This is a genomic window from Providencia sp., assembly GCF_052096715.1.
In the GTDB taxonomy this organism is placed as follows: domain Bacteria; phylum Pseudomonadota; class Gammaproteobacteria; order Enterobacterales; family Enterobacteriaceae; genus Providencia.
On record NZ_JBQDNB010000002.1, the window covers coordinates 115343 to 215534 of the forward strand.

A 100192-nucleotide genomic window follows, 5' to 3' on the forward strand; every position below is an offset into this window, starting at 1 on the left:
CAGAAAATTATATTTCTGTATTAAATCAGTTAAAGGATCATTATCAGCAGATCATCTTATTAGGAGGTAGTGAGGGAGCTGTTGTCACTAATATTATAGTTTCCAAAGTCGATTATATAAAAGCATCCATTGCTTTAAATTTAGGTGGTCGATATTTTATAGATGATGTCATTTATAGTATTAAAAATAATACTCCGGCTGAATATGTATCTGAATCAGTAGATGGATTTAAACAATTTGCACAAGCTGCAAAAGACAAACAATTAGATGAAAATCAATTTGCAAGTAGTCATGGGCCTACTTGGTGGTATGAAAGCTTAACGATTGATAATCAAAGCTTGATTCAATCAATAAAAACTCCGCATTTAGTCATACAAACAATGGTAGATATAAATGTAGACGCGCACAATGCCCAACGAATGATGAAGAATAACACTAACACCAAGGTATCATTTAAAAGTTATGAAGGTTTGGATCACTTTTTTAAAGATGATAAAGGCAAATCACAAACTTCAATGATTGTGACGGATATTCAAAGCTGGTATCAATCTATTAATCACTAGCAATTTAAGTATATCATTGCTGTATTGTCTTTATGGGGGCAATACAGCTGATGTTATTTATGAATATTAGATTTTTGCATCTTCAATCGCGTTATGAATTATATTTTCAAATAATACATGTTGGTTTGCCGGTAATAGCTGGCGATGCATTTGGCGGCGTTTATCTGTATTAAATAACTTTTCCGCTATCCAACCAGTTAAGTATAAAGCCGATAAGCAACCACCCGCTGTTGCAATATTTCCACGAACAACTAATGGTTTATCTTCGAGATCTGCCCCCATATTTATAAAGGCATTCATTGCATCAGGATGCGTGGTTGCTGGTGTTCCATTCAATAAACCCAATTTCTGCAACACAAAAGAGCCAGCACAAATAGAACCAAGAATTTGTCGTGTATTATCGAGTTTAAATGCATTAATAAAACTTTCATCAGCAAGTACGGCTGGAATACCTTGTTGCCCGCTACTAAATAAAACAACATCAGCATCATTCGCGAGTGTAATATGACCGTCTGTTTCTACTTTTTGACCGAGTGTTGAGGTGTGAAAGGGCTTTGTGCCTAATACTTGGACATTCCAGTCTTCACGGCAGCGGCCAAAAATGTCACGCATTAAAAAATAATCTATATCTGTAAATTCATCAAAAATAACGATAGCAACTTTATACATATTTATTCCTCGAATTCTCTTATTTATTTTACGCTGAAACAAAGCTGTGATAATTAAAAATAGGTTTAAACCCTAACTTTTGATAAATACCTAGGCCGTCACTGGAGGCTTCTAATACACATTGCTCAATGCCTTGTTGATGGCAGACTTGTAAAGCATGTTTGATTAATAGCGTAGCTAAACCGCGACGCTGATATTGAGCATCAGTTCCAATATCATCAAGACGGGCTATCTTGTTATTCAATGTTAGTGTTAGGGTAGATGTGGGTTGCTGATTATGGAATAAGACAAAATGCAACATATTGATTTTCTTATCCAATGCCCGTTGATGATAACGAATATATTCATTAATAACCGTATCATCACCTGCTTCATCATCTTCTGGCGAAATAGGAAATGCCGTAATCAAGGGTTCTGCCCAAGATGTTAAATCTTGATTGCAAACTGTAATATGATAACCATTAGGTAGTGAGATACCTTTTGCGTGATCACTTAGATTAGAATGGTCTAGGATCATTGCTGTGGACTCACCATCATCAATAAGTTCTCTTTGCGTAACAACGAATTTAAATTTTTCTAATTCGCTATCTTGAATAACTAAAATATAAGGCTTGTTTTGTTGTTTAAATAAGTCTTCGGCTAATTCAAAACTAGCAATAGATGCATTTTGGTGTAAATAGATAAAGTTAAATGCAGGAATAGGCAATTCTGAGAAATAGGTAATTGTAGATTCATCGATATCAATTGTACTATGGCAAATAGCTTGCCAAAAATATTTTTCTTGTTGGTAAAAAAGTGTTTGGTTATTTTTCATTTTTTGCTCTGAATTTACAATTTAATAGGAATATTTTATAGGCATTAAATCCAGAGTTCTAGCTGTAGAGGAACATAACGCATTTATACAACCATTGTATTGCACTTTTTGCTAATTACTGGAAAATAGCTTGTTGACAATAACGAGAAATATCCATATTAAGGTAAATAAAGTGAACAAAGCGCCAGAGACTATTACTTTTTTCGAACGGCTACTACCTTTAGTTGTTTCGGGTGAAAAAGTTATCACTATTCGTGATGAAAGTGAAAGTCATTATGTTCCCGGAACCGTTGTTAAAGTTTATGCGCTAGAAACTGCAGAATATTACACTGATATAGAAATACTCTCAGTCGATGCAATTTCCTATGATGATATTAATGAGTATCACGCTAAACAAGAAGCAATGTCCCTTGAGACATTAAAAAAACTGATCCGAGAAATTTACCCAACAGAGCAATTTTTGTATGTTATTCATTATAAGTTAATAAATTCAATTAATTAATTTAGCTATGCATTGCTTTGGCTATTTTGATAAATGCTTTAGTAGCTGGGGATGCTTCACTTTCATTATTGATGGCAAAAGCAATCGTTCTTTTTATTGCGGGTGTTAGCGGCTTTATAACTAAATCTTGAGCACCCTCTGGAATGGCTAATTGAGCCACAATTGACACCGCTTCCCCTCGAGCAACTAAGGAGAATGTGCTTAATAATTGTCTCGTTTTAAACTGAATTTTTGGCACTAGTTTTTGTGCATGAAATAAATCCATCACCGTTTTTCCTGATCCCGCTTGTGTTAAATTAAACGGGAATTCACATAGTTGTTTTAAAGAAACCTTATCATATTCAGCAAGTGGATGGCCTAATGGTAGTATTGCGACCATTTGGTCTTCTTTTACTTTAAAAGTATCAAATCTTTCATCCGGTAATATAACAAAACCTATATCGATACGTTTATCTTGTAGCCAGTGAATCACACTTTCATCATCACCTTCATCAACGATAATATTGATCAGCGGATATTGTCGGCGATACTGTGCCAGAATAGGTGGCAAGATGCGTGATGATGAACCAGGACCAAATGAACCAATTCGTAATACGCCTTTTTTTAATCCATTAGCTGCTTGCGCTTCTTGGATCATTGATTCTTGAATGCTTAGCATATTATGCGCCCGCATGAGCAAGATATTACCAATCTCAGATAAGGTAGTATGATTTTGTTCACGAACAAAAAGGCTAACGTTAAGATCTTTTTCTAGCGATTTTACGGCGTGTGATACTGCTGATTGAGAAATATTTAATTTCATTGCAGCCAGTGTGAAGCTTTTAAATTCAGCTACGGTAGTAAAAATTTCAAGTTGAGTTAATGTCATGAGTATTTGCTCATTTGCTTATGAACCAGAATAAGTAATAACTTATCACTATACCGTTATCTAGCAAGTCTAATATTATTTAATGCGTGTTATAGAGGTATAGATGATAAGTGTAAAAGCAATAATTTTCCGATTTTCAATAAACGTTATTTTCATTCAAATGATCTTTGTTTCCATCATATGGGGAGGGACATTTATTGCAGGTAGAGTTTTACAACCTGAAATATCGCCTATTTTGTCAGCATCTATTCGTTTTATATTTGCGGGTGTTTTTTTAATAGTATTACTAAGTTTCACTAAAATAGGTTGGCAAAAAATAACATTCAAACAGCTTATGCAAATTTCTATACTCGGATTAAGTGGGATATTTATTTATCAAATTCTATTTTTTTATGGTCTGCAAAACATACCCGCTTCCAGAGCTGCTTTATTAGTCGCAATTAATCCAGCAATGATTGCATTGATTTCATTTATCTTATGGCGGGAGAAAATTTCTTTAATTAAAGGTATTGGGATTATTTTTTGTGTTATTGGTGCATTTATTTTGTTGTCCGATAACACTGAAGATGTTGGCGGAATTTTTACCAACAAAGGGGATTTAGCTATTCTTGGTTGTGTGATTAGTTGGGGGATCTACACAGTCGCTGGTAAAAATGTCATTCGTGAGATTGGAGCTTTGCACACAGTAACTTATGCCATATTATTAGGTACATTATTACTCGTCATCATCTCTTGTGTGACAGGGGAATTAACTTTGAATAACCTTGAACGTTTATCGTTTTTAGACTTATCTAGCCTTCTATATTTAGGCGTTTTAGGTTCAGCGATAGCGTATGTTTGGTATTATCAGGGAGTAGACCAGTTAGGAGCAGCAAGTGCAGGATCATTCATTGCATTAAATCCACTAACTGCAGTTTTTATCGGTGCATTATTTCTTAATGAAAAAATAAGTATGATTGTTATTGTTGGTGGTGTGATGATTATTTTAGGTATTTTAATCGCAAATAAAAAAATTAAGGCCTAAAAATAAATTAGGGAAAAATAGCCACACAACAGGGTGTGGCTACAAAATTTACTTAAATCTATTTTGATGCTTTAAAATAAATTCTTTTAATGTTGTAGGTGCTTTACCTGTTATTTTTTGGAAATTATCAAATACCATGCCTGTTCTATCTAACTCACCCGTACTGAAAGCAATAAAGTGATCATAAATACTCTTCATATAGGCTAATTCTAAATTATTATTTAATGCATGCTGCCAAAATTCATTGGGATCTTTTGCTTTATATTGAAAGGGAATACCAAGCTCATTGGTAAGTAATTGGGCTATCTGATGATGATTTTTAGTTTCATAACCTAAACGGTAGATTTGTCCATAATGTTGCTTGGGTGAGGTCAGACAATGCGCAGCAAGTTCGGCGACATCAATGCAATCAACCCAACTTAGCACGGCATTACCAAAATAGGAACGTAAAATACCTTTTTGTAAATTATCATCTCCTTGATAACCTAGCAAATTTTGCATGTAAGATTCAGGGCGTAAATGAGTGAACTGTATACCAGACCATTCAATATAACGCTCAATCAGTTGGTGCCAAGCCCAATGGGCAACTTGTGCATTATCATCACCGCAAGCACCTAAATGCACGATATAATTTACATTTGATGATTTTGCGATATCAATAAAAATTTTGCTTTGAGCAAGCATATCAATAGTATAGCCTGTCATCATAAACACAGAATCAATACCGATTAAGGCACTTTTGATTGTTTCCGGTTTGTCATAATCCATTAAGATGGTCGTAAAAGGTGCTGAACTTAACTTGTTCGGGTCTCTTACTGCTAAAATAACATCTTGATAGCCCATATTGTGTAGTGCTTGAACTAAATATTGGCCAACTTGCCCTGTTGCGCCTGTCACTAAAATTGTATTTTTCATGGATTAAAATTCACTTTAATTACTGATAAATTAGAGTTTTTTACTCATCAAATATTCAAGAGTTTGTTGTGTTTGGCTGGTAAACATGATTTCTTTGATTTTTTGCATCCCATTGGATTGATAAAATCTAATGGCTTGATGATTATCGGCTAAAACATCAAGCCATAACCATTGATCTCCTTGTTTCATCGCAAGTTGTTCAATTATTTGAAATACTGCTTTTCCAAAGCCTTGACCTGTTGAGTGAGGTGAAAAATAAACTTTATTCAATAATGTACCGATTGCTGAAGATTCAGGGATTGGTAGATGATAACTGAGTTTAACTAACCCAATTGCAATTGATAGTGGGCTTTGAATTAAAAACCAATCTGTATTAGCCAGATTTATATCTGAAATTATTTTGCTTGGTGTATATTCTTTAAAGAGGTAATCATCTAATTCTGTTTTATTATTCCATAAATGTCCGAAATGATGACAATAGCTTTTTATACCTATTTCATGAAGAATTTGGACGTCTTGCACCGTAGCTAATTTCAGTGTTATAGACATTTTAGTTAACCTTTTTAGTTAGATATTGGTATAAGTATTTTTCATCATATTTATCAATGGTATTTCTTTAAGAGCGTAGTTTATAGTAATTTTAACGCTGTAAGCTAGGTTCATTGAAGGAGAGAGCATTTTTGATATAAATCGTCGATTTAATGGGTATCTATTTAGGCTAGGTGCGAGAGAAAAACAAAATAGCAAATTGCAGATGATACTTTTAGTAGAATAAATGGGATGAGAATCACCCCATAGATATTGATAGATAAAGTAATTAAATTGTTTGGCTAATTTCTGAGTAAGCAAATAATGCTTGCGCACCACCAGTATGAATAAATAAAACAGGTGTTTTTTCTGTTGAATTTTCTAAGTAATCTATTAGTCCTGCCATCGCTTTGCCGGTATAGACAGGGTCTAATAAAATACCTTCTTTTTGTGCCAGTAACTTAATCGCATCAAGACCTGCACTATTTGGCATTCCATACATAGGTGCAAAAAAACTGTCCCATAGCTGGATGTTAGGTGTGTTTTTAATTTCTAATAACTGCGCTAATTCCAACTGCAATTTTTCTACTTTTGGTGCTTGGTCTTGCTGCGTACGTGAAACAGTGACACCAATTAATTGGGTAGCAGGTAGTAACTCTTGTAAGCCAATAGCAAGCCCTGCATGAGTTCCGGCACTGCCTGATGCCACGATGATTTTATCAAATACAATATGTTCAGGTGTTTGCTGTTCAATTTCAATCGCACATTGTACATAGCCTAAAGCACCTAAGGCATTAGAGCCACCAACTGGGACAATATAAGCCTCTTGCAGATCCAGTTTTTTAATTAATTCAACCATTTGAGCTTGTGGATCGGTTAATTCATCACACATTACGCAGCGCGTACCAAACAAATCGGTTAAAAGCTTATTACCATTGTGTAGAAAATTTGCGTCGTCACTTTGTATTGGATTTTCTAATAATGCGACACACTCAAGTCCAAACATTGCGGCAACAGCAGCAGTCTGTCTGACATGGTTTGATTGAATCGCACCCGCAGTGACAATAATCTTTGCATTTTTAGCTAAGGCATCAGCGATTAAAAATTCGAGTTTACGTAGTTTATTACCGCCCATCGCTAGTGGCGTCATATCATCACGTTTAATATAGATTTCACGCTCATATAGACGAGATAAGTTATTCAGTCGATTCAACGGGGTTGATGTATTAAGTAAATCAACTTTGTTGAATTGGGAAATTTTTTGTTGAAGTGACATCGTAAACTCCGTGATATTAATAGGTAAATCCTAAATAAAGGTAAATAGTGAGAACAATACTCGCAGTGACTAATGCATAAGGCATTTGGGTTCGAATATGTTCAATATGATCGCAATCTGTTGCCATTGAAGCGACAATTGCGTCCGCTGAAATAGGTGAGGTCATATCGCCAAATATCGAGCCGGAAATAGCTGCGCCAATCATATATTCAACTGGCATACCGACGGATAGGCCTAGTTGAACACCAATTGGGATCATAATTGCAAAAGTACCCCATGATGTACCGGTTGCCAGTGACATAATTGCACTAATAATAAAAATAAAGCCAATTGAAAAACCGGGTGCCATAACGCCTTGAGTAACTTCAGCAATGTATGCGCCGGTATTTAATTCAGCGGAAACATTTCCCATCAAAAACGCAAGGATCATGATTGAACTAATTTTTAGCATATTGGCATAGCCAATAAATAGTTCCTTGAAGAAGTTATCGATATTTAATAAGCGGCGACCAATAAACCAGCAGAAAGAAACAGCTGTACCAAACATAACTCCCCAATAAACAGAAGTTGAGCCACTACCTTTGGTAAAATCACCATCGCCTGTAATATATAACGCAATAGGGACCATTAAAACGGTGGATAGAATAGGAATGAAGAAATTTAAAACCGAGTAGGCGTGAGGGTGTTCAATAATATCGTCTTCATCAGCATTGTGTTGGTTAGACAGTGTAATATTACCCGCTACGAAACTCTCTTGGTATTTTACTTCGGCCTTTTTCATTGGGCCCCAACTTATATTGGTTAACACATAAAAAAGAATGGTAGCTAAAGATAGCCAAGCCATTAAATTATAACCAATCGATTTAATTAATATATCAAAAGGCTCGCCAGTAATAAGTCCTTGAGATATTTGCACGCCTATTAAACCCATGATCACCGCTCCCCAACCATTAATAACAGCAGAGGAACAAACTGAAACACATGCAGTTTGAATAATATATGACATTTTTTCTGGGGCGACGCCATATTGTCTTGCTAAATTTTTGGTTGAAGCGCCAGCAACGAGTTGGTTGATTGAGCTTTCAATAAAAATTAATGAGGTAATTAAAATGGCTAACAATTGAGTTGTAACACGGTTTTTGATGAGATTAGTTTTATTGGTTAATAACTGAACCAGTGCGCGAACACCACCAGTGACAACCACTAATCGCATTAAACCTCCTATCATTACCATAAATACAATTGTTCTGGTATTACCGGCAGAAGAAAAAGTATCGATAATGCCATCTACTGTACCTTTAACACCTAACAAAATATTGTGGTCGTTAATCACTGTAAAACCGACAAAGATCCCTAACATTAAGGAAAGCATCACTTGGCGAGTTAATATTGCCAAAAGGATGGTGACAATGGGGGTTATAATTGTCCAAATTCCATAGTCGTGCATGTGTTTACCTGTTGATTATTTTAAGAGATATTTTGATATTACTATTTATAATTATTGAAAAATCATAGCATTAATGCGAGGTCTATAAAAAGACTTTATACAAAATGTAGCGTATTGTGGCAAAAATTATGAGGGTAAACAATTTAAGTTATGTAAGGGAAGTGATATAGGAAGGAAAAAAGCCACCGTAAAATGGCTTTGAGCTTAAAAATAAATCAATAGTAATAATTATTTTGAATTGAGCCACTCACTGTAAGTTATACGGCTAATATTTTGGGTTTTAGTTTCATCAATCAATTCGATAAACTGTGGTTCAAGTGTGATGTAATATTTGAAACCACATTTTTCTTGAGCAATTTTTGATTGTTGGTTTTCCTGAAAATAACCGCACCATAAGTTATCTAATTTTAAATTTTTAAAGCCATGACGTATTATTTCGCATATCGCTTCAGGTATTAAGCCTTTTCCCCAATACGGAACACCAATCCAATAGCTGACTTCTGCATCATTAGCACCGATAGGAAAATTACTATCTTGACTCATAGAGAGGCCAATTAACCCTATAGCCAAATTATCCTCTTTTAAGGTAACTGCATAAACTTCATCTCGCATAAAAATAGTTCGAATTATTTCGGCGCTTTGTTTTACGCTTTGATGTGGCGGCCAACCAGCAATGGGACCAATTTGAGGATCTTTAGCATACAAATATAAATTTTCAGCATCAGTTTCTTGCCATGGGCGCAGTACTAACCTATCGGTGTAGAGAATCATATAATGGTTTCCTTATTAATTAGGTATTATTTAATTGTTCATCTCTATTTTAGGTATTTTATTGCAGTATATAAGTGTAAAACCTTGCTGGTTTGGGTACTTTTAACAACTAATGATATGATTTATTGATGAGGATGCATTAGAAAGAGGAAAATGTATGTTAAGGTGTTACAAGCATCAGTTTCATGTGCCAAAAGTGGTTAGTATTGGTCAATCGTCATTGGATGAGTTGCAAGGAATACCGCTTTCGTTAGCGTATGTTACCATTATTATCTGTAAACAAGGTTATGCAATTTTTAATATCAATTTTAAAAACTACATTGTTCGTAAAAATGATATCGTGATTTTATATGATGATACCTTCGCTATACTGCAACAAAAATCACAGCATTTTCTTGTAGACTATTTATTGTTGGATAAGAACTTCTCCACAGATATTGCATTTCAATTACCTAATTTTTTATTTGCTTTCTTTAATAAGCAACCTGTTATTAAGATTCTAAATAATAAAATAGAAATGTTGTCTCAATGGCAGAATTTAATGATGTATATTGTTAAAGAAAAAAAAGAATATTGGTTATTACAGTTACGTAACCATATGCAAAATTTATTTTTAGAAATTGCGAATAACACTAAGCAACTAGATGTAAAACAACATGAAGGTTATAGCAGAAAAACACAGCTATGCTGGCGTTTCTGGGATTTAATTACGCAACATAGTAAGGTACATCGAGATGTTCAGTTTTATGCTGAAAAATTATCAATTACACCATTTTACTTGTCTCAAATAACCCAAAATTTCTTTAAAGACTCACCTAAGGTTTTAATCGATAGGCAGGTGATATTAGAAATAAAAGCACTACTTGAGATTGAGACATTATCAATAAAAGAAATTGCTGTACGACTAAATTTTGAAGATACTTCATATTTATGTCGTTATTTCAAACGGCATACAGGTATTACTCTATCGGGTTTTAAAAAACAGATAAGGTGATGATAGCTCAGATAATTTATCATTTTTTAGCTTTGCTCAATTTTTTTTGAATACTTTTTCACAAAATCAATAAAACAGCGGAGTCGTGGTGAAACAGCTTGATTTCGATAATAAACAGCATTAATAGCTTGTTTCATCACGATAGTTTCATTTCCCAGCACTTGAACAAGTTGACCTTGAGCAAAAGCATCCATAGTAACAAAATCAGCTGAACATAAAATTCCACTTCCTTGAACAGCAAGGTGAAAAAGTATTTCACCACTTGCAGCGGCAATATCGGGTGTAATTTTTAATAATTCGTTAGCACTGTTTTTTATTGGCCAAGTATTTAAAGAATCGGGATGTGTAAAGCCTAATAAACAATGTTGTTTGAGTTGTTCAACGTTCTGTGGAATACCATGTTTTTCAAGATAAGAAGGGCTAGCAACTAATCGTTGTTGGCTATAACCTAATAAGGTTGCATTTAATGATGAATCTTTTAACGTACCGATTCTAAACGCAACATCTATTTTTTTTTCTAATAAATTAGTGACGCCTTCATAGTTGTTTATTTCTAACTCAACCTGCGGATAACGTTCATGAAATATAGGTATTAAAGGGGCTATGACATGCGTGACAAAAGGTGTTGAAGCATCAATGCGCAATTTACCTGAAGGAATTGATTGACGAGCAGAGAGCATTTCTTCAGCTTCTTGTGCTAGGTTAATTATCTCTCTCGCTTTTTGCAAAAATGCAGCACCTTCTTCACTGAGTTTAATCTTCCGTGTAGTTCGGTAAATTAAAGTTGTTTCCATTTTTTCTTCTAAGCGTAACAGAGCGCGACTTACGGTTGATATCGTCATTCCTTGTTGTTCTGCTGCTGCGGTTATTGAACCGCTATCTATCACACTAATAAATGCTTGTAGTTCTTCAAATGTAATTTTCATTATTGCATTTCCGGCAAAAGTTATTTCCACCATAACGGCTTTTTCATTGCCATACAATATGAAAAAATCAGCCACATCAATTTAGTTGAATGGTTTATTTAAAATAGGGTTGTTAGATGAAGATTAATACTGCACTTTTAGCGTTATCAATAGGTGCTTTCGCTATTGGAGCGACTGAATTCTCTCCAATGGGTATGCTGCCATATATTGCAGAAAATATACATGTTGATATTCCATCAGCAGGTTCAATTGTTGTGATTTATGCATTAGGCGTCATGATTGGTGCGCCTATTATGACATTATTGTTAGTCAAAAGACGGCCTAAAGTTGCTTTGATTTTTTTAATGTCTATTTTTACAGTTGGTAATCTACTTTCAGCAGCATCTCCTGATTTGGTGACGCTGTCACTTTCAAGATTTGTAACCAGTTTAAATCATGGCGCATTTTTTGGTATAGGGGCTATCGTTGCGGCAAGTGTCGTTCCACCAGGTAAACAAGCGAGCGCCATTGCTGCGATGTTTATGGGGCTAACAATTGCTAATGTCGGCGGTGTACCATTAATGACAAAATTAACCCAAGCTGTGGGCTGGCGAGAAGCGTTCTATTTAATCTCAGCACTCGGATTAGTTACTATAGTTGGCTTAGTGCTTGCTTTACCCAATAATTTGCAAGGTCGTGAGGTCAATGTGCGAAATGAGTTACGTATTTTGCGCAAACCAGAAGTTTTGTTAGGTATGCTTGCAACTGTATTAGGCGCAAGTGCAATGTTTACCTTATATACATACATTACACCTATGTTAATGCAATTTATTCATGCATCTGATCAGATGATTACGGTTATGTTAGTCATTATTGGTATTGGTTTTACTATAGGTAATTATATTGGTGGCTTATTTGCTGATAAATCACTGTATGGTACTTTGTTGGCACTTTTCATTCTACTTGCCGTAAGTATGGCTGTTTTCCCATTTATTGCGGTTAATGCAGTAGGCGCAGGTATAGGTCTGGCATTTTGGAGTATATTTAGTTTTGGCTTAGTACCACCAATTCAGATATTAGTAATGAATGCAGCTCCTGGAGCGCAAGCTTTAGCATCATCAGTAAACATTGGGGCATTTAACTTAGGTAATGCCATTGGTGCTGCGATTGGTGCTGCTGTATTGTCTTATGGCTCTAGCTATACCATGATTAGTTTTATGGGGACGATTGTTGCAAGCCTTGGTGTTGCTATTATTTTACTTATTATTCGCAGAAATTCTAAAACAAAAGGTGTAACAAACGCAGTTTGTGCTTGTAACTAACGATAATAAACAGACCTGAAATTAATGGACCTTTTTATCTTGATAACCTTAGCTTATCATCAAATAAAAAGGTCTTTTTTATTTGTTTTATGTCTATTCACTATAGTATTTATTATCTAATAATTTTTGGTTTTAAGCTGGCGCATTACACTGGGTAATCGAATTAAAAAGCAAGAGATGGAGTTTGTTGTTTTACATTGAGTTGGATAATGAAAATAACAAAACTAGCAAGGAGTTTTATTATGACAATTCAAAATATGTGGTTAACCGATGAACAACGTTGGCAAGCGATTGTTGAGCGTAATAAAGCCGCTGATGGCTATTTTATTTATGGTGTAAAAACATCGCTTATTTATAATCATCCATCAGTTGCAGGACGATTGCCTAATCGAAATAATGTAAAGTTTTTTGATAATGAACAACAAGCATTGGATGAAGGCTATCGTTCAGGGAAGCGTAGCCGTTATGAAACATCTCAATTGACGCAGTTCTATCAAGAGAAAATAGAACAAGCTTGCCGCTATATAGAACAAAACGAAATGTCTTTAAAATTATCTGAACTTGCGGATCATGTTGGTATCAGCCGTTTTCATTTTCATCGATTATTTAAATCACAAACAGGCTTAACACCAAAGGCTTATGTAGATGCTTTTCGCCATAAGAAAATGCGTCAACAATTACAACAAAAAAATAGTATCACTGATGCTATTTATGATGTGGGATACAGTTCAACTAGTCGGTTCTATGAAACATCGACTCAACGATTGGGTATGACCCCCAAAAATTGGAAGGCGGGTGGAGATGGTACTAAAATTTACTTCGCGCTTGCAGTTTGCTCTCTCGGAAATGTACTTATTGCTCAAAGTCCGATTGGTGTGTGTGCAATTTTTTTAGGTGATGACCCTGAACAGTTGTTACGAGATTTGCAGGATAAATTTCCACAGGCTGAACTCATGGGGGGAGATGCTGAATTTGAACAACTCATTGCGCATGTTATCGGTTTTATTGAAGCACCAGAAATTGGTTTCAATATGCCACTGGATATTCGTGGTACCGCCTTTCAACAGCGAGTTTGGCAAGTGTTGAGAGGTATTCCTGTAGGACAAACTGTTAGTTATAGGGATGTTGCTGAAAAAATGGGACAACCTAAAGCCGTACGCGCGGTTGCGAGTGCTTGTGCTGCCAATATGTTAGCTGTCGCCATTCCATGTCATCGTGTCGTGAGAAATGATGGGGCACTGTCAGGATATCGTTGGGGAATTGATCGGAAACGAGCACTTTTACTCAAAGAATCCATGGATAAATAATCAGAAACAATATTTACTTGTAATAACTATATCTTGTTAACACTATTTCAACCTGAAATGGGCAATTGACCTGTTGTGACTAAGATTCCTTTTGTATGTTCAATGTCATTAATTTGATTAGAACTTATTTTAAGGAATTCATGATGGTGACTAGTATCTATAAAGACCTCGCATTAGCCCCCGCTGGAGAGCAAAAGATCGCATGGGTAAAATCTCATATGCCTTTATTGCGTGCATTAGAAACACGTTTTATTAAAGAAAAACCTTTTGCGGGAAAGCGTATTGCACTTTCTATTCACTTAGAAGCAAAAACAGCCTATTTAGCTCAAGTATTAGTTTCTGGCGGAGCAAAAGTGTCTGTCACTGGCAGTAATCCCATGTCGACTAAAGACGATGTTGTTGCTGCTCTGGTCAAATGTGGCATCAATACTTTTGCAATTCATGGTGCAAGTGCTGAAGAATATCAACAATTTGTAAAAGAAACATTAGCCTGTGAGCCTCATATCGTCATTGATGATGGAGGTGATTTAGTGCACGAATTGCATAGCGTATACCCTGAATATGCGCACCATGTGATTGGCGCCTGTGAAGAAACAACCACTGGTGTATTAAGAGCAATTGCACGTGAGAAAAATAATGAACTGAATTTTCCGGTGATTTCTATTAATGGTGCGCAATCCAAACATCTTTTCGATAACCGATATGGTACGGGGCAGTCTACATTCGATGGCATCATGCGAACAACTAATCTTGTGATTGCAGGGAAAAAAGTTGTCGTTGCAGGTTATGGCTGGTGCGGGAAAGGCTGTGCTATGCGAGCCAAAGGCTTAGGTGCGGAAGTCATTATTACTGAAATTGATCCAATTAAAGGTCTAGAAGCAAAAATGGACGGCTTTGGTGTCATGACAATGGAAGACGCTGCTCTTGTGGGGGATATTTTTGTAACTGCGACAGGCTGTTGTGATGTGTTGACTGCTGTACATTTTAATTTAATGAAAGAAGGGGCGATCATTTGTAATACAGGTCATTTTGAAGATGAAATAAACTTAAAAGACTTACAAACTATTAATGTCGGAACATTTGAAGCCCGTGAAAATATTGACGCTTATCGTTTAGAAAATGGACGTACTCTTTATTTACTTGGACGCGGCGCATTGGTCAATATTGCTTGTGCTGATGGTCATCCTGCCGAAATTATGGATATGAGTTTTGCATTGCAAGCACTAGGAGCTGAATATTTAATTAAGCATACTCTAGATAGAAAGCTGTACGCGGTTTCGGATGAGATAGACCGTGAGGTTGCCCGCCTTAAATTACAGGATATGGGTATTTCTTTAGAAACACTTAGTGACAAACAATACCAGTATTTGAACGCCTTTGAACTGAAATAACCAGCCGGAGGACGTTAATGTCAACACTTAATAGTTTGTTAGGAATGGTGGTAATACTTCTTATCGCCTTCCTTTGCTCTAATAACCGCCGCAAGATAAACTTGCGACTCGTTTCCATCGCATTAATATTACAAATCACATTTGCATTTTGTATGTTGTATTTACCTACGGGTAAGCAAGTCATGATATGGATGGCAGATAAAGTCACCGCATTATTAGATTATACGCAAGTAGGTACTCAATTTTTACTGGGTGGGTTAGCAACAGATAAGATGTTTGAACTGTTGGGTAATGATGGTTTTATTTTCGTTTTCAAGGTATTACCTGTTCTCGTTTTTTTATCTGCGCTATCCGCTTTATTGTTTCATATTGGGATCATGCAAAAACTTATTTTATTAATCGGTGGAGGGTTACATCGTTTATTAGGCTCATCTCGTGCTGAATCAATGTCATCTGCTGCAAACATTTTTCTTGGCGTAACTGAAGCACCATTAGTTATTCGCCCATACTTAAAGCATTTATCGTCATCAGAGTTTTTTACAATTTTAGTCGGTGGAATAGCATCTATTGCAGGAACGGTATTACTAGGTTATGCACAATATGGTGTGAAAATTGAATATTTATTAGCAGCTTCTTTTATGTCTGCACCGGCAGGATTACTGTTTGCAAAATTGTTTTATCCAGAAATAGGGGTAACGAGTGATAAATTTACAACTGGCGACTCCATGCGTGGGCAGAAATCAGAATACCGTAACGGCATTGATGCGGTAACCCAAGGTGCGAGTACTGGTGTGACAATGGCACTTAACATTGCGGGTATGTTATTGGCATTGTTAGCAATTATCGCTATGTTCGATGGTCTCATGATGTGGGCAACGAGTTTCACTGGTTATGAAGTTTCTCTCACACAATTAATTGGTTGGTTATTTTCACCTGTAGCTTGGTTATTAGGGGTTGATTGGGCTGAGGCTCAATTTGCAGGGCAATTATTAGGTCAAAAGGTCTTATTCAATGAATTTATTGCTTATGCTAATCTACAACCCTATTTAGATGGTGGAATTTTACCCGCGACAGGTGAAGCATTAAGCGTGAAAACGCAAGTCATCTTATCTTTTGCATTATGTGGTTTTACCAACATTGGTACAATTGGTATCGCAATTGGCGGAATAGGCGCAATGTGCCCAGAGCGTCGTGGCGAATTAACCAGTATTGCATTTAAAGCCTTTGGCGCTGCAATATTGGCTAACTTGATGAATGGTGCGATTGCTGGATTAATTTTAGGATAATAACTGAGGTGGCAAAATGATAGATGAAACGCCTTTTCGCGAGTTGTGGTTAAAATTCAGTGAACAAGAGCTATTGCCCAATGTTGATTGGTTATTTCGTCATGCGCCGCCGTCAGTTAAAAATACTTTTTGCACCATCCATCTGCAAGAAGGATATAAATTGATTCATCAGGGTACGGAGAATCAGTTTGTTTATATTATTATTGAAGGTGAGTTTGTGGTGAATAAACTTGCGGGTAATGGTAAAGAATTAGCATTAACACTGTGTTATCGCGGTGAATTTTTAGGCGAAATGGAAGCTCTCTGCCAACAAAAACATTATTATTATGATGTAATTGCGCTAACCGATGCTCGTGTTATACGCATTCCATCAAATAGTTTTCTATCATGGGTTTCTCAAGACCATCGCTTGTCTATTTTGTTAAATCGTCAATTATCCAAGCGTTCATTAATCAATGGAGAACAACGATTAATGACAGCGGTAGATTCCATTGAGAAAAACTTACTTTATATTCTAGAACAATTACCTAGTCATCAAATTCGGTTACCTAGAGATACATTGGCCGCAATTTTAGGTACTTCTCGTCGTCATTTAGATAAAGTTTTATTTAGACTAAAAGAACAAGATGTAATTCAACAAGAAGGCCAAGTCATCATATTAAATTCAGATAGTTAATGGCTTAATTAACATGTCGATGGCGCCTTGAGCTACAGCGAATAAATTTGCCTCGGTTTCTCCTGCACGAGCTCTTAATGAAATTGAATGTAGTATTGCAGTGATAAGCTGTGCGGTTAAATCAATATCACAATTTTCTTTTAGTTCTCCATCAATTAAAGCTTGCGTAATAGCAAGGGCAACTTGGTTTATCTGTGCCTTAATGACATTGGCTAAGTGCTGTTGTACTTCTGGAATATCAACTTCAGCTGAGGCAGTAGAAAGGATCATACAACCTAATTGCCCATGTTTCCCAGTATATAATTCAATCCCAACTAAAAAATAGCGCAGTAGTCGTTGCGAAATATCGTCATTGTCATTTTGTTTATTTAGGGCTTCACTATAGCGAGTTCCGGCTATTTTACTGAAATGTTCAATTGCTTTTTCATACATCGCAAATTTGTTTCCAAATGCGCTGTATAAGCTAGGTTTATTCATTTCGGTGGTTAGAACCAAATCATCCATAGAGGTTGCAGTATATCCTTTACGCCAAAATAGTTCTGTAATGTGATTAATCGCAATATCGCTATCGTAGCGACGAGGGCGTCCTTTTCTTTTCATTTTGTACCACTCAGTAAGATAATTATTTACTTATTATTAGATAGCTGCCATTATTTTACCATTCGGTATAAAAATAGGGAAGCATAATGAATATTGTGAATGGTATTTATGGTAAAACGACAAAATCTATTATTGAACTTGTTGACGGGGGAAGACGTAACCAATCTACTCCATTGAAAGTAGGCATATTTGTTAGTCCCGGTTTTATGCCAATGGATATCAATGGTGCACAATCTGTTTTTACCATTGCGGCTGCTGAAATTCATTTTATTTGGAAAGAAAAAGAGTTAGTTGAAGGCTATATTGGTTGGCCTACAATGCCAACAATGACGTTTAACGATTGTCCTGATGATCTAGATGTATTAGTTGTAGGGATGGTTCCACCTGAAATCGTTGAAGATATCGAAGTCTTAAACTTTTTTAAGCGCATAGTGCCTAAAACAAAATATGTTATTGCAACATGCTATGGCACATTAGTGCTTGGTGCCGCAGGGTTACTTGTTGGTCGTCGGGCGACGAGTAATTCTAATGTTGTGCCTATGTTAAGTGATCTTGATGCGATTCCAGTTGCTGGAAGCGATGTGATCATCGACGGTAATATTTACACATCGGGTCCTGCTACGGGTTCTTTTGATGCATCGTTATTAGTTTTAGAGCAATTAAAAGATACATCATTTGCACAATTGGTCGAGTTAGCAATTGAATATGACCCAAGACCGCCATTTAAAACGGGTTCTCCATTGCTTGCGGGCACTGAATTAACCGCTATTTCGCAATCATTAACTTCGTCTATTAATCAGCAATATCATCAGTCAGCAATTAAAGGTTTTAATCTGATGAGAAAATAAAATAGTTAATATTAAGTGCCTATTATAGGTATTTTTTCATAATAGGCACTTAGATAAAAAATATTTAAATTTCGTATCAAAGTTAGTGGTTCTTCATTTGTTTTATTTATTATAATGTGCAGTTCCTGCTGAGTAACCTTTAAACATCAATTTAATGAAAGTTATTTTTATCCATTTAAATAATGTTTCATATTTTTTGGCCTTTATATTTTTCATGGCATTTTTTCCTTATATATTTTTTAAGTTTATTTAATAACCAAAACAAAGGTTGGGTTAAAATAAATTTAGTATGAGGCTTGCCACTTGTGTTCTTTTCATATTCCATAAAATATCCTGTTGGTCGGCTAATCTTTAATTAGAATTACATGGTGTAAATATATAAAAAAGTGACAGATGAGTTTTTTTACAAAATACAGATCAAATCAGTCTGTTTTGTATTACAGTACAGATACGGCAAAAAAGTTAAGGGTTTAAGCGTGTTACTGTATAAAAAAATAGCGCAGATGCTACAGGATAAAATTAATCGTGGAGAGTATCTCGGCGGTGAAAAATTGCCATCAGTTAGGGATATTGGTCGAGCTCATGATGTGAGTATCACTACAGCACAGCTGGCTTATCGCGAGTTAGAAAGAGTGCAGTTGATCTACGCGGTACCGAAATCAGGTTATTTTGTCATTCCAGAAAAAACACATGCGCCATTACCTAAAGTTGCTAATTATATACAAAAACCTGTTCAAATAGCGCAATGGAACCCAACAATGGGGTTTTTACGCGTTTCAGAAACGCGGGGTGTGACATCTTTATCTTGTGCAGTACCGAATATTGAAGATAAAAGTCTAGAACCGTTGTGGCAAGAAATGGGCATGATAGCTCGACGTAAGAATTCCTTGACACTTGAGTATGATAGCTTACAAGGCTTAGAAGCATTACGTGAACAAATCCATATTATTTCGGATGATCGTCAACTATTTACACCTGATGATGTTGTGACAACCACAAGTGGCCATCAATCTTTAGCTATTGCTTTGCAAGCTTGTACACAGGGTAATGACGTTGTCGCTGTTGAATCGCCAGCATTTCCCGGTTTATTACAAACATTATATGGATTAGGGCGTAAAATAATTGAGATTCCGACAGATCCTGAAACTGGAATTAATCTTGATAGACTTGAGGAAGCATTTGAATGTTGGAAAGTAAAAGCCGTTGTGGTGACGCCAACATGTAATAACCCAATGGGTTGTATCATGCCTGAATCTCATAAAAAACGATTGTTAGAGATTGCCATAAAATTCAATGGAACAGTAATAGAAAATGATTGTTTGGCTGGCTTAGCGTATGAGTATCCAAGGCCATCAACAATACAGTCACTTGATAGCGACGGTCATGTGATTTTATGCAGTTCATTTTCGAAAACTGTAGCCCCCGGTACACGTACTGGTTGGATTATCCCTGGAAAATATAAAGAAAAAGTTATGCATTTAAAATACCTTTCCCATTGTTCGGGGGAAGTATTTATGCAGCAGGTAATGGCCAATTTTTTAAAAGAAGGGCACTATTTTTTGCATTTACGCCGAATGCGTCAACATTATAGTGAGTTACAGTGCCAATATAAGGAGCTGGTTGAGAGTCATTTTCCTGCACATACGCGTATATCAAGACCACAAGGTGGATTTTCACTTTGGGTTGAACATTTACCGGTCGATAATCGAAAGCTATTAGATATATTACACCGTAATAAAGTCACGGTCTTGACGGGAGAACATTTTTCTACGGGTGAATGCTTTGCTAATCACTTGCGTATTAATTATGCGTTACCATTAATTGCAAGAAGACGAAATGCGATTAAAATACTAGGTGAAACATTAAAATTAACAAGTTTATAGAACATTTTTTTTCACTAAAGCAAATGATATTATTTTTCTAATTATTACAATCCCGCTGAGTTTTAATTAATGAGTCCATAGGACATGGATTCATTAATTAGCGGTGAGTATTAAGATGTTGCTACAATTGATTGTAATTTTCTAACTCTCATTCCATTTAGCATACTTAACCAAGCGAGCACAGCAACAAATATAAGGATAATAAAAATAGAATAAGGGGGTAATTCAGTTAGTACAATCCCAGTTAGCATTGGATTAAATGCCCCACCTAATAATCCGAGTGATTGAGCAGAAAAATAACTCGATTTCATTCCTTCTGGTGCAATACTATCTATTAGCATATATTCACCCGGCGCGTAAATGAGTTCTCCTAAGGTGAAAATAAAGGAAGCTAACGCCCATAAATATAAGTTTTCACCTGCATTCATAAACACCACTAAGCTAACAACAAAAAATAAACTACCTAACGTCATCAACTTTCTAAGATTATCAGGATTAATACGTTTACCGACAGTATATTGTAAGGTAACAACAACAATCGCATTAACAGGCAATACGACTCCGATAACGGCTTGTGCAAATTCGCTATTTGCTACTGTGATGACATATTGAGAAATCCAAGTAATAAAGGAGCCAAAGACTAAAGAACCAAGAAAAGTCGATAAAATAAACCATGCTAAAACGCGATCATGCAGCATTGCTGCGGGATTCCATACTCTTACTTTACCATCTTCATGTTGTGCAGGTTTGATGCTTTGCACAAAGCGTTGAATAAAAAAGATCGGTATGGTCGCTGAAATTGCAGCAAGCCAGAAAGGTAAGTTGATGCTATACATCAATAACCAGGTTCCAAGTGGCGGACCAATTGTCCACCCGATATTAATAAAAGTATAATTGAGAGAGAAGATTTTGGCCTTAAGCGCGACGGAAAGTGTATCTGCAAAGTAGCCTTTTAAGACAGTTGAGAAAACAGAATAAGAACAATTAACCAAGGAAAAAAATACGACCACTAGCATTGCATTACTCATCAGAGGGATAGCAATAAAACCACTAATAAAAGCCATTATCGCTAATAACATGCAGCGTTTCTTATCAACGCGATCGGCTAAAATACCGAACCCCATACTAAATAAAATACCAATAGTTAAGGCAATACTCATAGCTATGCCAACAATATCAATTGCCATATGATATTCACGGGTAAGATAAATGGCCATAAAAGGCAAAGTAGCACCACGTCCTATCGTTAAAAGAAGAGAGGACACTAGCAATGCACTATTAGATATATTGGACTTTGACCACATAACTCACGACCTAAAATTATAATAGTTGTTATAGAATTAATAAATGCTACTCAAGGAATTTACTGCGGGTAGATATGATAAAATACATAAAAATAATGTCGCAAGAAATGGCTTATTGCCCTTAAAAATAAAAACAATATTTTGATTATGCCAATGTCCCATTAGCCACCAAATATCTGGTTATTGGAGGTCGTCTAAATTTAATTAGCGTAATCTGCTGTCACTATCTGTTTGATTTTTAGTTAAATAAGATGAAAGTTAAAAACTAAGCCAATTATTCTATTGTTTCATGTCCTTTCACTGGTATATAAACTATTAAGCGATTACCTTTTTCAATATCAAAGGTGAGCGAACTGTAATCATAGATTTGCTGTTGATTTTGATAGTTGATTTCACGTATGCCAGTACAGGGCTGGTAAATTTCATGTCGATGCCATAAATCGTTAAAAAGAGTTGATTCAGAATTTAGGGTATTAATAAGTTTTTTAATATTAGGGTTATTTTTTGTTCGTGCATAATCTCTACGAAAACTCGCAAGTAATTGCTGAGCAACTAATGGCCATTGGTTAAATCGTTCACGGTAACGTTCATCAATAAACAATAAATAGAGAAAATTACATCGGTGAGATTTTGCTTGTGAAAAATGGAAATAATGATCTGCTTGTGTGTTAAATGCTAATACGTCCCAATGTAAATTTAAGACATAGCAAAGATAATCGTTAGGAAAATCTTTAATCATTCGTGATATTGCAGGGGGAACATTGCTTTCCGTATTTTCAGTCGCAATAGGTTCACGATTTTGCGTTAATAGATATAAGTGTTGGCGCTCAGCACTATTTAAATGTAACGCAGTTGCTAAGCTATCAAGAAATTGGGTTGATACACCAATATCTCGTCCTTGTTCTAACCATGTATACCAAGTTAACCCGACGCCAGCGAGAGTTGCAACTTCTTCACGACGTAACCCTGGAGTTCTTCTACGAGTTATTCGAGGTAATCCCATAAGTTCAGGGGATAAACTTTCACGCTTATTTTTCAAGAAATCAGCAAGTTCAGGACGAGTTCTTTGTCTATCTTTCATATAGCCTATTGTATTTAGTAATAGTATAAGTAGTTAAATTGTAGCAGGATAATTAATTTATTATAGTCTTCATTTATTGGGCTGTCTAAATGAGAATTATATGAATAAACATCAAGGAATTACCTTGTTTGTATTGCTGCTTGCAGGTTTCGTGACAATTTTTGATTTATTTGTCGTTAATGTTGCCATTGTGAGCATAGAAAAATCTTTAAATGCTAGTCTTACTGAATTGACATTAATTATTGTAGGATATGAATTAGCTTTTGGCTTATTACTAATCACAGGGGGAAGATTAGGCGATATTTTTGGTAAAAAAACATTGTATCAGGCCGGTATGCTATTTTTTATTCTCTCATCGGTACTTTGTGCTTTAGCACCTACGGCAATGCTATTAGTGATAGCACGATTTATTCAAGGGTTATCATCTGCTATTTTATTTCCACAGGTTTATTCAAGTATCCGCATTAATTTTGATCAGCAGCAAGCCAAAAAGGCTTTTGGTTATTTAGGTATGATGTTAGGGCTTGCCGCGATTGCAGGACAAGCTTTCGGTGGATGGTTAATAACCTTAAATTTGTTTGGATTAAGTTGGAGAACTATTTTTTTAATTAATATTCCAATTGGTATTTTAGCTATCGCTTTATCTCATTACTTATCTGAAGGAGATAAAATTAAGGTCAATTTAGATTGGGTAGGTGTTATTTTATCTAGCAGTGGGATTGGTGTAACACTATTACCTTTTTTAATGCTACCTATTTGGGGATGGGCTTTAAGTAGTTCTTCCATATTAATTATGGGATTATTGTTGATAGCATTATTTGTTTATTATGAAATTAAATTAGAACAAAAAAGAAAAGTGCCTTTATTGAGCATAAGAATATTGAATAATCGTCCATTTGTGATTGGTCTGTTCATCGTTATGTGCGTTTATGCTACCTCGTCAGCGTTCCCATTGTTGCTATCAATACTATTACAAAATGGGTTAGGGCTGACGCCATTACAGTCAGGTTTAATGTTTGTTCCTGCCAGTATTGGTTTTGTTATTTCCTCTTTCATAACCCCAAGTTGGGTAAACCGATATGGCGATAAAGTTTTATTATGGGGGGCTGTATTATATGGTATTAGTTATATCGTTTTGATGATGAATATAAACGTTACGTCATCTTTAATTCATTTCAATAAATTGATATTGAGTTTATTTTTTATCGGATTCACGCAAGGGATGATTATGACTCCAATGCTAAATTTAGTGCTATCAACCGTTCAGATGGAGTCTGTAGGCATGGCTTCTGGTTTTACGGCAACGTTACAACAAATTGGTGCGGCTATTGGTGCAACGGCAGCTTTAGTTATTTTACAATATAAACTACAACATACAGTAAGCAAAATGGCATTTGAGCAACTTAGTAATGCTGTAAGTTTTAGTCTTTTATTTAATGTCATTATGGCATTGTGTGCTGCGGGACTTCTTTGGTTATTGATAAGGTTAAAATAAAAAATTTAATTAGCTTTAGATATACCTATATTAGCTACTCATAGAGCTAATAATTCGTACAATTTATATTATTAATGATTTTATTTACTTACAATGATAATAATTCTCAATCTTTATTGTTTTATTTTAATTTAAATAGTTATATGTTATTTTTATTCTAAATGTGAACCATTAGTTATTTAAAATAAAAAGGACTTTTATATGCATAAGGTGAATTTAAAACAAAGTAAAATTAATTTTCAACAGCGAGATATTATCACATATATTCAAAGAAATATGTTTAATAAAGAAATAAAAGAAATATTAGCTAAGGAAGGAGAAAGGAGAGGGATTTCAAATGAAGGTTATTGCTATGGTTTTGTTAAATCATTCCTTCGATATTCTGCCAGTGGTCAAGGGGGAGAATATTTAAATAAGCTAAATACATATATGGATATAATAAATTCTAAAAATAATTCTTCAAATAAAATGACTGAAATCGAGATAGATGCTCAAAAGTATCATGCGAGAAAATCGTTACATAAGTTGATAAAAAATATTGTAAGTGACCAGCAGAGTATTGATAAGTTAGTTAGTATATCTATATTTTATTCGGAAAACGAATATCCAAAAATAACACCCGGAGGAAAATTTAATGAATACATTATAGAAACAATTAATTATAATAAAAAAAATAGTGAATATAGGTTTGATCGTCTTTATGATGATATTAGCAAAAAGCAAATTGATTTAGTAGAGCGTTATTATAGTGCTCTCTTTGAGAGTAAGGATTTTTTTAATACGCCAGAAGGAAAAATGATAGAGTTAGAACCCCAATTCATTACATTAAAAGAATATTTTTCGGATAGGTTGCCAGCATTAAATTACCAATTTTCAGATGATGATGCTGCTATTTTTATAGAAGCTATAATGCTAAAAATAATGGATGATATATCATTGCGTGAAAATGATATGGATAAAAACCATGGTATTATTTACAATGAAGGCTATAGTTCAGATGTAAAGAATAAAAGCTATTCTATTTCACTAGAAAAATTCATGTCCGAAATGAAACTATCAAAAAAAAATAAAAAAACTGTTTTTTATCAATTTAATAGTGAAGCTCATGCGATGGCTATCACAGTAAAATACGAGCCAGTATCGAATAGTTGGGTATATTCATTTTTTGATCCAAATACTGGACTGATGAAATTTCATGATCAAGATGATTTTTTCAATTATCTCAAAGAAAAGGTTAAAACTAACAGTAAAAACTATGAATTTTCTGTTTTAGATAATGGTGACTATGAAGTTAACATAACAGAATTTACAATTGATAAAAATGCTGTAAAGGGTGGTTATTTAACTGATTCATCTACGGAAGATATAGCAAGAACTAAAAATAGATTACTAAGTGAAAGAGCGGTATCCATTTTTTTGGATGTAAATAAAAAATATAAGCTCAGTTATGAAAGCTATGATCCTCAAAATCAGATAATGAGTTTAAAGTTGAATTTTGATGGTAAATTTATAAAGATACACACAAATTGTATTGATGGGGCTGACCTTTATGTGAAATTAAAAAATAATCTTTCATTGCTAAGTAAATTAGAAAATGACATTTTTATAAGTGAAGATAACTACCAATTATTTAATATAGATAATAATGTCGATCTAAGTAAACTTTCTACTGAAACTCGAATAATAGATAAATTATTAGGCAAGCCATTTGATAGGCTAGATGTTGGTTTTAATGATGTCTACCAGAGTTATATTAAAGAGCCACACCCCAAACCTGCAGTTGGGGAGCAAACACCTTTAACGAATTATATTGATAACTGGACAAATCCTTTTGATTCACAAAAAGAATTAAGTGCATTCCCAAAAGAGAATACTAAACTGGTTAATGCCTCAGAATTTGATCATAATGTTGTTATTCAAATTGGCTATGATGATACTATTGGTAGAACAACCGCTAATGCAATGTCGAAACACCCAAATAAAACTACAGTTATACAATTTGATGTTGCAAGCCAACAATGGAAAGTTTTACAGGGTGACTTGGATGCTAAAATATCAGGGAAAATTCGTTGGATTGTAACGGGTCATGGTCAGTATACATATACACAGAAAGAAACTTTGTATGAAGGTAGTACCTCAAAACAATTCTCTGAAGGAATGATTTATTTAAAAAATAGTGTATTAACACAATATCAACCAGATAAAGTCGTATTAATTGGTTGTAATTTAGCACGTGGGGGCGTTAATCAAAATTTCGCATTAAAAACGAGTATTGAATTATCGAAAAATGATTTTAACGTGCCTTTAGTTGCCTATAACCGATTAGTTGGAAATACCATTTCTGGAAAAAAAGTTTTCTGGCCTATTGGACGAGAGGGACATTATTTAGAAACGAAAGACCATCGCCTACTTTTTGTTGTTGATAAATTAACTCAACAAGTATTCATTAATGATAAACCTGCTGTTGTCTATTTTATTGAACAATTACACAAAGGAGAATTATTTCTTTGGCAGTTACTGAATGAAAGTGAGTCTGATTTCATGCAGATCTTCAAAAATCCAAACAATAATAAAATAGATATTGAATTAATAAGGAAAGTTGCATTTAATCATGATGCTTATAAGTTATTTATTGATGAAGTTAAATTTAGCGATAAACTAGGTGATGGCACTTTTTACCAACGCTTTACAAAAATCTTAGATAGTTATGATATAAAAGAAGCTCCATTATGGTTAATGGTTGATAGCTCAAAAATTGAGAATAAAGTAGCTCATAGTAGCATTGACAGTGATATTGATAGCGATAATCTCATGGTAATTATCCGGTCTGGTTATGGCGATTTTGGTAAGTTACAAGCAGAGAAGTTAGCATCAACTAACCCAAATAACACACTAATTATTCAATTAAATCCTAATTCTCAAAGAATGATGGTAGAGTATGGAGATGTAGAAAAGCTATCTAAATATTCTAATCAAAACTGGGTTTTAATTGATAATATTACTGAGGACTTGAATTTTAAACAAAACTTAGCAAGTGGGCTAATAAAATTAAAACAACGCTATAAACTTAATGATCCAGGAAAAATTGAATTACATTTAACAGATAAAAAAGAAAAACTAACATTACTAATGAAAACCGAATTTCATTCTGAGTTGTCTAGATTTTTAAAATTAAATGGTTTAGATTCAGATGTTAGATTAAATAAAGGTATAGGTAATGAAGTAATAGTGAGTGATAAACCATTATTACCACCTAAAAGAATAAGGCTTGATGTTACATCAATTGAATCTAGGGAGACAATAGAAACCAAAAATAATATTAGCGTTTTTCTAGAGGAAGTAGCAATAGGGAAATTAGTGCTTTCAGATTTAACTCTATCTGAGCATCCTTATTTAACTCAATATTTTTGTAAGGAAAATGGTGAGTTAGATATTAATAAAATAAACATTGCAGTTTATGACCCTATTGTAAATAGAAAGGTACAAGATTTTCTTAATATGGCAAGTCCATCTAATTCTTTTGATAAGTGGAATGATTTATTTCTTGATAATCAAGATATCACATTAAAACAACAGGCAATAGAAACTAAATATGTTTTGGATTTTTTAAGCTTACAACCTGAGAAAATAATACATTTAAGCCAGATTTCAGAAAAGCGATTGTATTCATTATTTCCTGCTGAGTATGGTTTTCATCGAGGAGATGTCCTCTCTCTAGTTAACGATCCACAAAGTCTAAATTTATATAATGAGCAAATTGATCGCTTTTTGGTGAGTTATAATGAAAGTAAAGTTATATTTAAAGGGCATTCACTAAAGCAAGCGTTACAGAAAATTGCCGATATCAGTAATAACCAACAGAACAATTTAATTCAATTATCAAGAGTTACCGAAAATATCGTATCGCACACAGATATAAGTGCGACCACTATTTTTTCAGTTGATCATAAATCAATTCATCACATTTATAGTCTACTTCATCAATCAGATAATCTCGATGGTAATGAACTGAGTTTTCAACAATTTATAATGACAATAAATGATTTAAAAAATAAGTATGTATATAATCGATTATCACCTGAAGAGCATGCGTTATTAGTAAGTTATAATGATTTTTATCAGCGAAAACTATCTGTCCTAGATACAATGGGAATAACTTATAAAGATCAATCTATAGCTAATGTTTTACAAAATTTACAGAATAATCAAATTACGTATTTAAAGAATGAATCAGCTATTTATACCATAACAAGCTATTCGAGTGATGGGAAATATTACTTAAGTTTACTCGATAGTACAGGAATGGAATTTAAAGTTTCGAGTCATCACTTTAATGATGTACGATCACAGTTTTCGTCTATTTTTCAAAAGCATATAATGCAGACGATTAAACAACCAGATGGTTCTAAAATTTCAATTGCTCAAAAAGTGGGTTTTCAGCATGATAGTGTAAGCGATTGTAGGGCGACCGTTCAACAAATAGATACTGATAGTCCTATTTATCGTGAATTTAAACAAATAAGACAAAATGAATTACAGCATATTAATCATATAAATGAACGATTATTACTGTCTTCAAGTATGAAGATTAGCTTTAGAAATACAATAATTACGGTTGAGCAATTAAATAAATTAGGAGCAACCATCGATGGGGTACCATTAAATGGTGAACATATAAAGCAAGTTGACTGGAAAAATAACATTCAGTTCGACGCAAACCAATTAGCTAGTAGACTTACTATTTTGGGAGGCAATCAAGAGGATATTAATCTTATTTTAGTGCTGAAAAATATTATTTCAGATAATGAAATTCAAACTTTAATTGCCAAAGGAGCAACATTTCAAGAACGTGCTGTATTGAAGAAGCAACTCAAATTAATTCAACATAGTAATATTATTAAAGATAATGCAGTGCCAGAGATAGTTAAATCGTTAAATAAAGCCGGGACTAAATTACCGGTTTATTCTCGTATCGCTAATCGTTTTGGACAAGGAATGGGGGCTGCTGGTATATTAATGACGATAAATAGTATTTATCAATTAATAGATATGCTCCATGACCCTAATTTAAGTGAATATGAGCGGTTAGAGGCTCAAAAAAATCTATATATGGCATGTTCTAATGCTTTCTTTAATTACGGTGATATGGTTTTACAACCAATCTTACTTAAAATAGCCTATGGTAAAGCTGGTTCTTTTCATGCGGCAAATCAATTAGCTGCCCGATTAACTATTATTTTTAACCTTATTGGGATGGGGTTAGATGTTTATCAAGCTTATGAAACTTTTAAACAGTTAGATAAAATAACTGATCCTAAAATACGGCAAGATTTAATTGTGGCAGGCTCATTATCAATTGCAAATATCGTAGTTGCTGGATTGACAATAGTTGGAATTATTCTTAGTTCATCTGTTATTCCTGTTATAGGCTTAGTCATTGGTGCAACATTACTAGTTGGTGGGTTAATCTACAATGGTGTGCGAAATGTTGAAAGAATTGAAGAAGAGTTGGGTGAGGAATTAGTTTTGTATGATAGGTTAGAGGAAGGTCTAAGAGGTGCCTTCGGAATATCTCCATCTAATAATATTTTAAATCGTTTTAGTTATAAACAGCATATTACTTACTTTAAAAACAGAAATTGGCAACAAGACTTAGATGCATTTAAAGCATCTCAATTATTTTCTGGTTTTCAAGAACATTTACAGTTTGTTGAAAATCCAATTCTAGAGGTTGAGCATAAATATTATATTTATTCAAAGGATAGTGGGCGGATTATTACTGATACCAAATTTACCAAAAAAATAAAATCAAATATTTTTTCTCATATTGATATGGATGATAAAGGCCCAGTTTATACTCAAAAACAAATTGATTTTATTAGCACAAACTTAAATTATGATGAAAAAGCAAATCGATGGCGTACAGTTACAGGAAATTATGATTTTTTATTTCATTTTCATTTTAAGCTTAAATTTAAGTTAATTAAAAAAGTCGCACCTCTATCTTTTAAACAAGTTGGAAGTGAGAGTATGAATGAAGTTTTAATTTTAAATCCTAGTTATGAGAACCAAACACTCTCTGTTTTTTCTCGAGAGTTCTTACTTGATGATATGTATCGTTCACAAAAAAATAAAAATTTAGTTTCACAACTTACTGACTTACCAACAAGTGAAGTACGTTTTTTTAGACTAAGAAATAGTCATTCAAATATATATCACCCTGACATTACTGGGGAAGTTGATATCAATGATATGGGCGACGAATACATAAATGAAAGTGAAGAAATTAGTAAGAGAATATTAAGTGAAAAGCCAGAAATTATTTATGAAGGTATGATAAATATTGGCTATAAGTATGAGGAAAAACCGAGGTCTAAAGATATAAGTTTTAACGCTGGTGGCGGCAATGACATCATCATAGGAAAGAATAATTCGAGCAACCATTTTAGCTACGTTTCTGGTAATAAGTTTTTTGTAGGTGGCGCTAAAAATGATATTTTCAATATTTCATTAATCGATAATCAATCAAAATTCGGAGTAGCGAAGTTATATTTTGATGGTAATGGTGGAAACGATACCCTAAATATAACAAATATCCCAATAAACAGTCTTATAGAGATTGATTTAAATAAAGAAAAATCAAAGTTAGTATTGAACTATGGTGCTTCTAAAGAGCTCTATTTAAGTGATATTCATAATGTCATGCTAAGTAACTCGCGCTCAACTAAATTTTTTATTACAGGAAATAATTCAGATAATGTGATTGATGCCGGTTCGAGTAACGCCTTTATCAATGGTGGGCGAGGTAATGACCAGTTGATATTTGAGTCTGGTATTATTAATGGTGGTGATGGAAATGACAATTACTACATGCGCCGATTTGATTGGAGTACTTATCTTAATGAGACTAAAGGTCCAACAGATTTTATTTATTTAACTGCGAATATTTCAGAAAATGATATCGGTTTTAGTGAGGTTAATTTAGGCTATTCTCTTGACGAAATTAAAGATATTCAATTTTCTGGCAATAACTTAGTTGTCACTATTTATTCTCAATATACTGCGAAAAATAGCGAAGTTGTAAAGTATAATTTACAAGCTAATTTAACATTGGGAAATGTTTATCGTGAGGCGAATGGAACATTAAAAGTTAATCATCAATATAGACTACGTACACTAGATGGGTTTATCTTAAATAGCCAATTAAAAGATATAGAAAAAGGTAAGTTTATAGATAACAAACAAATTTATGAAGTCACATATCACCAAGACAGTGATTCCTTACATAAGAAGACAGGTAAATCGACACGAATTAATATGCCTGAAAATATAATCGCTATTGGGGATGAGCGATTATACAGTGCTCCCCATTGGGGGAAATTCAACTTTATTGGTTTGATCAATAAGTTAGATTATGAAGGCAGTAACACGAATGACCAATTATTAATGGTAGACAGAAATAGTCAAATCATGGTGAGTAAAGGCAGTGATCTTTATCAAATTAGCCCCGAGCAGTTTGTGCAAGGAAATCTTACATTCGACTTTTCTAATGTACAGGGTAATTATACCGAAAATGATCGTGTTATTATTGCATTACCCTTTGAGAATGGCTATGAACTGCAATCTGACCGGCAATCTTTATATCTAAAGAACCGTTTCGGTGATAAAAAGTTGACGCTTAATTTTATTAATTATGATGAATCAATGTCAAAAAGTGTTGTTATTCAAGATAGTAACAGTAATCTATTTCAACTAGAACTAAATAAAGGTGGTCACAGCATTGTATCTGTATTAAATGTTTCTTCAGCTACTGATAATGACGACTACCTTCGTATTCCTACTGGCTTTAAAATACCAAATTCTATTATTGCTGGGCTTAATGGCCATGATGTTATTGAAGTAAATAATAGTGATGGCGTTATTGTCGATGGTGGTGAAGGGAATGATATTATTAAGGTAACTCAAGGTTACAATGTACTTTATGGTGGTGGAGGTAATAATTTCGTTTATGGTGGGATTCAAAGTGATCTCATGTTATCAGATATTGGTAATGATGTATTGGTAGGTGGGGAAGGTGATGACAATTACCTTATCGATGGTAGCCGTGGTGATGGGATGACGACAATTGTCGATGAAATCGGCAATAATCATGTACATTTATGTCATTTTTCAACTCAATATCAAGAAATTATTGAGGATGGGGTAAGTTTCCGTGTATATAGTGCGATATCATCACCGCGTAAAGTTAGAATAAAGTATTCTAAACAAACTGATAGCATTCAAATGAGTATTAATCACTATCAATCATTACCTAGCCATATTCCCATCTCAGCGCAGTCTAATATGGATAAGTTAGTAAAACATTTAAGTATACAAAAACAGAAAATAGAACAATTAGATCCATTGATTATTTGGCGGCCAATGGATGAATTTAAAAATACGCTTGTTGGTAGTGATTTTACACCTATAGATCAAAGCTCGGAAAAAGTTTATGTTAATGAGCATTCACCGTTCAGACAATTAGTATTAAAAAATACAGGGAAAACCCAAAGGTTGTGGGATAAAAGTGGTCATGGGCGTGTATTGATGGCACAAGCTCAAGAAGGAAGTGTTTCAGTAAAAGATGGCAATAATGTTCTTTACAGTGACCGGGGGGAAAACAATCTATACGGCGGGAAAGGGAACGACATATTGATTTCCAATGGCACTGATGGAATGCTAAATGATGAGGGAGGGAAAAATATTTTTATTATTAATGGTGATAAAAAAGGTGGTGCATATATTAGTAATTTTGGTGGGCAAAATACGATTCACCTTATTAATTTTAAACCATCCTGTTATCGAGAGGCTCCTAATAATATCGAAAATAGTACGACGTATACCTATGAGTCAGAAAATGGCAATAGAGTGAAAATTTATCAATATCCAAACATGCAAGCGCCGACAGTCGTTCACCATAAAATATTAACTGATATCAATGACAATTCTGTAGAACAACAATTAGATTATTTAGTTAATTCTTTAGCATCAATACGTATGCAGGATGAATATAGTAGCGTTGAGGTGGGGGAAACGAAAATATCTTGGGACCCTATAAATTATGTTGAAAATTTTATGCAAAAAGTCAGTTAGTGTTAGGTGGGGATAGTTAAATTTTAATTTAAAATAAAGGGCCAAATTAATTACAGTCTGATATTGGCCCTTATTTACGTTTAACTATAATGCAGCCATATAAACTCGGCGGCTAACTTCTGGTGTAATATCCTGATGTTCACCTAAGGTGACCATGTTGTGTATTTCTAAGCTTTTTACCAATGGTTCAATAACATCTTGCGTTAAATTATAGTCAATAAAGCGGGTTCCAACCTGCATTTTTTCGAAGAACTCACGCGTTAACTCAATAGCTTTGAGAGCTTTTTCTTTTTCAGTGCCTTGTGATATTCCCCAAACTTGTTCAGCATATTGAGCAAGTTTAGCTTGTTTTTGTGGCAATTTTTCAATCAACATCGAAGGCAATACAATCGCTAATGTTTGAGCATGGTCTAAACCATAAAGTACGGTAATTTCATGGCCTAGCATATGTGTTGACCAATCTTGAGGTACACCAGCACCAATTAAACCATTGAGCGCTAATGTTGCTGTCCACATCAAATTTGCTCGAATATCATAATCTTTTGGCGTTTCTAATGCTTTGGGACCAATTTCAATTAATGTCTTGAGTAAGCCTTCAGCAAAAACATCTTGCACATTAGCATTTACTGGATAGGTTAAATACTGTTCTACGATGTGAACAAAAGCATCGACTACACCATTGCTTATTTGGCTTGGTGGTAATGTATAAGTTTTGACTGGGTCTAAAATTGAAAATTGAGGGAAAACTTTATCACTCATAAATGCTAATTTTGACTGTAATTCTGTACGAGTGATCACTGAACCTTTATTCATTTCAGAACCGGTAGCGGGTAGAGTTAATACCGTACCAAAAGGAAGTGCTGTTTTAATTGTTGTGCCGCCACTGGTAACAACTTCCCATTTATCACCTGGGTAATTAACTGCTGCCGCAACAAATTTAGTGCCATCAATAACCGAACCTCCACCTACAGCCAGTAAAAAATCAAATCCTTCCTGTTCTATTTTATCGACAGCCTTTATCAGGGTTTCATAGCGGGGGTTAGCTTCAATACCGCCAAATAGCCCAAATTCTCTATCACCAAGGGCATGCTCAACCTCATCTAATGTACCTGTTTTTCTTGCACTTTCACCACCAAATAAAATAAGAACTTTGGCATTTTTAGGCACCAATCGATTCAATTCTGCGACTTTACCTTCACCAAAAACGATACGTGTTGGGTTGTAAAACTCAAAATTATTCATATACAGACCTTCGTTTAATGTGGAAATTGAAGAATTCAGTTACACCGTTTAATAACAGGCATTGAAGTGATAATAGATTATTGAATAATTATAAGGGAAATAATTGATTCTATATACTATAGAGTTTTATATTGAATTTTTTGAGGGATTAAAAGCAAAGTATCTTACTGATTAATATAAATTACTTCTTGATTTTTGTTATTTTAAAAAATAATCGGGGCAAATTTATGAAGTAAAATTCTATGAATATATTTGACATTCTTTTTTTTGTGCCTATATTTAATTCATTCGAATGAATTAAATTAAATAAACACGTAGAGGTAACCATGAAAAATATATCGATTCCTGCGGCATTTACATTAAGTGAACGTGATAGACGATGGGCGTTAGCAAGGCAAATCATGCGAGAAAATAATCTCGAAACTTTGATGATTTATGGAGATAGAGAATCAGCAGCACCTGCTCCATTTTGTATTGACCACTATTTTACTAACGACAGATTAGGTTCTGTCGTGTTATTTCATCAAGAAAAGGACCCCATTGTTGTTACATTTGCGCCTATGATGGTCGCTGATCATATGCAAGCTTCAATAAGAGGGGATATGCAGTGGATATCTCCAGAGCAAATAATGGTTGGTAAAACAGGGCGAAATATTGGTCAAATTCTAATTGATTTAGGTGTATCTGCTCATGCAAATATTGGTGTTATTGGGTTAGAGCCTTACCCACCATTTTATTTCGATGGAGCTATGCCGTTCAATACACTTTCAGGCATTAAAGAAAAACTCCCTAATGTAAATTTCATTCCAGTTTATAAATCTTTTTTCCAACTCGCATCGATTAAAAGTGAAGAAGAAATCTTACATATTAAGCATGCCGCTATGATTGGTGAAGCAATGAGCGAGGCCATGAGGATCACTGCAATACCTGGAAATACAGAAGCTGATATAGCAGCAGCAGTGACCGCAACGTGCCTGTCAATGGGGGGATTTACTGCTGAAATATTAATGGGGTCAGGACCTGAATATATTGGTTGGGGGCAGCCCGCTTGGCAATATCGATCACAAAAACCTCGTGAAATACAATTGGGCGATATTGTTCTGACTGAAATATTTGCATTGTATGGCATGTATGAGACACAGCATCAAGCCGCAGTTGCTGTAGGGAAAATACATCCAGAAATTGAGCGAGCAGCAAAAGTATCGAGGGAGTGCTATGAAATTGGCGTGGAAAATTTAAAAGAAGGGATCACATTCGGCGAATTGGTTGATAAAATGGAGAAACCGCTTTTACAGGCAAAAGGGTGGCATGTACATCCACTTATCCATAGTATTAATCCATATGGTCCTATTGGTTTTGGGACAGCTCCCGGAATTGAAGTGCTGCCATTAGCACAAAAATATGGTCATGTGAGTCGTCTTCCTAATCCTGGGCGCGAATTAGTATTAAAAGCTGGGATGACATTTGCATTTGAACCTAATTGTGCTTTTGATTACCATTTGTGTAATCTAGGCGGTACTGTGATAGTCGGAAAAGACAAAGGTATTGAACTTAATAATAATTCAACTCATCTAATGCGTGCAGATGTGTAATTAAATAGGATAACGGCTGTATATGACTGAAATAAATAAAAATATACTTTCATCTGAGTTGACTAAAGAAAAACTGATAAATGAAGGGATCAAATTATTTGCTCTTCATGGTATTAATGGCGTAAGAACACGCCAACTTGCTGAAAATGCGGGTGTAAACCAATCGGCAATTCCTTATCATATGGGTGGAAAATTGGGCGTCTATACAGCTGTTATCCGTAAAATTGCGACTGAACTGGCTAGGGAGAGTAACGTTGAAATTTTTGATTCACAATTTACACAGATACGTACACAATCACAATGTGACGCTCAAAAGGCAGAAATGTTAATTAAGTTATTAATGAATGGGCTAAGCCGTGCATTACTTGCACCTGAGCGTGAATATTACTCAGTATTGATTCTTAGAGAGCAACTTGAGCCTACTGAAAATGCAGAAATTATTTTTAATGAATTTATTGCCCCGTTCCATGTAAGATTGTCAGATCTTGTTCAGTTTATTACTCATCACGATAAACAAACTGCAATTATTATTGCTCATGCCTTGATAGGACAGATATTAGGTTTTGTCATTGCTCGAAAATCTGTACTAAAAAGATTAGAAAAAAGAGAATTAGACCCTTCGTTGATTGAACAAATTTCGGAACAAATAAATATACTCGCGTGTAGAGCCATCATAACTCAATAGAAAATATTATTTTTTTTGTATCATGTGGTGATTAATCGCATTGTTTTTAGCTTAAATCATCTTTGTTATAGGCTTTTTACGTTAATATATTTAGGTAACTTGTATAGGTTTTCGATAAAGATTCTAACTATACGACTTATGGCAAATATATTTTTATTAAAAATGGAGCGGAAGAATTATGCAGCGTTTTATGAATCTAGATCTTCCCCCCGAACCTGTTATTAATAGTAACTGTGTTAGAAAGCGCTTAAAAAATAGTGTTTGTGATAATTGTGCATCCAGTTGCCCAGTTGGGGCAATTTCATTTACACAGATGAATGCCAAAATTGATAATGAGCTGTGTTTTCAATGTGGTAACTGTTTATTTTCTTGTCCAGTTGATGCGATTGAAAACATTACTCCTCACGAGCGCACATATCAAAATAATTATCTAATGATTAATCACGATGAACCATTAGCAACAACGGAAGAATTAATTGTTTGGCATCGTCAGTATCAAATTCGTGGTATACAAATTTCCTCGCCATTGGTTGATAAGTGGCTTCCAACCCTTGCAGCTTTGAATATTAAATTAAAAACCTTACAAGAACCTATTTGGCAATTAATAATTGTTCAACCGCCAGAAGTTGACAGTGGGCGTCGTATGATGCTATTTCGTCAAAAGTTAGATCAAAAACCTTTAGATAAAGGTGTAGTTAAAACAGGATTAAATGCAAGAAAACAATTTTATCCAGAAGATAGTTGGTTTCATATTGAATTAGATGTAGCAAGTTGTATTTTATGTGGTGCATGTGCCAAAGTTTGTGATGAAAATGCGATTGAGATTGGCGATAACCAATTTTATTTGGATGATAAACGTTGTACAGGTTGTATGAGCTGTCAAGTTGTCTGTTTTCCAAAATCAATTCATGTACATGAACATGTCGCTAAAAATAGTGAACCCCTGATTTTTCAATACTATGACGCTAAATGTCATACTTGTCAGTTGCCATTCTTTTCATGGACAGCTGATAATAAAACTTGCCCAATTTGTACTCAACATAAGAAACAAGGTTGGCTATAGAGTGAGTAATTTAGCTTTTCTATATTGATTTTAAAGGCCCTGAATGGGCCTTTTTAATATTTATGAATGTGACGCATTTTGTAGATGAGTAATAATTAAATTAGCAATATTAGAATTTAAAGCAGGCGGGGTTTCATGTCCCATTCCATCAATAATTTCTAGTGTTGCATTCGCAATATTATGTGCAATATCTTGACCCGCAGCTAAAGGAAATAGCGGATCAATAGAACCATGAATCACTAATGTAGGTGCCGTAATATTCACTAAATATGGGCGAATATCACCAGTGACTATGACTGCAACTATTTGGCGTGTAGTTCCTTGTGGCGAGTAATTTCGAGCCAATGCTTGTAAAATATAATCACGATAATATTCTTCATCAAATGGACAACTTGATGAACTAATTCGGCGATAAAATACTAATTGGCCATTTAAATAGCCATCAATGTCTTCTTTTGGATTAATACTTGGCCTGATTAGCATATCCAGAACATCTGGTTCACTTTGCGGTAAGCTTGGATTGCCCGTTGAGGACATAATTGGACATAAACTAATAATACGCTCTGGCGCTTTTGCAGCGACTAATTGCGCGATTATTCCTCCCATTGAGCGACCAATTACATGGGCTTTGTTAATTGATAAAGAGTTTAAAAGGTGAATAACATCATCAGCCATATCAAATAGAGTATACGGAACCTCAACTTTTTCCCCATTTTGTAATTTTTGTACCAATTCGTTTAAATCAATAGGAGGGGAATCGTTGAAATGTGGCGATAACCCTGCATCACGGTTATCAATGCGAATAATATAAAACCCAGCCTTGGCTATTTGTTGGCAAAAATCTTCGGTCCAGCTAATGTTATGCCCACCTAAACCTGGGATCAAAACAACAGCAGGGTTTGTCTCGATACCAAAGGCATCATAGAAAAGCGAGATTTGTTGGTTAGTAGTCATTTTTCATCCATGTTCTAAACAGTTATGTTATTTATCCAATAAGTTAGCCTAAAAGTTAATCATAATAAACAAGAATAGTGACTATTTTTTAGTATAAGTTTGAGCTATTTTAATTATTATAACAAATAACATTATATTAAGTTAAATAATGAAATATTATTATCAATAAAAGAGCATGAATATCATAATGGATTGATAGATTACCTATAATTAATATTTTTAAACCCCTGCTGTTAGTTCTCATATAGATGTTATTTTGTACATAAGAATGCGATAGAAAGTAATACTATAGCAATGATTAATACTGTATTTATTCCAGAAAGTGCAATTAGTAAGCTTCCTAATACTGAGCCAGCAGCAATTCCAATATTGAAAATGGAGATATAAAGAGAACTCGTAATTTCAATGTTTTTTGAACTGTTAGCGATCATCCAAGTCATTAATGCTACAGAAACACCTCCATATGAAATACCCCACAAGATCATATTAATGCTAGTATTAATAATATTTAGGGGGGCTATAATAAATATTATTAGTGCTAAAATAATACCTGTAATAATTAGTCTTATAGATAAGTGCAACCGTGAGTTTGAACTAATTCCAAAAATAAAGTTACCCAATATACCTGAAACTCCATACAGTAATAAAATAATACCGAGTTTTTCGCCAGAGATATCACTGCTTAATAGTAAAGGTCTAATATAAGTAAATACTAAAAAATGACCAGAAACTAATAAGAAAGTTATTAATAATGCGATATAAATAATTGGTCTCTTAATTTGATATATAAAAGCCTTTATTGTAGGTATTGATTGCACAGGAAGAGGGGGCAAATAATACATTAATAATAATGTCAAAGTAAAAGATAAGCTACCCATTAAGAGGAATGCTTTACGCCAACCTAACCATTCGCCAATGAAAACGCTTAGAGGAACACCAATAACAGATGCGGCTGCGACACCGCCAAATATCAATGAGGTTGCAAGACTTACTTTTTTTGGCGGAACAAGGCGTGGCGCTATTCCACCCGCAATTGACCAAATAATTCCAATACATATACCTACAAAGGCTCGGCTAATAAGCAATAGACTAAAATGAGGTGTAAATGCAGCAATTAAATTGCATGCCATTAGCAAAAATGCGCCAAATACTAAGATTATCTTTCTGTCTAAAGTTCGAGTAAATAAGATAATAATTGGAGCACTGATTGCTGCAATTATTGCGGGTAGTGTCATTAATAGGCCAGCAGTGCTGGTTGATACTAAATATTGTGCTGCAATTGGATTTAATAAACCAATTGGGAGCATTTCTGTGGTCACGACTGTAAAGGTGGCAAGTGTAGCAGCAAGTACTGCTTTCCAAGAATGTTGATAATTATTTGATGAAGACCCTATGGATGAATTTAAAGACATCTTGATTCCAAATGTAATTTGACTTGTCAGCTGATCATATATGGGAGAGTATTGTTTATAAATATGCTATTCATTGCTTCATTGGGGACAAATCGTGTCAAATAAATCATCATTAATTATGGATAATCTATTCGATTTAAAAGTATTTGTAGATGTGGTTGAAACCAGTAGTTTTACAAAGTCATCTGAAAAGTTAGAAATCTCTCGTTCCGCAGTGGGAAAATGTATTGCACGATTAGAAACACGGTTACAAGTACGTTTATTAAATCGTACAACCCGGAGTATAAGTCTAAGTGATGAAGGGCATACAGTTTATGAGTCTGCATTAAAAATATTATATGAGGTTGAAAATGTTGAAAATATATTAAGCCAAGGTCAGTTGGAGCCTAGAGGGCTATTACGTATAACGGCACCTATTGTTTTGGGGCGACAATACATATTGCCTTTAATACAAATTTACCTTCAACGTTGGCCTGAAGTTCAAATTGACATGGATCTTTCTGACAATTATTGCGATCTTATTGGCGAAGGTTTTGATATTGCGATCCGAATTGGTGGTAATGATGATAATAGGTTAGTCCGAAAAATATTGGCACCTCATCGTTTTATTACCTGTGCATCCCCTGAATATATAAAAAATTACGGAATTCCAACGAATATTAATGAGTTGAAAAACCATAAAACTCTTTCATTTCGTCATCGGGGTAACTCAGTACCTTGGCAATTCAATACAGAACAAGGCTACCAACGTTACTTAACAAAAGGGCGATTATTGCTTAATGACACTGAAGCTATACTGGATGTCGCTTTAAAAGGGCATGGAATATGCCAGCTAGGTGCATTTTTAGTGGGTAAATATATTTCTAGAGGTGATCTCATACCTGTGTTAAGCGAGTATTCCAAGCCAGAATATCCTATTTGTGCACTTTATCCTACGAAGCGTTATTTACCCCCTAAAGTTCGTCAATTTTTGAATTTGTTTGACGAATATTGGGGAGGTAAGGCAATTTGGGACTGATAGTTTTATTCTTAACTTTCTTTTTTTGCATACAAATAAACAGATGCACGAGAAACCCCTAAATGTTGGGCGACCGTTTCCATTGATTTTTTAACATCTAGTAAACCTTCATTACGCAGTACTTCTATCAATACTTTTCTATCTTCGGCTTTCAAGGTTCTAGGCGTTGCCGCTAAAGCGGCAGCAAATTGGTCAATGCGTAATCGAATAGCTTCGGTTCCATTAGGTTCAATATGCTCTTTGATAGGGCTTGTGCCGACTTGAGTAAATTGAGACAACATACTTTGCATTCCTCTAAATAACGTCATATCTAAATTTAAGCAAAGTGCTGCGATGTAATCGCCATTATCATCTTTTATCCCAATAGATGTACTTTTAACGGGACGTCCATCAGAAAATTGATTGGTATAATTAGCGATGATGTTAGGAAAATCAGAAGACTGAATTCTAGCTAATCCAAGCTCGGTGGTAGGTTCACCTACAAGTCGACCAGATAAATTGTTATGAATAGATAAAATTGAGTGCTCAGGATTTTTTAAATCATGAACAACAACTTCACAAAACGGGGCTAATGTCTCACTGAGTCCTTTAGCAATGGTATCTATTTGTGCAAGTAACGTATTTTCTTTATCATTTGGCATTAATAACCCCTTCATCTAACAGTCTTTGTTTAATTTTAACCTATTTTTATATTTGCTAATAGATGAAGGAGAAACCGTTCGTTATTAACGACTATTATTTGCATATTATAAGCCAGCAATAATTCGCTGCTATTGTGAGATTAGTTGTGCAAAATGTTTGATGTCAACATTACCACCGCTAACAATAATACCCACACGCTTACCCTGCAATTGTTCCTTTTGGGCGATCGCCGCAGCAAAAGAAAGGCAGCCGGTTGGCTCTACTACCATTTTCATACGTTCTGCATAAAATTTCATACATTCAATTAATTGCCCATCTGTTGCGGTTAAAATGTCATCCACATTTTTTTGAATAAGGGCAAATGTATATTGGCCGATATGTTGTGTTTGCGCACCATCTGCAATGGTATTGGGTGTATTGATATGAATGATTTTTCCTGCGCGGAAGGATTGCTGAGCATCATTCCCAGCTTCCGGTTCTACGCCATAAATTTTGCAGTTAGGAGAGAGTTTCTTCGCAGCTAATGCACAACCCGATAATAATCCACCGCCACCTAAACAAACAAATAATGCATCCAACTCACCGACTTCCTCAATTAACTCTTTTGCTGCGGTTCCTTGTCCTGCAATAATATGAGGGTGATCAAATGGTGGAATCAGGGTATAGCCGTGTTTTTTAGCTAAGGTTTGGCATAATTGTTCCCTATCTTCTGTATAACGATCAAATCGAATGACTGTCGCACCATACCCCTCAGTTGCTGCAACTTTAACGTCAGGTGCATCAATTGGCATTAATATAGTGGCAGGAATATTAAGAAGTTGCGCTGCAAGTGCAACGCCTTGTGCATGATTGCCAGAAGAGAATGCGATAACGCCCGCTTTTTTTTGTTCTGGGGTAAATTGTGATAACGCATTAAATGCACCGCGAAATTTAAATGCACCCATACGCTGAAAATTTTCACATTTGAAAAATAATTCAGCCCCAAATTGTTGGTTAGCCGTTCTTGATGTCATGACGGGTGTTTTAGTTGCATATGGTTTAATGCGTTGTGCAGCGGCTTCTACATCTTGATAAGTTGGTAAAATTAAGTCTGTCATGTTTATACCTCATAAAGTATTGAATATCTAAGCTATTATTGCAGTTGCCTCTATCTCAATAGCAGATCCAAAATGTAATTCTGAAACACCTGCGACGGCCCGCGCTGGTCGGAAATTACCAATCCACTGCGCATAAATTTCATTGAATACAGGCCAATTATTCATGTCCGCAATATAAACACGGACTTGTACTAAGTGCTGTGTTGTTATTTCAGCGGCAGTTAGACAAGCCGTTAAATTTGATAATACGAGCTTTGCCTGTTCTGCAAATGAACAGTGAGCTTTTACTACACCTAGTGAGTCGACAGGTAATTGCCCAGAAATAAAAACAAAACCATTTGCGCTAACACAATGAGAATAATGGCCTCGTGGTGAAATAAGGTCAGGAGCATTCGTATATAAAATAGATTGACTCACAGATTACCTCGTCTTATTAAGTTGATTAGATTTATAGTCTATTATTAGACTATGTGTTTAGTCAAGTGTCTTTCTGTCATAAATTAAACAGTAGAAAAATAGTGCTTTGAGCAGAAATATTCTATTTTAGGTATATCAATTATCACTAAAAGCAGTGCAAATTGTGATATTAACTCTTTGAACATAAATGTTATTTTACGTGTTAGCTTGAAGTTAATAATCGATATCAGCTGATTTTTAGGATTAAATTAAAATTAATTTCAAAATTGTTAGAATAAAAAGCCACGAGTTATGGTATGGAAACTTCTGATTAAAAAACGATTAAGAATAATCAAATTGTGACGATAAATAATAAATGGTAAGAAGTTGTTATATAAATACTTTCAGGGATCTAACGTGGCTAAAATTACCTTTAACTTATTGTCTATTTTTGGCAAAAAAGAGTCTAAAATCGCCGAGCAGGCTATACAAGAAACACTTTTACCTTTTTGTGTATTTGATGAAAAGTTACCTAAGGAAATATTGGAATATATTATTGAAGGCAAATCGCCTGAAATACTGGTTAAATTAAGCCAATTAGATAATGAAAAAGCAATTCAATTGCTGGATAAGCCAGGGACAGTTGATTGGTGGTGGGGAAGTAATAACTTTGATACTAATCCGTATTCAAAGGTCATACGTCAAGGAATGAATGCTCGTCACAAAATGTATGCAAAAGTTGGTGCTGAAATAACAGCATCTCAGGTTGCTAGATTTGCCAAAGTACTCGCCGCTGCCTGCCAAGACTTGAATATTAAGTTATTTACTCAAGAGCTTCCATCATGGGTTATCTATCTTTTAGGTGATGCTTTTGCGAAAACATTTGATAATTCACGAGAGAGTAAATTAGAACATCGCAAATACTGGAGTTTTAATTTATTGGCAGAAATTATTGAAAAAGAAACGGATAAGCCCGCGAATAATATTCTATATGCCATTTTTGATAGACAGAACCTATCTGATTATCATTATGATAACCTTAATCGTTTATTTGTTATTCCAGGATTTAAAGAATATCTTTTAGCTGAGCAAGATTTTATCAAGCAAACGTTAATTAAAAATTTATCCGCAGCAGGACAAATTCAACTTATTAATACGTTAAAAAAGGATAAAGACCTTTATTCCGCCTTTGCGGATATATTAGTTATTTTTGCTACGAGTGCATTAAAAACAGTGCGTTCGGCCGCTGAACCTATTATGGCTATCTTACCTGAAAATTCAGTTAAAATTCATTTAACTCATGTCTTACTAGAGGGAACGCCAAAGCAGCGAACTCAGGCAGCGGATCTATTTGCGCGTATTGGTAAGTACAGAGAAACACTGGAACAGTCGCTTAAGGTCGAAACAAATAAAACGGTTATTAAAAGCATTGAAAGTGCCATTTCTCGCTTTGATGTGATGGATACTGCGAGTGAAGTTAACGAAATTGAATTACCGCCAATTATTGAATTGGCAGATACGCCACTTCCCGAAAGCGCTAGAGAATTATTAGTTAATAATTTCAATGAGATGTTATTAAAAGCAAAAGAAAATGCTGAGCGTGAGATTGAAGAGAATAAAAACCAAAAACATAATTATAATTGGTCTCAAAAACATTACAAAGAATTCCAAAAAAATAGCATAAAAGAAGTCAGTAAAATTCTTGATAAGCTAAATTTAGGTAAAGAGCCTATAACGAATGATGAACACAATATCGTTAAATATAAAGAGCGCATTACCAATCTTCCAGAATTTACGTTGTTTCATGCATTACGTCTGATTAATAATAATCGTTCTCAAGTTGAGTTTTTATCTCAATATCAAGTGAGCCAAGGGATACCTCCACGTATTATTGGCCAATTGGAACTACGCCAATTTGAATTAGTGCTCGAATGTTGTCGTTTTAAAGATGCAAAACGTTTGATTGCAGATTTATGTTTACGTTCTTATGCAGATGGTTTATCACTATTTTCTCGTTCAGAGCAAGTTTGGCCATTCTTTACCCAATACTCTGATTTTTTAGCGGAAGCATTAGGTTTAATTCCTCAGCAACAGGTTCAGCGTTCATATCAAGAATATGATGCAACTAATGCGATTAAAGTTTTAGCTATGTTACCTAAAATTTCTGCGCGATTTATACCTCGAATCATGGAGCTTGCTCTTGGTGAAAATAAAACGCATCGCTTAAATGCGCAAACTTTACTTGAAACTTTACCTAATATTCATCTCAATGCAGCTGAAGGATTAGATTCAGGTAAACAAGAAATTCGTGTCACTGCTATTGAGTGGCTAGCGCGTCTGAAACACCCTGATTCTTTAAAGCCACTGTATGATTTATTGAAAAAAGAGAAAAGGGAAGTTGTTCGTGCGGCACTGTTAACCGCGTTAGAACAATTTGATGAAGATATTTCAAGTTATTTGTCGCCAAAAGTCCTATTAGCTGAAGCGCAAAAAGGATTAAAGGCCAAGGCGCCAGCTAGCATGGCATGGTTTAATTTAGACAGTATTCCTACGCTGACATGGCAAAATAATAAGCCCGTGGATGGTGATATTATTCGGTGGTGGATCATTCTAGCGGTGAAATTAAAAATGCCTGCTGGGAATGGATTATTACAACGTTATATCAGTTTATTATCAGTCGAAAGCCAACGTCATTTAGGTAACTTTATTTTAAATAGTTTTATCTACCAGGATACGGCAGGTCCATCATTGGAAGAGGCAATGGCGGAAGCTGAACAAAATGCACCACAAAGACTAGCTAATTACCAAAGTAGCCTTAAACGCTGGCCTGAATATTATGCTAAATATGAAAATTTCACGCTTGAACAAACCATTAATGAAATTAAAGGTGAAGTGCTGCGCCGGTATTTAGGTTCAGCTATCAGCGATAAAGGAATGTTGGCATTAATTTGTGGTATTGAAGGACATATTGCTGTTACCGCATTGCGTAATTATATGCGAGATCATTATCAACGACGCGCACAAATTGAAGCAATGATTGATGCTATTGCAACGAGCAATGATCCACTGATTATTCAATTATTACTGTCATTATCTCGCCGTTATCGTACGGCTTCAGTTCAAGAAAAAGCGCGAGGTTTGGTCACTCAAATTGCACAGCGTAATGGTTGGAGTGCAGATGAGCTAGCCGACCGTACTATTCCAACCGCAGGAATGGATGAAACGGGTACGCTGCTTCTTGAGTATGGCGACCGCAACTTTACGGCAAAACTTGATGCTCAGCAAAAATTGGTGCTCTTCAACCCAGAAGGGAAAGAAATTAAAGCATTGCCGGCAGCACGTAAAACTGATGATGAAGATAAAATAAAAGAATCCAAAAAACTGCTGACCTCAAGTAAAAAAGAATTAAAACAAGTCATTGAACTACAAACTGCGCGCCTTTATGAAGCAATGTGTGCGGAGCGTCTTTGGACAACATCAGACTGGCAGGAATATATTCAAACTCACCCAATAATGCGTGGTCTGATTGAAAAACTCGTTTGGATGGAAGTAAATGATGACAAAGTTATCAATGTATTTCGTCCTTCAGACGATGGTTGCTTGCTTAATATTGATGATGATGAAGTGACATTAAGTGCGAATTCTTTTATTAAATTAGCGCATGCGGCGTTAATTTCTGAAGAAGAAAGCAACGGATGGATAGCCCATTTTAAAGATTACAAAGTGAAATTTTTATTTTCACAAATGGTACATAGAATTCCTGATTTAGACCTAACGCTTAATGAAATCGAAGATCGAAAAGGCTGGATAACAGATACGTTCACCCTACGTGGTGTACTCACGAAAATGGGTTATCAACGTGGTCAAGCCGAGGATGGCGGTAGTTTTTGTCATTATTATAAGCATTTCCCAAGCTTAGATTTTTACGTCTATATTGAATTTAGTGGCAGCTATGTACCGGAAGAAAATATTCCCGCTGTTTTGTATTCATTAAGTTTTGAACAGTCTCCGCAGAGCTCTTGGAATAGACGTTATATTGAATTAAAAGATATTCCATCGATTTTATTAGCGGAAAGTTATGCAGATTATTTAAAAGTTGCTGAAGCTTGCGCCGGCTTTGACCCAGAATGGGAAAAGAAAACACCTTGGTAAGGGTTAATTTAGGGTATGGAAATGACGAATAAAAAGACAATGAGTGCGAATGTACTACGTGAAAGTGCAGAAGTCCGCTTTGCTGATGAGTTAGAGCGACTGACTCAAGCGGATACACTCAACCCAAAACCTCAAGGTTGGTTACGTTCACCTCGTGCTGTTAGGCAATTTATTTTGGGTGATGATGCTCTACAAATTACGCCGAAATTCTTTGGTGACGACGCCCTTGTTGATAGGGCGATAGTGACATTACTGGGTAAACAAGGACTGATGTTAGTCGGTGAACCAGGTACAGCAAAATCGATGTTATCGGAATTATTGGCAGCAGCAATTAGTGGTGATTCGGGTTTGACGATCCAAGGAACTGCTGGCACCACTGAAGATCATATTAAATATTCATGGAATTATGCGTTATTACTGGCGGAAGGTCCGACAGAAAAAGCATTAGTTAGCTCCGCGTTATATCAGGGAATGCTTGAGGGTAAAATTGTTCGGTTTGAAGAAATTACCCGTTGTCCACCTGAAATTCAGGATGTATTGGTCAGTTTAATGTCAGAAAAACAGATGATGATCCCTGAAATGAAAGATAACGCTCGCATTAGTGCAAGGCAGGGATTTAACCTAATTGGTACGGCAAACTTACGTGACCGTGGTGTTCATGAAATGTCATCGGCTCTTAAGCGTCGATTTAATTTTGAGACAGTTAAACCGATTCAAGACCCCGCTTTTGAAATAGAGTTGATTAATAAGCAGCTTAATGCCGAATTAGGTGAGTTAAATACGCAAGTGACTATACCGGCCAATGTGATCGAATTACTTGTCACGACGTTTCAAGAGCTTCGTTCTGGTAATACTAAAGATGGCGGTAATATCAAGACGCCTGATGCGGTGATGTCGACTGCCGAAGCGGTAAATATTGCTTATGCCTGTGCATTAGAAGCACATTACCTAGGCGATGGCACGCTAAGTGCAGGTGCAGTTGCTCGTCAACTGATTGGTGTGGTATTGAAAGATAATGCTGATGATATTAAACGAATGCGTTATTACATTGATAATGTTGCAAGAGAAAGAGCGAAACAAAGTAAAGAATGGAAAGCTTTTTTTGAAGCCTCTCGTGAATTTTGGCGATAATTATTGCAATAAAAAAGTCTTAAAAAATGACCTTAAATAGGGAATAACCTAAATAAGTATTCGTTTTTGAATCACGCCATCATGAGCAGGAAATATTTCTTGCTCATTTTTTATATTAGGGAATATTACGGTGAGTTTGCCATCCATATTTTTACCTGAACGTCTTAAAAGTGCACTTGAACAGTGGCAAGCACTTAGTTCTCATCAGCTTTATTTTGCACCTATTCGCCATCATAGCCCTGCATGTTCTTATAGTGTGTTATCCCTAATTGAACAAGTTAAACCCGATTATGTTTTAATCGAAGGACCCGATAGTTTTAATTCGCTCATTTCTGGCTTATTGAATGAAGAAACTAAACCACCGGTTGCGATTATGGCACAAACAGAAATTAAAAATGAGCAAGATGAACACAATAAAAGTGACCCTGTCACACGATCAGCTTATTTTCCGTTTTGTGAGTATTCACCGGAATGGCAAGCGTTACGGGTAGGTCATCAACATCATGCTAAATTAAGGTTTATTGATTTACCTTGGACCGGACAAGTCAATGTAGATGAAAGTACAGAAAATCAAAGTTTACAAAAAGAACGCTACTTAGCTCATAGTCTGTTTATTACACAACTTGCTAAGAAATGTGGTTGCCGTGATCATGATGAACTTTGGGAACACTTATTTGAATTACGTACAATTGAATCTTTAACTCATTGGCAATCATTTTTTCACGATAGTTTTATTTGGTGTGCATTAGCGCGTCTAGATTATGAGCCTGAAGTCCTTGAGTCTGAAGGTTCAACGCAGCGCGAAATACACATGCAATCGCACATTCAAGCAATCAAAACACAAGAGCCTAATGCAAAAATTGTGATTGTTACGGGTGGTTTTCATACCTTAGCCTTAATCGAAGGGCTAGCGAATAAGTTAGCTGAGAATTTTGAATTATCACCAATCGAACAGAAAAAATTTTCTCAAAAACAGCAATTAGGTGAAAAAGATAAAGCTTGGCTTATTCGTTATAGTCATGACCGGCTAGATGCTTTAAATGGCTATGCTTCTGGGATGCCATCACCAGCATTTTATCAATGTGTTTGGGAAAGCTTGCTACAGCAACGAGCCGATCAACTTAATAATAAAATTATTCCAACTCTTAATTATCGTAACCAATTAGGTATTCATTATTTATCGAAAGTTGCAGGAATATTAAGAGTAAAACAATTTGATGCTGCTCCTGGCTTTTTATCAGTCAAATTAGCGGCTGAACAGAGTTTTCGTTTAGCCATCTTTCGTGGCCATACGGGGCCAGGACGCTATGATTTGCTCGATGGATTACAAAGTGCCTTTATCAAAGGCAGCTTAGATGAAAGCCAAAATGAATTGTGGCATGAAATACAAACCTGTTTTTCTGGGTTTATCTTGGGGCAGATCCCCAAAGGAACCATAACGCCGCCGTTAGTTGCTGAAGCCTATGAAATAGCAAAATCCTTTCGTTTTAAACTCGAGGATACCTTAAGTAAAGTTAGTCGTTTAGATGTTTATCGCAATCGGCAGCACCGTATGCGTAGCCGTTTTTTACATTTGCTCGCTTTTTTGGATATTCATTTCGCTAAACATATCACTGGACCTAATTTTCTTTCTGGTAACCAAATGGATTTGTTGTTTGAGGAATGGCGGTATGCATGGACACCTAATGTAGAAGGCGAGTTAATAGCTTTATCTGAAAAAGGCACCCAGCTTAAAGCGATTGCTCTGAATCGATTACTTGAGATGGAAAAAAACCTTGAAGAGCAAGGTATAAGCCGCTCAAGCCAGAATGTTGTGGTTTTATTAATGCAAGCGGCTTTAATGGGATTGCATCAACGAATTCCAACATTATTTATACTTCTTGACCGTTATATTCAGCAAGATGCTAAATTTGAGTCACTGATTACTTGTGGTCATAAATTAGTACACTTATGGCGAGGTCGTAGTTTCTTTGATATTGATGAAGATCTTGTTATAGAACAACGATTAGACAAGGTTCTTAAACAAAGTTTTTATTGTTTTGACCAATTATCACAAGGGGATGAACAACAACAGGAGTCGTATTTTAATGCGCTGCTTTCATGCCGAGAGCTAGTTACTTTCATGCCTGAAATTAATCCTAAAAGTGATTATTCCTCTGATTTTTACCATCAGTTAGCACGCTTAGATGGAAAGCTAAATCATGCACCATTACTCAAAGGTGCCGTTGATGCATTACGATTTTTAGCTGGGAAAATTGATGATTCAGTGCTCACAACATCAATTCAACGTACTTTTAGCGCCGGTAGCGATCCCGAAATTGCGATTGGTTACTTTATTGGCGTTATGCGTGCTGCGCCTGAATTAGTTATACGTATACCTTTGTTGGTGGAATTATTAAACCAATTATTGAGCGAATGGGACGATGAACGGTTTATTCAAGTTTTGCCTGATTTACGATTTGCGTTTAGCCAATTAACACCAAAACAAAATGCGCAGATGGCACAATGTATTGCGCAAAATTTATCAATTAAAACACAAGATTTAACGCTTCATCAAACTGAGTTCAGTGAAAAAAACATGCTACAAGCTATTCAACTAGAAAAAAAAATACAGCAACAGTTGGTTGAGCAAGGTCTACGAGGTTGGTTTGATAATGCAATGGAGGGCAAATCATCATGAGTCAAAAAAAGACTGAGAACGAAGCGTTAACGGAAGAACAAATTCAATTAGCTAAGCGTTGGCGTCTAATTTTAGGACAATATGCAGACAATGCGTTAGGGCAAGCGACACTCAATGCGAATGAACTAAAAATTGAACGCTCACTTGATTTTTTATATCGACGTGAATATCAACGACGTGGATTACGCCAGGAAAGTGGACGTCATGGCTCATTAGATGCATCTCAATTAACGGCTGTAAATTGGTTAAATCAAGCGCGAAAATTGTTTCCTAATAATACTTTTGAGCGAATGCAATCACAGGCTTTAGAGCGTTATGAAATCAGTAGCCTATTAAAAGATCCTCAAGCTCTCAATGCGATGGAACCTACTAAAGCGCTAGCTAAATCGTTACTAAGCTTACGGGGAAAGATGAGTGAAGAAACTCGCGATGCAGTTAAAAATATTATTCGAAAAGTTGTCGATGATATTTTAAGCCAGATGAAAAATCAGTTTAGGCAGGCATTAACGGGTCGTCGCAATCGTTTTAGTCGTTCATTTATTCCTAATAGTCGAAATTTTGATTGGCGAGCAACTATTGCTGCTAATTTAAAAAACTATGATCAACAAAACCAACGTTTAGTAATTAAAACACCTCATTTTAATTCAAGACAGCAGCAACATTTACCCTGGGATGTCATTCTGTGTGTTGACCAAAGTGGTTCGATGGCAAGTTCAATTATGTATGCGGCTGTTTGTGCCAGTATTTTAGCTGCATTGCCAACGGTGAGAGTTTCACTCGTCATTTTCGATACTCAGGTTGTTGATTTAAGTCATTTAGCGAATGATCCCGTTGAAGTTTTAATGACAGTGCAACTTGGGGGCGGCACGGATATCGCTAAAGCCATGCAATATTGTGAAAGCTTGATCCGTAATCCAAAACGAACCGTTATTTCTTTGATTAGTGATTTTGAAGAAGGAGGGGCATTGAATAACTTGCTCAATTGCACCCAGCGACTTCATAGCCAACAAGTCAAGCTACTTGGTCTTGCTGCTCTCGATGACGAGGCATTACCCGTTTACGACACTGAAATTGCACAAAAACTCGCAGATAGAGGAATGCATGTAGCAGCGTTGACACCAGAACACTTTGCTCAATGGCTTGCGGAGGTGATGCAATGAGTTGGAAAACAGTTTATTTCCATTATGACGACGATGCACTCGCAGTATTTGCTAACGTTGGGTTACTTCGACGTGCTCGCAAAGACATTGAAAATGGGAAGGTAGTGCCTATTGATTTAACTAATGGCAGCTTTAATAGTGATGGTCAGCAAGTTAAATTGGATGAGCAGGGAGTGCAACAGGCGACTTGTGATTGTACTGCTTCTGGTTGCTGCAAACATATATTAGCGGCAATACTGTGGTTGCAAGCTAATATAAGCGACGATATATCTGCCTTAAATAAACCCCTTCAAGATAATCACGCACAAATACCGGCAGAGCCAGTGCCTTTACTACATGAACTGCTAGCGTTAGAGACGGGGTCTTTAGTTAAGCAAAATTCTAAAGCAGATTGTCGATTAGCCATTCGGTTATTACAAGCTTGGGACAACATTGAATTACGTACTGATGACCAATGTACGCAATTTAAGATTTTTTTACCTGATTACGAAGAGCCGATTATCTATCTTCGCGGTAATGGTTTTCAAGGAATGTTGTCATCATTACCAGAAAGGCAAAAAAAAGCGCTACATTTGGCCGCTATGGCTAAGTTGTTTACTCAACAAAACCAGCAATGGTTGTGGCCAGATGATTTGGTTGTTGCAACAGAGACTAAGCAAACATTAAATAATGATGATAAAGCGGTTATTGAATCAATACAGATCTTTATTCAAAATATGCTGCGTCAAGGCTTATCCCATATTAGTCAAAGTAGTGCAGCTCAATTACAGTTATTAAATATGTCCGCTCGCGCGGAAGGATTGCCTAGACTAGGGAATTATTTAAAACGATTAAGTAGCCAAGTTAAGTTATTAGCGAATAAACATTTTACGATGGATGAAGGGCAAGTATTGCGTCTGATTGCACGAATCTCGGCCTATTTATATCAATTACTTCATGCAAACGAAGACCAACTTATTTTATTGCGCGGGCGAGTCAGGCAGCAATATGAAGGTAAAAATACAACGCTAAATTTAATGCCTATTGACGCTCAATGGTGGCAAACTCAAAGTGGAGCAATTGGGGCAACTTTCAGTTTTTGGGATACCAAAGAGAAGAAAGTTATTCAAACTACTCAAGCAAGGGCCAATAGACTGGATGCTAATTTTAATCGTACCAATGTTTGGCAAACGTTAGCTATCTGGAAACAAACTGCAGATAATCTTATGCGAAATTCATTTGAATTACATGAGCCTAGGTTATCAGATGAAGGCAAACTGGCAGCCAGTGGAGAGAGTTATGCACTTAATCATTCAAATAAGTTTATTGCAATAGCCGATTACCAACAGCTTCAAACGGAATATGGCTTTAGCGAGTGGCCTAACGCCGTCGAATATCTCTCTAACTTACAAGAGGATAATATCTATGAACCTGTATTACTTCATATTGATAGTTATGAGCAACTCTATTGGAATGAAACTGAGCAATGTATTTTATGGGCAATATCAGATAAGAATCACAATACCGCCTTTTTGCGTTTAAATTGGCAAGGTAATGAAAGCAATAAAATTGAAGAATTGCGTTTTATTACTAAACAAAAACTTCCTATAGCTGCGATAGCAGTACAAATTATTTATCATCAACAAGAAATCCAGTTAGTACCAAAAACTTTATGGTTTAAAAAAGAAAAAGGGATCGAGTTATTTTATTTAGACTTTGAGTTTATTCCTCGAAAAAAGAAACCCTCGAATTTTATTAATCATATTTTAGAGTATATGGCGAAAAAACAACACACGAGCGCTAATTTTATCCCTGTTCCAACCTTAACTCAGCAACTGACAAGGCCTATTTTTTCAGTGATTGAAACTCAAGCTTGTACAGGCAGACAGCAATTATCGCAAAGTCAAAAAAATGAATTAATTTATGTTGTAGGAACACTACGAGAGCTTGGTATGGAGTGGTTTGCCAAACAAGTTGAGTGTTTTGCTAACTCTTTGGATCAAGAGTCAGAAGCACTTTTGAAGTTAGTCTACTTATGTGAACAATTTGAGCATTCGCAAATGCCACTACCATTTGATATACATTGATGATTTTTATAAGTGGATGACGTTAATATGTGTCATCCACAAATTCTAAGATTCAAATGACGCTAAAAATAAGCGTAAAATTTGGTCGAGAGATTGTTGTTGCGCTTCAGGAAGACTGGAAATAAGACGTGTTTGATTTTGTGTGTGAGCCTCTATCGCCTTATTAATTAAGGTTAACCCTTCAGGCGTTAAAGTAACTAAAAAACCTCTCCCATCTTCAGGGTTCACATATCGTTTAACATATCCGACTTTTTCTAACTGATCGATACGATTTGTCATCGTTCCAGATGTAACCATTAAAGTGGTGAGCATATCGCTTGGGCTTAAGGTAAAAGGGGAGCCGGCTCGACGCAAAGTAGCAAGCACATCAAAACTTGAACGATTAAGGCCAAATTGCGCAAATACTTTTTCCATTTCGCGAGCTAAGTGGTGCGCTACATTCCCTAAACGACCAATGAGCCCCATAGCACTAGTATCGAGGTCTGGGCGCTCGCGTTCCCACTGTTGAGTGATTTTATCTATTCTATCCATAGACAAATAATAGTTTGAATTTATCTTGACGTCAAGGTAAGTTAAAACTATCTTGATATCAAGATAAATTAGTGGGTGTTTTATATGAACGATATTAAAAATAGATATGTAATTTTATTATTAACTGCATTGGCTCCTATCGTTTGGGGAAGCACCTATTTGGTGACAACCGAAATGTTACCGAAGGGAATGCCTTTAATGCTGGCTGTATTACGTGCATTGCCAGCCGGATTATTATTACTATTATTTATACGAAAGTTACCACAAGGCATTTGGTGGGGACGTGTAATGATACTTGGAATTTTAAATTTCTCACTTTTTTGGTGGTTATTATTTATTGCAGCTTATCGCTTGCCTGGTGGTGTTGCGGCTACAGTAGGGGCAATTCAACCATTAATTGTATTGTTCCTTAGTCGATGGTTATTAAATAGTCAGTTGTCTTTTTTATCTATATTGGCTTCTTTTAGTGGAATTATTGGAGTGGCTATTTTATTACTGACACCTAATGCAATGCTTGATATGACTGGAATAATTGCTGGGTTTTTAGGCGCATTTTCGATGGCCGCTGGAACTGTGCTGAGTCGTCGCTGGCAGCCGCCAGTTAATGCTATAACATTTACTTCTTGGCAACTAACTGCTGGTGGATTGGTATTGTTACCTTTTGCATTATATTTTGAACCTGCATTACCACCGTTAACATTGATTAATTTTATAGGTTTAAGTTATTTAACTATTATTGGTGGAGCTTTAACTTATGCTCTTTGGTTTAGAGGTCTAGCTATATTAGGACCGAGCTCAGTTGCTTCGTTGGGGTTTTTAAGCCCAGTCAGTGCTGTATTATTGGGATGGATAGTATTAGATCAGCAATTAAGTATGTTGCAATTAATCGGAATGCTGGTGATATTAGCCAGTGTATGGGTAAGCCAGCAATCAGAGAGAAAGCTAGCTTTAAATCAATATAAAGAATCGATATAACTGCATTGATAACTATCATATTTATCTCAATGTCTTATTAATAGAAATAAGGCATTATATAATTATGTATTTACGCAGTTTTTCAAGTGGATGATAATTATGTCGTTGTTTCTGAAGTTTCATATTTTAATGCCTATTTTGTTTGCTTCGTTATGTTATGGATATGAACCTGAGCAAGGAGATATTATTTTCCAAACGTCAAAATCAACACAGAGTTTAGCTATCCAAAAAGCAACAAATTCACCATACAGCCATATGGGAATTATATTATTTAATAACGGTAAACCTTATGTTTACGAAGCATCTAATGTGGTTAAATTTACTTCATTACATATCTGGATTAACCAAGGTGTCGCCAATAAGTATGTTGTTAAAAGAGTAAAGAATAGACTAAGTGATTCGCAAAAAGATAAATTATATCAACAGGCTATGTTATATAAATCTAAACCTTATGATTTAGCTTTTTCTTGGTCTAATGATAAAATGTATTGTTCTGAATTGGTCTGGAAAATTTACTACCATGGTATTGATGTAAAAGTTGGTAAGCTAGAGAAACTGAAAGATTTTGATTTAAGTTCAAAAGCAGTTAAAGCTAAGCTTGCGGAACGTTATGGATCGAAAATACCTTATAATGAGACCGTAATTTCACCTCAAGAGATGTTTGAATCACCATTATTGGTATTAGTAGATGAAAAATAGCCATAAAAGTAAGAAGATATATTTTTACATTATGCCTAAATGGTCTATTTATTGAAAAATCATTGATCAAAAATCACCTTAATACTGCGAAATTGAAATCATGCTATTTTCTGACGAAGAGAACAATATTGTAATTGCTGAAGATGCTTATTTGTTAAAAGGATTTCTTTTAGGACAAGGAGAACCGTTATTATTAGCATTAAGCAATGTTATCTTGCAGGCTCCACTTCGTCATATGGTGACGCCTGGTGGTTATAACATGTCAGTTGCAATGACTAATTGCGGGGACTGGGGATGGGTGACAGACGAAACCGGCTATCGTTATTCTTTACGTGACCCTGTCACAAATAATCCATGGCCCGTTATGCCTGAAATATTTAAAAAACTGGCTATCGATGCAGCAAAAAGCGTGGGATTCAATCACTTTGAACCAGACGCATGTCTTATCAATCAATACAGTGTAGGTTCTAAATTATCTCTACACCAAGATAAAGATGAAGTTGATTTTTCACACCCCATTGTGTCTTTTTCGTTCGGATTACCTGCAATGTTTGATTTTGGTGGTATAAAGAGAGAAATGCCGAAAATAGCTATCTTACTCGAACATGGTGATGTATTAGTCTGGGGTGGCCGCTCGCGCTTAAATTTTCATGGGGTACGAAGTATAAAAGCAGGCGAGCATCCTTTATTAGGACCTTTTCGTTTTAATATAACCTTTCGATGTTCTCATTAGGTCACTGCTTAAGCTTAATTATATGGTTAGCTATAATAAGTTAACTATATAATTTTTATATCATTCATAATTTAAAATAGTATTGAATAATTAATTAGATACGCATATAACTATGACATCTTTGAATGAGAAACCAACAAAGTAACGATAGGTAGATTCCATGTATAGTTTTTTAAATGATTATAACGAAATAGCACATCCTGCAGTAATGAAAGAGTTGAATGGCTTGGTTGGGCAGCGTTATGAAGGTTATGGTACAGATAAACTTTGCGCGAGTGTTGCGAAACAAATCAAAGAACGAATTGGAAGAGCAGACGCAGATATTCATTTTTTTAATGGCGGAACGATCACCAATTTAACGGTGATTTCACATGTACTAAGGCCTCATCAAGCTGCGATTTCTGTGGATTCAGGACATATCTCAACTCATGAAACGGGGGCTATTGAAGCGACGGGCCATAAAGTCATTACTGTACAGTCTGAGTCAGGAAAACTTACCCCACAACATATTCAAAAAGTGTTGAGTGAGAACGGGGATGAACATACGGTTCAAGCTAAATTAGTCTATATTAGTAATTCAACAGAGATTGGTACGGTTTATCGTAAAAGTGAAATAGTTGCTTTACGTGAAATTTGTGATGCTAATGGTTTATTCCTATTTATGGATGGCGCTCGTTTAGCATCCGGTTTGATGTCCAAATATAGTGACTTAACTATTGAGGATATTGCACAACTTACTGATATTTTTTATATCGGTGGAACTAAAATAGGTGCTTTTACTGGTGAAGTTTTAGTTATTGCTAATAGTGCGTTGAAATCTGATTTTCGCTTTAGCCTTAAACAAAAGGGCGGTTTACAGGCAAAAGGCTGGTTGCTTGCTGCACAATTCAAAGCTTTATTTGAAGATGATTTATACTTTAAATTAGGTCAACATGTGAATGATATGGCTTCACAGATTGCTATTTTCTTTAAAGATAATGGATTTGAATTTTTAGCACCAACAGAATCAAATCAAGTATTTGTGATCTTACCTAATGAATTAGCAAAAAAATTATTATCAAAATACGCATTAAATAAAATATGTGAACCAGAACCAGGTAAAACTTGTGTTCGTTTTTGTACGTCATGGTCAACTCGCCAACAAGATGTAGACGATTTTATTTCTTCATTTAAGTTATTACGCTAATGATACTAAGAGTGAGCTTAGTATCGATTTGAGTTCACTCTCTTTTAAATTTGTCTTTCATATCAATCTATAGGTTTAGCGATTAATAGTCCGCTTAATAAGATATTCACAGTTTCAATACTTTGGTTAAGTCTACGATCACTATTTCCCTCAGCTATCCAGCAAGCTGCCTCTGACAATCCCCCATTAATGAGTAACGATAGCGCTCGAGGATTAACGTCAGCAATGTATTTTTGGTCAATAAGTTGGGTAATAATTTTTTCGACTTGTTCAATACAACGAAGATTAGATTTTGCCAGTGTTTCACCAAGTACGGCTTTGGCATCACGTAATACAATTCTTTGATATTCAGGCTCTAATGCCATTTCCAGATAGGCGTAACAGCGTTGACAAAAACTTGCCCATATATCAAGTGAACCATGGGTAATCGCATATAATCTATCATTCATTTCAGTATCAATTTGTTCCACAACCGCAGCTAATAAGCCTTTTTTATCGCCAAAATGATGATAAAGAGCGCCTCTAGTTAGATCAGCACTTGCGGTTAAGTCATCCATTGAGGTTTCTGCGTAACCAAAACGGCAGAAATAATCACGTGCGGTTGATAATAGAACAGCTCGTGTTTCTTCCATTTGTGCTTGAGTTCTTCTTGCCATGAAACCTCTTACATACGTTACGTATAATTGTTTACATTCATCCCGTATCAATATATCATTTTTATACATACACTGCGTATATAAAGTTTAGTATTAACTATGGAGATATTAATGATAAGCCGTTACCAAGAAATTTTTCGAGCACCGGGAAGTAACCACTTTGTTATTGCTGGCTTTTTAGCGCGCTTAGCATTACCTATGATGGGAATTGGCATTATTACAATGTTATCTCAATTAAGAGGAAGCTATACATTAGCAGGAGCAGTAGCTGCAACTTTTGTCTTAACTTATGCCTTATTATCTCCTGCAATATCTCGTTTAGTGGATAGGCATGGACAATTTTATATATTACCTCGAGTCACTATTATTAGCGCTGTAGGTATCAGTATTATATTAATGGCAACATGGTTTGAGTTATCAAACTTATGGTTATTTATAGGTGCCTTTGGGGCAGGTTTTATGCCAAGCATGTCAGCAATGGTGAGGGCAAGATGGACTGCTATTTATAAAGGTCAGCCTATTTTACAAACAGCCTATTCGTTAGAAACCGTTTTTGATGATGTGACATTTATTACAGGGCCGCCTTTATCTGTTGGTATAACAGTCGCGTTATTTCCTCAAGCAGGGTTACTTGTTGCTATGGTTTTACTTATCATTGGGGTAGGACTTTTGGTATTTCAACGTAGTACTGAACCCAGTATCTTAAAATATGTTGGCGTGGAGTCAGATAATAAGTCGATTTTACGGATAACCGGCTTACAACTATTGATTGGGCTAATGATCTCTCTAGGCATTATTGTTGGGTCAGTGGATATTCTCAGTGTTACATTAGCGGAACAGCAAAATCAACCCGCTGCAGCTAGCCTCGTATTATCTGCTTATGCAGTCGGCTCTTGCTTTATGGGACTTATTTTTGGTGCGCTCACGTTATCGACGCCATTGCCTCGCTTATTATTTATAAGCGGATTATTAACGCTATTATCTATCGTCCCGTTACTATGGGTTGATAGTATTATCTCTTTATCCATCGTTGTTTTTATTTCAGGATTATTTTTTGCACCAACCATGATTATTGCGATGTCATTAGTCGAAAATATTATACCTGCAAATAGATTAACTGAGGGTATGACTTGGTTACTTGCTGGTTTAAATATTGGTGTTGCGATAGGCGCAGTTTTATCAGGGAAAGTGGTTGATACTGTTGCCATAGACTACGGTTATTATGTTGCTATTGGAGGAGGAGTATTGGTATTAGTTGCCTCCACGTTTAGTTATTTTCAATTAACTTGCCATTATCATTCTGTGTCTAATCTAGGTGAATAAGATTTAAATTGAATTTAAAAGACATCAGTACAGCTAAAGTGCAGTTAATTGCCTCATTAGCTAAGTCAAAAATGTTAATATACCGCCATATTAATTTAGTGAATGAGGTAACCAGATGCACTCCCCAGTATTTAGACACGCAACATTAAACGATGCTGAGCATTGTTATGCGATTGAAGTAGGATCTTATGAAGGTGACGAAGCGGCAACACTTGAAAAAATAACGACACGTATTCACCAGTATCCTGAAGGTTTCCTGTGTATGGAAATAGATGATGAAGTTATTGGCTTTATTAACGCAGGCTGCGCATGGGATGTGGTGATGTCTGATGAAGAGTTTAAAGAACTTATTGGTCATGACCCCAAAGCACCTAATGTAGTGATTATGTCGGTGGTCATTCATCCTAAATACCAAGGAAAAGGGTATTCATCATTGTTAATGAAAGAATTTATTTCATTGATGCAAAAAGATGATAAACAAACGATTCATCTCATGTGTAAAGAACAACATGTCGACCTTTATAAACATTTTGGTTATGAATATGTCAGACCTTCAGCCTCTGACCACGGCGGCATGGTATGGCATGAAATGGTAATGAAGTTTTAATTATTAGTTCAACAGTCTTTCAGGAAAAAGTACATTAGTTCGGGTTTTCTAATTAAATTCGTCGTGTACTTTTGCTGCTTTTACGATTTCTCGTATATCTTTATTCTTTCTTCGTCTGCAAACTGTTTATTAATAACTAAGTCGTTTTTGAGAATTAACTCTATTGAGAACTAACTATGCCTTGGACTTTCTCCCATCCTGCGATTGTTTTCCCATTAAAGCACTCTAGGTGGGGACAGTTTTTGAATTTACCCGCTCTAATTTTAGGTAGTTTAAGTCCAGATTTACTCTATTCGTTCGGGTTATATCGTTTTGCGAGTACAGCTCACCATGTCGTTGGTTGGTTTTATACTGCATTTCCATTGTGTATTTTTATATATGTTATGGTTTATTTACTTATTGAGCCGTTAAAGCAAATCATTCCGTTTCCTATGCAAAAGAATAAGTTATGGAATAGACGCTATTTTTCTATCTTAATTGTATCTTTATTTCTCGGAGCTATGACTCACATTATTTGGGATTCTTTTACCCATGAATCTGGCGCTGTTGTGAGAAATTTTTCACTATTGCAATTTAATTTTATTCATATGAGCGATAAACAAGAGATTGCGATTTATAAGCTACTTCAGCATATGGGATCACTGCTAGGATTGATTTATCTTTGTTTTAAATATTATCAGTATCATAAAACGCAGCCAAATGTCACCCAGAAAGAAAACACTATCAAACTTAAAAACTTATCCTATATTGCCGTAATTTCGGGGGGATTAGCGCTACCAGTGGCTTATCATTTGACACCAAAGGTAACAAGTTTCCATTTTAATCGATTTGTTTATCTTGAACTGACTTTAACCGTACCTTTTTTCTTCGGGTTAGTCGTGATATTGGCACTTTTAAAACATAATCAATTACTCGGTCGTTACCATTAGGAAAATTATCTAAAAAAATATTCTAAGACTAAGGTAACGGCAAACTGTCAAGGCACAATCATGTTATCATAACGGTAGATAGCATTAATAAATATGGAATAATAAAATGTTGATATGGGTAGATGCGGATGCATGTCCTAAAGTAATTAAAGAAGTTTTATATCGCGCCGCAGACAGAGAAAAAGTGCAAATTACTTTGGTAGCAAACCAGAGGCTCACGGTTCCACCTTCACCGTTTATTCGAACATTACAAGTTCCAGCAGGTTTTGATGTTGCAGACAATGAAATTGTTCTACGCGCTCAAGCAGGGGATTTAATTATCACCGCAGATATTCCGCTTGCTGCTGAAGTCATGGAAAAAGGGGCTATAGCACTTAATCCGCGAGGAGAACGTTATAGCGAAGCCACAATTAAAGAGCGACTCACTATCCGTGACTTTATGGATACGATGCGAGCAAGCGGTGTTCAGACGGGCGGCCCAGCAACGTTAAATCAACGCGATCGTCAGCAATTTGCCAACGAGTTAGATAAATGGTTGCTACATAGGAAAAAAACACTAAAAGTTTAGTGTTATTAGATTCAAAATAATTTGAATTTTGTGCAGTAAATGTGTATTTGCAAATAGAGTTACAGATAATTTCATGCTTATAATGGTCTTCAAATAAATTTGATGAAGAAAAAATCATGGATCCAATACACAGTATTATCGTGACTCTTTTTTTATTTATTCTCACTTTTTTTAACCCAGGTGCTAATTTATTTATTGTTGTACAAACAACATTAAGCTCGGGTAAAAAGGCTGGTCTAACATGTGGTTACGGCGTTGTATTAGGTAATGCTATATACTCTGGTCTCGGATTGTTTGGCTTAGTCACGTTAATGTCAGAGTTTGGCTATTTATTTTCTTTAATTAAAATTCTAGGTGGTTTATACCTTCTTTATTATGCTATTAGTGTGTTTAAAAATAGGACGCAACTTAATTTATCTACACAAAATTCGTTAGAATCTTTTCCCGTAGTCACGTATTTTCGTCGAGGGCTCATTTCTGACCTTTCGAACCCTCAAACTATTTTGTTTTTTATTAGTATCTTCTCAACCACCATTACCCCAACGACACCACTTTGGACCAAAATTATTATTTGGTTAGGGATTGTTATTGCTTCTTTAGTGTGGCGTATTATTTTATGTCAGACTTTTTCACTGTCATCAGTTAGACGAACATATTCTCGCATTCATAAGGTAGTTGGAAAAATTGTTGGCTTCATTCTCGGTGGGTTAGCAACGCGATTAATTTACCAAGGGATATCTGAGTTAGTTTTCAGAAAATAGATTTTAATATTAAATAGTTTGACGTTTAAGTTCTATCTGTTTGAGTATACTTATCTCGATGTCTTGTTCACTACTTTAATAGGGATGAATAGCGGTAATATCCATTTTTTCTTGCTGTGTTGTGATGTGAAAATTCTGATAGTACTAATCGTAGTCGCTATAATGGTTCATAGAAATAGTCCATTAGTAGGGGAGGTGATATTTTAATTATGCCATCCTAGGTTTAAATAGAACGCACTGATAATGCTATTTATTTTCTTATTAAACCTAAATGAATAAAGCACTTCACTATCAACTGATAAAGAAGTGCTTTAGCGGTATCGAATATAAGATTTTTATATTAAAACAGCACCTTTAATTCTGGTTTTAACGTTCTTCAAGCGGATAGCTACGGAAACTCCATAAACCTAAAGCTTTCAGACCATCGCGGTAAATTCCTTGAATATCTTTTTGGCTAACCTTTTGTAATTCAGCTAATGGTTTATCTAAAGCAACAATACCATAGAATTGAATATCACGTGGACCAGTTTCCCAGCTCGCTAAAGTAAAAATAGCATCCGCTCGGCGAATATGGCTGCCAGAGCTAATAAGTACCGTATTTTTTATGCGGTGCTTAGCTAAAGCATATCGACTATAAAGTGCATTTTCTACTGTTGTGCGAGCATAGTTATCTTGATAAATACGTTTTCCATCGATACCATTTTTTAATAACCAATCCGCCATAAGTTTTCCTTCAGTTTTATTATTCTGAGGCACACCACCCGTGACTAATATAATTGAATCAGGGAGTTCTTTAGCGATTTGTAACGTTTTTTCTAATCGTTTTATTAAAATGTCATGCATGCTTCCATCTGGATTAAGCGCATACCCTAATGTCACAATAGCTGTGTTATCACCGCTTTCACGTAGTTGTTTTTGCAATTCAGGAGAAAGATTATCGGTAATTGGCATTGTAGTAACGCGATCGATAACTTTATAAAACTCAGCTAACTCCAACGCTTTATTTGGATTTAATTCATTTAATTTTTTTAGATAACTTTCACTATCTTGAGTTTTACCGGCAAATCGGGACCAAGCTGATAGATAAATTAGCGCATCAATATCATCAGGAGCAACGTCAAGAATATCACGGTAAATAGTCAGTGCTTTTTCAACATCATTATTGTAGATATATGCACTTGCAGCACTGAAGAGTAGATCTACGCGATAAGGTTCAAGCTTATGAGCTTGTAACAGTTTTTGTGCCACAATTTCAAGGTTAGATGGTAGCTTTCCGGTAAAACCAGCATCAGAAACTCGTGATGGATTTTTGAATGCTTGTAGTGCTTCATTCACCAGTAAATCAACTGTTTGGCGCTGAGTAACATAATCCGTATAATTTGCTTGCGGTGCAATAACTGTGGGCGCTGCGATACCTTGAAATGAAAGTGCTAAGCCAACAGCAAGTGCTGCGATTGTTTTCACCTGAAAGCGATTCGTAAAAGGTTTATACATGGTTATTTTCCTTTTAAAATTAAGTTTCTTTTTATATGTGCTTGCAAAACAATATGATACTAACAAAGGTTTTATTGAATTAGGAAAGTAACAGTGAGAAATCAAATACAGATCTCATTAATTCTTATCGAAAAATAAGATAGGATACTTCGATAAAGGAAAGTACCTACTGAAATCATAGGTAAACGCAGTTTACCCTTACAATTTCATTGTAAGGGTTTTGATAAAGAATTCTTTGAATGATAGGTTAACTAGTAAGAAAATAAGTCATGACGTTTGAAGATCTGTCTCTGCTTGCATTGATCCATTGACCGTTAATTAGATCAAAATAGATACTTTATACATTAGCAGCTAATGAGCCACTGCATAACTTCTTCATAAGTGCCCTTGAATACGATTCGGTCTTCTTTTTTACTCAATTGGTAGCGATACATCGGGTCATAATATTCAATAAGTAAAGGACATAACCATGCAAAATGAGCTTCCGTATTACCATTTGTTTTTTGTTCTGTGAGGGCGTTATCTAGCAAATTAGTTAATTCGACGGCTCGTTGTGACCCCAAACGCTTACGGATCGCTGATAATCCGTGGTGGAGATATTCACTATAAGCAGCCCATCCTTTTTCATCACCATAGGTGATTAAAAAATCATGAGTCATTCGGTCAAAATATTCTTCTTTTAATCGTTCAATTCGACGTTCAAAAGGATCTTCAACAACAGCAATAGTCGCTTTTTCCATTTGAATGCGTAAAGGATCGGGAATGCTATTGGCTCCGATAGCGCGACCTTCATCTTCTAATATCCAGTGAGTTTGTTGGTCTGCTTTTTTAAGCATTGCAATCGCAAGATGATTTTCGAAAGTGGCTTGGCGAAACTGTTCTTCTAGCGTACGGCCAAAAGAAGAACCACGATGCCGAGCAATACCTTCGAGATTAATACCATTAGCTAGGTCTCGAACAAGTGTTGTTTTTCCACTGCCAGTACATCCACCAATTAACGTAATCGGGCGCTGTGATAAATTATTTATCGCATCAATTGTTGTTTGGCGTAAGGCTTTATAGCCACCAATAATGAGAGGGTAATCAATCCCAATGTCTTTCAACCATTGCTGAACAATATGCGAACGCATACCGCCTCTAGCACAACAAATATATCCTTGGGGAAATCGATGGCAGGCTTCACGCCATGCCGCTAGGCGGTTATCACGAATATCACCCTTAACCAATTGGTGACCGAGAGCCACCGCTTTTTCCGAACCATGCTGCTTATAGCAAGTTCCTACCGCAGCACGCTCTTCGTCATCCATCAACGGTAAGTTGTAAGCGGAAGGCATTGAACCTTGATAAAATTCAATTGGTGCTCGCACATCGATTAAAGGGGTGTCTAAGGTCAGGATTTGACGAATATTTTGAGGCGATGGGACTAATTCCATAATAAAGACTGTGATATCAATTCAGATTGTAATGGACTTTATTATACTCCGAATCCTATTTGATGGCACGCAGCGATGATAGTGGTTACCATTTTATTATGAAAAAATTTTATGTCTAACCTTATATTCTTCATAATTAAATGATAAAGAATTGAAAAATAAACCGAGTTTCATGTCAAATTTGTATTAAAAATTTCGTTAGTAATTTCAAAAGTGTTATATTGATTATAGACATCTCAACATGAGTAGGGTAATACAATGAAAATGCTAACGATTCAAGAAATGACCGAAGCTCAGAAGATGCAAGTTAAAACACGGCTGGGTCAGGAGAGGAAAAGACTAGGACGTGAATTAACAAACGCAGAAAACAATAAAGTTAAAGATCAAATAATCCTCGAAATATCAACTGAAGTTGAAAAAGCCGCTAAAAAAGTTAGAGCTCAAAAGAAAAAAGATAAACTAGTTTCTAGTGATGAGACCTTTAGTTGGTCATCTAAAAATCATAGTCGAGGGTATCGTTAAAATAACCCGCTTAAAAGCCCTGAGAAGGGCTTTATAGTTTCCATGATTTATTTTTAATATCCCACGCTGCAAGTAATATCAAACAAATTATCCGTAGTGATTTTATATAGATATTCATACCCGATAATAATTACCCGGCTCTCTAAACTAGGACTAAAATTTTCAGAGACATTACTTTCTAGGTAAGCCCCAAGGGTCAAAATCATTTCCATTTGATTTATCAATAAGATCATCCTCAAGGGAATCGAGATAAAGTGCTTCGACTTCAGCGCGAGCCCATGGTGTACGGCGAAGAAACTTTAAACTTGATTTAACACTGGGGTCTTTTTTAAAACAATTAATATTGACTAATTTTCCCAGCTCACTCCAACCATATCTTGCCACTAAAGCATTGACCTGCATTTCAAGCGTTACGCCATGTAAAGGATCTTTATTTAAATGTTCGGTCATGGGTAGTCCTGTCTTCAGGTTATAAAATAATGGGATTTAGGCGGGAAGGTTACAAGAAAGAAAGATAAATGACAATGGAAGGTCAGATGCAAACGTATATTAATTATTTACGGTGTAAAACATCTTATGTGAAACTTCAATAATGAATTTAACATAACGACCATCGAGATTAAAAATGGTGCCTGCCATAGCACCGTATAATGGATTATTGATTAATTTCACGGCGATATTTTTAACCATTCGGGGTCAATATCTGGGCTACCCGCTGAATCAACAGCGGGATTAATATTTTTTCAAGAATATCAGTATCTAAAAACGTCACTTTTGCTCTAATTAGTCCGAAGACGTTAAAATAGTCCTCGTAAGCCAAGGCAATATATCTTTTTTCCTACTAATGAATCCAAGTAGGGAAACACTACTGAAGTGGAATTGATTGTCTTGTGAAAAATATAATGTTGAGTTTTGCTTAAAAATATCCGTGACTACCAATACGGCAATATCAAAGTTGCCTGTTTGATTTTGTTTGGCTAATTGAACTAGAACCTCAGGAAGAATAGCTTCAATTGCAGACATTGAGGTGAGCTCAATTTGGGAAATCAGAACTGAAAAACCGCTGATTTGATAGCGTTTAGCATCTTTCATAAGAAGATAATCAGCCGATAATCCATGAATATCAGTTTTAGCGGCAAGCAAACCTTGAACAAATTCATCATAGTTTAGTTGGCAAATAGCAGACAGAGATTTTACCGCAGCGATATCATGGCCAGTAGTTGTCGATGATGTAAGGTTGACGGTATCACTCAGTATCGCGCCTAACATCAAGGTAGCTTGAGAAGCGGAAATAGGCTGTTGGTTTTCGAGAGTAAGTATTTGCCAGATGATTGTGGCACAACAACCAACCGAACGTATCCAAACGTCTGGTGGATTTTGTGTCATTACGGTTCCTAGCCGGTGATGATCAATAATACCAATGATATTACTGAAAGCTAAAGAGGGAGGTCCTTGTTCTGCATCGGTAAAATCAACGAGCCAAACTGTTTTTTCATTCAGTGCTATATTGAGAAGTTCGGGTTGAACTACATTAGCTTGCTGTAAAATAAAAGCGGTTTCCGGCGTGATTTCACCTAGACGAAATGGCGTTGCTAGCTTTCCTTGGCTGTTTAACCAATCAGCTGTAACAATTGCACTACAAATACTGTCACTATCGGGATTTTGATGACCAAAAACGTAAATCATATAAGGACCTAATTAGTGGTTTTTTAAAATATGTTTAGCGACAAGGTAACCTGATATTGCATTTAACCCAGCACCAGGCCATGTTGCTGCGCCGATCACCCATAAATTTTTAATCGGTGTCTTATAACGGGAATATCCGGGAAAAGGTCTAAATATATAATTTTGATTAATATGATGGCTTCCAGAAACACTATCACCATTGACAAGATTTCTGTTATTTCGCATTAGATCTTCAGGTGAAAGAACCGAATAATCTAAAATTTGTTGTTTAATATTAGGGGCATATAATGAGATTTTATCAATAACACGTTCAGCGTATTGTTGTTTCATAGAATCCCAATTACTAATTTGAATTTCATTTAAAGCATCACTGTTTGGTGCGTATGGCAATGCTCTCACCTGAACCCAAAGCGTTTCTTTACCTTCTGGCGCTCGAGCTTTATCATGTCGGCTTTGTTGACCCACGACAAGCATTGGATTATGAGGCAATATTCCATTCTGAGCTTGATTAAATGTAGTCGCTATATCCTCAGTATAAGGTCCGATATGTACATATCCAAAATTAGAAAAATCCTCTCCAGCATTCCATTCTAAATGGCCATCTAAAGCAAAGTGCAGCATCATCGTGCCAGCACCATACCGATATTTTTTTGCTTTTTGTATATATTCACCGGGCAAATGCTCTTCTTTTATCAACGTATTGACTATTTGTGTTGGCGCTATATTGCCTATAACCGCTTTTTTAGCCCCGAATGATTGCCCATCTTCTGTTTTTATTCCAATTGCTTTACCTTTTTCGACGATAATTTCAGTAACATTCTGACCCGTTAATATTGAACCACCATTATTTTCAATAATTTTGGCTATACTTTTTATCAAGTTACCCACGCCACCTTTACTGATGGATAATCCATGTAAATAGTCACTCATACCTTCGACAAAAGAGAAAGTAGCTCCTCCTGAAATATCGGGACCATAATCTAAGTGAAATGCCCATGGAATAAATAATGCGCGGACTTTGGGATGAGAAAACCAGTCTTCTGAAAATTCACGAGTAGATTTGAGTAGTAATTGAATTAGACTAAGTGAGTCGGATAGGCCAAGATGCCGAGTCATTGACCATAGCTGGCGTGCTGCTTTAAAAGAAGGGAGCTCCATTTGCATCAACGGAGTAAAATGTTCTGATGTTTTTTGAAAATAGTTAAGTAATTTCCAGAAAGCATCAGCATCATTATTCGAATACTTTCGAAGCATGGCATCTGTTCTATTATAGTCTTGATATACGCCAATACCGTCACCATCAGGAAAAACATTGGAATAGGGTTTATCACTGGTGACAATTTCAAATCCGTTGTTATGTAGTTCTTTTTGATATTCTTGATAAAAAGGTGAACCTAAAAACATACCAATATTGGTTGCATAAAGGTCATGATGAAATCCCGGTTGTGTTATTTCAGCGGTACGAGAAGCGCCGCCAATATCATTTTCACTTTCTAAAACAACAACTCTTAGTCCTGCTGTCGCAAGCACTGCGGCAGCCACAAGTCCATTATGTCCACTACCTATGATGACTATATCGTATTCAGTATCCATTTCATTCCCCAGCGATTAGTTTTTGTTATATTTAAGTACCTATAAAGTAATAGATACTGTTTTATTAGAAATGATGTATATAGTGTAGGCCGATATATGTGTTTATCAAATAATTAACATATCAAAATATGTCAGTTATTCAAGGGGCTGAAAACACACTTGAAGCTTACGATATGAGTAAAAGAAGGGCAGTTCAATCCTGCTGTCGCAATGAATATAATTTTAATCGATTTGCTAATTACAGGGCTAGGAAGTAGGGAGGAGCTTTTCAATGCATCAATAATGAAAGAACAAAAGGGCGTGACCTTGTCCATTTATAGAAGGTGAGTATGGACAAGGTTAATGTTGGTTTTGCCGCTTCAGCTGATTAAAAGCTTATAAACCACGTTTTTCCATTAATAAAGCTAAGTCGATCAGGCGGTTCGAAAAACCCCATTCGTTATCGTACCAAGCTAGTATTTTTACCAGTTTCCCGCCAATAACTAATGTAGAGAGACCATCAATAATTGATGATCGAGTATCACCACGATAATCTGCTGATACCAGAGGTTCATCATTATAACCTAAAATGCCTTTTAATTCGCCAGATTCAGCCGCTTTACGAAATGCAGCATTAATTTCTTCTACCGTCGTTTCGCGTTTAAGATTCACAGTTAAGTCTACAATAGATACAACAGGGACTGGAACACGTAAAGAATAACCAGTCATTTTGCCATCTAATTCAGGAATAACTTTACCGATAGCCTTTGCCGCACCACTAGAATAAGGAACAATAGACATTGCTGCGGCGCGTGCTCCTCGTAGGTCTTTTTCAGGCTGGTCGTGCAAAGACTGGCTATTAGTATATGCATGTGTCGTATTCATAAGACCATGTTCAATACCAAACACTTGGTGTAAAACTTGTGCAGCAGGTGCTAAGCCATTAGTTGTGCAACTGCCATTACTGACAACTTTGTGCTTAGTGGCATCATAATGTTTATCATTGACACCCATTACGATAGTGATGTCTTCATTTGTTGCCGGAGCAGAAATGATGACTCGCTTTGCACCACCTTTCGTGATATGAAGTTCAGCTTGAGCTTTATTGGTAAAAAAACCAGTAGATTCAATAACGATATCAACACCAACGCTACTCCACGGGATCATTGCAGGGTCTTTTTCTGAAAAAACACTGACTACCTCCCCGTTTACTAATATTTGATTTGTACCTGCTTTAATATCAGCGTTTAACGTACCTGAAAGTGAATCATATTTGAGAAGATGAGCAAGTGTTTTGCTATCGGTAAGATCGTTAATAGTTACAACTTGAAAATCATCGCGGCCTAAGGCGGCTCGAAGAACATTGCGGCCAATTCTGCCAAATCCGTTGATACCAATTTTAACCATGATAGATACTCCTGAATTTATTGAACTGGGGCAATACTAATCCCGAACGGGTTTGGCGTAAATGACAACAAAGAATCAATTTATGCCATATTGCGTGAATGAAAACGTTCACGATATTCCGTTGGCGTCACATGTAGATTGCGCTCAAAAACCCTGCGAAGATTCAGGCTTGTACCAAAACCTGTAATATCCGCAATTTTTTCAATATGATAACTTGTTTGCTCAAGGTACTGTCGGGCTGTAGTTAATCTAATTGCTTCAACATACTTTGCTGGAGTAATCCCCGTTTTTCTAGTGAAGACTCGAGTAAAATTACGAGGGCTCATTGCGATTTTTTCAGCTAAATTTTCAACAGACAAATCATTACTGAGATTATCTGTTATCCACGTTTGAAGGTCTTTGATAGGTCCGCTATCAGCCTGATTTAGTAAGTATCGGCTAAACTGTGCTTGCCCTCCAGGACGATGTAAAAACAGAACGAGATCTTGAGCAACGTCTCTAGCCAGATTAAATCCATAATCAGTTTCAACCAACGCAAGAGTAAGATCTAAACCTGAACTAACGCCACCGGATGTCCAAATCATTTCATCTTGAACATATAAAGGGCCTCGTTCAACCGTTATTGACGGATAATGGGATTGGAGAGTATCAATTAACCGCCAGTGTGTCGTAGCATGGCGGCCGTTGAGTAAACCTGCTTTGGCAAGTAACATTGCACCTCCACAGATTGAAACAATTCGTTCTGTATGTGGAGCCGCCTGTATAAGCCAATTAACGATATTGTTATCTTCCTCTTCACTTTGTCCTCTTCCTGTGACCATTATAGTATCGCGGGGAAGGCTAGGTTCTAGATCACAGAGCCGCTGATCCGCAAGTAAATTAAGCCCAGAAGCACCATTAATTACGTGATATGGTTGCGTAGTCGCAATAGTGACCTGATAAAGTGGGAATTGAATATCTGCTGGGCGCAAATTGTTAGCGTGCATGAGAATATCAGCGATACCCGTTGCTTCAAATAATATTCCACCGTCAGGTATAATAATTAAAAAGTTATGCATAGCGTTAATAGTCTTAATTTATATAATAAGAGACAACTTTAGTTTATTGATGAAACTAAATCATTAAATTTTCCAAATTAATTAAATAGGGCTTTGAAGCGCTAAATCATTGAAAGACATCTCATGAAATTATTGGTTGTTATTTTTCATTTAGATGCTACAGGTGCCTACCATAGAGAAATGGTGCGCCAGATGGGACAGGGGGAAGAACATGAAATTAAGTCTGTAATCTATATGGATATGAAGTAAGTGTACTATGCTCCTAATGCAAGAAACGGGAGGAATATCAGAAATTACTAATACATTGATTTATCGATGGATGGATCTGGAATATGGAGTTATTTACCGTCACAGGCAATTTAACTTCTACGGAACTCAAGTTTGTTCATGATGATTTTTCTTAAATAATCAGTAAATTACATCTCATGAACTAAAATTTACTTCACGAAATCATCCATTCTAATATCACTTCATGAAGCTTCAACTTTATTAGAGCTAATATTCAAGTTAACTAACTTTATTGAAATCTGTTATTTAAATCACAATATTTTTATTATCGGGAAGGGTAGTTATACCAAAACAAAAGGCAGGGATTTGAGAACAAGCTGGTTTCTGCCTAGTTTCGTATATTCTGCTACAATAGCCATAACTGGCATCGATTCAGAACCAATAAAGGGGTATTTAAATGTTTATTACCATCGTAAAAATGCGAACAGGAAGAGAAATAGCCGATGTAATACCGCATATAAGTATGTACATCAATGATAAGATAGTATTATTCGTAAGACTATATTCCTTTCATTAATTTGTTGTAGATAAATGATGATTTTACAGGCAAAACAATTTTGCTAGTGCAAGAACTACAATGCGATCGATGTGATCGGCGTGCGGGCTATGGATCGATTTTCGGTGACGGCCAGCATATTGAACTAGAGCTCTGTCAGCATTGTGTACATGAAGTATTGGGAAAATGGCTGCGCGTTCAAAATTAGTTTCTACGCTGTTTTAACAATTCTCTAATCACTAGCTCTGACGATTTCAATCATCTATAGGGTATTCTGGGTCAACTGGACACGGAACTCACTGACTTCCACCTTCAATTGTTAATTTCTCGCCAACAAGGCTGACGGGGCTTACTTTATGTCCCCCCCATAAGTATCGCCTGTAAGTAAGGTTCATTCGTTTTTAGGAATAACTCATCGATAAAGTTGTCGACAACCTTCTATATTTCCAGAATAATGGAAATATAGAATTTGGGGGAAACATGAACATTGATGATGCGGCTAAAGTCCTGAAAGAGCTAGGCCACCCAACCCGTTTACAGGTATATAAGCAGTTGATTAAGGTGGGTAAAAAAGGTGTACCAGTTGGTGAATTACAGGAAAATCTCGGGGTACCAAATTCAACCCTTAGCCATCACCTCTCAGCGCTGATCTCGGTGGGTTTGATTCGCCAAAACCGTATCAGCCGCATGTTGTATTGCATTCCTGAATATGAGCGGCTCAATGAGCTTATGATGTTCCTGACAGATGAGTGTTGCACCGATGAAAAGTAATTTTGATACACTGACCAACATTGAGCAGTTCAATCACTGTATGACAACCTTCTGGTGTCAGCATGAACAGGAACTTTATCTGTTTTTTCTTGGCCGTTTAAGCGACAGCGAGCAGGCTAAGGATTACTTGCAAGACCTGTTTTTAAAGGCGCGAATCATTGCTGACAGTTTTTGTTCGATGGACAATCCTCGCGCCTGGCTGTTTAAAGCAGCAAGGAACATGTTGATTGATAACTGGCGTAAAAATAGGGAGTTCACGGAATTATCTGAAGAACTACCCATATTAGACTGTGATACGCAGCCAATTGAGAAACTCACGACGTGTCTACCTCAAACCTTGCAGAAGTTATCGGAGCAAGACCAATACATTATACAGGCATGTGATATTGAGGGATTTCCACAGCTAATGATTGCTGAGCAGATGGGGCTAAGCCTGCCTGCCTTTAAGTCACGCTTGCTTCGAGCCCGGCTTAAGTTAAAAGAGATCATGCTGTCAGAGTGTCAGATTGAATTTGCCGATGACACCTCAATTTGTTGTCATAAACACGATGATCAATAAATTTTCGATTTTAAAAACAGTTTTTGCATCCTTTTCCTACTTCATCCGTTTACCTCAGTGAAGCTTATCAAGAGCAATTTAATTCACTGAGGAGAAATACCGATGAATACCATTTCTATTTATGAACCTGCCGGATGCTGTGCAACCAGTAGCGTTGTGGTTGATGAGAAATCATTAGCTTTCAATGCGGATATGGATTGGTGCAAAGAGCAGGGGATTCGTGTCGAACGCTTTAATCTGCTGAAACAACCTGCGGCCTTTGTCTCAAATGCTGCAGTTAAGGACTTTCTTACTAACTCAGGTCAGCAATCTTTGCCATTGGTACTGGTTAATGGACAAATCGTACTTGCTGGGCGACTGCCGGTACGCGATGAATTGAAGCGCTGGTCTGGCGTTGATGTCGATAAATCGACTGAGGATTTTCCTCCTTCATGCTGCAACGTTCCACGTATGCCGTAATTGACCATGATTCACGTTAATTGATAGATAAGAATTGATAGGTAAAGAATATGACACCACTATTTTTGCAAAACATACCGCCATTTATCTTTTTCACCGGTAAAGGTGGCGTAGGTAAAACTTCTCTAGCTTGTGCGACAGCAGTAGCATTAGCGGATAAAGGGAAACGTATTTTATTAGTAAGTACCGATCCAGCATCAAACGTCGGGCAGGTATTTGATCAAACGATAGGACATCAGATTATTAAGATTGAAAAGGTCAATAATCTATTCGCAATGGAAGTTGACCCAATGGTCGCTGCGCAAGCCTATCGCAACCGAGTGTTAGATCCCGTACGAGATATGATGCCTGCTGATGTGCTCAGCAGTATCGAAGAACAATTATCGGGTTCATGTACTACTGAAATTGCCGCATTTGATGAGTTTACTGATTTACTGACGAATACTGATTTACGCGAGCGTTTTGATCACATTGTTTTTGATACGGCACCGACCGGGCATACTATTCGGATGTTGGAGTTACCGGGTGCATGGTCAGGGTATCTGGATGCGAATCCAGATGCCGCAGCTAATTTAGGGCCTTTAATTGGGCTTGAGAAGAATCAAACTCAATATTCAGATGCTGTTGCGGCATTGTCCAATCCTGAGCAAACTCGCTTGGTATTGGTGGCCAGAGCCCAATCTTCTACCTTAAAAGAGGTCTCTCATACTTATGAGGAGCTTTATCATATTGGTATTCAACAACAGCATTTAGCGATTAATGGCGTTCTTCCACCTGAAGCGGCAGAGAATGACGCGTTGGCTCAAAGTATTGTTGAGCGAGAGGCTCGTGCATTAAATGAAATGCCTGAGAATTTGGCTAATTTACCCCGAACTCAGCTGGCTTTAAAACCGTTTAACTTAATGGGCGTTGAATCTTTGCGTGCACTGTTTTCACCGATCGCTGAGAACTCCCTTGAAACAAACCGGGCAACCTTTGAGGATATTGCTTTTCCACCTCTTGAAACATTGGTCTCTGATCTGAGTAAACAAGGTCATGGATTAGTGATGATGATGGGAAAAGGCGGCGTAGGTAAGACCACCGTCGCTGCATCCGTTGCCGTTGCACTAGCAGGACGTGGCCATAAGGTTCATTTAACCACTTCCGATCCCGCTGCTCATCTTTCTTATACGCTGGATGGTTCTTTGGATAACCTGACGGTCAGCCGTATCGATCCCAAAGCCGAGACAGAGAGATACCGTCAGTTTGTCTTGGATAATCAAGGCAAAGGACTTGATGCTGAGGGACTGGCCGTATTGGAGGAAGATTTACGTTCACCTTGTACAGAAGAGATTGCGGTATTCCAGGCGTTTTCGCGAATTATTAAAGAAGCTGACCATCAATTTGTTGTTATGGATACGGCCCCAACTGGTCATACCTTATTGCTGCTAGATGCTACGGGTACTTACCATAGAGAAATGGTACGCCAGATGGGGCAGGGGGGTGAAGATGTTTTAACACCAATGAGACAGTTACAGGACCCTCAAAAAACGAAGGTTATGATAGTCACGTTGGCTGAAACAACACCGGTATTGGAAGCCGCTAATCTACAAGAGGATTTGCGCCGGGCAAATATTGAACCTTGGGCATGGGTGATAAATGGCAGCTTGGCTGCCGCTGCCCCAAGTTCACCTTTTCTTATTACCCGGGCGAACCGTGAGTTACCACTGATTAGGGATGTGGAAACACGTTATGCTAATCAAGTTGCGGTTATTTCTCAGCAGGCAATAGAGCCTGTAGGCGTAGAGCAACTGAGTAAACTGAGTAAACTGGCCAATAATCTCTAATTCCACTATAAATACAAACATGGTGTATCAATCAGATATGCCATGTTTGTATTGTCATTTCTTTTTCACCTTAATGTAACTAATTCGTATTACACATTCGATAACTCGGATGTATTGTTTCATTTTTGGTGAGTGGTTTGTGATGTTTGTCAAAGTTAGTGAAAATTTACAAATTGAAGATACTCAATGTAAAATGCCATTCTCCCTTAGCATGGCGAGATGGCGTGATATTTTGGGCTGGGGTAAGTCCAGTGTTTCACACAGCTCTCACACACACAGCTCTGTCGCTTCTTTGAGAAGCAGAACAATGGTCAAGCGGGTTTCATCAGAGAGACATTTAAAGAGTTGTAACGGTGTTAACTGGCTCATCACAAATACCTTTTAGTTTGTTGTCAGTCATCATTTATACCTCAGTCAGTTTGAAGGTGTTTTCTCCAGAATATGAAAACCACCATTATGATATTTCATCTAATATATTTTATATTCTAAATGACAATAAAATCGAGCTATCATATTCAATGTCACAATATAAAATGGAGCTTGAATTACCTTCGTCATTATCTAAAGAAGCTCGAGAATCGCTCCGAGTAAAAATAGAAGCAGGAACTTTAGTTTATTGGCAAGAAAGTGATATCACTACTTTTCGTTTATATAATTCAAGTCATTATTGTTGCTTTGATATGCAATGGCAAATGACAGCAGCACCAAGTTTTCGTTCAACACCCAATCATTGGTGTTTTTTTGATAAAAAAGGGCGTTTAGTGCATGTTGATTGGCACAAAGGATATGTAAACAAAGTGAGTCTATTTTAATTTGAGCATTAATAAACAAATATCCCATTACAATTATCAGATTGATAAAAATTAGTATCATTTTGCTTTAAAGGCCAACAGCTTGTGTGGAGTTGGCTTTTTGGGTAGAAGATGCTTATTGCATGAATAAACAAAATATTTTATCGATTAACTACAATGTCATCAGAGTGTAGAGGCTTGATTGAAAGAGTTAACTTTTTAATATTGTTTACATAATAAGTTCTGCCTTCACGCTTAAATTATGGAGGTGACAGACTGATTTTATTCCACCATAAATACCGCTTTACGTCTAAACTGTCCCTCTTTTATTTTTTGCAAGATTTTTCCTGTTTCTGACCAATTATTCACTTCAATATCTAGATGTAATTTATCATCAGATACGAGTTTTAATAATTCTGAAAGATCAGCTTTATCATCTATATCCGGAAGGTCGTTATACACAAAATGCTTTAAAGTCATGCTTTCATGTCCCCCGAATAAACTGAAAAAATCGAGTTGAGCAGGTTGACCACTTGCTTGACCAAACCAAAGAATAAGACCGTTTCTTTTAAGATTTTTAATTGCTTTAGCAATAATTTCCCCGCCAACAGATTCAAAGACTACATCAAACTGTTTCGATAGGTTATCAAGTGATGACACTATATCCGCACCTAATTCGCGCAAATATGTAGCAGTTGATATATCGCGAGTAAGTACGGTAACGTTCACTCCAGCTTGTATAGCTAACTCAGCTGTTATAGCGCCAACGCCACCAGTTGCGCCTGTAATTAATATATTTTGACCAGATTTTATTTTTGCTTCACGAAGCATTCTTAAAGCCATTAGGCCTGAAAGCGGTAATGCTGCTGCTGTTGATATATCAATATTACTTGGTAATTTAATTACATTATTCACGTTGACGGATGCTAATTCAGCGCCACCACCGCCAATGGGACTATGTGCCATGACTCGAGATCCTATAGGAATGTCTTCAATTATAGAGTTCGATTTAATTACTGTACCAACAAAATCAATGCCTACTGTCCAATCTATTTCAGGCATATTTAGGTAGAGATAATCAGCTCGATTTAGTGAAAAGGCCTCTACTTTAATTAATAGCTGATCATCAGATAAAATAGGGTCTTGTTTTGAGCCAATGGTTAAGAAACTATTGCTAAAATTATTTTTTATTAGTGCGCGCATGATTAATTTCCTTGGGTTACGTTTTCTCGGTTACTATAAGAGACCATGCTATAAATAGGAAGTAGGCACTTTTTTCATACGGAGTTTCTCGATGGAAACCATGAAGATTACAGATACAAACTCTCGTTCACAATTATTGGCTCGTGAGGTAATAGATAGAATTGCAGATAAATGGACATTACTCGTTATTGATGCGTTGGGGAAAAATGAAAAACTTCGTTTTACCCAATTACGTAAGCATATTAATGGTATTAGCCAAAAAATGTTGACACAAACATTACGACAATTAGAGCGAGATGGTCTTATATCTCGTCATGTCTATCCAGTTGTACCACCTAAAGTTGAATATAAATTGACGGAACTAGGGGGGAGCTTATTGGTCACTGTTAAGGCTATTTGTGGCTGGGTCGATCAGAATCTACAAATCCCGTAGATGATTTGCGTGATACAACGACTCCGAATGCGATGAGCCTAAGTATAAAGAATATTTTGACTGGAGAAGTACTCAGTAATGCATCCAAAGATCAATTAAAAGAATGGATGATGAATAACAAAGTCGCTGACAATATGCTTAGAGCATCTCTGCCTAAAGGATGGAAAATTGCAGATAGATCAGGTGCAAGTGATTATGGGATCAGGGGTATAACATCGATGGTCTGGTCAAATGATCATGAACCTGTATTTATCAGCATTTATGTTAGAAAAGGGGATACCTCCTTAGAGGAGCGCTCAGAAGTGATTCGTATCCTAGGTTCGCATATATTTAATGAGTACTTAAAATAATAGGTTGAGACTTCATCTTATTTAGAAAATGTTTTTCTAAAGCTAAGTCAAGACAATGAGCCCAAAGAACATATTGGGGATTTTACGCAGATCCCCAATATAATGGTTATAGCATGAATGTTCAGTAATTCATTTAGTCAATTTAACATAATATGCATTATGCGAACCTAGATGTGAAATGAAGAAATCCAGCGTTCTGGCTGATTAATCATGTTGCTATTTTTAGGCTTTAAAGTCAGATCCTATCCATAAACTGAATGTGTTCTAATCAATATTTAGTAAGCCCATTATTTTCTTCGCACTTAATCGTCACTACATCTTTACTTAATTGGATTTTCTTAACCAACCGAATATTGTCGACTTTCATTTATAAAGTTACACCGGTAACGGATAACCGTAAGTTCAGATTATTTGGTTTTTGTAGTTAAGTCGAGATAGCGTTAGAATGGATTTACTATTGAACTTATGATTGAACAACAATAAAAACCTTGAGGTATTCATGATTATACTAGTGACAGGTGCAACTTCTGGCTTTGGTGAAGCAATCGCACGTAAATTTATACAACATAACTTCACCGTTATTGGCACAGGCCGAAGAACCCAAAGGTTGGATGCTCTACGTAATGAATTAGGTGAGAATTTTTATCCTTTAACTCTTGATGTGCAAGATAGGAAAGCAATCCAAGATGCGGTGGCTAATTTACCGGCTAATCTTAAAAAGATTGATATATTAGTCAATAATGCAGGACTTGCATTAGGTCTAGAGCCTGCATTTAATGCGAACCCTGATGATTGGGAAGTCATGATAGATACCAATACTAAAGGTTTGGTTAATATGACCTACGAAATTTTGCAAGGAATGGTCGAAAATAATCACGGCCATATTATTAATATTGGTTCAACCGCCGCAACTTGGCCATATAAAGGTGGCAATGTGTACGGTGCAACCAAAGCCTTTGTGAAACAATTTTCTTTAGGCTTACGTGCTGATCTACAAGGTAAAAAAATTCGCGTAACCGACATTGAGCCTGGTTTAGTCGGAGGTACTGAATTCTCAAATGTTCGTTTTAAAGGTGATGATAGTAAAGTAGAAAATATCTATAAAGGTGCAGACGCACTAACGCCAGATGATATTGCAGAAACAGTGTTTTGGGTGGCAACCCTCCCTGCCCGTATGAATGTAAATACATTAGAATTGATGCCCGTATGTCAAACTTTTGCAGGTTTAACTATACATAAAGAGCAATAACTTTCGTACTATTCTATAAAGACGAAACTGGCTACTTTTAGCTATACTATGTTTAACTATCTAGGTCAGTAAGGAATTGATATGAGCTCATCACAAAAGTTTTTAAAAAATAGTTTCGCTGCAATATGTTTTTGCCTACCGTTACTTTGGGTATCATCGGCGCAAGCAAATACCTCTTGTACTGCGGGTAGCACTTGTGTTTCTGTGGGTAAAGGCGACGATTCGTTAAATAAAGAACAAGCTCGTCAAGAAAAGCAGCAATGGGATGAGACACGAATGCTACGTTCTAAAGTGAATACGCGTACCGAAAAAGAGTTTGATAAAATCGACTCAGCTTTTGATGCAAAAGATAATTGTGAAAAAAGCGTTAACTTGAATGCATATTGGGAGCCTAGTACTAAACGCTGCCTTGATGTAAGCACCGGTCGCCCCCTAGCAAGACCATAATATATTGATTTACAATCTATTCATTAATCGGGAGGTTTCATGTACAAGAAAATTTTAATACCATTATTTTTAATGGTACTTGCACCTGCTTTCGCTCAAGCATCATGTGAAAGCGTAATTGAAGAGATTAAACAGAAAATTATTAATAATGGCGTACCTGCGGATAATTTTAGCTTAGTCGCTGTCCCAAATGATGAGGTCGACCCATCAAAAGGACAAGTGGTAGGTCATTGTCAAAATGATTCTTATAAAATCATTTATACTCGTCATTAATCATTTTTTACTTTTAAAGTACACTAAAGGGCGCTAAGCGCCCTTTTCTATTAGACATACTACTGAGCAGAACGCCTTATGGACTTTTGCAGTTTTTCTGAATCTAGATAATGACCTAAGTCTCTTTCTTCAGGCCTTAATAGATAAGGGATCTCGCCTAATAATGGAGCTTTTATATGTTGCTGTAGTCTCTCAATGATTTGTGCGTAGTGAGCTAAACCCGGGTTAATTCTATTCGCAATCCACCCTGCAATCGGTAAGCCGTCAGCTCTAATAGCATCAGCGGTTAATAGCGCATGATTCACACAGCCATTTTGAATACCAACAACAAGGATCACCCCAACGGTTTCTTCTTTAAGCCAATCTGCATAAAAAGTATTGTCATCTAACAAATAACGCCAACCGCCATTACCTTCAATTACAACAACATCACATTGGTCGTTAAGATGTTCTAACCCATGTTTGATTTTACTAAAATCTATGATGTTTTTATGATTATAATTATCAACAATCCTTACTGGATTAATTTCATCATAAGAAACGAGATTTTTAGATACGCTATGAATGAGTAATGCATCTTTATTCCTGGTTCCTTCCGGAGTATCAATACATTGATCTGCTATTGGCTTATATCCAACAGCTTTAATTCCTTGGTGATTAAGAGCCTGCAATATTGCAAGCGTCGATACTGTCTTCCCGACATCTGTATCTGTCCCGGTAATAAATAGGTTCATCATGGTATTTCTATCCTGAAGTGACAGACTGTGCAGCAAAAGGCTGTAAAAATGATATGGATTCAGTTTATTAGAATGGGAAATTGATAATTTTGCGTTAGCTCAATTTTATGCAAGATAGCGAAAAGTTTATTAATAGATATTAGCCTTGTAATAATTGCAGTAGCAAAGAACCATCATATAATGACTGTTTAATTAATGAGGTTTCACTTTCTTTTATGGAAAATTTAGATTTTTCTATCTGTAAATGTAAATGATACAGAGGAGTTGATTGCTGACTTATATAAGTATATAAGCGAGAAAAAAAGACAGTTGATACAGAATTTAATGGTGAATTGATTAAAATTAACTGAGTTCCAAAGATATTTACCATCATAGCTAAAGGTGTAGCGAGTTGCTCCGCAACTTTGTCTATTAGAAAGAGACATAATTTGTCTTCTTTTAATATTCCATGGCAGATGGATTCTAGTGATATTAAACCATTATTTAATATTGATAATGGAAAATCTGTAAGTAAGGCTTGTGCTTGCTGTATAATCGCAGGCATTGAAACAAGCGCTTCTAAGCAACCAACCCCCCCGCAATAGCATTGCCTATCATTGTTTTTACTTGCTTGAATATGACCAAAAAGAATTGGGCGGTGAGTATTTGTTTCCAAAATTTGGCTATGATTTAATACGGCGACATTAACTATTTTATCTAATTGTAGATAAATGACATTTGCCACTCGGTTCGCAGAGTTTGCAAAATGGTCGGCTAATGCCAAAGCATTTACTGATGAATGCAGATAAACTGGAAGACCTATTTTTTCTGTTAAGTATTCACCAATATGTAAATTATTTATATCAAAATTGGGCAATCGATAAATAATCTTTGAATGAGAGTCTAAAATACCATCAGATAAAATACTAATTGCAGTGACACGCTCTAGATACTGTTGATTGGATTCAAAAAATTGACTAATTAGCGATGAAAGAGATTCACAAAACTCGGTATTGTTTCGCACTTGAAATGGATATTCATTTTCAGCAAGAGTTCTAGCATTTATTTCATTAAGTGCAATGTTAACCTTTTGATTTTCAATTCTAATTGCAAGAAATTGCCAACCTTCACTTTCAACCACTAATCCAATCGCTGGTCTACCACGTAGGCCTAAAACAGGAAATTCAAGTTCCTTTATTAAATGTGCATCTATTAGTTCACGTGTTATTTTGGTAATACTTGCTGGTGCTAACTGAGATTGTTTAGATAGTGAAATACGAGAGATTGGACCATGTTGATCAATGACTTGATACACTATTCCAGTGTTTAGTTGTTTAATTTGGTCAATATGACCGGTTTGATTTAACATGGCTAGCGCCCAAATCCTTTACAAAGCAATTAGTTATTATGCCTTAATATGTGTAATAATGATTTCACATGCACAGTAAGTGTGATCTCGATCACTTCAGAGTACCAACAATATTTGCAAGTAGTAAATTGGTTAATTTTTTAGCGGCGGCAGGTAGAACTCTACGAGTATTGTAAACTAACCACACTTCAGAAACCGTTTTAATATTAGCTAATTTTATATATCGTACACCATCAATTTTCATTCGCGTAAATGATTCCGTAATTATGGAAATTCCCATACCAGCGGAGACTAAACCTAAAATCGTCATGGCTTCCCCTGCCTCTTGAGATATTGTTGGCACCACGCCGGCAGAAGCGAGTAATTGGCTAATTTCATCGTAAAGCGCAGTGCCAACTTCTCTTTCAAAAAAAACTAGCGGATATTTAGCGAGTTGCTTGATATCAATGCCTGTATTTTCAAACTCTAATAGCGGATGTCCTTCGTATACCGCGACCATAAAAGGTTCTTTAAATAATAGTTGATAATCAAGTTGTTCAGGTAATAGCGTATTACGCATAATTCCAATATCAATACGGCCTGTTATCAAGGGTGCTATTTGTTGTTTGGTATTCATCTGATGCATATGAATAGATACATCAGGGTAAGTTTCTCGATATTGACGTAAGCTCATCGTCACTTTGTGCATAAAAGGTGTTGTAGAGGTAAAGCCGATTGAGAGCTCGCCTAATTCTCCTTTCTCCATACGCGCTGCTTTAATTGCAGCGGCATCGACTTGGGATAAAATTTGGTACGCTTCTTTAAGAAACATAGTCCCCGCGGGTGTTAAAGAAACATTCCGATTATTACGTTCAAGTAATTTAGCGTTGATTTTTTCTTCAAGAATTTGAATTTGTTGACTTAATGGCGGCTGAGATATGTGTAAGCGTTCAGCTGCACGGCCAAAATGAAGCTCTTCAGCGACAGCAATAAAATAACGCAAATGTCTTAATTCTATACTCATGCTGTACTCTTATTTAATTGATATTTTAAAAGTATCATTTGTTATTATTAATATATTAGACAAAAGATTGCAAAATTTCTATTCTTTGATCGAAATCAAATGATATGAGGTTGATCAGACAAGGAATATTCATGGAACAATCATCAAATAGTCTAATTTCCGACCAATCAGTCGATGAAAAACATTCAGTTAATGATTTTGACGCTGATCAACCTATACCTGCCCCCCCCAAAAAGCATTATATACAACGTGATGATGCTTTATATTTACGTGTAACTTTGTCTTTCTTTACCGTAGGATTTGCAACATTTGCTTTGTTATATTTTGTACAACCTATCTTACCGCTGCTATCTGAAGATTTTAATATTTCGCCAGCAACAGCAAGTTTATCTTTATCTTTAAGTACTGGATTGATGGCATTAGGATTATTGATTACCGGGCCAATATCAGATGCTATAGGCCGTAAAAATGTTATGGCTATCTCATTAACTTGCGCTGCTCTTTTTACTTTACTCAGTTCTGTCATGGAAAGTTGGCAGGGTATCTTAATTGTTCGCGCTTTAGTTGGACTCTCTTTGAGTGGTGTTGCTGCAGTTGCAATGACCTACTTAAGTGAAGAAATTCACCCAAGCTATGTTGCGCTTTCTATGGGGCTTTATATTAGTGGTAATTCTATTGGTGGAATGAGCGGAAGGCTTATGACGGGTGTGATTGCTGATTTTTATTCTTGGCGAATTGCGGTTGTCATTTTGGGAACATTGGCCTTATTGGCTGCTATCGGATTTTGGCGATTATTACCCCCTTCTCAACATTTTAGAGCTAGCTCCCTTAAACCTAAAAGCTTATGGGTTAACTTGCATCTTCACTTGCGTGATAAAGGGTTACCATGGCTATTTATTGAAGGCTTTGTCTTAATGGGCGGTTTTGTCACCATGTATAACTACATTGGATATCGCCTATTAGCAGAACCTTATAATTTGAGCCAATCTACAGTCGGAATGCTATCGTTAATCTACTTAACAGGTACCTATAGTGCGACTAAAACGGGCAGCCTGACCATAAAATATGGATTCGGTAATATTTTAATCGCATCGCTAGTCTTTATGCTCATTGGGATTTTACTAACATTACACCCTAATATTTGGGTTATTCTTTTGGGCATGACTGCACTGACTACCGGATTTTTTGCTGCGCACTCAGTGGCGAGTAGCTGGGTTGGACGAAGAGCAAAACGCGCTCGAGGTCAAGCATCATCATTATACCTATTTAGTTATTATACTGGCTCAAGTGTCGCTGGGACTATCGGGGGTATATTTTGGTCTCAGTATGGTTGGAATGGCGTTGCTATTTTTATAGCGGCTATGTTGCTACTTGGCGCCATGATTGCTTATAAATTAAAAATTAACTGCTAACCTATCATTTACTACTGATAAAAAATGAAATTTATCTATTCTCATCATTAATAGACTCTATATTTTCTATAAATGATGAGGATATTCAATGAAACAATTTCTGTTACTTCCATTATTGCTGTGTTGCAGTTTTTTGGTTTGGTCTCACGGGTATGTTGAATCCCCAGCGAGCCGAGCATATCAATGTAAATTAAAAAATAATATTGACTGCGGCCCTGTGCAATATGAGCCACAATCAGTCGAGGGCTTAAAAGGGTTCCCCCAACAAGGGCCTGCTGATGGGCATTTAGCAAGTGCAGGCATAGCTAGATTTTATCCAATTGATTTACAAGAAACTTCTCGTTGGAAGCATAATAAAATAAATCAAAGCAATGTCGATTTTTATTGGCGGCTTACTGCTGTACATAAAACTTCTAAATGGGAATATTTCATTACTAATCCTAATTGGGACGCCAGCCAGCCATTATCTCGAAGTCAGTTTAATTTAACCCCCTTTTGCAAGGTTGAGAAATTAGAAATACCAGAGGCTCAAGTGCATCATCGCTGTGATTTACCAAAGAATTACAATGGTTATCATGTTATTTTAGCGGTATGGACAATAAGTGATACTCAAAACGCATTTTATCAAGCTATTGATATCGATATAAATTACGAACTGTTAAAATAACTCACGACACTTCAGAAACCGTTTATCTATCGGTACTTTCTTTTTAGCCCCCTTTTTTATGGTTTAGCATTGATAATCGTCAATGCTAATGTTACCTTGTTTTTTATCATATACAGAATGTTGTAACTAAATAAAAACATGAATAACAATAAGCAAAATTTAATTGATTGTTTCAATCATTTAGAAGCCTACATAAATGAACTCAGTCATTTATTGTTAGCGCAATCTATGTTTACAGCTAATGTATTCCGTTTACCTGAAATACTCAAAGGTGATGAAACCAGTGAAATATCTTCAATATTAGTCGAAAAAGTAACAGGGAAAAAAGCGCTTAATGACATTATCCAGCTAATAAATCTATTATTTATCCATAAAAAATCAGGTCTTGTTAGTAATAAATCTGCGATACGATTACCAGGAGCAATTTGTGTTGAAACATCACCTGCTGGATATCTGCAGTTTGATAAATTAATAACTCAAATTAATTTATTAAAAATTGAAATAAAAAAAATAGTAACTCAACTAGACGAATCACAACGTTTTGATTTTATAAGAGAAAGCCTTCATGGGTTATTAACGCTAAATACTTACCGTACCCTCACCCTACTTTCTGATATTGATACCATTCGCTTTGGTTGGGCAAACAAAAAAGTAATCAATAAAATGACTAAAGAAGAGGTTCTTAATCGTCTGCAAGACAGTTTTGAAAGTGGCCGAGGGCCAAGTGACATTCCTAAAGAACAATGGCAAATACAACTGATGAATGAAATAGCTCTTATTCATTCGCTGCCTCATGATGCCGTTCTAAAAACACAACGCCCCGTTAAAGTTCAACCTATTGCTAGAGTTTGGGATAAGGAACAACAAAAACAAACACAATTTGCTTGTGCCACACCTTTGTTTGTTTTCGCGGTAGACAAAGAGCTTACAGACATTGTTATCGGCGATCTTCCTGATTATCATATGGATAATATTGCTATTCGTAATCGGCCTAAATCAAAACCGGTAGAATTAATTATTCCTCGTCTAAATTTATATATAGAACGCTAATCAGTTAAAGAATAAAAAAACACCTACTGTTTTAAATCAGCAGGTGTTCTAATTTAACAAGCTTTGGTTTTTCCAATAGCTTATGACTTCATGCTACCAACCATGTCTTCAGGACGAACCCAGTCATCAAATTGTTCTTCAGTTAAGTAGTTCAATTTAAGTGCTGACTCTTTCAAAGTAAGCCCTTCTTTATGTGCATTTTTGGCAATTTCAGCTGCTTTGTCATAACCAATATGGGTATTCAATGCAGTGACTAACATCAGTGATTCGTGAAGTAATTTTTCAATACGCTCACGATTTGGTTCAATACCGACTGCACAATGCTCGTTGAAGCTGCGCATACCGTCAGCTAATAAACGAACTGATTGTAAGAAGTTATCAATCAACATTGGGCGGAATACGTTGAGTTCAAAATTACCCGATGCGCCACCGATATTAACAGCAACATCATTACCCATAACTTGAGCACAAAGCATCGTTAAAGCTTCACACTGAGTAGGGTTAACTTTACCTGGCATGATAGAACTACCTGGTTCATTTTCTGGAATTGAAATCTCACCAATACCACAACGTGGACCTGATGCTAACCATCTAACATCATTAGCTATTTTCATTAATGATGCAGATAATCCTTTAAGTGCACCATGTGCATGAACGAGGCTATCGCAGGTTGCCAATGCTTCAAATTTGTTAGGCGCCGTAATAAATGGCTGCCCTGTTAGCTCCGCGATTTTTTTCGCCACACGAACCGCATATTCAGGATGCGTGTTTAATCCGGTACCAACAGCCGTGCCACCTAATGCAAGCTCACATACATGTGGAACTGAATTTTCAATATGCTTTTCACTGTTTGCCAACATAGTTGCCCAGCCAGAAATTTCTTGGCCTAATGTCAGTGGGGTTGCATCTTGTAGATGAGTACGTCCAATCTTAACGATATCTTTAAACGCTTTTGCTTTAGCATCCAATGTTTTCTGTAGGATTCTAAGCTCAGGTAAGAGATGTTCACGAATAGCAACAACTGCTGCAACATGCATTGCAGTAGGAAATACGTCATTTGAACTTTGGCTTTTGTTTACATCATCGTTTGGATGGATAAGACGGTCATTCCCTCTTTGTCCACCTAGAATTTCACTACCACGATTCGCTAGCACCTCATTCATGTTCATGTTACTTTGAGTACCAGAACCAGTTTGCCAGATAGCGAGAGGAAATTCAGTTGGATGTTTACCAGCTAAAACTTCATCTGCTGCTGCAATGATGGCATCGCCTCGTTCTTTAACTAATAACCCTAAATCCATATTCACACTAGCCGCTGCTTTTTTAGTGATAGCGAGTGCGTGGATCAGAGCAACGGGCATTTTTTCTACAGATATACGGAAATGTTCTAAAGAACGCTGCGTTTGCGCGCCCCACAATTGGTCAGCAGGTACTTCAATTGGTCCCATTGAGTCTTTTTCAATGCGAGTGGCTGCCATTACTATCTCCTTAGATACATACACAGAATAATTGATTTTAGAATCATCTGCTTGCAGGTAAGCAAATAACCGAGCAGTATGATGCCACAAATTGAATTTCAATTATGAGACTTAGTCGAGCTTATTGTGTTGTTGTAAAAAGGAAATGAGTTGATTTTCTAAAAAGAAGAGAGTTTTGCTATGCTTAAAATGATAAATAAAGTTCAACATTATGATTGGGGTAGTAAAACAGCACTTACTAAGCTGTATGGCATATCGAACCCTAATAATTTACCCATGGCTGAGCTTTGGATGGGTGCTCATCCGAAAGCCAGTTCTGACGTTATTGTTCCTGAATCAAATCAAGTTATTTCGCTTGAAACGCTTATTAGTAGTGATCCTGATAAATATCTAGGAAAAAATATCGCTCTGCACTATGGGCGGTTACCTTATCTATTTAAAGTGTTATGTGCGGCGCAACCTTTATCTGTCCAAGTACACCCGAATAAGACTTATGCCGAGGTTGGTTTTGCAAAAGAAAATGCCGCAGGTATTTCTTTAGACTCCCCTATTCGAAACTATAAAGATGACAATCATAAGCCCGAATTGATTTATGCTTTAACACCGTTTAAAGCAATGAATGCATTTCGCCCTTTGTCAGAAATAGCGCAATTACTTGATTTTGTTTCTGCTGCACATCCTGATATCCAGTTGTTTGTCCAATCACCGAGTGAAGAAAAACTTGCAAGGCTTTTTGCACAAATTCTTAATCTTGCTGGAGAACAAAAAGAACTTGCATTAGGTGTGTTAAAAGCGGCGTTAAATAGTCGTCAAGGTGAACCTTGGAACTCCATTAAACAAATGGTGAGTCTGTATCCTGAAGATAATGGATTATTTTCACCACTTCTTCTTAATGTTGTTGAATTGCAACCCGGAGAAGCAATGTTCTTATATGCGAGAACACCCCATGCTTATTTAGAAGGGGTTGGTTTAGAGGTAATGGCGAATTCAGATAATGTTCTACGTGCAGGATTAACCAATAAACATATTGATATTACAGAACTTATTGCTAACATTGACTTTAAGCCTACCAAGGCTGATGATTTACTGAGCATCCCTGAAAAATATGGAAATATCTGGAAATATAATATTCCAGTAGAAGATTTTTCATTTAATATATATTCTATTAACGATTCGGGAATAGCCGTCGATAACAATACCGCTTCCATACTGTTTTGTATTGAAGGTGAGTTAGTTTTGAGCTCAGGTAATGATATCATCAATATTGGTTCTGGAGAGTCAATATTTTTACCTGCTTATGAGGAAAGTATTTCCATTAAAGGTAATGGAAAGCTTGCCCGAGTATTTAATATTTAGTGTCAAATTCTGTATTTAACCTGTTTTTTATTAGTAATATGAAAACGGTTATATAAAACTTATACAATATTTTAAGGTGCGTTAAAAACGTACTGAAAGGATGGATGTTTATAATGAAAAAGTCATTAGTCGCGATTGGTGTTATCGTTGCTGTAGGTGTGGTATGGACTGGAGCATCATGGTACACAGGCTCAAAAGTTGAAGATGAACTCAATAGAGTAGTTACTAAAACCAACGATTTTTTTGCTGTAAATACCCCTGAAGCGGGCGTGAATTTTAAAGTAGAAAATTACAAACGTGGTGTTTTCTCTTCACAAGCAGATATCGTGATCAGCTCTGCTGACTCAGCAACACCTACAGACGCTATCGTATTTAAAGCCAATATTGACCATGGTCCATTCCCTATTTCTCAAGTTGCTAAATTTAATTTAATGCCAAAACTGGCTGCAACTCATATGGAATTAGCCAACAATGCGACAACTAAAGAACTATTTGAAGCAACTAAGGGTAAACCATTCATTACGGGCACAGCTGTAATTGGTTATTCTAAAAGTATTGATACTAACTTAGAACTTATCCCTGTTGAATATAATAAAGATGATGTTGCATTATCATTCAGTGGTTCTAAATTGGACGTCTCTACTTCAGCTGACCTAGAGTCTGTAGACGCTTCATTAATCACTGACAGTTTGGTGATGGGTAAAACTGATAAATCAGAAACAATGACCTTAAAAGGCTTAAAACTTGTTTCTAATGTGAAAAAATCACAGTACGGTTTCTATACAGGTACACAAGAATTTGTCATTGCAGATACTGATTTCAATATCCCAGAAACTAAATTCTCTTTTAAAGATTTCAAAATTGCTAGTGATACATCCATTAACGGTGAAGATGTTAAAGGTAATGTTTCCTACAGCATCGGCGACTTAAAAGCACTTGGTGAAAACTTAGGTTCAGGCCAGATCACAGTTGCTATTGAAAAATTAGATGCTAAAGCTTTAGGTAAATTTGTTGAGCAATACAACAAAGCTCTTAGCGAAGGTCTAGCAAGTGGTGACCCATCACAAGCAACTGAAAAGTTAGCAATGGAAATGATGAGTACAACACTGCCAGAACTAATGAAAAGCAAACCAGTTTTCATTGTTAGTCCATTTACTTGGAAAAACGAAGCTGGCCAAAGTTCTATTGACTTAAACATAACGTTTAATAAATGGAATCAAGACGAAATTACAGCTCTAGCAATGTCTAATAAAGTAGATGAAGCAATTAAACAGCTCATCAGCTCTTTTGACTTTAGCATGAAACTTAATAAGCCAATGCTTATTGAATCAATGACTCAAGTGATGATTTTAGACCAAGGTGTCCCAGTTGATGCTGCCGCTAAAAAAGCAATGAAAGATGAAATCACGACTGAGTTTGCTGGTGTTCAGCAAATGTTAACTTCTGATATGTTCTCTTCTCCGTTTGAAGAAATGTTCATGACAGATGAAGAACGTGCTGCGAAAGCAAAACAGAAGAAATCGCCTTGGATGGTCGATAGCGCAACTGACTTAACAATGACGATTAAATTTGCAGGCAATGATATTACTTTTAACCAAGACAAATTCACTTTAGCTGAATTCTTGACTAAAATGAAAGTAATGTCTAACCCAGCTGATGATATGAATTCAGAAGTAGAACCTGCACCAGAAGTACAAATGGAAGCAGAAGGTGCTGAACCTGTTGAAATAGCACCACAAGCGGAAGCAGTTCCTGCTCAATAATTTACTTTTTTCTATAAAGTAATGAATAAAACGCCAGTCATTAATTGACTGGCGTTTTTGTATCTATCGATAACCACTCTATTATTATGTGACAGGCATCTGATTTTTAATGTAACAAATGTATTTATTTCACATATTGCGTGACTCAACATTGATTTTTTTGCAATAACAGCCAATATAAGAATAGAAAATAGATAAGGAGTCACTACGTGATAAATACACGCTTACCTTTAACTGATTTACATCGCCACCTTGACGGAAATATTCGCCCAGAAACGATTCTTTCGCTTGCTGAGCAACACAATATTGAATTGCCTGCATATGAACTAGAAACATTAAGGCCCCATGTTCAAATCATTGGACAAGAGGCTGATCTTGTTGGTTTTTTAGCTAAGCTAGACTGGGGTGTTGCTGTTCTTGCTAACCTAGACGCTTGTAAGCGTGTTGCACATGAGAATGTGGAAGATGCATTCAGAGCTGGCATCGATTATGCAGAACTACGTTTCTCTCCCTACTACATGGCAATGAAACATCAATTACCCGTTGAGGCAGTCGTAGAAGCCATTATTGATGGTGTTCAAGCGGGTTGTCGCCAATATGACATCAAAATTAATTTAATTGGTATTCTTAGCCGTACATTTGGTCAAGAAGCATGCTCACTTGAACTCGCTGGACTTCTCGCCCATCGTGACAAGTTATGTGCATTAGACTTAGCTGGTGATGAACTCGGTTTTCCCGGTAAATTGTTTGAAGACCACTTTTTAAAAGCTCGAAATACTGACTTAAATATTACCGTTCACGCTGGTGAAGCAGCAGGAGCAAGTAGCATTTGGCATGCGATTAATGAGCTTGGTGCACAACGGATAGGTCACGGAGTCAAAGCTATTGAAGATCCATCATTAATGGAATATTTGGCTAAGAATCAAATCGGCATTGAAAGCTGTTTAACCTCGAATATTCAAACTAGCACAGTAACCTCTTTGGCTAATCATCCATTGAAAACATTTTTAGCAAACGGTGTGTTAGCTTCAATTAATACTGACGACCCTGCCGTGCAAGGGATTGAACTTCCTTATGAATATGAAATTGCAGCGCCACAAGCGGGACTTAGTCTCAGCGACATTGAGCAAATTCAACGTAACGGACTAGCAATGGCATTTTTATCAGATAGTGAAAAAGCAGCATTAATCCAGAAAGTGGCCATACGATAATACCTTCGCTATCTTCAAAACAGGGTGATTTATAAATTATTTCATCCTGTTTAACTCCCCTCCTTAATAAAAATATACACAGATGCTGATGTAATATAAGTAATTAACACCTAAGTATGTTGTAACTAAAATGGGGTTTTATTCTAACTTAATAATAACTCACGCGATATTAGCCAAACCATCGCGTGAATTAAATTTTATTTATTCAATAAGCGTTTTGCATACCTTTGCGCTAATACTGCACTCACCATTAGCTGAATTTGATGGAAGATCATCAGTGGCAATAATATCACCCCAACTGTCGCAGCAGGAAAAAGTACATTCGCCATTGGCACTCCATTAGCTAAACTCTTTTTAGAACCACAAAATACGATGGTTATCTCATCTTCCTTACTAAAACCAAATAAGCGTGCCGCTGTAGTGTTAATAACGATAACAATAAATAAAATCACACAGGTAACGATTGATATCATCAATAATGAAAATGCATCAATCCGTTGCCATATCCCTTCTACCACTGCTTCGCTAAAAGCAACATAAACAACTAACAGTATCGATGACCGGTCAGTGATATTAACTAATTTACGATGACGATTAATCCAATTGGCAATTAATGGGCGCGCTAAATGTCCAACAACAAATGGCAACATTAATTGCATCAGTATCGAGCCAATTGCATTGAGTGTATCAATAGCTTCGCTTCCGTCAGCATCCATTAAAAAACCAACCAGTATAGGTGAGAGAAAAACACCTAAAATACTTGATGCCGATGCACTACAAATAGCAGCAGCAACATTACCGCCGGCAACAGAGGTAAAAGCAATGGCAGATTGAACGGTGGCAGGTAACGCACACAAATATAAAAAGCCCATATATACCGTTGGAGACATCCAATCTGGCACCAAAAAGCGTAAACCTAGCCCTATGATAGGAAATAAAATAAATGTACTGGCAAAAACTAATAGATGTAGCTTCCAATGCCCTACACCCGCCATAATTGACTCTCGAGATAATTTAGCACCATGCATAAAAAACAATAATGCTATTGCAGCTGTGGTTAAGTATTTAAAGGCTGTCTTAATTTCACCTTCACAAGGAAATAGACTCGCCACTACAACCACACATATCATAATTAACAAAAAAGGATCTATTCTAAACTTCGCTAGTAAATTCATTCTATTATCCAAAAATAAGAGCCTGTTTATCGCAGGCTCTATCATTAAATTAAATCTTAAAAAATGACTTCAATTGTCCGTTTTTCTTTTGCGGAAAGTATACCAGCTTCAATCAATTTCATTATATCAATGGCTTCATTTGGCGTAACTAGGTTTGCTTTACCTAATCGGATAGCATCATGAATTGCCTCATAATAGCCGCCGTAATTGCCCTTTTCATTCGACCACTCTTGAGTAATGAATTCGTCACCTTGTGACAGGGTAACTATTCCTTTGTTTTGATCTTCTCCCCAGCTCTCATCTTGTGGGAATAAACCATTTTTCAAGCAATCTTCTTGCGTATCTAATCCATACTTTACATAACTACCTTTCATTCCATGAATAATATAAATTGGCATGGGGGCTGCTGCGAGTATAGTTGAATGAAGTACAACTTTTTTATCTGCATACTCAAGCATTGCATGGAAGTAATCCACAGCCTCCGCGCCAGGCCTTATTTTACCCAGATCAACGGTAATACCTTTAGGTTTGCCAAAATACTGTAAGACTTGGTCCAATAAGTGAGGCCCTAAGTCATACCAAATACCCGCTCCCGGAATATCAGCTTCACGCCAGCGTTGTCTTACAACCGGACGAAAACGATCAAAATGTGATTCATAATATTTGATCTCACCGAGACAGCCATCTTGAAGAAGTTTTTTAACGGTACGAAATCCTGAATCCCAACGGCGATTATGATAAATAGAGAGTAATTTCCCCGCTTTTTCTGCTTGCTGTTTTAACTTTAACGCTTCTTCAACATTTAATGTAAAAGGTTTATCGACGACAACATGCTTACCCGCTGCAAGTGCATCACGACTCAGTGGGTAATGAGTGTCATTGGGTGTTGGTATAACAACCAATTCAATTTCAGGATCAGCAAATATCGCTTCTGGCGAAGAAACGACATTAATATTAGGCCAATCTGCTTTTACTTTACTTGGATCACTACTTGAAATCGCGGTTAATTCAAAACCGGCAAGACGGGCTAAAAATGGTGTATGAAATGTTTTACTCGCATAACCATACCCTATAATACCAACTTTAATCGGCTTAGACATATTGACCTCGTAGATGCATTTAACTTAAATAGTCAGAAAAGTATAGATAGCTAAAAAAGTACCATCAGAATGAATTAATTAGCAAATAAATCTATGGTAGGATCAAAAAATATCATCATGTTAATATAGCTAACGTTTTACATTAATGGACTTTTAATTTTATGGCCTCTGTTTATAACGCTAACCGTATCACTGGCTGGTTACTCGTACCAGCAACTTACCTATTACTCACCTTTTTAGCGGTTTGCAGCATGACAGTGATGTATTTCATTAAACTCTATGAAATAGTAACCACCATTGAAAATTGGACGAATTTCATACCGATGGAATGGTATGTATCTTTTGCCATTTCTATTGCGATGACACTGTTTAGTGTCTATATCCTTCGACTGATGTTTTCACATTCTCGCCATTTTCCTCGCCGATTTATTATTTGGTTGTTGATTTTATTGCTGCTTGGTTTAAAAACTTTTGCATTCTCAACGATTGATGATAAGACCGCATTACAAGTTCTCGCTTGGCCACTATTTGGCGCAGGATTCTTTGTCCCATATTTAAAACGTTCTGTTCGCGTTAAAATGACTTTCACACAAGATCGATAAGCATCACAAAAATAGATTGTTATCATACAGACTGTTTAACTGGCTATAGCCAGTTTTTGTACTTTTATTTCTATTTTCAGGCAATGAAATGACTGACTATCTTCTTCTATTTGTTGGAACGGTGCTGGTTAACAACTTCGTCCTCGTTAAATTCCTCGGCCTATGCCCTTTTATGGGCGTATCAAAAAAACTCGAGACCGCCATTGGAATGGGCTTTGCGACAACATTCGTTATGACACTAGCTTCTATTAGCTCTTGGCTAATGGACACCTTAATTCTTATCCCTCTCGACCTACTCTATTTACGCACCCTCAGCTTTATACTGGTTATCGCAGTTGTGGTGCAATTTACAGAAATGGTTGTTAGAAAAACGAGTCCAACCCTCTATCGTTTACTCGGTATTTTCTTACCCTTGATCACCACAAACTGTGCAGTGCTAGGTGTCGCTTTACTCAATATCAATCAATCCCATAATTTTTTACAGTCAGCAATGTATGGATTTAGCGCAGCAGTTGGCTTTTCTCTTGTTATGGTGTTGTTTGCCGCCATCCGGGAACGCCTTGCTATCGCAAATGTCCCTGCACCATTTCGAGGTTCTTCAATTGGGCTGATTACCGCAGGTCTGATGTCTCTTGCATTTATGGGCTTCAGTGGTTTGGTGAAATTCTAATGATGTCTTTATGGATTGCAATTGGCATATTAGCTGTTTTAGGCCTTATATTTGGTCTGATCCTCGGATATGCATCCCTACGATTTAAAGTTGAACAAGACCCAATCGTTGAAAAGCTCGACGCGATTTTACCACAAAGTCAATGTGGTCAATGTAGCTACCCTGGTTGTCGCCCCTACGCAGAAGCCGTGGCTAATAATGGTGAAATGATTAATAAATGCGCACCGGGTGGCGAGCTTGTCATGCTCAAAATTGCAGAACTAATGAATGTTGATCCTCAACCTATTGATGGTGATGACTCAGCGCTAAACCCTATTCGTAAAGTTGCCATTATTGATGAAGAGAATTGCATCGGTTGTACGAAATGCATTCAAGCCTGTCCTGTTGATGCTATTGTTGGTGCAACACGCGCCATGCATACAGTAATTGAAGATTTGTGTACTGGTTGCGACCTCTGCGTTGCGCCTTGCCCAACTGATTGTATTGAGCTGGTCCCTGTGAAAACGACTACCGCAAACTGGAAATGGGATCTTAACTCGATCCCTGTCAAAAATATTTCTGTGGAACCTCTAGAACAACGCCAAATATTAACTAGAGGTGAGTCACATGTTTAAGCTTTTTAGCTGGCTAAAAAACGATGATATTTGGGACTTTAAAGGTGGTATTCATCCACCTGAAATGAAATTGCAGTCAAGTAAAGTGCCTATGCGCATTGCCTCTGTTCCTGATGAAATCATCATTCCTTTACAACAACATTTAGGCCCTGAAGGTGAATTAATTGTTACTGTCGGCGCCCATGTTTTAAAAGGACAGCCTTTAACGAAAGGATTGGGTCGAACAGTTCCGGTTCATGCCTCAACATCCGGTACGATTACGGCCATCGAGCCAATGGTTACGGCCCATCCATCAGGTCTTAAAGAACTTTGTGTTCGAATTAAATCAGATGGAAATGATGAGTGGTGCCCACTCTTCCCAGAAAAGCATTATGAACAACTTACTACGGCCCAATTACTACTAAAAATTGAGCAAGCTGGTATTGCCGGCCTTGGTGGTGCAGGGTTCCCTACCGCATCAAAACTTGCCGGTGGGCAAGATGCTATTAATACATTGATTATCAATGCTGCTGAATGTGAGCCTTACATTACAGCAGATGATAGATTAATGCAGGAACATGCAATTGAAGTGATTGAAGGATGCCGAGTTTTACAACACCTTTTAAATCCTGACCAAGTATTAATTGGTATTGAAGATAATAAACCTGAAGCTATTGCGGCGTTAAAACAAGCTATCACTAAGCGAGACAACAAAATACTCGTTAAAGTTATCCCGACAAAATATCCCTCAGGTGGCGCAAAACAATTAACTAAAATACTAACAGGTAAAGAAGTCCCTTCGGGGGCTCGTTCTTCTCAAATTGGTGTTTTAATGCAAAATGTCGGTACTGTCGTTGCCATTAAGCGCGCAGTAATTGATGGACAGCCATTAATTGAGCGCGTCGTCACTGTCACTGGTGAAGCTATTAAAAAACCAGGCAATTTTTGGGTTCGACTTGGGATTCCTGTAAAATATCTTCTTGAACAATCTGGGTTTATACCCGAGATAGAACAAATGGTGATCATGGGTGGTCCACTCATGGGTTTCACCCTGCCTGACTTAAATGTGCCAGTCGTTAAAATTTGTAATTGCCTTTTAGTTCCAACAATGGAAGAAGTTGGCCAAAAAGCATTAGAAGAAGCCTGCATTCGCTGCGGACTCTGTGTTGACGCCTGTCCCGCTGCATTACTACCACAACAGCTATACTGGTTTAGTAAAGGAAATGAGCACGAAAAAGCGCAAAAACATAACTTATTCGATTGTATTGAATGTGGTGCTTGCGCTTATGTTTGCCCAAGTAATATTCCTTTAGTGCAGTATTATCGCCAAGAAAAAGCAGAAATCCGTGAACTCACCCAAGAAGAGCGCCGTTCTGCTGAAGCTAAATTGCGTTTTGAAGCTAAACAGCAGCGTATGGAGCGAGATAAACTTGCTCGTGCAGAGCGCCATAAAAAAGCAGCTGTACAAGTTGATGACACAAATAACGATGCTGTTAATGCTGCATTGGCAAGAGTTAAAGCCAAGCAAAAGCTTTCCAATGAACCTATCAAAATTATTTCTGGTGAGCTACCGGATAACAGTGCGGTCATTGCCGCTAGAGAAGCTCGCAAAGCACAAGCTCGAGCCAAACAAGCCGAAAAAATGGTAAATGAACAATTGAGCTCCCCATCTCTAGATATCAATGAAGATCCTAGAAAAGCTGCGGTAAATGCAGCACTTGCGCGTGCGAAAGCCAAAAAAGCGGCACAAGAACAATCTCAACCTGAATCGATAGCCACGGAAACAGTAACAACAGCAACCGAAACGGAAGTTGACCCACGCAAAGCGGCAGTCGCAGCTGCGATTGCGCG

85 protein-coding genes, 1 tRNA gene and 2 pseudogenes (1 of these 88 only partly in view) are annotated in these 100192 nt (G+C 36.4%); 52 read left to right on the forward strand and 36 right to left on the reverse strand.

The features are described from left to right. Positions 1–563, forward strand: the 3' portion of a protein-coding gene (locus tag ACTH6U_RS02335; protein ID WP_441831496.1) for an alpha/beta hydrolase. It extends 358 nt beyond the left edge of the window; only the last 563 of its 921 coding nucleotides appear in the window; its start codon lies off the left edge, out of view; it ends in the stop codon at positions 561–563. Positions 564–629: 66 nt separating this feature from the next. Here ACTH6U_RS02335 and ACTH6U_RS02340 read toward each other — a convergent pair whose 3' ends face one another. Together ACTH6U_RS02340 and ACTH6U_RS02345 are read right to left on the reverse strand one after the other, a co-directional pair. Continuing rightward, complete coding sequence (locus ACTH6U_RS02340) at positions 630–1232, reverse strand: DJ-1/PfpI family protein (RefSeq protein WP_441831497.1); 603 nt, start codon at positions 1230–1232, stop codon at positions 630–632. Positions 1233–1260: 28 nt separating this feature from the next. Further along, positions 1261–2046 (reverse strand): GNAT family N-acetyltransferase, encoded by a 786-nt coding sequence (locus ACTH6U_RS02345; protein ID WP_441831498.1) that lies wholly within the window; start codon positions 2044–2046, stop codon positions 1261–1263. Between the two features lie 172 nt (positions 2047–2218). Between ACTH6U_RS02345 and yqfB the strand changes: the two genes are divergently transcribed. Beyond that, positions 2219–2548 (forward strand): N(4)-acetylcytidine aminohydrolase, encoded by a 330-nt coding sequence (yqfB, locus tag ACTH6U_RS02350; RefSeq protein WP_441831499.1) that lies wholly within the window; start codon positions 2219–2221, stop codon positions 2546–2548. Between the two features lies 1 nt (position 2549). On the opposite strand, the gene ACTH6U_RS02355 is transcribed toward yqfB, so the two are convergent. Further along, on the reverse strand, positions 2550–3416 hold the full coding sequence (locus ACTH6U_RS02355; protein ID WP_441831500.1) for a LysR family transcriptional regulator: 867 nt from the start codon (positions 3414–3416) through the stop codon (positions 2550–2552). 103 nt (positions 3417–3519) lie between these two features. Between ACTH6U_RS02355 and ACTH6U_RS02360 the strand changes: the two genes are divergently transcribed. Continuing rightward, positions 3520–4440 carry a DMT family transporter gene (locus tag ACTH6U_RS02360; RefSeq protein WP_294103735.1) on the forward strand — a complete coding sequence of 307 codons (921 nt, stop codon included), beginning with the start codon at positions 3520–3522 and terminating at the stop codon, positions 4438–4440. A 48-nt stretch (positions 4441–4488) separates the two neighbouring features. On the opposite strand, the gene ACTH6U_RS02365 is transcribed toward ACTH6U_RS02360, so the two are convergent. From ACTH6U_RS02365 to ACTH6U_RS02385, 5 genes are all read right to left on the reverse strand, one after another. Continuing rightward, positions 4489–5355, reverse strand: a complete 867-nt coding sequence (locus ACTH6U_RS02365; protein ID WP_294103737.1) for an NmrA family NAD(P)-binding protein — start codon at positions 5353–5355, stop codon at positions 4489–4491. Positions 5356–5385: 30 nt separating this feature from the next. Further along, positions 5386–5904 carry a GNAT family N-acetyltransferase gene (locus tag ACTH6U_RS02370; protein ID WP_294103739.1) on the reverse strand — a complete coding sequence of 173 codons (519 nt, stop codon included), beginning with the start codon at positions 5902–5904 and terminating at the stop codon, positions 5386–5388. A 268-nt stretch (positions 5905–6172) separates the two neighbouring features. Beyond that, a complete protein-coding gene (locus tag ACTH6U_RS02375) occupies positions 6173–7159 on the reverse strand; it encodes a D-cysteine desulfhydrase (RefSeq protein ID WP_294103741.1) in 987 nt (328 codons plus the stop codon). Positions 7160–7175: 16 nt separating this feature from the next. Then, on the reverse strand, positions 7176–8606 hold the full coding sequence (locus ACTH6U_RS02380; RefSeq protein WP_441831501.1) for a Na+/H+ antiporter NhaC family protein: 1431 nt from the start codon (positions 8604–8606) through the stop codon (positions 7176–7178). Between the two features lie 228 nt (positions 8607–8834). Then, on the reverse strand, positions 8835–9377 hold the full coding sequence (locus ACTH6U_RS02385) for a GNAT family N-acetyltransferase (RefSeq protein WP_441831502.1): 543 nt from the start codon (positions 9375–9377) through the stop codon (positions 8835–8837). A gap of 157 nt (positions 9378–9534) precedes the next feature. Between ACTH6U_RS02385 and ACTH6U_RS02390 the strand changes: the two genes are divergently transcribed. Then, complete coding sequence (locus ACTH6U_RS02390; RefSeq protein ID WP_441831503.1) at positions 9535–10371, forward strand: helix-turn-helix domain-containing protein; 837 nt, start codon at positions 9535–9537, stop codon at positions 10369–10371. A gap of 26 nt (positions 10372–10397) precedes the next feature. Here the strand turns inward: ACTH6U_RS02390 and ACTH6U_RS02395 are convergent, their stop codons facing one another. Then, on the reverse strand, positions 10398–11297 hold the full coding sequence (locus ACTH6U_RS02395; protein ID WP_294103749.1) for a LysR family transcriptional regulator: 900 nt from the start codon (positions 11295–11297) through the stop codon (positions 10398–10400). A gap of 116 nt (positions 11298–11413) precedes the next feature. On the opposite strand from ACTH6U_RS02395, the gene ACTH6U_RS02400 reads away from it, so the two are divergent. From ACTH6U_RS02400 to ACTH6U_RS02420, 5 genes are all read left to right on the forward strand, one after another. Then, positions 11414–12598, forward strand: coding sequence for an MFS transporter (locus ACTH6U_RS02400; protein WP_294103751.1), 1185 nt, complete (start codon positions 11414–11416; stop codon positions 12596–12598). 242 nt (positions 12599–12840) lie between these two features. Further along, the gene (gene ada, locus ACTH6U_RS02405) at positions 12841–13905 is read left to right on the forward strand and encodes a bifunctional DNA-binding transcriptional regulator/O6-methylguanine-DNA methyltransferase Ada (protein ID WP_441831504.1); all 1065 of its coding nucleotides are present in this window, start codon (positions 12841–12843) and stop codon (positions 13903–13905) included. 140 nt (positions 13906–14045) lie between these two features. Continuing rightward, entirely contained in the window at positions 14046–15296 is a 1251-nt protein-coding gene (locus ACTH6U_RS02410; RefSeq protein WP_441831505.1) for an adenosylhomocysteinase, read from the forward strand. 17 nt (positions 15297–15313) lie between these two features. Then, the gene (locus ACTH6U_RS02415) at positions 15314–16582 is read left to right on the forward strand and encodes a NupC/NupG family nucleoside CNT transporter (RefSeq protein WP_434718954.1); all 1269 of its coding nucleotides are present in this window, start codon (positions 15314–15316) and stop codon (positions 16580–16582) included. Between the two features lie 16 nt (positions 16583–16598). Further along, a complete protein-coding gene (locus ACTH6U_RS02420; RefSeq protein WP_294103759.1) occupies positions 16599–17258 on the forward strand; it encodes a Crp/Fnr family transcriptional regulator in 660 nt (219 codons plus the stop codon). On the opposite strand, the gene ACTH6U_RS02425 is transcribed toward ACTH6U_RS02420, so the two are convergent. Then, positions 17247–17858, reverse strand: coding sequence for a TetR/AcrR family transcriptional regulator (locus tag ACTH6U_RS02425; protein WP_336429132.1), 612 nt, complete (start codon positions 17856–17858; stop codon positions 17247–17249). The genes ACTH6U_RS02420 and ACTH6U_RS02425 overlap by 12 nt on opposite strands. Before the next feature lie 86 nt (positions 17859–17944). Between ACTH6U_RS02425 and ACTH6U_RS02430 the strand changes: the two genes are divergently transcribed. Next, a complete protein-coding gene (locus tag ACTH6U_RS02430; RefSeq protein ID WP_294103763.1) occupies positions 17945–18706 on the forward strand; it encodes a DJ-1/PfpI family protein in 762 nt (253 codons plus the stop codon). 476 nt (positions 18707–19182) lie between these two features. Next, complete coding sequence (locus ACTH6U_RS02435; RefSeq protein WP_294103765.1) at positions 19183–20589, forward strand: aminotransferase-like domain-containing protein; 1407 nt, start codon at positions 19183–19185, stop codon at positions 20587–20589. 110 nt (positions 20590–20699) lie between these two features. Here ACTH6U_RS02435 and ydeE read toward each other — a convergent pair whose 3' ends face one another. Together ydeE and ACTH6U_RS02445 are read right to left on the reverse strand one after the other, a co-directional pair. Then, positions 20700–21893 (reverse strand): efflux MFS transporter YdeE, encoded by a 1194-nt coding sequence (gene ydeE / locus ACTH6U_RS02440; RefSeq protein ID WP_441831506.1) that lies wholly within the window; start codon positions 21891–21893, stop codon positions 20700–20702. A gap of 274 nt (positions 21894–22167) precedes the next feature. Continuing rightward, on the reverse strand, positions 22168–22974 hold the full coding sequence (locus ACTH6U_RS02445) for a helix-turn-helix transcriptional regulator (RefSeq protein WP_441831507.1): 807 nt from the start codon (positions 22972–22974) through the stop codon (positions 22168–22170). A 100-nt stretch (positions 22975–23074) separates the two neighbouring features. Between ACTH6U_RS02445 and ACTH6U_RS02450 the strand changes: the two genes are divergently transcribed. Further along, positions 23075–24469, forward strand: a complete 1395-nt coding sequence (locus ACTH6U_RS02450) for an MFS transporter (protein ID WP_441831508.1) — start codon at positions 23075–23077, stop codon at positions 24467–24469. Between the two features lie 201 nt (positions 24470–24670). Beyond that, a complete protein-coding gene (locus ACTH6U_RS02455) occupies positions 24671–33601 on the forward strand; it encodes a C80 family cysteine peptidase (RefSeq protein WP_441831509.1) in 8931 nt (2976 codons plus the stop codon). An 84-nt stretch (positions 33602–33685) separates the two neighbouring features. Here ACTH6U_RS02455 and ACTH6U_RS02460 read toward each other — a convergent pair whose 3' ends face one another. Beyond that, entirely contained in the window at positions 33686–34843 is a 1158-nt protein-coding gene (locus tag ACTH6U_RS02460) for an iron-containing alcohol dehydrogenase (protein ID WP_441831510.1), read from the reverse strand. 326 nt (positions 34844–35169) lie between these two features. Between ACTH6U_RS02460 and ACTH6U_RS02465 the strand changes: the two genes are divergently transcribed. From ACTH6U_RS02465 to ACTH6U_RS02475, 3 genes are all read left to right on the forward strand, one after another. After that, the gene (locus ACTH6U_RS02465; protein ID WP_441831511.1) at positions 35170–36435 is read left to right on the forward strand and encodes a M24 family metallopeptidase; all 1266 of its coding nucleotides are present in this window, start codon (positions 35170–35172) and stop codon (positions 36433–36435) included. Positions 36436–36457: 22 nt separating this feature from the next. Further along, positions 36458–37120: a CerR family C-terminal domain-containing protein gene (locus ACTH6U_RS02470; protein WP_294103780.1), complete on the forward strand. Its 663-nt coding sequence runs from the start codon at positions 36458–36460 to the stop codon at positions 37118–37120. 178 nt (positions 37121–37298) lie between these two features. After that, on the forward strand, positions 37299–38183 hold the full coding sequence (locus ACTH6U_RS02475; protein WP_441831512.1) for a 4Fe-4S binding protein: 885 nt from the start codon (positions 37299–37301) through the stop codon (positions 38181–38183). A gap of 60 nt (positions 38184–38243) precedes the next feature. On the opposite strand, the gene ACTH6U_RS02480 is transcribed toward ACTH6U_RS02475, so the two are convergent. Both ACTH6U_RS02480 and ACTH6U_RS02485 read right to left on the reverse strand, forming a co-directional pair. Beyond that, complete coding sequence (locus ACTH6U_RS02480) at positions 38244–39137, reverse strand: alpha/beta fold hydrolase (protein WP_294103784.1); 894 nt, start codon at positions 39135–39137, stop codon at positions 38244–38246. 251 nt (positions 39138–39388) lie between these two features. Next, on the reverse strand, positions 39389–40549 hold the full coding sequence (locus ACTH6U_RS02485) for an MFS transporter (RefSeq protein ID WP_441831513.1): 1161 nt from the start codon (positions 40547–40549) through the stop codon (positions 39389–39391). A gap of 94 nt (positions 40550–40643) precedes the next feature. Between ACTH6U_RS02485 and ACTH6U_RS02490 the strand changes: the two genes are divergently transcribed. Continuing rightward, on the forward strand, positions 40644–41567 hold the full coding sequence (locus ACTH6U_RS02490) for a LysR family transcriptional regulator (protein ID WP_336429145.1): 924 nt from the start codon (positions 40644–40646) through the stop codon (positions 41565–41567). Positions 41568–41578: 11 nt separating this feature from the next. Here the strand turns inward: ACTH6U_RS02490 and ACTH6U_RS02495 are convergent, their stop codons facing one another. The 3 genes from ACTH6U_RS02495 to ACTH6U_RS02505 all read right to left on the reverse strand — a co-directional run bounded on the left by ACTH6U_RS02495 (position 41579) and on the right by ACTH6U_RS02505 (position 43723). Next, positions 41579–42208 carry a helix-turn-helix transcriptional regulator gene (locus ACTH6U_RS02495; RefSeq protein ID WP_294103791.1) on the reverse strand — a complete coding sequence of 210 codons (630 nt, stop codon included), beginning with the start codon at positions 42206–42208 and terminating at the stop codon, positions 41579–41581. A gap of 129 nt (positions 42209–42337) precedes the next feature. Next, entirely contained in the window at positions 42338–43306 is a 969-nt protein-coding gene (locus ACTH6U_RS02500) for a threo-3-hydroxy-L-aspartate ammonia-lyase (RefSeq protein WP_441831514.1), read from the reverse strand. 27 nt (positions 43307–43333) lie between these two features. After that, positions 43334–43723, reverse strand: coding sequence for a RidA family protein (locus tag ACTH6U_RS02505; RefSeq protein ID WP_294103795.1), 390 nt, complete (start codon positions 43721–43723; stop codon positions 43334–43336). Positions 43724–44119: 396 nt separating this feature from the next. Here ACTH6U_RS02505 and ACTH6U_RS02510 point away from each other — a divergent pair, with 396 nt between their 5' ends. The 5 genes from ACTH6U_RS02510 (at position 44120) to ACTH6U_RS02530 (ending at position 54891) form a co-directional block, all read left to right on the forward strand. Beyond that, entirely contained in the window at positions 44120–47854 is a 3735-nt protein-coding gene (locus ACTH6U_RS02510; RefSeq protein WP_441831515.1) for a DUF4132 domain-containing protein, read from the forward strand. 21 nt (positions 47855–47875) lie between these two features. Then, a complete protein-coding gene (locus ACTH6U_RS02515) occupies positions 47876–48985 on the forward strand; it encodes an ATP-binding protein (RefSeq protein WP_441831516.1) in 1110 nt (369 codons plus the stop codon). Between the two features lie 130 nt (positions 48986–49115). After that, positions 49116–51665 carry a DUF5682 family protein gene (locus tag ACTH6U_RS02520; RefSeq protein WP_441831517.1) on the forward strand — a complete coding sequence of 850 codons (2550 nt, stop codon included), beginning with the start codon at positions 49116–49118 and terminating at the stop codon, positions 51663–51665. After that, on the forward strand, positions 51662–52825 hold the full coding sequence (locus tag ACTH6U_RS02525; RefSeq protein WP_441831518.1) for a VWA domain-containing protein: 1164 nt from the start codon (positions 51662–51664) through the stop codon (positions 52823–52825). The genes ACTH6U_RS02520 and ACTH6U_RS02525 overlap by 4 nt, the downstream gene beginning before the upstream one ends. Next, positions 52822–54891 carry an SWIM zinc finger family protein gene (locus ACTH6U_RS02530; RefSeq protein ID WP_441831519.1) on the forward strand — a complete coding sequence of 690 codons (2070 nt, stop codon included), beginning with the start codon at positions 52822–52824 and terminating at the stop codon, positions 54889–54891. Before ACTH6U_RS02525 ends, ACTH6U_RS02530 begins: the two co-directional genes overlap by 4 nt. A gap of 45 nt (positions 54892–54936) precedes the next feature. Here the strand turns inward: ACTH6U_RS02530 and ACTH6U_RS02535 are convergent, their stop codons facing one another. Continuing rightward, the gene (locus tag ACTH6U_RS02535; RefSeq protein ID WP_294103803.1) at positions 54937–55422 is read right to left on the reverse strand and encodes a MarR family winged helix-turn-helix transcriptional regulator; all 486 of its coding nucleotides are present in this window, start codon (positions 55420–55422) and stop codon (positions 54937–54939) included. An 84-nt stretch (positions 55423–55506) separates the two neighbouring features. Here ACTH6U_RS02535 and ACTH6U_RS02540 point away from each other — a divergent pair, with 84 nt between their 5' ends. The 4 genes from ACTH6U_RS02540 (at position 55507) to ACTH6U_RS02555 (ending at position 59015) form a co-directional block, all read left to right on the forward strand. After that, positions 55507–56397 carry an EamA family transporter gene (locus ACTH6U_RS02540; protein WP_441831520.1) on the forward strand — a complete coding sequence of 297 codons (891 nt, stop codon included), beginning with the start codon at positions 55507–55509 and terminating at the stop codon, positions 56395–56397. Between the two features lie 111 nt (positions 56398–56508). Next, the gene (locus tag ACTH6U_RS02545) at positions 56509–57096 is read left to right on the forward strand and encodes a YiiX family permuted papain-like enzyme (RefSeq protein ID WP_294103907.1); all 588 of its coding nucleotides are present in this window, start codon (positions 56509–56511) and stop codon (positions 57094–57096) included. Between the two features lie 100 nt (positions 57097–57196). Then, on the forward strand, positions 57197–57829 hold the full coding sequence (alkB, locus tag ACTH6U_RS02550; RefSeq protein WP_294103807.1) for a DNA oxidative demethylase AlkB: 633 nt from the start codon (positions 57197–57199) through the stop codon (positions 57827–57829). A gap of 160 nt (positions 57830–57989) precedes the next feature. Further along, positions 57990–59015: a threonine aldolase family protein gene (locus ACTH6U_RS02555; protein ID WP_441831521.1), complete on the forward strand. Its 1026-nt coding sequence runs from the start codon at positions 57990–57992 to the stop codon at positions 59013–59015. Between the two features lie 62 nt (positions 59016–59077). Here the strand turns inward: ACTH6U_RS02555 and ACTH6U_RS02560 are convergent, their stop codons facing one another. Further along, positions 59078–59671, reverse strand: coding sequence for a TetR/AcrR family transcriptional regulator (locus ACTH6U_RS02560; protein WP_441831522.1), 594 nt, complete (start codon positions 59669–59671; stop codon positions 59078–59080). 111 nt (positions 59672–59782) lie between these two features. On the opposite strand from ACTH6U_RS02560, the gene ACTH6U_RS02565 reads away from it, so the two are divergent. From ACTH6U_RS02565 to ACTH6U_RS02585, 5 genes are all read left to right on the forward strand, one after another. Next, entirely contained in the window at positions 59783–60994 is a 1212-nt protein-coding gene (locus ACTH6U_RS02565; RefSeq protein ID WP_441831523.1) for an MFS transporter, read from the forward strand. Between the two features lie 115 nt (positions 60995–61109). After that, complete coding sequence (locus tag ACTH6U_RS02570; protein WP_294103820.1) at positions 61110–61601, forward strand: GNAT family N-acetyltransferase; 492 nt, start codon at positions 61110–61112, stop codon at positions 61599–61601. 176 nt (positions 61602–61777) lie between these two features. Further along, positions 61778–62530 carry a DUF4184 family protein gene (locus ACTH6U_RS02575; RefSeq protein ID WP_441831524.1) on the forward strand — a complete coding sequence of 251 codons (753 nt, stop codon included), beginning with the start codon at positions 61778–61780 and terminating at the stop codon, positions 62528–62530. Between the two features lie 106 nt (positions 62531–62636). Continuing rightward, on the forward strand, positions 62637–63098 hold the full coding sequence (locus ACTH6U_RS02580) for a YaiI/YqxD family protein (protein WP_441831525.1): 462 nt from the start codon (positions 62637–62639) through the stop codon (positions 63096–63098). A gap of 116 nt (positions 63099–63214) precedes the next feature. Next, entirely contained in the window at positions 63215–63859 is a 645-nt protein-coding gene (locus ACTH6U_RS02585; protein ID WP_294103825.1) for a LysE family transporter, read from the forward strand. 366 nt (positions 63860–64225) lie between these two features. On the opposite strand, the gene ACTH6U_RS02590 is transcribed toward ACTH6U_RS02585, so the two are convergent. Then, a complete protein-coding gene (locus tag ACTH6U_RS02590) occupies positions 64226–65353 on the reverse strand; it encodes an ElyC/SanA/YdcF family protein (protein WP_294103826.1) in 1128 nt (375 codons plus the stop codon). Positions 65354–65697: 344 nt separating this feature from the next. Beyond that, complete coding sequence (gene mnmH, locus ACTH6U_RS02595) at positions 65698–66786, reverse strand: tRNA 2-selenouridine(34) synthase MnmH (protein WP_441831526.1); 1089 nt, start codon at positions 66784–66786, stop codon at positions 65698–65700. 258 nt (positions 66787–67044) lie between these two features. Between mnmH and ACTH6U_RS02600 the strand changes: the two genes are divergently transcribed. Beyond that, the gene (locus tag ACTH6U_RS02600) at positions 67045–67308 is read left to right on the forward strand and encodes a DUF3811 domain-containing protein (protein WP_294103829.1); all 264 of its coding nucleotides are present in this window, start codon (positions 67045–67047) and stop codon (positions 67306–67308) included. A 171-nt stretch (positions 67309–67479) separates the two neighbouring features. On the opposite strand, the gene ACTH6U_RS02605 is transcribed toward ACTH6U_RS02600, so the two are convergent. The 5 genes from ACTH6U_RS02605 to ACTH6U_RS02625 form a co-directional block, all read right to left on the reverse strand. Then, positions 67480–67758: a VF530 family protein gene (locus ACTH6U_RS02605; protein ID WP_294103831.1), complete on the reverse strand. Its 279-nt coding sequence runs from the start codon at positions 67756–67758 to the stop codon at positions 67480–67482. Between the two features lie 333 nt (positions 67759–68091). Then, on the reverse strand, positions 68092–68994 hold the full coding sequence (locus ACTH6U_RS02610) for a manganese-dependent inorganic pyrophosphatase (RefSeq protein ID WP_441831527.1): 903 nt from the start codon (positions 68992–68994) through the stop codon (positions 68092–68094). 12 nt (positions 68995–69006) lie between these two features. Then, a complete protein-coding gene (locus ACTH6U_RS02615) occupies positions 69007–70587 on the reverse strand; it encodes a phytoene desaturase family protein (RefSeq protein WP_441831528.1) in 1581 nt (526 codons plus the stop codon). 375 nt (positions 70588–70962) lie between these two features. Further along, positions 70963–71973 (reverse strand): type I glyceraldehyde-3-phosphate dehydrogenase, encoded by a 1011-nt coding sequence (gene gap / locus ACTH6U_RS02620; protein WP_441831529.1) that lies wholly within the window; start codon positions 71971–71973, stop codon positions 70963–70965. 80 nt (positions 71974–72053) lie between these two features. After that, entirely contained in the window at positions 72054–73031 is a 978-nt protein-coding gene (locus ACTH6U_RS02625) for a GlxA family transcriptional regulator (protein WP_294103840.1), read from the reverse strand. Between the two features lie 1264 nt (positions 73032–74295). On the opposite strand from ACTH6U_RS02625, the gene ACTH6U_RS02630 reads away from it, so the two are divergent. Continuing rightward, entirely contained in the window at positions 74296–74586 is a 291-nt protein-coding gene (locus ACTH6U_RS02630; RefSeq protein WP_441831530.1) for an ArsR/SmtB family transcription factor, read from the forward strand. Beyond that, positions 74576–75145: a sigma-70 family RNA polymerase sigma factor gene (locus tag ACTH6U_RS02635; RefSeq protein ID WP_441831531.1), complete on the forward strand. Its 570-nt coding sequence runs from the start codon at positions 74576–74578 to the stop codon at positions 75143–75145. The genes ACTH6U_RS02630 and ACTH6U_RS02635 overlap by 11 nt, the downstream gene beginning before the upstream one ends. 198 nt (positions 75146–75343) lie before the next feature. On the opposite strand, the gene ACTH6U_RS02640 is transcribed toward ACTH6U_RS02635, so the two are convergent. Beyond that, a tRNA-OTHER gene (locus ACTH6U_RS02640) sits at positions 75344–75461 on the reverse strand. Between ACTH6U_RS02640 and ACTH6U_RS02645 the strand changes: the two genes are divergently transcribed. Continuing rightward, positions 75458–75604 carry an arsenic metallochaperone ArsD family protein gene (locus ACTH6U_RS02645; protein ID WP_441831532.1) on the forward strand — a complete coding sequence of 49 codons (147 nt, stop codon included), beginning with the start codon at positions 75458–75460 and terminating at the stop codon, positions 75602–75604. The genes ACTH6U_RS02640 and ACTH6U_RS02645 overlap by 4 nt on opposite strands. A 50-nt stretch (positions 75605–75654) precedes the next feature. Further along, positions 75655–77430, forward strand: coding sequence for an arsenical pump-driving ATPase (gene arsA, locus ACTH6U_RS02650; RefSeq protein WP_441831533.1), 1776 nt, complete (start codon positions 75655–75657; stop codon positions 77428–77430). 189 nt (positions 77431–77619) lie between these two features. Here the strand turns inward: arsA and ACTH6U_RS02655 are convergent. Next, positions 77620–77799 (reverse strand): annotated as a pseudogene (locus ACTH6U_RS02655) (metalloregulator ArsR/SmtB family transcription factor); the annotation flags it as partial. A gap of 149 nt (positions 77800–77948) precedes the next feature. On the opposite strand from ACTH6U_RS02655, the gene ACTH6U_RS02660 reads away from it, so the two are divergent. Further along, complete coding sequence (locus ACTH6U_RS02660; protein ID WP_441831534.1) at positions 77949–78242, forward strand: hypothetical protein; 294 nt, start codon at positions 77949–77951, stop codon at positions 78240–78242. A 261-nt stretch (positions 78243–78503) separates the two neighbouring features. On the opposite strand, the gene ACTH6U_RS02665 is transcribed toward ACTH6U_RS02660, so the two are convergent. Further along, positions 78504–79424, reverse strand: a complete 921-nt coding sequence (locus tag ACTH6U_RS02665) for a zinc-binding dehydrogenase (RefSeq protein WP_294103842.1) — start codon at positions 79422–79424, stop codon at positions 78504–78506. 91 nt (positions 79425–79515) lie between these two features. Here ACTH6U_RS02665 and ACTH6U_RS02670 point away from each other — a divergent pair, with 91 nt between their 5' ends. The 5 genes from ACTH6U_RS02670 (at position 79516) to ACTH6U_RS02690 (ending at position 82176) form a co-directional block, all read left to right on the forward strand. Beyond that, a complete protein-coding gene (locus tag ACTH6U_RS02670; protein ID WP_441831535.1) occupies positions 79516–79857 on the forward strand; it encodes a winged helix-turn-helix transcriptional regulator in 342 nt (113 codons plus the stop codon). Between the two features lie 5 nt (positions 79858–79862). Beyond that, positions 79863–80207, forward strand: a complete 345-nt coding sequence (locus ACTH6U_RS02675; protein WP_441831536.1) for a serine hydrolase — start codon at positions 79863–79865, stop codon at positions 80205–80207. 499 nt (positions 80208–80706) lie between these two features. Beyond that, on the forward strand, positions 80707–81456 hold the full coding sequence (gene ydfG / locus ACTH6U_RS02680) for a bifunctional NADP-dependent 3-hydroxy acid dehydrogenase/3-hydroxypropionate dehydrogenase YdfG (protein ID WP_434718987.1): 750 nt from the start codon (positions 80707–80709) through the stop codon (positions 81454–81456). Between the two features lie 81 nt (positions 81457–81537). Next, positions 81538–81903 carry a DUF1283 family protein gene (locus ACTH6U_RS02685; RefSeq protein ID WP_441831537.1) on the forward strand — a complete coding sequence of 122 codons (366 nt, stop codon included), beginning with the start codon at positions 81538–81540 and terminating at the stop codon, positions 81901–81903. Positions 81904–81942: 39 nt separating this feature from the next. Next, positions 81943–82176, forward strand: a complete 234-nt coding sequence (locus ACTH6U_RS02690; RefSeq protein WP_294103849.1) for a DUF1161 domain-containing protein — start codon at positions 81943–81945, stop codon at positions 82174–82176. Between the two features lie 59 nt (positions 82177–82235). Here the strand turns inward: ACTH6U_RS02690 and bioD are convergent, their stop codons facing one another. The 3 genes from bioD to ACTH6U_RS02705 form a co-directional block, all read right to left on the reverse strand. Next, the gene (bioD, locus tag ACTH6U_RS02695; RefSeq protein WP_294103850.1) at positions 82236–82913 is read right to left on the reverse strand and encodes a dethiobiotin synthase; all 678 of its coding nucleotides are present in this window, start codon (positions 82911–82913) and stop codon (positions 82236–82238) included. A gap of 139 nt (positions 82914–83052) precedes the next feature. Next, complete coding sequence (locus tag ACTH6U_RS02700) at positions 83053–84261, reverse strand: ROK family protein (protein ID WP_294103851.1); 1209 nt, start codon at positions 84259–84261, stop codon at positions 83053–83055. 91 nt (positions 84262–84352) lie between these two features. After that, positions 84353–85264 (reverse strand): LysR family transcriptional regulator, encoded by a 912-nt coding sequence (locus ACTH6U_RS02705; protein WP_441831538.1) that lies wholly within the window; start codon positions 85262–85264, stop codon positions 84353–84355. Between the two features lie 131 nt (positions 85265–85395). Between ACTH6U_RS02705 and ACTH6U_RS02710 the strand changes: the two genes are divergently transcribed. From ACTH6U_RS02710 to tus, 3 genes are all read left to right on the forward strand, one after another. Then, positions 85396–86676, forward strand: a complete 1281-nt coding sequence (locus ACTH6U_RS02710; RefSeq protein WP_441831539.1) for an MFS transporter — start codon at positions 85396–85398, stop codon at positions 86674–86676. A gap of 88 nt (positions 86677–86764) precedes the next feature. After that, positions 86765–87343: a lytic polysaccharide monooxygenase gene (locus ACTH6U_RS02715; protein ID WP_294103854.1), complete on the forward strand. Its 579-nt coding sequence runs from the start codon at positions 86765–86767 to the stop codon at positions 87341–87343. A 138-nt stretch (positions 87344–87481) separates the two neighbouring features. Beyond that, positions 87482–88393, forward strand: coding sequence for a DNA replication terminus site-binding protein (gene tus, locus ACTH6U_RS02720; protein WP_294103855.1), 912 nt, complete (start codon positions 87482–87484; stop codon positions 88391–88393). Between the two features lie 80 nt (positions 88394–88473). Here the strand turns inward: tus and fumC are convergent, their stop codons facing one another. After that, entirely contained in the window at positions 88474–89871 is a 1398-nt protein-coding gene (gene fumC / locus ACTH6U_RS02725; RefSeq protein WP_294103856.1) for a class II fumarate hydratase, read from the reverse strand. 180 nt (positions 89872–90051) lie between these two features. Between fumC and manA the strand changes: the two genes are divergently transcribed. From manA to add, 3 genes are all read left to right on the forward strand, one after another. Continuing rightward, complete coding sequence (gene manA, locus ACTH6U_RS02730) at positions 90052–91227, forward strand: mannose-6-phosphate isomerase (protein ID WP_294103857.1); 1176 nt, start codon at positions 90052–90054, stop codon at positions 91225–91227. A 113-nt stretch (positions 91228–91340) separates the two neighbouring features. Then, entirely contained in the window at positions 91341–92990 is a 1650-nt protein-coding gene (locus ACTH6U_RS02735) for a YdgA family protein (RefSeq protein ID WP_294103858.1), read from the forward strand. A 209-nt stretch (positions 92991–93199) separates the two neighbouring features. Beyond that, the gene (add, locus tag ACTH6U_RS02740; protein WP_441831540.1) at positions 93200–94201 is read left to right on the forward strand and encodes an adenosine deaminase; all 1002 of its coding nucleotides are present in this window, start codon (positions 93200–93202) and stop codon (positions 94199–94201) included. A 197-nt stretch (positions 94202–94398) separates the two neighbouring features. Here the strand turns inward: add and ACTH6U_RS02745 are convergent, their stop codons facing one another. Continuing rightward, entirely contained in the window at positions 94399–95376 is a 978-nt protein-coding gene (locus ACTH6U_RS02745; protein WP_294103860.1) for a bile acid:sodium symporter family protein, read from the reverse strand. 56 nt (positions 95377–95432) lie between these two features. Next, entirely contained in the window at positions 95433–96476 is a 1044-nt protein-coding gene (locus tag ACTH6U_RS02750) for an oxidoreductase (RefSeq protein ID WP_441831541.1), read from the reverse strand. A gap of 161 nt (positions 96477–96637) precedes the next feature. Here ACTH6U_RS02750 and ACTH6U_RS02755 point away from each other — a divergent pair, with 161 nt between their 5' ends. The 4 genes and pseudogenes from ACTH6U_RS02755 to rsxC form a co-directional block, all read left to right on the forward strand. Next, positions 96638–97078, forward strand: coding sequence for a DUF2569 domain-containing protein (locus ACTH6U_RS02755; protein ID WP_441831542.1), 441 nt, complete (start codon positions 96638–96640; stop codon positions 97076–97078). Between the two features lie 88 nt (positions 97079–97166). Then, positions 97167–97748, forward strand: a complete 582-nt coding sequence (gene rsxA, locus ACTH6U_RS02760; RefSeq protein WP_294103863.1) for an electron transport complex subunit RsxA — start codon at positions 97167–97169, stop codon at positions 97746–97748. After that, on the forward strand, positions 97748–98362 hold the full coding sequence (gene rsxB, locus ACTH6U_RS02765) for an electron transport complex subunit RsxB (protein WP_294103864.1): 615 nt from the start codon (positions 97748–97750) through the stop codon (positions 98360–98362). The genes rsxA and rsxB overlap by 1 nt, the downstream gene beginning before the upstream one ends. After that, a pseudogene (gene rsxC / locus ACTH6U_RS02770) lies at positions 98355–100192 on the forward strand (electron transport complex subunit RsxC); the annotation flags it as partial. The gene rsxB and the pseudogene rsxC, both read left to right, overlap by 8 nt.

What these genes read in the sequence shown, in the direction of transcription:
- ACTH6U_RS02340 (WP_441831497.1), bottom strand. Translation starts at nt 1,232, where the DNA reads ATGTATAAAGTTGCTATCGTTATTTTTGATGAATTTACAGATATAGAT.
- ACTH6U_RS02345 (WP_441831498.1), bottom strand. Translation starts at nt 2,046, where the DNA reads ATGAAAAATAACCAAACACTTTTTTACCAACAAGAAAAATATTTTTGG.
- ACTH6U_RS02355 (WP_441831500.1), bottom strand. Translation starts at nt 3,416, where the DNA reads ATGACATTAACTCAACTTGAAATTTTTACTACCGTAGCTGAATTTAAA.
- ACTH6U_RS02360 (WP_294103735.1), top strand. Translation starts at nt 3,520, where the DNA reads ATGATAAGTGTAAAAGCAATAATTTTCCGATTTTCAATAAACGTTATT.
- ACTH6U_RS02365 (WP_294103737.1), bottom strand. Translation starts at nt 5,355, where the DNA reads ATGAAAAATACAATTTTAGTGACAGGCGCAACAGGGCAAGTTGGCCAA.
- ACTH6U_RS02370 (WP_294103739.1), bottom strand. Translation starts at nt 5,904, where the DNA reads ATGTCTATAACACTGAAATTAGCTACGGTGCAAGACGTCCAAATTCTT.
- ACTH6U_RS02375 (WP_294103741.1), bottom strand. Translation starts at nt 7,159, where the DNA reads ATGTCACTTCAACAAAAAATTTCCCAATTCAACAAAGTTGATTTACTT.
- ACTH6U_RS02380 (WP_441831501.1), bottom strand. Translation starts at nt 8,606, where the DNA reads ATGCACGACTATGGAATTTGGACAATTATAACCCCCATTGTCACCATC.
- ACTH6U_RS02385 (WP_441831502.1), bottom strand. Translation starts at nt 9,377, where the DNA reads ATGATTCTCTACACCGATAGGTTAGTACTGCGCCCATGGCAAGAAACT.
- ACTH6U_RS02390 (WP_441831503.1), top strand. Translation starts at nt 9,535, where the DNA reads ATGTTAAGGTGTTACAAGCATCAGTTTCATGTGCCAAAAGTGGTTAGT.
- ACTH6U_RS02395 (WP_294103749.1), bottom strand. Translation starts at nt 11,297, where the DNA reads ATGAAAATTACATTTGAAGAACTACAAGCATTTATTAGTGTGATAGAT.
- ACTH6U_RS02400 (WP_294103751.1), top strand. Translation starts at nt 11,414, where the DNA reads ATGAAGATTAATACTGCACTTTTAGCGTTATCAATAGGTGCTTTCGCT.
- ada (WP_441831504.1), top strand. Translation starts at nt 12,841, where the DNA reads ATGACAATTCAAAATATGTGGTTAACCGATGAACAACGTTGGCAAGCG.
- ACTH6U_RS02410 (WP_441831505.1), top strand. Translation starts at nt 14,046, where the DNA reads ATGATGGTGACTAGTATCTATAAAGACCTCGCATTAGCCCCCGCTGGA.
- ACTH6U_RS02415 (WP_434718954.1), top strand. Translation starts at nt 15,314, where the DNA reads ATGTCAACACTTAATAGTTTGTTAGGAATGGTGGTAATACTTCTTATC.
- ACTH6U_RS02420 (WP_294103759.1), top strand. Translation starts at nt 16,599, where the DNA reads ATGATAGATGAAACGCCTTTTCGCGAGTTGTGGTTAAAATTCAGTGAA.
- ACTH6U_RS02425 (WP_336429132.1), bottom strand. Translation starts at nt 17,858, where the DNA reads ATGAAAAGAAAAGGACGCCCTCGTCGCTACGATAGCGATATTGCGATT.
- ACTH6U_RS02430 (WP_294103763.1), top strand. Translation starts at nt 17,945, where the DNA reads ATGAATATTGTGAATGGTATTTATGGTAAAACGACAAAATCTATTATT.
- ydeE (WP_441831506.1), bottom strand. Translation starts at nt 21,893, where the DNA reads ATGTGGTCAAAGTCCAATATATCTAATAGTGCATTGCTAGTGTCCTCT.
- ACTH6U_RS02445 (WP_441831507.1), bottom strand. Translation starts at nt 22,974, where the DNA reads ATGAAAGATAGACAAAGAACTCGTCCTGAACTTGCTGATTTCTTGAAA.
- ACTH6U_RS02450 (WP_441831508.1), top strand. Translation starts at nt 23,075, where the DNA reads ATGAATAAACATCAAGGAATTACCTTGTTTGTATTGCTGCTTGCAGGT.
- ACTH6U_RS02455 (WP_441831509.1), top strand. Translation starts at nt 24,671, where the DNA reads ATGCATAAGGTGAATTTAAAACAAAGTAAAATTAATTTTCAACAGCGA.
- ACTH6U_RS02460 (WP_441831510.1), bottom strand. Translation starts at nt 34,843, where the DNA reads ATGAATAATTTTGAGTTTTACAACCCAACACGTATCGTTTTTGGTGAA.
- ACTH6U_RS02465 (WP_441831511.1), top strand. Translation starts at nt 35,170, where the DNA reads ATGAAAAATATATCGATTCCTGCGGCATTTACATTAAGTGAACGTGAT.
- ACTH6U_RS02470 (WP_294103780.1), top strand. Translation starts at nt 36,458, where the DNA reads ATGACTGAAATAAATAAAAATATACTTTCATCTGAGTTGACTAAAGAA.
- ACTH6U_RS02475 (WP_441831512.1), top strand. Translation starts at nt 37,299, where the DNA reads ATGCAGCGTTTTATGAATCTAGATCTTCCCCCCGAACCTGTTATTAAT.
- ACTH6U_RS02480 (WP_294103784.1), bottom strand. Translation starts at nt 39,137, where the DNA reads ATGACTACTAACCAACAAATCTCGCTTTTCTATGATGCCTTTGGTATC.
- ACTH6U_RS02485 (WP_441831513.1), bottom strand. Translation starts at nt 40,549, where the DNA reads ATGTCTTTAAATTCATCCATAGGGTCTTCATCAAATAATTATCAACAT.
- ACTH6U_RS02495 (WP_294103791.1), bottom strand. Translation starts at nt 42,208, where the DNA reads ATGCCAAATGATAAAGAAAATACGTTACTTGCACAAATAGATACCATT.
- ACTH6U_RS02500 (WP_441831514.1), bottom strand. Translation starts at nt 43,306, where the DNA reads ATGACAGACTTAATTTTACCAACTTATCAAGATGTAGAAGCCGCTGCA.
- ACTH6U_RS02515 (WP_441831516.1), top strand. Translation starts at nt 47,876, where the DNA reads ATGACGAATAAAAAGACAATGAGTGCGAATGTACTACGTGAAAGTGCA.
- ACTH6U_RS02525 (WP_441831518.1), top strand. Translation starts at nt 51,662, where the DNA reads ATGAGTCAAAAAAAGACTGAGAACGAAGCGTTAACGGAAGAACAAATT.
- ACTH6U_RS02530 (WP_441831519.1), top strand. Translation starts at nt 52,822, where the DNA reads ATGAGTTGGAAAACAGTTTATTTCCATTATGACGACGATGCACTCGCA.
- ACTH6U_RS02535 (WP_294103803.1), bottom strand. Translation starts at nt 55,422, where the DNA reads ATGGATAGAATAGATAAAATCACTCAACAGTGGGAACGCGAGCGCCCA.
- ACTH6U_RS02540 (WP_441831520.1), top strand. Translation starts at nt 55,507, where the DNA reads ATGAACGATATTAAAAATAGATATGTAATTTTATTATTAACTGCATTG.
- alkB (WP_294103807.1), top strand. Translation starts at nt 57,197, where the DNA reads ATGCTATTTTCTGACGAAGAGAACAATATTGTAATTGCTGAAGATGCT.
- ACTH6U_RS02555 (WP_441831521.1), top strand. Translation starts at nt 57,990, where the DNA reads ATGTATAGTTTTTTAAATGATTATAACGAAATAGCACATCCTGCAGTA.
- ACTH6U_RS02560 (WP_441831522.1), bottom strand. Translation starts at nt 59,671, where the DNA reads ATGGCAAGAAGAACTCAAGCACAAATGGAAGAAACACGAGCTGTTCTA.
- ACTH6U_RS02565 (WP_441831523.1), top strand. Translation starts at nt 59,783, where the DNA reads ATGATAAGCCGTTACCAAGAAATTTTTCGAGCACCGGGAAGTAACCAC.
- ACTH6U_RS02570 (WP_294103820.1), top strand. Translation starts at nt 61,110, where the DNA reads ATGCACTCCCCAGTATTTAGACACGCAACATTAAACGATGCTGAGCAT.
- ACTH6U_RS02575 (WP_441831524.1), top strand. Translation starts at nt 61,778, where the DNA reads ATGCCTTGGACTTTCTCCCATCCTGCGATTGTTTTCCCATTAAAGCAC.
- ACTH6U_RS02580 (WP_441831525.1), top strand. Translation starts at nt 62,637, where the DNA reads ATGTTGATATGGGTAGATGCGGATGCATGTCCTAAAGTAATTAAAGAA.
- ACTH6U_RS02585 (WP_294103825.1), top strand. Translation starts at nt 63,215, where the DNA reads ATGGATCCAATACACAGTATTATCGTGACTCTTTTTTTATTTATTCTC.
- ACTH6U_RS02590 (WP_294103826.1), bottom strand. Translation starts at nt 65,353, where the DNA reads ATGTATAAACCTTTTACGAATCGCTTTCAGGTGAAAACAATCGCAGCA.
- mnmH (WP_441831526.1), bottom strand. Translation starts at nt 66,786, where the DNA reads ATGGAATTAGTCCCATCGCCTCAAAATATTCGTCAAATCCTGACCTTA.
- ACTH6U_RS02600 (WP_294103829.1), top strand. Translation starts at nt 67,045, where the DNA reads ATGAAAATGCTAACGATTCAAGAAATGACCGAAGCTCAGAAGATGCAA.
- ACTH6U_RS02605 (WP_294103831.1), bottom strand. Translation starts at nt 67,758, where the DNA reads ATGACCGAACATTTAAATAAAGATCCTTTACATGGCGTAACGCTTGAA.
- ACTH6U_RS02610 (WP_441831527.1), bottom strand. Translation starts at nt 68,994, where the DNA reads ATGATTTACGTTTTTGGTCATCAAAATCCCGATAGTGACAGTATTTGT.
- ACTH6U_RS02615 (WP_441831528.1), bottom strand. Translation starts at nt 70,587, where the DNA reads ATGGATACTGAATACGATATAGTCATCATAGGTAGTGGACATAATGGA.
- gap (WP_441831529.1), bottom strand. Translation starts at nt 71,973, where the DNA reads ATGGTTAAAATTGGTATCAACGGATTTGGCAGAATTGGCCGCAATGTT.
- ACTH6U_RS02625 (WP_294103840.1), bottom strand. Translation starts at nt 73,031, where the DNA reads ATGCATAACTTTTTAATTATTATACCTGACGGTGGAATATTATTTGAA.
- ACTH6U_RS02630 (WP_441831530.1), top strand. Translation starts at nt 74,296, where the DNA reads ATGAACATTGATGATGCGGCTAAAGTCCTGAAAGAGCTAGGCCACCCA.
- ACTH6U_RS02635 (WP_441831531.1), top strand. Translation starts at nt 74,576, where the DNA reads ATGAAAAGTAATTTTGATACACTGACCAACATTGAGCAGTTCAATCAC.
- arsA (WP_441831533.1), top strand. Translation starts at nt 75,655, where the DNA reads ATGACACCACTATTTTTGCAAAACATACCGCCATTTATCTTTTTCACC.
- ACTH6U_RS02660 (WP_441831534.1), top strand. Translation starts at nt 77,949, where the DNA reads ATGTCACAATATAAAATGGAGCTTGAATTACCTTCGTCATTATCTAAA.
- ACTH6U_RS02665 (WP_294103842.1), bottom strand. Translation starts at nt 79,424, where the DNA reads ATGCGCGCACTAATAAAAAATAATTTTAGCAATAGTTTCTTAACCATT.
- ACTH6U_RS02670 (WP_441831535.1), top strand. Translation starts at nt 79,516, where the DNA reads ATGGAAACCATGAAGATTACAGATACAAACTCTCGTTCACAATTATTG.
- ydfG (WP_434718987.1), top strand. Translation starts at nt 80,707, where the DNA reads ATGATTATACTAGTGACAGGTGCAACTTCTGGCTTTGGTGAAGCAATC.
- ACTH6U_RS02685 (WP_441831537.1), top strand. Translation starts at nt 81,538, where the DNA reads ATGAGCTCATCACAAAAGTTTTTAAAAAATAGTTTCGCTGCAATATGT.
- ACTH6U_RS02690 (WP_294103849.1), top strand. Translation starts at nt 81,943, where the DNA reads ATGTACAAGAAAATTTTAATACCATTATTTTTAATGGTACTTGCACCT.
- bioD (WP_294103850.1), bottom strand. Translation starts at nt 82,913, where the DNA reads ATGATGAACCTATTTATTACCGGGACAGATACAGATGTCGGGAAGACA.
- ACTH6U_RS02700 (WP_294103851.1), bottom strand. Translation starts at nt 84,261, where the DNA reads ATGTTAAATCAAACCGGTCATATTGACCAAATTAAACAACTAAACACT.
- ACTH6U_RS02705 (WP_441831538.1), bottom strand. Translation starts at nt 85,264, where the DNA reads ATGAGTATAGAATTAAGACATTTGCGTTATTTTATTGCTGTCGCTGAA.
- ACTH6U_RS02710 (WP_441831539.1), top strand. Translation starts at nt 85,396, where the DNA reads ATGGAACAATCATCAAATAGTCTAATTTCCGACCAATCAGTCGATGAA.
- ACTH6U_RS02715 (WP_294103854.1), top strand. Translation starts at nt 86,765, where the DNA reads ATGAAACAATTTCTGTTACTTCCATTATTGCTGTGTTGCAGTTTTTTG.
- tus (WP_294103855.1), top strand. Translation starts at nt 87,482, where the DNA reads ATGAATAACAATAAGCAAAATTTAATTGATTGTTTCAATCATTTAGAA.
- fumC (WP_294103856.1), bottom strand. Translation starts at nt 89,871, where the DNA reads ATGGCAGCCACTCGCATTGAAAAAGACTCAATGGGACCAATTGAAGTA.
- manA (WP_294103857.1), top strand. Translation starts at nt 90,052, where the DNA reads ATGCTTAAAATGATAAATAAAGTTCAACATTATGATTGGGGTAGTAAA.
- ACTH6U_RS02735 (WP_294103858.1), top strand. Translation starts at nt 91,341, where the DNA reads ATGAAAAAGTCATTAGTCGCGATTGGTGTTATCGTTGCTGTAGGTGTG.
- ACTH6U_RS02745 (WP_294103860.1), bottom strand. Translation starts at nt 95,376, where the DNA reads ATGAATTTACTAGCGAAGTTTAGAATAGATCCTTTTTTGTTAATTATG.
- ACTH6U_RS02750 (WP_441831541.1), bottom strand. Translation starts at nt 96,476, where the DNA reads ATGTCTAAGCCGATTAAAGTTGGTATTATAGGGTATGGTTATGCGAGT.
- ACTH6U_RS02755 (WP_441831542.1), top strand. Translation starts at nt 96,638, where the DNA reads ATGGCCTCTGTTTATAACGCTAACCGTATCACTGGCTGGTTACTCGTA.
- rsxA (WP_294103863.1), top strand. Translation starts at nt 97,167, where the DNA reads ATGACTGACTATCTTCTTCTATTTGTTGGAACGGTGCTGGTTAACAAC.
- rsxB (WP_294103864.1), top strand. Translation starts at nt 97,748, where the DNA reads ATGATGTCTTTATGGATTGCAATTGGCATATTAGCTGTTTTAGGCCTT.